Source organism: Brotonthovivens ammoniilytica (genome assembly GCF_025566885.1).
Lineage (GTDB): Bacteria > Bacillota > Clostridia > Lachnospirales > Lachnospiraceae > Brotonthovivens > Brotonthovivens ammoniilytica.
In genome coordinates this window covers 25337-140679 of the sequence record NZ_JAOQJQ010000004.1, presented here as the reverse complement: position 1 = coordinate 140679, position 115343 = coordinate 25337, and the positions used below count along the sequence as shown (strand labels likewise).

Genomic DNA, 115343 nt, shown 5'->3' with positions numbered 1-115343 from the left:
TATTCAACGATACCGGATTTGCGCTCTTCGGCAAATATATTGTCATTGGACATTTTGTTTTCTCCTGTGAGGTTATTTATTGATAGGGTAGCTGCCGGGTATATATTGTAAAAATGCGGCAATGCTGATAACAGAAAATTGTACTTAAATTAATAGTATAATTATAAAAAAGAAATGTCAATAAATGATAATAAAATATATATTTTATATCGTTATCAGAAAAAAAGCAATTCAAGTTAATGAAAAAATTACAAAGTTAAATAAAAAATGTTAAAACAGACAAAAAAAACTCCAATTTGTGTTCGAATGAAACATTGTTAAAAAATAGAGATAAATTGGGATAAATTTGATAAAAAAGTTGTTTGAACTATGGACAGTTATCTGATATAATCAAAATTGTATTTTTTGGGATACAATTTTGTAATAAAAGAAAGGGGAGGAAATTTCGTGCTGCAGAAAGTAATAGAAACTGTGCAGCAGGCAGAGCATGCCGCACAGCAGAAAAATGAAGAGGCCAGAAAGCAGGCTGCACAGATTGTGGAAAATGCGAACCGCCAGGCAGAAGAGATCAAGCAGCAGGCGAAGGATGCCGCTGTTCAGAAAGCCAGTCAGGCGAAGGAGCAGGCAGTCCGTGAAGAAGAAGCGAAGTCAGAGGAATTTGCGTCAGCTTTAAAGCAGGATATGAAAGTCCAAAAAGAGAAAGCAATGCAAAAAGAAAATGAAGTCATTTCTTCAATTATTTCGGCTCTGATCTAGCAGCCGGAAAATAAAAAGAAAAGGAGGGAGGCTTCATGGCAGTTGTAAAAATGCAGAGAATCAGCCTGTGCGGGTTAAATAAGGACCGTAAGGCAATTCTGGTTCGTCTGCAGGAACTTGGTGTCGTGGAAATTAATTTCCGTAAGAAAGACCTTAAGGGACTTAAAATACAAAACACATCAGAAGAAAAGGCTGACTTTGAAAAGCAGGCGGCCAGAGCGGATCAGGCCCTTGAGATTCTGAACAGATATGTTCAGGAGAAGACGTCGCTGCTTGATTCACTGGCGGGCAAACCGTTAGTTGAAAAGACAAAGATGGAAGATATCGCCAGCCGCCGGGATGTATATGTAACAGCAATTAGTGAACTGATCGATCTGGAAAAAGCCATTGCAGAAGATAAATCTGAAATTGCAAGGCTTCAGAATCAGATAGAAGCCCTGCAGCCATGGATGAATTTAGACGTTCCTATGGGATTAAAAGGAACAAAAAAAACAGAGCTGCTGCTGGGAACCGTTGCGGCTCCGGCATCTTTAGAATCGGTTCTGACGCTGCTAAAAACACATACACCGCCCATTGAGGCAGCGGATATTGAGATTATCTGTGAGGAAAAGGATTTTGTATATCTTGGGGTTGTGTGCCTGAAAAAGGATGCCCCGGAGGCAGAAGACGCCCTGAGAGCCGGCGGCTTTGCAAAACCATCTTCTATTCCACAGCTGGCGCCCCGGGAGGAAGAGATTCGTCTTCAAAAAGAGATTGAACGCTGTGAAGAAGAGATTGGCGTAAAAGAAAAACAAATCTGTGATATGGCGGCGATTCGGGAGGAGATAAGACTTTTATCCGATTACTACCGGATCAGAGCAGAGCGCTATTCTGTTTTAGGAAAGCTGCCGCAGACACAAAAAACGTTTGCCTTAAGCGGATATGTGCCGGAAAGATATGCGGCGGATATTCAGAAGGAATTAACAGAAAAATATGCGGTTGATGTGGAGCTGGAAGAAATAGGGGCAAAAGAGAATCCCCCGGTATTGTTAAAGAACAATACATTTTCCAATTCGGTGGAGGGCGTGCTGGAATCCTTTGGTCTTCCCAAGAAGGGAGAATTTGATCCAACGGTAATCATGTCAATCTTTTATGTATTTCTGTTTGGACTGATGCTGTCCGATGCAGCATATGGTGCGATTATTTCTGTGGGATGCGGAATCGTACTTTTAAAATTCCCGAGAATGGAAGCTAGTCTTAGAAAATCTATTAAGATGTTTTTCTGGTGCGGCATTTCTACTTTGTTCTGGGGAATTATGTTCGGGGGATATTTTGGAGATGCCATTACGGTAATTGCCCGGACATTCTTTGGAAAAGAGATACTTATTGATGCGGTGTGGTTTGTTCCGCTGGATGACCCGATGAGAATGCTTGTATATTCGCTGCTGTTTGGTGTGATACATCTGTTTACCGGACTGGCATTAAAGGGATATATGATGCTGAAGGATAAAGATGTAGTTGGATTTTTCAGTGATGTTGTATCATGGTTTTTATTCCTGATAGGCCTTATCCTGATGCTTCTTCCAACAGAGATCTTTTATTCTATATCTCAGATTGAATTTAACTTTGGACCAGGATTATCCATGGCGGCGAAGGTTATGGCTGTGGCAGGAGCACTGATTATTCTGGTTATGTCGGGCAGAAGAAAGAAAAAGAAAATCGGTATCAGACTTGCCCTTGGTGTTTATGATCTGTATAACATAACCGGATGGCTGTCGGATGTGCTTTCTTATTCCAGACTGCTGGCCCTGGGGCTGGCTACCGGAGTTATCGCCCAGGTAATTAACCAGATGGGAAGCATGCTTGGAAACAGCGTAATCGGAGTCATTTTCTTTATCGTTGTATTTATTATCGGCCATATATTTAATATGGCAATTAACGTATTAGGTGCCTATGTGCACACCAACCGTCTTCAGTTTGTAGAGTTCTTCGGAAAATTCTATGAGGGCGGCGGAAAACCTTTTGAGCCATTTATGGCAAAAACAAAATATGTAGACATTCAGGAGGAAAAATAACATGAGTATGGGTATGGTATTTGCATTAGTGGGTGCTGCAGTAGCAGTTCTTTTTGCAGGAGCAGGTTCTTCAATCGGTGTTGGAACCGCAGGTCAGGCAGCATCCGGAGTAGTTTCACAGGATCCTAGTAAATTTGCAAAGGTATTGATTATGCAGCTGCTTCCGGGTACACAGGGTATTTACGGACTGCTGGTTGGATTTATTACGCTTTCTAAAGTTGGTCTGTTAAACGGAAATCCGGTAGAAATGACAACTGCCGGCGGATTGATGGTTCTGGCTGCCTGCCTTCCAATTGGTATTGTAGGTCTTATTTCCGGTATCCATCAGGGAAAAACATCTGCGGCAGCTATCGGCATTATTGCAAAAAAACCAGAGCAGTTTGGTAAAGCGATGCTGTTCCCGGCTATGGTTGAAACATATGCGATTCTGGCATTGCTGATCTCCATTCTTGCAGTAAACGCAATTAATTTTTAATTATTAAGCAAAAGCAGTGAGGAGATAAGAATGACTGGATTAGAAAAAATCGTAAATCAGATTCAGGAAGAAGCAAAGCAGGAAGCGGATGCGGTTCTGGCTGAGGCAAAAGAAAAAGCGGATGCGATTCTTTCTCAGGCTGAAAAGGAGGCAGAGCAGCTTAGCGCCGATATTTTGCGGAAATCTGAAAAAGATATAATAAATTATAGAAAACGAGCACAGTCATCTATGGACCTGAAAAGACGGACCGCTGTTTTAACGGCAAAACAGGAAATGATTTCTCATATGCTGGAAAAGGCATATGAAGCAGTCTGCAGTGAGGAAGCGCCGGCATATTTCCAACGAATTGAGAAAATGCTTGCGGCATATGCACAGCCCTCAGCAGGAAAAATTTTCTTTTCCGAAAAGGACCTGAAAAGAATGCCAGCGGATTTTTCTTCTAAGATTGAAGCAGCCGCAAAAGCAGCGGGCGGAAGCCTGAAGCTTTCAGAAGAAAGTATTGAAATTGAAAACGGATTTGTTCTTTCTTATGGAGGCATTGAGGAAAACTGTACATTAAAGGCCGTTTTTGATGCGAAAAAAGATGAACTGACCGATCAAGTCCACAAATTATTATATAGGTAAGGAGGGCTTGATATGGCAAATAATAACTATACCTTTGCGGTAGCTCGTATCCGCGCCATGGAGGTTTCGCTGTTTAATAAATCAGTGATAGATCAGCTGATGGCCTGCCGGTCTTACGATGAAAGCATGCGCTTTCTGGAAGACAAAGGCTGGGGAAATGGCGATGGGAAACAGGAGGCAGATCAGATGCTCTCTTACGAGCGGGCAAAGATCTGGGAGACGGTAGAGGAGCTTGGAGTTCCTATGGATACCTTTGAAGTTCTTTCGTTTCCAAATGCCTTCCATAATCTGAAAACTGCCATAAAAGAGGCAGTGAGTGAGCAATTAAGAGATGAGTTCTTTTTTGACAGTACGGTACCTTCCAGAGATGAGCTGCGGGAAATTGTAAAGAATAAAGACTTCGGCAGTCTTCCAAAAAGTATGGAGGCGGCAGCAAAAGATGCATATGAGACGCTTATGCATTCCGGTGACGGCCAGTTGTGCGACGTTATTATTGACCGGGCCTGCCTGGAGGCGATTCTGAAGGCGGCTGAAGATGCAGACGAAGTGATACAGACATACGCACAGATTACTGTTGCAGTAGCTAATATTAAAATTGCAGTCCGTTGTCAGAAAACAAATAAGTCCTTTGACTTTATGATGCGTGCATTGACCAGCTGCCAGGGGATGCAGCCGGAGGCGCTGGCAAAGGCTTCCCTTTCAGGGTTTGAAAGTCTCTGCAGTTATCTGGAGTCCTCAGGCTATGGAAAAGCCGCGGAAGCGCTGAAGGTATCCCCATCCGCGTTTGAGCGCTGGTGTGACAACTATCTCATTGAGATGCTAAAGCCCCAGAAGTTTGAGTCCTTTAGTGCGGGACCGATAGTGGCGTATATTATCGCAAGAGAGAATGAAATAAAAACAGTTGGAATTATCCTTTCCGGAAAACGAAACAGTCTGCCGGAAACATTTATTACAGAAAGGATTCGTGAAATGTATGTATAAGATTGCAGTGCTTGGACCATATGACAGTATTTACGGTTTTGCAACGCTGGGTCTTGACATATTTCCCATCCAGGATGCAAAATCAGGCGCCCAGGTATTCCGTCAGGTTGCCGGAGGCGATTACGCTGTGATTTATATTACAGAAAGTCTGGCAGAGGAGTTTGCCGACGAAATTGAGAAATACAAAGGCCAGCTGCTTCCCTCGATTATCCTGATTCCGGGAATATCCCAGAATACAGGAAAAGGGGTAGAAAATGTAAAGAAGTGTGTAGAGCAGGCAGTTGGTTCCGATATTATATTTGGAGAAAAATAGAGAGGCGTAAAATCACATGAGTAAAGGAACAATCAAAAAAGTAGCAGGACCGCTGGTTATTGCTTCCGGTATGCGTGATGCAAATATGTATGACGTTGTTCGTGTAAGTAATCAGCGGCTGATCGGCGAGATTATTGAAATTCATGGCGATGAAGCTTCCATTCAGGTTTATGAGGAGACTTCCGGTCTTGGGCCGGGAGAACCTGTAGAATCCATGGAAGTGCCATTATCAGTAGAGCTGGGACCCGGATTGATCCGCAGTATCTATGATGGAATTCAGCGTCCGCTGGATGATATCATGCGTATTTCCGGAAATAACTTAAAGCGAGGCGTGGAAGTAGCGTCTCTGAAACGTGATATTAAATGGGAATTTGTGCCGGTGAAAAAAGCCGGAGACAGTGTTTTAGAAGGGGATATTCTTGGTACTGTTCAGGAAACCATTGTGGTAGAACAAAAGATTATGGTACCTTATGGTATCTCCGGTACTGTAAAAGAGATTAAGGCTGGCGAATTTACCGTTGAAGAAGTAATTGCTGTCATTGAAACACCTCAGGGTGACAGAGAAGTGACGCTGATGCAGAAATGGCCGGTACGACGTGAAAGACCGTATAAGAGAAAATTGACACCGGAAATGCCGCTGATAACCGGTCAGCGTGTTGTAGATACATTTTTCCCTATTGCCAAAGGTGGTGTAGCTGCTGTTCCGGGACCTTTCGGAAGCGGAAAAACGGTAATTCAGCATCAGCTTGCGAAATGGGCGGAAGCAGATATTGTTGTGTACATTGGATGTGGAGAACGAGGAAACGAGATGACAGATGTTTTGAACGAGTTTCCTGAGCTGAAGGATCCAAAAACGGGGCAGTCTCTGATGGAGCGTACGGTTTTGATTGCCAATACATCCGATATGCCGGTTGCAGCCCGTGAGGCATCTATCTATACCGGTATTACCATTGCAGAGTATTTCCGTGATATGGGATATTCAGTAGCTCTTATGGCAGATTCCACTTCCCGGTGGGCAGAGGCCTTAAGGGAGATGTCAGGACGTTTAGAAGAGATGCCCGGTGAAGAAGGATACCCTGCATATCTGGGAAGCCGTCTGGCACAGTTTTACGAGCGTGCAGGGCATGTGATTTCTCTTGGTTCTGACGAGAGAGAAGGCGCGCTTTCTGTTATCGGAGCAGTATCACCTCCTGGCGGTGATATTTCAGAACCGGTTTCTCAGGCTACACTTCGTATTGTAAAAGTATTCTGGGGACTGGATTCTGCCCTGGCATATAAACGCCACTTCCCGGCTATTAACTGGTTAAACAGCTATTCTTTGTATCTTGATAATATGGGGCCATGGTTTGAAAAAGAGGTATCAGAAGACTGGATGGTAAACCGCCAGAAGATGATGACCCTGCTTCAGGAAGAGGCCAGCCTGGAAGAGATTGTAAAAATGGTAGGTATGGATGCGCTTTCTGCTTCAGACCGTCTGAAAATGGAAGCGGCACGGTCTATTCGTGAGGATTTCCTTCATCAGAACTCCTTCCATGAAGTTGATACCTATACTTCTCTGAAAAAGCAGCTTCTCATGATGAGACTGGTACTTGCATTTTATGAGAAGTCCTCTCAGGCACTGACAGAGGGAGCCGGTATGCAGGCGCTGATCAATATGCCTGTCAGAGAAAAAATTGGACGTTATAAATATACATTAGAAGAAAATCTGGATGCCGAATTTGATGCAGTTATGGGGCAGCTGGATGAAGAGATTGCAAAAGCTGCAGGAAAGGAGGGCTTATAAAATGCCAAAAGAGTATAGAACTATACAGGAAGTAGCAGGCCCTCTGATGCTTGTAAAAGGAGTATCCGGCGTTACTTATGATGAACTGGGTGAGATTGAATTATCCAGCGGTGAAACAAGAAGATGTAAAGTGCTGGAAGTAAATGGGAATGATGTACTGGTACAGCTGTTTGAAAGTTCAACAGGAATTAACTTAGACAGCAGTAAGGTACGGTTTTTGGGCCACAGTATGCAGCTTGGGGTATCTTCTGATATGCTTGGCCGGGTATTTGACGGTCTTGGAAATCCTATTGATAACGGCCCTGAGATTTTACCGGATATGCGTATGGATATCAACGGTCTGCCTATGAATCCGGCGGCCAGAAATTACCCTTCTGAGTTTATCCAGACAGGTGTATCTGCCATTGATGGTCTGAATACACTGGTTCGTGGACAGAAGCTTCCGATTTTTTCCGCTTCCGGTCTGCCTCACTCCAATCTTGCGGCTCAGATCGCAAGACAGGCGAAAGTACGGGGCAAGGATGAACAGTTTGCCGTTGTATTTGCCGCAATGGGCATCACCTTTGAGGAGTCCAACTTCTTTATTCAGAGTTTTAAAGAGACAGGAGCAATTGACAGAACGGTTCTGTTTATAAACCTGGCAAATGACCCGGCAGTAGAGCGTATTTCTACTCCCCGAATGGCGCTGACAGCTGCAGAATATCTGGCATTTGAGAAAGATATGCATGTACTTGTTATTATGACAGATATCACAAACTATGCAGATGCTCTCCGTGAAGTTTCAGCGGCCCGCAAGGAAGTTCCGGGACGCCGTGGCTATCCTGGTTATATGTATACGGACCTTGCAACTTTATATGAACGTGCAGGAAGACAGAAAGGCAAGGATGGAAGTATTACATTGATACCAATCCTTACAATGCCGGAGGATGATAAGACACATCCGATTCCTGACCTTACAGGATATATTACAGAAGGCCAGATTATCTTAAGCCGTGAGCTTTACAGAAAAGGCGTGATGCCGCCTGTAGATGTACTGCCTTCTCTTTCCCGTCTGAAAGATAAGGGTATCGGTGAAGGTAAAACAAGAGCAGATCATTCCAATACGATGAATCAGCTGTTTGCAGCATATGCCCGTGGAAAAGAGGCAAAAGAGCTGATGGTAATCCTGGGCGAAGCAGCGTTGTCTGATATTGACTTGATTTATGCGAAATTTGCAGATGCTTTTGAGAAGGAATATGTTTCTCAGGGGTATACAGCAGACAGAGATATAGAAGAAACACTGGATATCGGCTGGAAACTGCTTTCTATTCTGCCTAGAAGTGAACTGAAACGTATTGATGACAAGTTCCTTGATATCTACTATCAGAGCAGCGAGGAGAACAAGAACGAATAAGAAAGGGGTGATATCATGGCATCCACCCAGGTAAATCCTACCCGTATGGAGCTGACCCGTTTAAAGAAAAAACTGGTAACAGCAGTGCGGGGACACAAATTACTGAAGGATAAACGTGATGAACTGATGCGCCAGTTTCTGGATCTGATTCGTGAAAATATGGATCTGCGCCTGAAAGTAGAGAAGGGCATTAAGGACGCTAATACAAATTTTGTAATAGCCAAAGCTTCCATGTCAAATGAAGGAATGCATACGGCTTTGATGGTTCCAAAGCAGGGTGTCTATCTGGAATCAAAGAAGAAAAACGTCATGAGTGTTGATATTCCGGTATTTGAATATAATACAAGAACTGCAGATGAAAACGACATCTATTCTTATGGCTTTGCGTATACTTCAAGTGATCTGGACGGTGCGGTGAAATCCCTGGCAGATGTGCTGCCAGATATGCTGAAGCTGGCAGAGACAGAAAAAGCATGCCAGCTGATGGCAGCTGAAATTGAGAAAACCAGAAGGCGTGTAAATGCCCTGGAGCATGTAATTATTCCGGAAACACAGGAAAGTATCAAGTATATTACCATGAAGCTGGATGAAAATGAGAGAAGTACTCAGATCCGTCTTATGAAGGTAAAAGACATGATGCTGGAACAAGCACATAATTATCAGGACAAAATGACGGGATATCCGGTAGAAGTTGAAACAGTATCTTAAAATTTTAAGAGCAGAAGTAAAAAACCTGCAGAACAAAGAAAATCTTGTTCTGCAGGTTTTTTTTGCACTATAGGCATGTTCTGATAGACTTATAAGGTCTTGTAAAGCTATACTAATACTAGAGTGCTAAAAGGAGTTGATGATATATATGGAATACAACAATGTTACCCACACGTTCAGTCCAGTTTATAATGCCCATTCAAGGATATTAATACTGGGTACTTTTCCCTCCGTAAAGTCCAGGGAAAATCAGTTTTATTACGGGCATCCTCAGAACCGTTTCTGGAAAGTGCTGGCGGCTTTAACGAAAAGTCCTCTGCCGGAGGATATTAACGGCAAAAAGGAGCTGCTGCTAACCAACGGAATAGCTGTCTGGGATGTAATTGAGAGCTGTCAGATCGCAGGATCCAGCGACAGTTCTATTCGGGATGTGGTCCCAAATGATATAGGAAAGCTTCTTAAGCATACAGAGATCAGACAGATTTTTGCCAACGGACAGAAAGCGTATGATCTGTATATGAGGTATATATATCCAGAGACTGGAAGGAAGCCGGAAAAGCTGCCGTCTACCAGTCCTGCCAATGCGGCATTCCGGCTGGAACGTCTGATTGATACCTGGGGTAAGTCACTGGGACCTCACCTGTCAGAGAGGTAGGAATCATTGTCTGGATTTGGAGGAACTTAAGCTTTCCTGTGAGAAAAAAAAGAGGAAACAGAAGCCGGCCTTCTTAAACTTTCATCATAACTTGCCTGAAATTGAAAAAACAGGGCTTTCATCGCAAGGAAAATTTCAATAAAATGGAAGAAAAACCGGAAAACGGAAGCAATGTCCGTTACGAAAACTAGAAAAGTCATGTAAGATAAAAAAGAAATTTTTTACAGGAGGTAAGGTATGACAACAAGAGAGTTGCTTCATAACAAAATAAGAGAATCCGGAATGACAAAAAATCCGCTGATAGATAGAATCGGATGCAGTGAGAAGGCAATGCGAAAATATTTAAACGGTTCTACAACCAGCGGGCCATATCTGACCAAAATTCTGGAAGAATTAAAAATTACTGTAGAGGAATGGAACGCCTGCAGTAATGTGAAAAGTGAAGGATAGGTAGAATGGTTAAGAATCAAATTGTCAGAGATATACTGGAAGATGTACTGAAAGACGGCAGAATACATGAAAGCCGGGAAATTAAAGAGCGGTGTGAAGCCGCAGGCTTAAGACTGATTGATAAAAATCAGAATCTTGTTTATAATGTGATTCATCATATGCGTAAAAAAGGATATGTCATTACCAGTCCGGAAAAGGGGTTTTACCGGATGGAGAATTATAAACAGATGAAGCAGAATGCATCTGAGAATATAGTTGTAACCGGTACAAAGGACAAGGGGGATCAGAAAGAATCTGACAGAAAAGCAGAGGAAGTTCCCCGGGTTTCTGATGCAAAGAACAAGATTGACTGGAGCAACTTTTTTGTTCTGGAGCCTGCCCGCAAGCAGCAGGATGAATTGCGTGTCAGTGTGACATCAAAGGGATGTATTAATCTTAATTCAAAGCTTCAGCAGAAGGTTTCCAATAATAAATTTGAGATTATTTTGAGCCGGGACTGCCGGGCAATGCTTTTAAATCCCAACGGTGAGATTATGCATACCTTTACCAAGGCCGGTACGGCTACAAACAGGGAAATACTTTCTCTTCTGGAAGCCAAAAAGATAAAACTGCCGGCGTATTATATTATGGAGTGGAATGAGGAGCTTAATATGTGGAGCGGTATTCTGTCTGAGGACAGGAGATAGGTGGAAAAACCGGCATTTAAAATTTTAAGTGCCGGTTTTTCCATTTCTAAGCAAAAGTGTTTCGGCTGATTTATGAAATAGCTTGTGGAAAATCAGGCCGTATAAAGCGCCAAATATATTATTAATAATTCTAAGAATAACTGCCCCGGGAAGACCGAATAATCCAACGGCAATAGATAGTGCACCGAAAGTATTAAATACGGACTGCCACCCGTAAGCTGCTGAAAATCCAACACCGATTCCACCCAGGATACCAATATAGGCATATAACTGCGGCGGCAGAAAAAAATACAGCAGAATAAACAGCAGACTGCCTATGATATTTCCGGGAATCCGTGCTTTCACCCGGTATTTCATATCATCCTTAAACGGAAGCATTACGGACATGGCAGCGATACCGGCCCACATGGACCGGGGAAGGTGGATCAGATCTGCTATGAAAAGTATCGTAGAAATTCCCAGGGCTATAACAAGCTGCCAACGGGTACGGGTGGAGTCAGGGTGAAACTCCAAAAACAAATCTTTCAAACCTCTTTTATAGGAGGCTTTTCGGTGGGTGTGATAAAAAACGAGACAAGTAACCAGTGCTCCGAGAGCAAGGGCAGCAAGCCTTTGGCGGTAAGGTCCGCCGCTTACGTCGTATCCCTGCAGTAAAAGATATCCCAGAAGAATCGTAGAGTGATTGGACATCAGGACATTATGGCATCCAAGGATCATCATAAGCAGAATACATCCAAAATTAATCATAAGCGACAGAAAGGGACCAGCCATATTTGTAAGTCTTGGAGCAAATGCAAGAACTGCAAAAATAATTAGCAGGCACAGAATAGAATGGGAAGTATGTATACCAAAATCAGCAAAACGAAAGACCATTACGAATAAAAGGAATACAACGCCCACAATACTGTTTTCCTGACCAAACAGGGCACTGAAGGCTATCACGAACGTCATGCAGAAAGCCAGCGTTAAAAAAACTTTAAAAATATAGATGGCAGTGTGCCGTAGTTTCTGTCTGCGGTCTGAAGAGTTTTTAATCAGAGACTTGGATCCTGACTGATTTAGCTGTAATTCCTGATAAAACGTCATTTTATATCACTCCTGTATGATGTTGTTGACTTTTCGAATCATCTGAGTAAGGTTCTTATTATGAATGTTTTTTTCCCGCACCTGATCTGTGGAAAAACAGATCCTTCCAGACTGCAGGATGAAATAAAATCAGAAGCGGAAATAGCTCAAGTCTTCCTGCAAGCATATCAAAAATCAGGACGCATTTGGAAAAGGGCCTAAATCCTCCGAAATTCTGTGTGGGACCTACCAGTTCCAGACCGGGACCGATATTGTTGATAGTGGCGGCCACTGCTGTAAAATTAGTAATAAGATCCTTGCCTTCAAAAGAAATGGCGAAAACGGAAAATGAAAAGATAATAACAAAGGTTATAAAGAAAACATTTGTTGCCCTTACCACCTCAGGATCAATGGGTTTCCCTTCAATTTTAATTTTCTTAATGCTTTTTGGATGAATATAGGAGTTTAATTCTCTTCCAACTGTTTTAAGCAGAATTACAAAACGGGAGACTTTAATTCCGCCTCCGGTACTGCCTGCACAGGCACCGATGAACATCAGCAGGACAAGAATTGTCTTGCTGGTCTGAGGCCACAGGTTGAAATCTGTAGTGGCAAAACCGGTAGTAGTAATAATGGATGCCACTTGAAAGGAGGCATGTCGAAGTGCATCGGCGCTTCCTATTACGGTGTTATAAATATTGATAAAAATAATACCTATAGACACCAGAATAATAATAATGTAATATTTCACCTCTTCAATCTGCAGTGCTTTTCGAAAACGCCTGAATAGTATCAGATAATAGGCATTAAAGTTCACCCCGAATAGAATCATAAAAATGGTGACTACCCATTGCAGATAAGGGGAGTAACTCATCATACTGTCATTTTTAATGCCAAAACCGCCGGTTCCTGCTGTGCCGAAGGAGGTAGTAAGGGCATCAAAAAGTGACATATGGCCTGCCAGGAGAAATATAACCTCCAGTATTGTCATGCCTAAATAAATAAGGTACAAAATTCTGGCTGTATGGCGAAGCTTGGGAACCAGTTTGCCAACGGAAGGCCCGGGGCTTTCCGCGCGCATTAAGTTAATGTGTGAACCACCGCTTAAGGGAACGATGGCCAGCAAAAAGACCAATACTCCCATACCCCCGATCCAGTGGGTAAAACTGCGCCAGAATAATGAGCAGCGGGAGAGCGCCTCTACATCCGACAGAATACTTGCTCCGGTAGTGGTGAAACCGGAAACGGTTTCAAATAATGTATCAACAAAAGAAGGAATTTCTCCGCTGAGCCAAAAAGGTAGCCCTCCAAATAGACTTAAAACAATCCAGCTGAGGGCGGTGGCAATACATCCTTCTTTCAAATAAAAGACGAAGCTGTCTGGTTTTTTTCTGGACATCAAAAAGCCCAAAAGTCCGCATAGTATCAGTACAAAAAGATAATAAAAGCCGGTAGTTTCTTTATAGATTACAGCAACAATGCAGGGAAGTATCAAAAAAAGAGCTTCAAGCTTTAATACATAACCTAAAATATATCGAATTACTTTGACGTTCATTCTGGCCTCCGCTATTGTAAAATATCCTGAATATCATTAAAACCGGTGTGAGTCGTAACAACCATAACGGTATCGCCTACCATAATGCAGTCCTGACCGCTTGGAATAATGATGTTTCCATTTCTGTTTATGAAACAGACCAGCAGATTTTTCTTTAATGCCAAATCCATTAAAGGCACATTAGTAACTGCGGATTCATCATCCACTAAAAATTCAATTGCTTCTGCCCGGTAGTCAAACATATGGTAAAGAGTTTCAATGTTACTGTGCATGGAGTCTTTTTTTGCACGTACATATGCAATAATGGCTTCCGATGTAATATACCTTGGGTATACTACACTTCCAAGATCCAGGCGGCTGATAACATCTTTAAAGGTAATCCGGTTAATTTTTGTAATTACCTTTGCATTTGACACCTGTCTTGCATACAGGGTCAAAAGAATATTTTCCTCATCAATCCCGGTAAGAGGAACAAAAGATTCTACATACTCAATACCTTCTTCTTTCAGCAGATCCTCGTTTGTTCCGTCACCATGAATAATAATAGCTTTTGGCAGTAAGATACTGAGTTCTTCACAGCGGGCCCGGTCATGTTCAATAATTTTTACAGAAACACCCATATGTAATAATTGTTTCGCGAGATAATAAGCGGCCTTTCCGCCTCCGATAATCATGGTGTCCTTTACCTGGTGGGTTTTAAAACCAATATATTCCAGAAATGGTTTGGATACTTTTCTGGACCCCACAAAGGAGATAACGTCTCCTTCATGAATGATAAAATCACCGGATGGAATATGGACCTTTCCGTCTCGTTCAATGGCACAAATAAGCGTATTCGCAGGGCTTTTTTTGCCAAGATCTGAAATTGTAATACCATCTAGCAAATTGTTTTTTGGAACACGGAACTTTACAAGTTCGGCCTGGCCGTGAGCAAATGAGTTGATTTCCAAAGCTGTGGGAAGATACAGTATTCTTGCAGCCTCCTTTGCAGCCTCAAGTTCTGGGTTGATAATCATAGCAAGTCCCAATTTTTCCCGCAGGTATCCTACTTCTTTGCTGTAGTCAGGCGTGCGGACTCTTGCAATTGCAGCGCAGTTTCCCACACGTCTAGCGACGGTACAGCAGAGCAGATTCAGTTCGTCAGATTCTGTAACTGCAATAATCAAATTGGTATTTTCAATACCGGCTTCCATCTGCACACTGTAGCTGGCACCGTTTCCTACAATTCCCATGACATCATAGGTATTGGTAAGCGCCTGAATTTTCTGACGGTTTTGGTCAATGAGGGTGATATCGTGTCCTTCCTTTACCAGCTGCTCAACCAATGTTGTTCCTACTTTTCCACAGCCCACAATAATAATATTCAATCCCTGATTTGCGGACCCTTTTGGCTTAAACATAGTTTCCCTCCCCGGCAGTTTTGTCTCCATTATTGAAGATTAACATTGCCGCAAAATGAATTATTTTCTTATGATTTTTGTTCTACAGGAGAAATTAATTTCTGTAAAACAATAACACATTTTATAATATAACACCATGTATCTGAAAAAGCATTAACTATTTCATGGATTTTAAATATTACCAAAAAGGGCGCATACTCACTGAACTTTCACATATATTGTAAAAACAATGTTCCGCAGGGGAAGCATTTTGAAAAGTTATATTGAGGAGCGAGCAATGGAAATCGCGAAATACATTATAGATAATAATGCAACCGTACGTCAGACCGCCAAGAAATTTGGAATCAGTAAAAGTACCGTACATAAAGATGTGACTGAACGTCTGCAGCAGATTAATCCTTCTCTGGCTACGGAGACCAGAAAGGTTCTGGATGTGAATAAATCAGAGCGCCATATTCGCGGCGGCCTGGCAACCAGAGAAAAATATCTGCATAAAATTTAATCCTTCAAGAAAGTCCCCAGATGTCTGAGTAAATATCAGAGTCAAGCTGTCAGCTGCCGGGGACTTGCTTGTTATGGCTTACAAGGACAGGCCGTTAAAAATCTCATTATAAATTGCAGAAATCTGCAGGAAATTTGGGAAAGTTGCCTCTTTCCTGAATTAAGGCTTGATTTGCCAAAGGAGCGTATTATATAATTAGGAAGCGATTCTAAATGAAAATTATAATGAAAACAATGAAAATTTCCTATGATATAAAACTGTCATCAGTTTTTGCAGGCAATTTCTGAGAAAATAGTATACCAAGGAGGAGAATCAATGAACAGAGAAACTGTCATTGTAGTAGACTTTGGCGGACAGTATAATCAGCTGGTTGCGCGGCGTGTCCGCGAATGCAACGTTTACTGCGAAATCTATTCCTACAAAACCGATATTGAGAAAATTAAAGAAATGAATCCAAAAGGAATCATTTTAACAGGCGGCCCCAACAGCTGTTATGAGGACGGAGCCCCTACCTATACGAAAGAGCTTTTTGAACTGGGTATTCCAGTACTTGGGCTCTGCTATGGCGCCCAGCTGATGCAGCATATTCTGGGAGGCAGAGTGGAGCGTGCAGATATCCGTGAGTATGGAAAAACGGAAGTATTTGTAGAAACCGGTTCCAGATTGTTTACAGGTGTTTCCCCGTCCACAATCTGCTGGATGAGTCATTTTGATTATATTTCCAAAGTGGCTCCGGGATTTCAGATCTGTGCCTATACGGCAGACTGCCCAACTGCAGCGGCAGAATATCCGGAGAAAAATCTGTATGCGATTCAGTTTCATCCGGAAGTACTGCATACAGTAGAAGGAAAGACGATGCTCTCCAACTTTGTTCATGATATCTGCGGGTGTGCAGGAGAGTGGCGCATGGATTCCTTTGTGGAAAATTCCATCAGAGAAATCCGTGAAAAGGTCGGAGATGGAAAAGTGTTGTGCGCATTATCCGGCGGTGTAGACTCTTCTGTGGCAGCGGTCTTATTATCGAAAGCAATCGGAGATCAGCTGACCTGCGTGTTTGTAGATCAAGGACTTTTAAGAAAAAATGAAGGGGATGAAGTAGAAGCGGTATTTGGACCGGAAGGCAGCTATGACCTGAATTTTATCCGTGTTAATGCCCAGGAGCGTTTCTATGAAAAGCTGAAAGGTGTTGAAGAGCCGGAAGCAAAAAGAAAAATTATCGGTGAAGAATTTATCCGTGTATTTGAAGAGGAAGCAAAGAAAATCGGCGCAGTAGATTTCCTTGTTCAGGGAACCATCTATCCGGATGTAGTAGAAAGCGGACTTGGCGGCGAATCAGCTGTAATCAAATCCCATCATAATGTAGGAGGTCTTCCGGACTGTGTAGATTTCAAAGAAATCATAGAGCCCCTTCGTGATTTGTTCAAAGACGAAGTACGTCAGGCAGGGCTTCAGCTTGGGATTCCTGAATATCTTGTATTCCGCCAGCCGTTCCCGGGACCGGGACTTGGAATCCGCATCATCAGCGAAGTAAATGCCGAAAAGGTTCGGATCGTGCAGGATGCAGATGCAATATACCGGGAAGAAATAGCAAACGCCGGACTGGACAGAGACATAAACCAGTACTTTGCAGCGCTGACCAATATGCGCTCTGTAGGCGTTATGGGGGATGAGAGAACTTATGATTATGCTGTAGCGCTTCGAGCAGTGAAAACCATTGATTTTATGACGGCAGAATCGGCAGAACTTCCATATGAAGTACTGAACAAAGTCATGAGCAGAATCATCAACGAAGTCAAAGGCGTAAATCGGGTATTCTATGATTTGACTAGTAAACCGCCAGGGACGATAGAGTTTGAATAAACTGAGAGGTCGTAAAAACACAGTAGTTATGCGGGTTTGCGGTGCTTGAAGAAATCTTTTGATAACAAATTGATAACAGTTATATTAGAGCGATTATTCTCACTATCCAGTGGTTTGTGGGTAAGAGAATAAAAGAAATTGGCTTTCTGATATAACAATCCATATTAAAACGTCCTTAGCTGTGGGTAACACGACTAAGGGCGTTTTTGTCGTTATTTTTTGGAGGTGGTTTTCTTTTTCTTCGGTATAGGAAGTTCATTGTACATAGAAAGAAACAGATTGCAGAGAAATTCTCTGTTGTCAACATCATCTACTAAGAGCATTTCTTTTGCTCCCTCATAGGGCAATTCATAAGTAACCGTGGGTATAAGGGAGATTGCGGAAGGAACAGGTTTTACAAGCAAGCGGGAACTTGATACAAGAGTATCATTGAAACAGGCGTTATCTGTTCTGGATTTTGAGAAAAAGGAGCGGGCAAAGGAAGTTGCGAAACTAGAGCAATCTATTTCTGACGGGAAAGAGCGATTATCATATATTCAGATTCAGCAGAAGAAAGCAGAGCAGGAAACGGAGCAGATACGACAGGAGGGCGAAGCAATCCGGCAGGAAGTATCGGAACTTTCGGAAACAAGTAATTTGCTGAAGGAGCAGAGCGACACTATTGACTGATTGCATGAGAAAGTGGTGGATTTGGGGTGTTTGAAACGAGCAGATAGGAGGAGATGATAGAGTGACAGATATGGAGAAAAAAGCCATGGTTCGATTATGTGCAAAAATTCTTTCAGAAACAAATTTGTATGATACGGATATGGAAGTCCGCCACCTTATTGCCTGGATATGCGTGTCGGAGCAGATAAAATCGAATAATAATGAGATACGCAGTCTGACCAGAGAATACAAACGGATAGAGCCGGATTACCGGGAGGGAGTGAGGATGCAGTTGGAACGCATGAAAACACTTTGTAAAGAACGAGACAATCTGTATGAGAAACAGAATGATTTGAGAGGACAAAAGCAAAAAATCGAGAAAGAATTGGAACGGTAGAAATTGGGGGGCGTGGCGGCAGTTATGCTCCTTATTTCTTGTGGTAAATTTGCCGATAGCGTGCTAAAATCAAAGAGCAGAGATAAAAACACAACGTAAGGGATAACATCTCTTATAGAGTCGGTAGGTAGTCCGGCCGCACCGCTTTGGTGTAAGTAGCCCTCCCTCCTTGGGGCGTCCGTTCTTTGTTCAGTACAATCATTTAAGGAGGAATTGTCATGGACAAAGTATCGGGCAGATTGATAGTATTTTTTGAGGAACCATTCTGGATAGGTGTTTTTGAACGCATATCGGAGGGAAAATTATCTGTATGCAAGGTTACGTTTGGAGCGGAGCCGAAAGATTATGAGGTATACGATTTTGTTCTGAAAAATTACTATCGACTGAAATTTAGTCCGCTGTGGCAACTGATGTAAAGGAAGCTGGTCGTAATCCGAAACGGGTACAAAGAGAAGTCCGAAAACAGGTACAGAATACCGACATAGGCACAAAATCGCAGCAGGCTTTGATTACAGCAGGAGCAGTTAAAAACTGAATGTAAGACTGTAATCCGGGAAAAATGGGAGGCAGAGAAACAGCGGCAGTTTGAACTGAAACAGCAGAAAAGGAAAGAGAAGCATAGGGGCAGGTAATACTGTCCTAAATGCTCCTATTGATTTATTAAAATACATAGTTAGGAAAATAAAATGACAAAAAAGTTTGATGAAATAGACATAAATACAAAGAAATCTTTAAAAGAAATATATACAAAGATTTTTTGCCGTATTGAGGAACAATATATAATTGTGTTTCTTTGTGGTGGGGCAAGCACGAAATTAAAGAAATCGTTAAGAGATAGAATGAGGGTATTGTTAGAAAAAGATAAAGGCAGATATTCTTGGCAATTACCTATTAAGGTATTTTATCCAGAGGATTTATTAATTGATGTATTGAATAAAACGAAAAATGCGGATTTACTTAGTTATGAGCAGTTTTTGGCAAATAATTCACATATTATAGCTATAATCTGTGAAAGTGCAGGTTCATTGGTTGAATTGGGAGCATTTACCAATAATGAATATACAGTCAATAAAGTGATAGCTGCAGTTGATAAAAAGAGAGCTAAAGATAAAAGTTTTATAATGCTTGGCCCGATCAAATTCCTAAGAAAGAAAAATAAATTAAATGTTGTTGAATATACTTCGGATGAAGATGAGTTTGCGCGTGACTTGCTAAAAAATATAAGAGAAAAACATTCAAAAGATAGCAATGATAAAAAAATTAGATTAAATACGATTGCCGGTATGCATTATTTTATTCAACTTTTGTTGTATTATTTTAAACAGATAAATTCAAAAAAATTAGTTGGTATGATTCAAACGGTTGCTCAGGATGAAAATATAGAAATGAAAGAATTTAATGTACTGTTTAACGCTGCTTTGAAATTATTGTTTTATGATAAACAGATTATCAAAATGACAGATCAAAGATATGCAGTATATGAATTGACTCAAAAAGGATATAAGTCAATAGAAAGAATGGTTGCACACTGTACAAGTCGTGAAACATGTGATATGATACGGATTGAGATAATGTATTGTGATTTCTATAAATCATCCCATTCTTAGAATTGTTGTTAATATGCATTACATAACAACTAGGGGTTGGTTCGACCTCGGAAGAATAATAAACACATGAAATTAGCTAAATCAACGGTGAACTTCCACGACAGTGAAACTCCCCCGTTGATTTACCCAAAAACATATTGAGTAAGAATGGGGTGGTTTGTATGAATATGAGTAATAATGTTATTTTGAATACATTAAATGTGCCTATTATCAATGATTTTAAGCATCTTGCAGAGCAACTTTCATTAACACAAGAGTTGCTTCATTTTTTGACCTATAAAAAACAATATTGTTATACTCAAAAGGAAATACCAAAAAAGGATGGGACAAGTAGAACTTTATATGTTCCTCATTTAGCCTTAAAAGTTGTTCAGAGATGGATATTAAAAGAAATATTAGAAAAAATAAATGTTTCATATCAGGCGATGGCATTTGTTCCGAAGAGGAATGGATTAAGAGTTAATGCGGAGTATCATAAAAAGAATATCTTTATTTTAGAAATGGACATAAAAAAATTTTTTGGTTCCATACAGAAAAAGCAGGTGTTCCAATTATTTTGTAAAATTGGTTATAATACGGATGTTTCTGCAGTACTGGCAAATCTGTGTATATATGAAGATGTATTGCCACAAGGAGCAGTTACTTCTCCATATATAGCAAATTTGGTTACATATCATTTGGATGTGAGATTGAATGGCTTGTGTAGCAGGAAAGATATTGTATACACACGTTATGCAGATGATTTAAGCTTTTCTTCTAATAATAGAACTAAGTTAAATAGCATTGAAAAAATTGTAAAGTATATTGTAAAAGAAGAAGGCTTTGAAATTAATGAAAAGAAAACTCGATATTTATCTAATGATGTGAAGAAAACAATAACAGGTATAACAATTAATAATGAAGAAGTGCATGTTGATAAGGCGTTAAAGAAAAAGATTAGGGCAATGATATTTAATTCTATTGTTAATAAGGATTATACTAGGAATGATAAAATAAAAGGAAGTATTGCATATGTTGATTCGATTGAAATGGGGTATAAAGAAAAAATCTTGAATTACATTATTCAGATTACGGAAAAAGGGCAATTTAAAAATAATATTGATATTGTTAATGCATATAATAAAAATAAATTTTTTAAATCGTTGCCATATATGCAATATGAGGAATCGCCATTTTATTAAAAGCAAGCATAATTTGTACGTTTACTGCATAAAATTTTAATGGAAAGCCCTATTGACTTTCCTCTTTGTGCTTGCTAGAATGTAGGTACAAAGAAAGTTTACCACTGACCGATATGTGGTATATAAATGGTCGGGTTGAAAGTTTACCGCTGACCGATATGCGGTATATAAGTGGTTGGGTCGAAAGTATAGTCCTTCGCCGTGAGGCGAGGGACTTTTCCGTAATGAGGACAGGCAAATGAAAAAAACAGGCTTTTACATTATTAAGGATAAATTTTTTGAAGATATGCCAGACCCGTATCTCAAAGGAAATAAGGCAGGAAACAGACCGCATTATTACTGCTTTGAAGATACAAGTATCGAGATATATTGGATGATACCGTTGTCCAGCCGTATTGATAAATACAGGCGGATTATGGAGAAAAAGGAAAAAGACGGGAAACCTTGTGATATTCTCCATATCGTCAGACTAGATGACAGTCGGGAGAGTGCATTTCTGATACAAGATATGTTTCCAATAACAGAGGAGTATATAGAGCGGGAATATACAATCGCCGGAAATCATTTGATGTTGACGAGTGAGCATACGGCTAGAGAAGTTGAGCAGAAAGCGAGAAAAGTTATAGGTATGTTGAAGCGTGGTATAAAATTCACTCCAACGCAGCCGGATGTTATGGCTATACTGGAAAAATTGCAGCAGAGGAAATGAATTCTCTTGTAAATGTAGTATTACATGGTGCTAGCACCATGTAGATAAGACAGTCAAGGAGAAAATTTGTGATACACGTATGATACCTGTTTGCTCTGAAACAGTAAATAAGGCGTAAAATATAAATATTACGGCTATCGAAATTTAAAAAAAGCAACCCAATATTTAACAATTATGCTATATAAATAGGGAGTTTGAATAGGCTACGAGCCATGCTCGGCGTGTTCTTTGTTGTTCTTAACTATATTTGTTTAAACTTTGCGCAAATACACGCTCTTTTTTACCTCGATTACATCATATTCTAGCTTGCTGATTTTCTGTTGCCAAATGCTACCACTTTCACTTATCTCTATAATGAGAACCACATTGAACAATCTTTATTGTATTATCCTTTATACGATAAATAATACGATTTGCGTTATTTATTCGCCTACTCCAATAGGAAGACAAATCACCGCTCAATCTTTCTGGTTTATCTATTCCAACATATCCATTTCGGTCAATATCCTTCAGCAACTGAAGAATACGCTTTAGTGTCTTCTTATCCTGCTTCATCCAATATTCAAAATCTTCTCATATAGCATCTGGCCAGGACTTAATCATCCATCCTTACCTCATGCACTGTCCCGCCTGTAGCCTCCATCTGTGCCACAGATTTTTTAAGCCTATCCATGTTTTCCGGAGAATAAAATGGATCTACAGATACCTCAAATGGTATACGCTTCTCTCGCCCCAGTTTTTTAAGATAAATATTAATAGCTGTAGACAAAGACATGCCAATATCCGCACAAGCCTGCTCTGCTTTTTTCTTTTATACGAATTGATATGCTCCATCATTAGAAAAATATCCTGCTGTGTCAGCTCATCAAAACTGTTCCCTTTGGAGAGGATACAGCGTATCAATTCATGATTTACTTCACAGATTCCCTTTTGATATGGGGCGCTTGGATCACAATAGAACACTTTCGTTTTGTTGCATGGAATTGTATCTTGCCGTTCTATTTCCTTTGGATTTGAAAACTCACTTCCATTGCCTGTTAGAACAACTGACTGAATGTTTTTGAACCAAGAACTTGGTCCAATAAATTTATAATATCTATCACAGAAGCTGAGGTATTCGAATTCCGTAAAAAAGCTAACATCAGACTGATTTCCACAAAGTGTATAACAGCAAGAAACCAGCTTATCGAAATAGCGATGGCTTTCCTGTCTGATCTGATAAAAGAACACCCGGAACACAGGGCGGAAGCAAATCAGGATTTACAGCTTTTGAACACCCAAAAGATGGGGGAACACGAAGCGGAGATTGAAAAAATCAAGAGTGTGTTCCTTGCTATCCTGCGGGATATTAAGAAAGACATGGAAAACGGAGAACAGCCGGGGAAGCTGTGACCGCCGCTATGTTTCAAACCATGCAAGAGCAGGGACAGGAGCAGGTTTCTATGAACGATGTGACAGCCATGATTGCCGGGCAGATTGGGCAGCTTGTGCTGATGGACGAGGAAACCACCGGGCAGAAAATTATTGAACAGGCAGAGAAGGGGGGAAAATAGCGTGGCACAATCAGAAATAAAGAAAATAATCAGGCAATTAAAGAAAAAAGAGATTACAGTTTTTGATGTTCCAGAAGAATATGAGAATGATATTCAGATTGTAACTTTTGAACGAAAAGTGGGATTGCTCATAACCGGCAAAAAAGGATTCGATATTATCTCAAATACCTTTTTTGTTGAAGAAACCTTAATTCACATTGAGGTAGATGGGGAAGAACGCAAAAGGGACGTTTTCTTGGATTTTGATAATTTTGATTCATATTTTGATTTTCTAAACGATGACATTTATGATAATGCGTGTTATGTATTTTGTCATTTACCAGGGCATATAGTTACTTCTCACGAAATAGATTTCAAAAGGTTAATGGAGCGAAAAGCATTTGTTGAAGATAGTATAGATAATTATTCTTTATCACTATCAAATGATGAAATCCTTACCTATAGAAATGCGGCACAAATACATAAACAGTGTCAGCAATGGGAAAAAAATACTATCATGATGGGAAATTTTATGTAGTACAGAAGTGGATCAATACATCTGATAATATACTTAAAGAATATAATCATACATTTAAGTATTTTTTAATATACGCCCTGTCTGCTGATGAAACCAGTCCTGCGCTTGCGGTTTTACGCCACGCAATCATAGCCTTGTTTTCCTGCTGCTTCAAATGCCCTTTGCCCTTCCCGGCGGCAACGACATTTTTACGGCAACGCCGACAGAGCATAAACACACTACACTTTGCAAGTAAAGTCGTGTGCCAAGGGGCAAGCCCCCTTTGGAAAGTTTGGCGTGTCAGAAATCATCGGATATTTGAAAGAAAAATCATCACTCATGGTTTTCTAATTATGAATAAAAATAGTTAGAATGTGTTTTGGAATATCGAATCGTTGTTTGATTTGCGGATGGGGTGTGATAAGTGTGACAGAACGAAAGATTTTTGCCTCGGATGAGGATTTTATTATATGCAATATATCAGATGCAGATAGAAGTAATTATGTGGAATTGCATAGACAATTAAATGGAAAAGCTTCTCTGTATTTAAATCCAATATCAAAAGATATGATGTGGAAACAGATATTAGATAATGCAGACAGTGTTTTTTCGTTATTTACTGGAAATGGGGAGTATTGTGGGAGTATAGAATTACAGCAGCCAAATAGTAATACGCCAGAAATAGGAATTGATTTGTTGGCGGAGAAAAGAAATCAGAAAATAGCGCCAAAAGCAGTTCGGCTATTTGCCAGAAGAGTATATGAGATAAGGAAGGTTGATTGTTTTCTGATTCGTATTTCATCGAAGAATCAGCATAGTATACATGTGTTTGAAAAGATGGGAGCGGTTAAAATTGGAGAAGAAGAAACCGCGTTTTCGAGATTTAGGGAGAAATTCAGGAAAACAGCGGAAGAAGGCGGACTGGATTTAGAGAAATTCAGGCATTTGTTCAGAGAAAGTGCTGACGAGATAGTATATTGTTACAGTCTGAATCCAGATACTTTTTTGCATCTGCAGAGGCTTTAAACAGATGACCGTAAACCCACAGTGCGCGGTCTATATCACGAGTAGTATGATATTCTTCACCAAAAATGTCATAAATAAGATTAGTATACTGCTTCATTTCTTCACTAATTGTCTTGCAAAATTTTGAACTGTTTTTATCCGGCAATTTTTTGCAGTTTACAGTTTCGCCAATTTTTTTATTCTCCTTAATTGCCAAAAGAGCCCTCATAGCAAAACGGTCATAAATTGGGCATTTCCCGGGATGCTGATGATTTGTGGCAAAATATAGTAAGGTAATTAAATATACCGTTCCAATGCCCTGCCAGGGTTGTTGCACTAATTCCTCAAGTGCCGTTTCTATATTGCCGTTTCCTATTAAATCGTTTAATCGTTGTCCATTTTTATGCAAGTAATTAGTAATCCCTTTTATATCAATAGTAATGGGCCTGTTGTCACCAAATCGTTTGACTGGACCGACGTTCCATGAGGTGAACCCTTCAAATTCAGAATATTCACCAAGTGATTTTTTCCAATCTTTGTGCAGTATGATGTTATGATCTGATTGTGTATGAGAGATTTTACCTATTTTCCAGGCAAGAATTAAAGCAACATCAGAACAGGTAAAATCTTCTGGAGCTTTTTTTAAAATTTTTTCAATTATAGTTTCTACAAATCGGGAAGTCTTTCTAACAGAGTAATTTTTACCCGTATCAGTGGTATACGAAACCTTATCTGTACAATTTGTAAAGTATCGAACATTATAATACGAAATAAACTCCTCTTTAGACAATTTCTTTCCGTTTTTTGTATAATAATTATTAAATTCTTTTGGCTGTTCAGTATACATTGTATAAGTCCTCCGATATTATCTGGTTTTATTATACTATCTATAATTGCATTTAAAAAGGGCCCGTGTTGTTGGTGAATCCTATCCGGGACAGAACGTATGGATGGAGGTCAGACAATTTGGCGGAATTGTTTTAGATTTGGAAAGTATCTCAGGTATGCGTTAAAGATATCTGAAATTACTTGTGAGAATTTCGGGAATCGGGTATAATATAATCATATATGATCTATATGATTTATCTGCAGCATGTAAATTTGATTCAGGCTTGTAAAGCCAGAAAGGCGAGAACGGATTATTGAGATTACACCAAATTAAATTAGCGGAGAAACTAAAGGAGTCATTAGGAGCAGTATTGCCGATTATCGCAATTGTTTTAGTGTTGTGTTTTACGATTGCACCGATACCGGCAAGTATCTTAATGGCTTTTATTATTGGAGCAGTGATGCTTATTGTGGGAATGATGTTTTTCACATTAGGTGCCGAGATGGCCATGACACCTATGGGAGAGCGTATTGGTACAAAGATGACACAGACAAAGAAGCTTGGAATTGTTGTGGGGCTTTGTTTTATTCTGGGATTTATTATTACCATATCAGAACCGGATCTGCAGGTGTTAGCGGAACAGGTTCCGTCTATTCCCAATAATATATTGATTATTGCAGTGGCAGTGGGAGTTGGCATTTTTCTTGTTGCTGCGGTGCTGCGTATGCTGTTTGGAATTGCGTTGGCACATATGCTGCTTATCCTATATCCCATTGTATTTCTGCTGGCTTTTTTTGTTCCCAAAGAGTTTCTGGCTGTAGCTTTCGATTCCGGCGGGGTTACTACAGGACCCATGACAGTACCGTTTATTATGGCTCTTGGTATTGGTTTTTCAGCAGTGCGAAGTGATGAGCGCGCGGAGAATGACAGCTTTGGTCTTGTATCTCTCTGCTCAGTAGGTCCGATTCTGGCAGTTTTGATTTTAGGACTTATATACAGGCCCCAGGGAGGCGCCTATACGCCGGCTGCCGTTCCGGATGTAGATAATTCCATTGAATTGTGGCAGCTGTTTTCAGCAGGTCTTCCTAAATATATGGAAGAAATGTTTATTTCTCTGCTGCCCATTGTACTGTTTTTTATTCTGTTTCAGGTGGTTTCTCTGAAGTTAAAGAAGAAGTCTTTATGTAAGATTTTTATCGGAATACTTTATACTTATGTTGGTCTGTTCTTGTTTTTAACAGGAGTGAATGTGGGATTTATGCCGGCAGGCAATTATCTGGGACAGGTAATTGCAGGACTTGATTACCGGTGGATTATCGTTCCAATTGGAATGCTGATTGGTTATTTTATTGTAAAAGCGGAACCGGCAGTTTACGTGCTGACAGAGCAGGTGGAAGAGATTACCTCAGGAGCAATTTCAGCAAAAGCAATGGGGTTAAGTTTATCTATTGGTGTGGCTGCATCCCTTGGAATTGCCATGATAAGGGTTTTAACAGGCGTTTCTATTTTCTGGTTTATCCTGCCGGGATATGGAATTGCACTGGCGCTGTCCTTCTTTGTGCCAAAAATTTTTACTGCCATTGCCTTTGATTCCGGCGGAGTTGCCTCCGGTCCAATGACAGCAACTTTTTTGCTTCCATTTGCTATGGGGGCGTGCCAGGCAGTGGGGGGAAATATTGTAACAGATGCCTTTGGCGTTGTGGCAATGGTAGCTATGACCCCTCTGATTACGGTGCAGGTACTTGGTGCGGTATACAAAATACGTGAACGTCATGCGGTGGAGATACAAGCGGAGCCAGTACAGGTACTGCCTCTTGAAGCCTTTGGCGATGACGATATTATTGAATTGTAGAAGGAGACCTGTATATGAGCAGAATATATATGATGGTTGTAATCACTAACCGAAGCAGGCGGAACCGCTTGAAAGAGTTTTTTGAAGAGCATGAAATCTGTCAGGTGCTGGATGCTCCCGGATCTGGAACGGCAAACAGTGAAGTACTGGATTATTTTGGTTTGGAGGCTACAGAAAAAAACGTTTATTTTTCAATTGTTACAGATGAGACATGGAAACGCCTGAGGCGGAGTCTGATTATAAATCTGCAGATTGATATTCCCGGAAGCGGAATTGCATTTACGATTCCGGTAAGCAGTATCGGTGGAAAAAATGTGCTGCAGTTTTTAACTCAGGGTCAGGAGTATGAAAAAGAGGAGGAAAGCGCATTGACAGAAACAAAATATGAACTGGTAGTTGCCATTGCTAATCAAGGGAGTATCGACAGTGTAATGGATGCAGCCCGCAGCGGAGGAAGCGGAGGCGGAACGGTTCTTCATGCAAAAGGCACCGGTGTGGAAAAGGCGGAGAAATTTTTAGGTGTTTCTCTGGCAAAAGAAAAAGAAGTTATTTTGATTGTTACGAAAAAGTCTCAGAAAGATAGTATTATGAAAGCAATTATGGATCAGTGCGGGCTTAAAGAAGAGGAACGGGTCATTGTCTTTTCTCTGCCGGTAACTGGAACCGCAGGAATCCGGATGCTGGAAGAAGATCTTGATTAGCGCGGCTGGAAGAGGATTTCATATCTGATACACGCTTCGCGAGGATGTGCAGCGCTTGGGAATAGAATATTGTCAGCAAAGCTGACCCAAATCGCGCACCAAGTCTCGAGAGCGAGACTTGAATTAGAGAAGCAGTGAAAGGAGCAGCAAGAAAATGCCATTTCTAATGATCAGAAATGATATAACAAAGGTACAGGCGGATGCTATTGTGAATCCTGCAAATGAAGGCCTGCTGGAGGGCAGCGGCACCAGCAGAGCCGTTTTTCTGGCTGCCGGTGAAAAGAAGCTGATCCAGGCCTGTGCCAGAATCGGACACTGTGACGTTGGGAGGGCTGTATTAACAGAGGCTTTTGCGCTGCCCGCCAGATATATCATTCATGCGGTTGGACCCTGCTGGCAGGGGGGAGGGCGCCAGGAGGCAGAGTATTTGTACAGTGCCTATATGGAGTCTTTAAAGCTGGCATTGGAAAAAGGTCTTAAATCTATTGCATTTCCTCTGCTTTCAGCAGGAAGTTACGGGTATCCCAAGGAGGAAGCCTTTAAAGTAGCAGCTTCGGCAATCAGTGATTTTCTGTGGGAGCATGATATGCTGGTATATCTTGTTTTATATGACAGAAAATCATTGGCAGTCAGTCAGAAGCTTTCAGCTTCTGTAAAAGAATATATTGATGATCATTATGTAGAGACAAAAAACGAAGAGTTTGAAGGGGGAAATCAGGCCAGAAGGTTTAGGGGAACCTCTTCTGCACAGATGAGCACCTGTTTTCCTGGTTCTGCTGCGGCGAAAGAGATTCCGATAAAAACCGGGGAAAAAGTGTTTCTGAAAAAGAAAAAAAGGATTTTTGGACGAAGTCTTAATAATCTTATGGAGCATATGGAGGAATCCTTTTCTCAGATGCTGTTACGGCTGATTGATGAACGGGGGATGAAAGATTCGGAAGTGTATAAAAAGGCCAATATAGACCGGCGGCATTTTTCAAAAATACGAAAGGATATCTATTATGCACCTAATAAAAAAACCGTGATGGCTTTTGCTATTGCCCTTGAATTATCCCTGGACGAATCAAAGGATCTGCTGATGCGGGCCGGTTATGCGTTTTCCGGCGCCTCCAAATCGGATGTAATTATCAGCTATTTTATAGAACATGAACGTTATGATATTTATGAAATTAATGAAATGCTATTTGCTTATGAGCAGCCATTGCTAGGCGGCTAAATTGTCGCCTGGAATGCGACCAGTTCTGATGAATAATCTTTTATACTGTAATTACCAACAGAGAAAGGAAGGTACTTACAATGAAAAAAGATTTAACAGAACTGGTTTTTATTTTGGATAGAAGCGGCTCCATGGCAGGGCTGGAGAGCGATACCATTGGTGGTTTTAATGGAATGTTAAAGAAGCAGAAAAAACAGAGCGGAGAGGCAAATGTAACTACAGTTTTGTTTGACGACTGCTATGAACTGATTCATGACAGATTTCCGTTACGTGCAGTAAGAGAGCTTTCCGGAGAGGATTATTATGTGAGGGGCTGCACGGCTCTTTTGGATGCAGTAGGAAAGACAATTCAGAAAATGATTCATATTCAGAGGCATCTGCCGGAGGAGCTAAGAGCAGAGAAGGTGATTTTTGTCATTACAACAGACGGGCTTGAAAATGCCAGCAAGGAATATGGGTATAGTCAGATCAGAAGTATGATAGAGCATGAAAAACAAAAATATGGATGGGAGTTCTTATTTTTGGGAGCGAATATGGATGCTGTGTCAGAGGCCCGCAAGTTCGGAATTGATGCTGACCGGTCTGTTACCTTTCAAAACGACAGTGAGGGCATTGCATTAAATTACCGTGCCGTTGAGGAGACACTTTCCTGTATGCGGGCAGCTGCCTGTATGGCCGATGTGGATGGCAGCTGGAAAAAGGATATTGAAAAAGATTTTAAGAAAAGGAATCAGAAAAAAGTATTCAGATATACACGCCGGTGTGGATCAGATATTCGATAGAAAAAAAGAAAACTATGTGATAAGATGTTAGAAAAAAAGGAGTGCACAGAAGTATCAAAATCTGTGGGTGTAAATGATATGTCAGAAATACGGGAAAATCCGGCACGGCCGGAAGGGAAAATTGGTGAGAGAATGTTGGAAAGAATGAATGTCAGCCATGGACCGCTGCGGGCATTTGGGCTGCCGCTGCTTCCCTGGAAAGAAAGTCTGCGGATTTTAGATGTGGGATGCGGCGGCGGAGCTACAATCGCAGAGATGCTAAAGCGTTCACCGGGAAGCATCATAGATGGTATTGATTATTCTGAAGTAAGTGTCAGACAGTCTCAGGAAACAAACCGGGAATATATAGGGACACGCTGCCAGGTCCAGAAGGCGGATGTGGCAGGGCTTCCTTTTAAGGAGCGGACATTTGATCTGGTCACAGCGGTAGAGACAGTTTATTTCTGGCCGGATATCCGGAAGGGACTAAAGGAGATTTTCCGGGTACTAAAATCAGGAGGAACTTTTGCTGTTTTAAACGAGGGCAGCGATCCCGATAACAATAACTGGCCCAAGATTGACGGTTTTATGAAAATTTACCGGCCTGAGGAATTAAAGGAACTGCTGGAGATATGCGGATTTATTGATGTTAAGATACACAAAGGAGCAGATCAGATGATCTGTGTGACAGGAACCCGGAAATAATGAATGCCAAATTGGAGGAGCATGAAAAATGGAGAATAAAGACAGATTTGAAAAAGTATATACACAGGGTAAATTAAATGTGACAGAGATTTTAGTGGATAAGGAAACCGGTGTAAATTATCTGTTTCATATCAGCGGATATGGCGCCGGACTGACGCCGCTTTTAGATCGGGAAGGTAAGCCGGTGATTACGCCCCGATTAAATTAAAGCGAGACTTGAACCGGATAGGAGATTCACTGCCCAGCGGTATAGGAGAGAATATTTTTCAACTGTGCAACAAAAGTCCTCTTTTTTTACACTTAATAGACAGGAAGAAATAAAAGTAAGAAAACAGGATGAGAAAGGGGCTGTGCAGATGAAGAAAGGATTAGCGGCTGTGCTTTTGCTGGCGGCAGCAGGTTTAACTGCCTGTTCCAGCCGGGGAGTATCAGAAAATGATGGGGCAAAGGTGTCGGTATTAGAGGCAGAAAAGCAGAATAGCAGAGAAGAAGATAAAGAATCTGGTGGAGGTGAAGTTTTTGCCATGCCCGGAGCGGCAGGCTCTATTCAGATTCAGCTCCCCCAGGGCTGGCAGTGCACCGGTTTCCCGGCTGTGGGAGATGATACATCTTATGGAATGTATATCTATCCCAAAGATACCGACAGCGGATATCTGAATCTTTCGTATACAGAGGGGTTTGGCGTATGTGGAACAGGGCTGAAAGAAGAAACAAGGACATTTGGCGGAACAGATGCGGTAATTGGTATTTATGATAACCATAGCTACTGGGATTATGTGGTATTTCAGGAGGATAATAAAGGTCTTGTTATGACAGCAGATTCTGTGGAGGACTGGTGGACGGAGTATGAAGATGAGATTATTCAGATTTTGGAAACAGTAAAATTTGTACCGGCTCAAAACGGTTCTGCAGATCATCAGATATATGACAATACAGAGATAAATTCATTGGGTCTTAAGCTGTACAGCCAGAGGATTGATGAAAAGGGAGCCCGGTTATACTTTTATCAGTCCGGTGGAAATGCGGAGGGAGAGCTTTTTTATGGAGAAGATTTTTCCCTTGAGGTTTTGGATAAAGATACCTGGAGGGCTGTTCCTGGGAAAGCAGACACCGCTTTTCATGACATTGCCTATAAAATTCCAAGAGATCAGGCTGCAGAATTTGAAGTAAATTGGGATCTTATTTATGGCCAGCTGTCACCGGGAGAATACAGACTGGGTAAAACAGTAAATAATTTTATAGAAACAGGTAATTATAAAACGTATACGTTGTATGTGTATTTTGTTATTTTATAGAAACCATTGAATTGCGGAAAATAAAAAGTACAGGTCCCCAAATGCGGGCCTGTACTTTTTTGACATACGAAAGTTCTTCGAATTTTCTATAACTTAAAAATGCACTTTGTGTGACGATGCGTGCTGGTGCAAAGTAGAATTATCTGCGGTAAGTTCTGCGTTTTTGCAGCAATACCACAGTCAGGATGCCGGCGCCTGACAGCCCAAGAACGGAAAACAGAATATTTCGTGAATCAGAGACTCCGGTTTTGACATTTGCGTCTGCCAAAGTTTCCCTGTCAGAAATCGTCTGATCAGAGTTTGTATCAGACTGATCAGGGTTTTGCGGTTTCTGGGTATCTCCCGGTGTTTCTGGATCATTATTTTGTCCCGGATCTTGGGTATCGCCGGGCTGCTCTGGTTTCTCTGGGTCCTCTGGTTCCACCGGAGTTTCCGGATTCGGGTTCAGCTCCATATCCAGTGTTTGGGCAGAGGTGGATTTAAAGATATAGCTGTGATCTCCTGTGTTAGTATGCGCTAATACATAAACCTGTCCGTTATATGCTGCTGCAGATGGACTGGACAGTGCCAGATTCGACACCCTTTTATCGTAAAGACTTATGCTTCCGTCCTTGCTTACAAAGTATGTATCGGTAGTGCCGTCCTTACTTTCTGAACCAATCATTAGATAGCCTCCTTTAACAGGAGCGCTGGCAAAGCCGGAAATGGAACGCTCTGTAATGGAATCAAGATCCAGTTTTTTCTCCACATAGGTTCCATTCTGCAGGGTTAGAAGTTCTGCTCCTGGCAGCATGCCGTTTTGGTTACTTTGGCTAAGTCCTCCTGTAACCAGAAGCGTTTCGTCATTGGCACTGATATATGGGAACTTTGCATCCCGGGAGCTGGTACCGACAGCTTTTAAGGAAGCTGTTTTTGGATCTACGCTGTAAATCGTATGATTATGCTGCCAGGAATTTGTGCTGCTGTCCGAAGATAGACCGCCCATGAGCAGGAGGCTGTCACTGGCATTTACAAGACTTCCGCCGGTAATAGGAAATTTGGCGTCAGGGTCCGGAAGCATATCCCAGCTGCTGCCGTTGTAAGTAAAAATTCCCATGTATATTAAATCATGGATGTAGAGCGTATCCTGCCATACTGCGGCAGAGGATGAATAAAACATAAGGGATTCCGGAAGTTTAATCTGATCCCAGGTCTGGGTATCCGGATGAAAACGCCAGATCTGATCTACGGGGTTGTACGTTAGTGAAAGTGTCGGAAAAAAGTACAGGTATTCCCCATATGGAACGATCTGGTAATTTTCTGCGTCGTAAAAGCTTGTATCTTCCGGCAGGGGCAGAGTATGCTCAAAGTATGAAGCGTCTGCTGCCTGGCCAAAATCAAAGGCTTGATGTCCCTCACCGGAAGCGGAAGTTACAGAAACTCTGCACAGACCGGAAAGTCCCTGGGGTTTTGAAACTGTCAGCCGGCTGCCACCTTCAGGGGTGGATTCAGAAGAATAAATCGTTACATTTTTCCCGTCAATGGTTACCTGAGGCTGATTTCCAAAAAAGTAGCCGTCAATGACAACGGAATCTTCTTTAATATCAGCGGAGTTGACAACCGGATTGGGATTGGCAGACTTTGAAAGATCAACAGCGCCGTCTGAAACGCAGATATCTTTAAATTCTTCATTTTTTGCGGCACTTCCAATTACCCGGGCAGCGCGTTTGGCAGGAGAATCATTTGGATAGCGTTCAGCTAATACTGCTATAGCGCCCGTAATGGCAGGTGTGGCCATGGATGTTCCGTTTGAATAAAAAAACGGTAAAACACCTTCCCCAATGCCAATATTGTCAATATAGATATAGCCGTCTGTTAGCTCTGCCTTAGCGAATCCGTCTGAAAAATCTAATGTCACAGGGGCGTAATCGAGGCGGAACTGAAAATGTTTATAATCCGTATTTTCAGGTAAAATCTGCTCAGCCTGGGTATTAGACTCGAATCCGCCGTCCATGGATACAGGGCCACTCAGCGAAGTGAACTCTCCGTTAGTTAATTTGACTGAAATTGAAAGTCCGGCGCTGCCCTGATCACCTCCCCCGGCAGCAGAAAGAGAAAAACGGTATTCTGCATCCGGATTAAAGCCGTCAAGTGCGGTTAGATCCATAGGCTCAGAGTATATGGTTGTCAGCTCTTTGGAGCCCTTAAGTTTCAGACTGTAGGTTCCGTTATATGGCTTTTCAGAAACAATTTCTCCGCAGCGCTTACCGTTTTTGGGAGCTGATGTTGTATAAAAAGCCAGAGACCCGTCTCCATTTTCAAATCCTTCATAGAAAAGATTATCATTGGTAAATTCCGGGTAATAGCTGCTTTGAAATTCCGGACCGGTGGATAAGATCTGAGTACCGGGGGCAACGATATCTGTGGTGCGTATGCCGTAACAGCTGTAGGAAGCAAGTTTTCCGTAGGAATTGGAGGCATTTACGACTACCGCATATGGATTACTGACAAAGGTAGAGGATAAAATATGGGTTTTATCGTTATCTGCTGCGGAGTTTGCAGAACCGTATACAGAAACTGCTCCAAGTTTTCCCAGTATCTCTACGGCCAGATTCAGTGACTGAGAGGTACCTGCAGTTGTAAAAGAACAGTTAACGGCTTTTAAATTTACTCCCTGGTTAATGGCCTCTTCCATATAAGCGTAACATAAGATTATAGATTCTAAATCAGATCCAAAGCGCAGGGCCATGATTTTTGCGTGTTCTGAAGCTCCGGAAGTACCGCCGTTTCCCCACTGAGCTCCGATAATTCCGGCGCAGTGTGTACCGTGGCCATCCGGATCAGAAGTGTCTTCTAGTGCATTCCAGTCTGCAAAGCTGATGCCGTGTTCTCCGCCGGGCAGATCTAAGTTTCCCCGGTTCCACATCTTGTTTTTTAAATCCGGATTGGTATCATCTACACCGGTGTCTAGTACGGCGATTACAATATCTTTATTTTCTCCGGAGGGCTGGTTCCAGCCGGGGATATTCATGTCAAATCCTTTTTGAGAGCCAAAATATTCTCCGGTATTATTGTAAGCCCACTGATAGTCTGTCATGTCCGGAAGTGAGGAAGAAGTATCCCGGGATAAAGTATCGGAGCTGTTTTTTGTATCTGCAGTTGTAATATTTCCGTCTTTTGTGAAAAGCATGGCGGGCTCATCTGTGAATGGTGTGATTTTATAATTGGGTTCTGCAAAAATAACCCGTGGATCATCGGAGAGCTCTTCTATAAGGTCTTCTGTAGAGCGGTTCTTGTCAGTAACCAGGGCCAGAACCTGGGATGTGCCGGCTGAGGATTTGCTCAGAGATCTGGTGGATGTTCCCTGTGATTCTGTGGATGCAGGAAGCTCCATCAGTACCTTGGCATTTGCCAGAAGGCCGGACTGACGGCTCTTTGCTTGTTCGGCTGTCATACATACGATGACTTCGCCGGGCTGATAGTCATTGGCTGTTGGTTTGCCTTTTGATGTTTTCCCCTGAGCGCCAAAGGCTGTAAGAGGAAGGCTGCCGATGATTAAAAGGCAGATCAAAAAGACAGAAAAAAATTTTTTCATAACAGTAATCTCCTCTCTGTGTTAGAAAACACACAATAAAAATATGTGTTTCCGTTAATTTATCAGATAAATGCATTCTAACATATATAATGGCAAAGGACTATGGAAACTGAAAGGAAATATAAAAAGCCGGCTGTATAATTAAAATACAGCCGGACTGAACAATACAAAAAACTGTGTATCAAAACCTTACAGATCATACAGCGGAGGAACCGGAGGAATGGTCTGCATGTTTTTTATTTTCTCTTCATTCAGTTTAAACTTTTCATGGACTTTTATAGATTCCGTGGAGCGCCAGGAAAAGCAGCAGGTTTCGCAGAGAAATACTTCCCATGCATGATCTTTTGGCGCCTTGGCCATAACTTTTATATGTGTACTTTCACATCTTGGACAATTCATATAAAATTTCCTTTCTGAGTAAAATTCAATAGTTTTTGATAGGTTGAAAAACGCTTTTCTTTCAACAGAAGATCTGTCAGATTTTCTGGTTTTAACAATTAAAATAATTACGGATGATTGCTTCCCATTTATCTGTACCGGCCGGTGGTTTTAAAAGCTCTACTTCCCGGGGATTTGGCTCAGGGGCTACAGGAGTAGTGGCGTCGATAATCAGTTTGCTGTGCATACCGGCAGGGACACTGGAGGGATCTAGAGGCATGCCGGGACAGTTGGGAATAACGGTAACATCTTTATCCGGTCTGACTCTCGTGGTCAGCGCCCACATAACCTGTTCTAGGTTAAAGGGATCCACATATTCATCTACGACAATGACTACCTTTGAGTAGGGCATACCGTGGGGGGTGGACAGCAGGCGAAAAGCAACGCCTTTTCCATAGCCGCCATATCGGCATTTGGTGGAAATAATAACTCCCATTCCGTGAGTGTACATGGCATTAACGGCAACTACTTCAGGCATGGATTCTTTCAGCTGTTTAAACAGGGGGATACTGGTGTTTAATGCCATGAGATAGTCGATTTCTGTCCACGGAATGCCAAGATAAAGATTTTCAAAAATCGGGTTGGTTCTGTGGGTTACATGTGTAATTTTAATTTCACATTGTTTCCGGCAGCCGGAGTAAGAACCTGGAAATTCTCCAAAGGGTCCCTCCACCTGGCGTACTCTTGGAATAATATAGCCTTCCAGTATAATTTCAGAGGAAGCCGGAACATACAGATGGCTGCAGGTATCGGCTTTTACAATTTGCACCGGAGTTCCGTTCTGCAGGGCGCCTGCAAATGCATATTCGCTTTGGTCATAGGCAATGGGGGTGCTGGCCATAAAGGTGACAAGGGGAGCATTTCCCAGGGCAATAGCAATGGGCAGCGGTTCGTTTTTCCGTTCGGCTTTTTCTAGCTGGATGGCAATATCATGGAAGGCAAGGGCCTGGATTCCCACTTTATCTTTATCTTTTACCTGAATCCGATAGGTTCCAACGTTTAATTTGTTCAGGTCATCAGGAAATTCGGGATCACCTGTGACAACGGCAGCCTTGGACAGGAAAAAACCGCCGTCCTGTTCGTTAATCCGGTACAGGGCCATCAGTTCAAAAAGGTTGATGTTTTCGGTAATGGTGTGTTCTTTACAGGGAGCGTCGCTGCGTTCTATAATTTCAGGTTCCACCGGATATTTATCCCAGCGGCGGTTCAGTTCCAGAAACTGTTCCTTTACCGGGGTATTTTTATCCATGCCAAGCATCAGTGCATGGCTCTGCCAGGAACCGTGTACGTTAGTAACCACCGGGGTTTTGTACCCTTTTATTTTCTCAAAAAATATGGCTGGTTTTTCTGGTGTATTTGCAGCAGCTCTTCCCGCTGCACCGATATCAGGTTCGGGATTCACTTCCTCTTTTATGCGGATAAGCTGATCTTCTTCTTCCAGAAGAGACAGAAACTCCCTGAGGCAGGTACATATTTTAGACATAAGCTTCCTCCTTGTTATAATAAATCGTTTATGTTTTTCTGATATTTAGTTTAGCAGGACCTGGAAAAAAGGCAATTCCAATATCCCTTATAACTATTCCTAACTGGAATAGAAAAAAGCAGTATGATATAATTCAAGTACTGCTATTGGCCGGGGCGGTATGTCTGTCAGGCTATACAGGCAGATGAAAGGAGAAGCATTATGGATTTTGAACAGATTGAATGTTTTCTTATGCTTGCCCGAGAACAGAATTTTTCCAGGGCGGCAGATGAAATGAATTTGTCTCAGTCTTCAGTATCCAAGAAAATAAAAACTTTGGAGAAAGAGCTGCATACGTGTCTGTTTGAGCGCGGTCAGAGAAAAACAATACTTACAGATACAGGCATACAGTTTCAAAGCTTTGCCCAGAAGGTATACGGGGATTATGAACAAATGCTGTTACTGTTAGGGCAGAGAGGACCTGAGAAAAAATACAGGCTGCGGCTGGGGGTGCTGCCTATTACAGAAGCCTATCAGCTGAATCAGAAGTTTGCCAAGTTCCAGTTAAAATACGAAGATATTCAGCTTGAAATTCAGGAGCTGGAACAGACGGACATTTTGCGTAAAGTAGATAACGGACAGCTTGATTTTGGATTTGCCAGGTTTTCGGAAAAGTTACTTCGGGATTACGAAACGATTCCCATTTTGAAAGATGAGCTGGTAATCATCTGTGGGAAAAGCCATCCTTTGGGCACAAGAAAAGAACTGGCGCTGACAGATCTTAGAGATTGTGAATTTGCCATGCTTAATACGAAATCAGAGATCTATCAGCAGTTTATGGAAAATTGTCATGAACAGAGGATTCCTATCCGTATTTCTCATATTATAAACAGGCATACGGTACTGTTTAATATGCTTGGAGGAAACCGGCTCTTATCAGTGCTGCCAAAAGAGATGTTCTCCGTGAGAGAATATCCGGATTTGGTTCGTATCCCGCTGGCAGATTCTATGGAGACGGTCTGCGGTCTGATCTTTCCAAAGGGAGTAAGCTTAAACCGGCAGCAGAGAAAGCTGGCAGATCTGCTGAAGTCATTCAGCGGTCTGACGGAATAAAACCAAGAAAATTTTTTAATGACGCCTTGGATATCTCCGGATTCCATGCGCATATAATCCCGTTGAAGTGACCCATCAGCGGGATTTTTCTGCTTACAGTATCAGGAGTATAAGACCAGAAGTCGTCTGTAATATGGATACAGTCCTGGGTCATTTGCGCATATCGAATCTGAAAATTAGATCTGTAAAGCTGTCCCAGTACAGGTTCTTTTCCGTATTGTGCATAAAGTTCTCTCAGAGAGTGAAGGAAATTGGGGTTGGATTCCGGGTCTAGGGCTGTTACTTTTTTGTTTATAATATCCTCCATTGTCAGCATGGATTTACGGCTTAGGGGACTGTCAGTGAGTACAATAATCTGGACATTTGATTTTGCTGCATATTTCCAGCAGATTTTATTTTTATCCAGACTGTAATGTTCGAAATCAGGAAGAAAAATAAGATCGTAAATGCCTTCTGCCAGTCTGCTTTGAAGAGATTTCATGTTCTCGCTCTCTACATTCAATTTTATATCAGGAAATGCTTTTGCAAATTCTCTGGCAACGGGCCAGAAATATTTCAAACTGTCTGTAGTATCGGTGATTCCAATATTTAAAACAGAAGCAATTCTGGCGTTTTCCTGTCTGGCTGTCTGATAACCGTTATCAAGGTCTGCGGGAATGTGGAGCCATGTCTCGTACAGAATCCGCCCTTCCGGTGTGAGAGCAACTTTCCGGCTGGTTCTCTCAAACAGAGAAAAGCCAAGGGCTGCTTCAAGGGAAGCAATACTTTTGCTGACGCCGGGCTGCGTCATATTCAGGCTGTCAGCAGTTCTGGTAAAATTTTTTGTCCTGGCAAGCTGAAGAAATATCTGAATCTGCTGTACAGTGACAGCTGAAAGAGCATAATCACAAACCATAATCATTCCTCCACGTATATATTTTTCTCTTGTTTTCTAAAAAACGAAATCACAAATACAGTTTTTTATTATTGTAACACAGATGCTGATAAGATACATGATATATCTATAACTAATAGTTATAAATTGGGGAGAAATAATCATTTCTCATGGTACAAATTATTTTATAAAATGTAGGTATCAAGTTTGAAGGAGGCTGATGTTATGGGCGAGAGAGTAGGAATTACAGAAGAACAAAAGAAGCTTGGGTATGCAAAGTATTATTACAAGGAATTAGTAGAGATCCAGAAAGAAAAGCTTAAGGCGCTTAAGGAGCCTATGGATCCGGCGCAGGCCCTGGAGATTCAGGACAGAAACCGTTTATTTGAGGATGGATATTTTCCGGTGGAAACAGGTTATTGCGTTTTGGAAGACGGAAGCGGCTATATTGCAAATTACACAAAAATGCCGGGGGTTACGGTAGAAATGTTCGACTGGTGGTTTGCATGGCACGGACTTGGGGAACTGCGTTATACGATCTGGGATCCGGAGGATCATTACGATGCCCGCAGTATGAATCTGGCTCAGGGAAGATCTGAAAAGCTGACACTGAAGGAAAAATACTGGGGAACTACACATCTGATCCGTGAGGATATTGGAGGTGGACCGGATGAATTGTTCGCCTGCTTTAAAAAACCTTCTGAAATGGGATTTGAGGAAGAAAAAATTGGAACAAAGGCATGTGGAACTATTGTCACAGCCAATTCCGGAATCCGAAAGGATCCCCAGGCAAGTGCGGAGGTTATGTGTCATTTTGTAAGGGAGACAGAGGATGGGATTGAGCTGCGCTCTAGGTTTTGGCTGGGCTGGCATATTATCGGAGGCAAACCGGTGAAACTGTTAAAAGATGGGGAGATTACACCAATGATAAAACCCAAAATGCTGCTGGCACACAATATGAAAGAATTTGCAAATCTGGCGGATCTGCTGCCGAAGCTGTATCCGGAGCAGAAAGATAACTGGGATTAAAGGAGGAGAATGTAGATGGGGAACAAAAATAAAGTCAGCAATAATTTTGGTACATGGGGATGGCTTATGATTATTTACGCGGGAATCAGCTATTATATTTCCGCAGCCCTCAGCACTGACGGTCTGAACTTCTATCCGGCACAGTTTGAACAGCTGCATGGCTGGAATGCGGGGATGATCACATCTTTGGCTGGAATGTCCGGCTGGGTGGCACTTGTGGGGGCAGTTTTATTTGCTGTAATCATTGAAAAAACCGGAACCAGAAAAGCGGCTGGAATTATCAATATCATTACCGGAGCGCTGGTGCTTGTATTTGCTAATACGTCTAATTTCCTGGTATTTATTATTATGATATTTGCTATTAATTTTATTGTAGCTAATGTACAGCTGAATCTGATTCCCAATAATATTATGAATGTGTGGTTTCCCAAGAAAAAAGGAACGGCTCTTGGGTGGGCCACAATGGGGATGCCTGTCTGTACGGCCACTATTGTAATTATGCTGACAGCGTTTATCAAAAAAACCGGTTCTGTAGGCGGAGCCTATACCATTTTTGGATGTATCATTATTGTATTTGGTATTGTATCCTTCTTCTGGGTAAAAAACAGTCCGGAGGAGATCGGCTGTTACCCGGACAATGAAAAAATTTCTGAAGAAGAAATTGAAAAGAATAAAAAGCTGCTGGAGAGCCATGTATCAGAATGGACCATGAAAAATCTGCTGAAAAACAGAAATACCTGGGGGATTGGCGTTGGACTTGGACTAATGTGGGCAACAACAGTGGGAATTGTTTCACAGCTGATTCCAAGATTGTCCATCGTGGCAGATGGAAAATATGCGGCATCCGCTATTATGATGCTTTCCATTGCTGCGGTTATCGGAATCGGGGGCAGCTATTTCTGGGGATATCTGGACAGTAAGCTTGGCACAAAAAGAGCCTGTGTTTTTTATGGCATATGGTATATTGTTGCTATTTTGTTCCTGCTGCTGCAGCCTGCAGGTGCTGTCTGTGTATGGATCAGTATTATTATGGTAGGAATTGGTATCGGAGGAATAGGAAATCTGATTCCGTCTATGATAGGAACCTGTTTTGGAAGGTATGATTTCATTCAGGCAAATAAAGCCATTGCACCATTAAATACGATTGTTCGCCAGAGCGGTATTGTACTGGCCGGTATCTTATCTCAGACAGCTTTTGGCTACAGCGGTTTGTATGTAATTCTGCTGATTGCAGATGTAGCAGGACTGATTCTGACAGTTGTATTAATAAAAGCAGAGTAAGGCATTTTTCAGTAGATATTACAATAAAATTTTGATAGTACTTTTAATAACTGACCTAAAAAAAGACAATGGAGCTTATCCCTTGTCTTTTTTTGGTGGGTATGGCATTTGTGTTATTAATATTTCTTTGCCCCATTTTTAAACAGAGCAATAAATGCGGTTATTGCAAGAATGATGGCTGTGAGTATAGATAAATAGCAAAAAGCAACATCAATCAGAACACCTGGAACTACAAAGAAAAACATCAAAGCAATGCCGAAGAATATTTTTGCGGTAAAGCGGTAGTCTGCTTTTTTGTCTTCGTCACTCTGTTTTTTCAATGCAGATTTTTCTTCATCACAGGCCAGAATATATTTATTCATCAATATAGGCCCTTTACAATGCCAGGCGCAAATACCATACGTCAGACAGGCAATGGCAATTATGCCGAAAATAATGGAAATAACAATTTCTGCCATAAAAAGCATCCCTTTCTGTTTTTTCAATAGATACAGACTGTACAGCCTGCAAAAAAAACTCTTAAAATTATTTTTATTCTAGCACAAATTTAAAAAAAAACCAGAAGAAAGAAATAAAAAATACGTTGAGGCAGAAGAAAGTATATTTTATAATATAAGAAAAGCAGAGTCTGCGGAGAGGACAGGTTATTGGGGATGAAGATCAGAAAAATAAGGTTTATTGAACCCGGGGAGCGGCCTTATAAGACGTCATTGCAGAACCATTTTGTGTATGACAGATATATACGGACGCCTTCTGTTGGTTTAAACCTTCTTGCAACCATTGTTAAGAAAAAAGTAAAAGATACTTTTATGTACAGTGAAGCTATTTCCAAAATTGTGAGATCGGATGTGGAAGATGCAGATGTAATTGTTATCGGTATTTTTACTTTTAATGCAAACCGGGGATACAAAATAGCGGATTATTTCCGGCATCATACAAATGCAGTTGTGATACTTGGCGGTCTTCATGCGTCTATGAATTATAAAGAGGCATCCAGACATTGTGATTACGTACTGGTAGGCGAGGGAGATGAGTCTATTTTAGAGCTGCTGAAAGCGTTAAAGAAAGAGGAAGAAATAACATTTCCGGGAGTGGCTTTCCGAAAGGGAAAAAAGCTTATTTTTACCGGCAACAGGCAGCCGCCTCAAAAAATAGATACCATTCCCGACCGCTATCTGGTATACAAATATCATGATCGTGTACATTATAACACCATATGGCCTCAGGTTCATGCTTCCAGAGGCTGTCCCCATAACTGCGATTACTGTGCGCTGGTGCGGCATTTCGGGAGAAAGGTTCGCACAAGACCCGTGGAAAATGTAATAGAGGATATTAAACAGTCCATTGAGTTTTTTGAATCAGGACGCTTTCCGCGTTTGCTGAAAGGGCTTTGGATTACGGATGATAATTTTTTCGCAGACAGAGAGTGGGCAAAGTCTGTTTTGCAGGGAATTATTGACAGCGGAATCCATTATCGTTTTACCATCCAGGCCAGATATGAAGTGGGATTTGACGATGAAATGCTGGATTTGTTGAAACGTGCCGGTTTTTTTGAACTGGCTATGGGAATTGAGTTTATTGGGGATAAAAATTTTGAGGCATATCATAAAAAAAGTACGGTAAAAGAAATACAGAGAGCTGTGCAAAATATACGTCGTCATGGGCTTAGTGTCAGAGGTCTGTTTATTCTGGGGGGAGATTATGATACGCCGGGAGTTGGAAAAAGGCTTTCGGATTTTGTAATAAAGAACCATATACAGGGAGTTTTAATTCAGTCTATGTACTTTGTCCCGGGAACCCCGGTGTATGAGCAGAACCGGGAGCGGCTTTTGCATCAGAACTGGTCAAAATATAATGGGAACGTAGTTCATTATCCCCAAAATATTACACCGTATCAGCTGCAGCTGGAACATATTTACGCCAGTGAAAGAATTTATTCTGTTAAGAGAATGCTTCGGGCTTTTGTCAGGGATGACAGTATACATAAAATATTGTTTTTGGGTGAGTTTTTATGGCATAGAAGCGTATGTGCGGATTTAAAACAGGAACTGCCGTATTTAAAGCAGCAGGAAAGTCTCCCCAAATGGAAAAGTTGATTTGAAATATAGAAAAACGCCGGGTTTTGGTGAACCACTCCCAAATGGCAGACCTGAAAATCTAACCATTGGGAGAGTGGTTCATAGAGAACCCGGCATTTTGCTTCAAGTCTCGCTTTTGCGAGACTTGGTGCGCGATTCGGGTCAGCTTTGCTGACAACATTCTATTCCGAATCGCTGCACCTCCTCGCGGAGCGTATATCAGATGGGGATTGACACCCGCCACTGATACCAATTTGTTACTCCCCGCCTGCAGAAGCGGAAGTCATCCCTCATCTGATATATAAAGATCTTTTTGAAAATAACGGTTATTTTTTCTCAAAGCAGCAATTCTTTCAGCTGAGAAATGCAGTGAATCTTTATGGATGCATTTTTATATTCTTCCTCTGTTCCGTAACCGTAAGTGCAGCCTATGGAAGGCAGACCAAATCTGGTTCCGATTTCAAAGTCAGAGTTCCGGTCGCCGATGATAACATGGGACAGAGGGTACTGGTTTCTAATCTGATGGTACATTTCCCATTTAGATGAAAAACCGTAATCTTCAATGCAGTGAAAGCCCGAAAAGTAGTTGTCCAGACAAAAGGCTTTCCGGTGCGCCATCATATAGCTGTGTTTACAGTTGCTTAAGAAAATAAGGTGATATCCGGATTTTTTCAGACAATTCAGTGTGTCTGTTACATGAGGATAAAGTGCAGCTTTTCCGTTAAGGGTCATGGACACCATAATATGACCGATCTGCCGGCTGGCGTCATCCCGGATTTTTTCTGGCAGCCAGGGCATAAAGGAATTCCACATATCTGCGGCCGGCTGGCCAAGCCACTGACTGATTTCGCTGTCAGTAAAGCTGCGGGGGGCGGCATAACCTTTCAAAACCAGTTCACGGTATGTCTGCCTGAAAGCAGGCGCATAGATGTCCAGACATTGGTGAAGTGTGCCGTCATAGTCAAAAAAGAGAGTGGAAGGCTTAATATTCCATTGCATGGATCAGGTTTACCATTTCTATTGCGCCTTCTGCACAATCATATCCTTTATTACCGGCTTTGCTGCCGGCTCTTTCGATGGCCTGTTCAATATTTTCTGTTGTCAGTACGCCGAACATAACCGGAATGTCATTGTTTAAAGAAACCTGGGCAATGCCTTTGGAGACCTCGCTGCATACATAATCATAATGGGTTGTGCTTCCGCGGATAACGGCTCCCAGGCAGATAACAGCATCATATTTTCCGCTTTTGGCCATTTTAGAGGCGATGAAAGGAATTTCAAATGCACCTGGAACCCATGCGATATCTATGTTTTCTTCCGGTACATTGTGACGTTTCAGTCCGTCTATAGCGCCCCCTACAAGTTTTGCGGTGATAAATTCGTTGAATCTTGCGGCTGCAATGCCGATTTTAATCTGGTCTGATACAAGTTTTCCTTCAAATACATTCATGATAAAATCTCCTTTTTTTAAAATATTTATTTATAGTCTAAGATATGTCCCATTCTGGACTGTTTGGTTTTCAGATAAAACAAATCGTGGGAAGTGGCATTCATCTGAATTGGAACGCGCTCTGTAATTTCCATTCCAAAATCGGAAAGCTGGTAAATTTTGTCCGGATTATTTGTCAGCAGACGGAGGGTTTTGACACCAAGATCTTTTAAAATCTGTGCACCTATGTAATATTCTCTTAAGTCTCCCGGGAAACCAAGGGCAATATTTGCTTCTAAGGTATCCATTCCGTGATCTTGAAGCTCATAGGCTTTCAGTTTATTGACAAGTCCGATGCCGCGGCCTTCCTGGCGCATATAAAGAAGAATACCCCGGCCCTGGCGGCTGATCTGAGTCATGGCAGCGTCAAACTGCTGCCCGCAGTCGCAGCGTAAAGATCCGAAGGCGTCTCCGGTAAGGCATTCAGAATGGACGCGGCACAGCAGATCTTTGCCGTCTCCAATATCGCCTTTTACCAGTGCCACATGATGCTCATTATTTAATTGATTTACATAGCAGTGAGCGACAAAATCTCCATATTTTGTGGGAAGTTTTGTGACAGCGGCACATGTTACCAGTTTCTCGGCTTTTTTCCGGTATTCTAAAAGATCATGAATTGTAATAAATTTAAGATCCCATTTTTGAGCCAGTTTGATTAGTTCCGGCTGGCGCATCATACTGCCGTCTTCTTTCATAACCTCACAGCACAGGCCGCATTCTTTTAATCCGGCAAGACGCAGCAGATCAACAGTTGCTTCCGTATGACCGCATCGTTCCAGCACACCGTTCTTTTTTGCAACCAGAGGGAACATATGCCCCGGACGCCTGAAATCTTCCGGCCTGGCAGTTTCATCTGCGCAGGCCCTGGCGGTGAATCCACGTTCTACAGCGGAAATACCTGTGGTAGTGCTGATATGATCTACGGATACGGTAAAGGCAGTTTCGTGATTGTCGGTGTTATCTGAAACCATCTGCGGAAATCTCAGCCTCTGACTAATCTCAATATTCATGGGCATACAAATCAGACCTTTTGCATAAGATGCCATGAAATTGACATTTTCAGTTGTGGCAAACTGGGCGGCACAGATAAAATCTCCTTCGTTTTCCCGGTCTTCGTCATCTGTCACCAGTATGATTTTTCCCTGCCTGAGATCTTCTAGAGCTTCTTCAATAGTGTTGAACTGAAACATAATCATTCCTCCTTAATAGCCGAATCTGGCCAGAAAATCTTTTGTGATTCCTGATGAATGTGAAGAAATATTCATCAGCTTTTCAATATATTTGCCAATGCAGTCGTTTTCCAAATTTACGGTGTCTCCCGGATGTTTCAGGGACAGTGTGGTCTCTTTGGCTGTGTGGGGTATAACAGAAACCGAAAAATCTCTGTCAGTAACGGCTGCAACGGTGAGGCTGATGCCATCTATGGCAATAGAGCCTTTTTCAATAATATAGCGGAGCAGTTGTTTATCTGCGGAAATTGTATACCAGACGGCATTGGAATCTTTTTTTGTGCTGGTAATTATTCCGGTTCCGTCTATATGTCCCGAGACAATATGACCGCCAAAGCGGCCGTCTGATGCCATAGCCCGCTCCAGATTCACGGGACTTTTGTTCTGCAAATGCTTAAGGGCTGTCCGGTCCATGGTTTCGTGCATAACGTCTGCAGTAAAGGTATCGGACGTAAATGAGACGACGGTCAGGCAGATACCATTGACAGCTATGCTGTCTCCAGGATGGATATCTTTTAAAATTTTTTTTGCTTCGATTGTCAGAACGGCAGAAGGACCGGCCCGTCTTATACTTCTAAGTGTTCCGATTTCCTCTATGATTCCTGTAAACATGGATACACCTCACTTTCAAGCAGCAGATCAGTTCCAATTACGGTAATAGCCGGCAAAGACAGGAAAAAGCCATGATCCGGATCTTTGGCTCCAATACCGCCCACCGGTGATTTTGCGCCGGCCCCCCCCAGTAGTTTTGGAGCCAGATAAGTCTGAACTTTTTTCACAATACCTGAGTTTAGCGCTGACCAGTTTAAGGCTGCTCCGCCCTCCAGCAGGATACTGTCAATTCCCTGTTTTCCAAGCTTCAACATGAGATCTTTGAGATCTACATGTCCATCCTTTACAGGGGTAATCAGAATCTGGCAGCCGGCATTTAAAAAGGCGGACTGTTTGTTTTCATCTTTGCAGCAGGTGGCCAAAATTGTGGGATATGTTTTGGCAGTCTGAACAACATAAGAGGAAAGGGGCGTATTTAAATGAGTGTCACAGATAATACGGACGGGAGAACGGGCGCCTTCAATACGGCAGGTAAGCCTGGGATTATCTGTGATTATAGTTCCAACTCCGGTCATAATCCCCATGAGTCTTCTGCGTGTTTCCTGTACATGCTGCCGGGCAGGGGCACCGGAAATCCACTGGGATTTTCCGGTATAAGCCGCAATTTTTCCATCCATTGTCATAGCATATTTCATGATCACATACGGGGTTCCTGTTTGAATATAGTGAAAAAATATTTGATTTAGTGCATCGCATTCCTGTTTCAGTACGCCCTGTGTAACCGAAATTCCGTGATTTTCCAGTATTTCTTTACCTTTTCCGGCAACCAGCGGGTTGGGATCAGAGGAACCGATAATGACCCGGGATATGCCTGCGTTAATAATCGCCTCCGTACAGGGCGGTGTCTTGCCGTAATGGCAGCAGGGTTCCAGTGTGACATAAAGATCAGCGCCTTTGGGATTTTCCAGACAGTCTGCAAGGGCATTGCGTTCTGCATGGGGCTGTCCATAAGCCTGATGCCAGCCTCTGCCAATGATACGTCCCTGTTTTACAATTACGGCGCCTACCAGAGGATTTGGGTTTGCCAGACCGGCGCCCTTATCAGCGAGATCCAGGGCAAGTTTCATATAATCTGTGTCAGTCAAAAAATCACCTCCAAAAATAAAAAAGAATCCTGCCACGGCAGATTCTCCGCCTGCGGCGGGTTGCGTGAGCAACATAATTCCACTCTGCCGCAGTGCGATCCACAGCGGAGCGTTTTTTGCTCTATAGGAATCGGTACTTTTCAGTTTTTTCACAACACAGTATTTCCTATAGAGCAAAAAAGACCCGGATGGATCATCCGGGCCTTAGAAACTGCAGAAAAAATTATGAAATGAAGTATGAATCCGGCTGTCAGGATTCGTTCCTGTTTACAGGTATGTGCTGTAAAATAAAAAAACTCTGAAATGAGATTTCATTTCAGAGCATTAAAATACAAATTCATAATAATTTTGCATCTAAATCTTCTTTCATCCAGACTTTACTGTCGGCTTCGGAATTTCACCGAATCATACCTTGCGGCTCGTGGGCTGTACCACCGGTAGGGAATTACACCCTGCCCTGAAGATCTTATGTAACTGATGTCAGTATAATTCCTTTTTCGGGGAAAGTCAAGTTTTGCAGTCAGGTATTTAGTGATAATAAAAATCATCAGGGTAAAATCACAGGTGGGGATATTGTATTATTTTACTAAAGGAGCTGCGTTTTCAAAGAAGGACTGCATGGCATTAGTGACCATCTGATAAGCAAGACGCGCCATGTGTTCCGGACTTTTCCGGCTGTTTTCGGTAATCCAGGTTTTAATTAGTCCTACAGCGCCTGTCAGGCAGAAAGAGTAATAATATTTCAGATCCTGTACATTATCCGGAAACATTTTTTCCAGCCTGTAAATGGTATTCTGTGCAATAATATCCTCTACCTTGTGGATAAAGGAGATATCCCCGTTGCTGCCTACCAAAGCCTGAAAGATCTCGCGGTTTGCATCTACTGTTTCAAAGATATCTTCCATAAAAGGAAAAGTGGCTTCGGCGGTGTCGTCAGTTTTTGCGTGTTCACGGATAATGTCTTTTACCTGTTCTAGCAGATCATCCTCTGTTTTTTGAAGCAGATCATAAATGTCTGTATAATGCAGATAAAATGTAGAACGATTAATATCTACCGCATCTACCAGTTCCTTAACAGTAATTTCGTTAATACTTTTCGTCTGCATCAGAGCAGCCAGGCCATTTCTGAGCTGAGATTTTGTTTTCCGGATTCTCCGGTCGATTTTTTGTTCCATAAAAACCTCCCCAAATATTAAAAAAGATTTAATTAATAGACAAATCTATAAAAAATGTTCAGAAAACAACAAAAATATGAATAATTGTGGGTTGCTTCTTATCTTGTACCTATATTATAATTCCGTTAAAATAAAAAAGCAACACTATGTCTATTAATAGTTTTAAAATCTAATAATAAGATATGTGTCGATTTATGCTATGAAGAAAGGAGCTTTTAAAATGATAAAGCAGGAGTGGAAAAAATTGCTGAAAAATAAAGTTTTGATGATTGTTTTAATTGCAATTATAGCTATTCCGTCTATTTATACTGCGTTGTTTCTGGGATCTATGTGGGACCCCTATGGGAAGCTGGATCAATTGCCGGTAGCTGTGGTAAATAAGGATCAGAGTGCAGAATATAATGGGAAGGAGCTGAATGTTGGGAGCAGTCTGGTGGAAAATTTAAAGGAGAATGATTCACTCCAATTCCATTTTGTAAATGCACAGGCAGCCAAAATGGGAATTGAGGATGGGTCTTATTATATGGTGATAACAATTCCGGAAGATTTTTCCGCCAATGCAGCCACTTTGATGGATGAGCATCCCAGAAAAATGCAGCTTAAATATGAAACAAATCCGGGAACAAACTATATTGCTTCTAAGATGAGTGAGTCTGCACTGGAAAAAATAAAAGAAAGTGTTTCAGAGGAGGTAACGAAAGAATATACTCAGGCTGTTTTTGACAGCTTTACAGAGGCTGCGGATGGAATGACAGAAGCAGCAGACGGAGCGGGGGTAATTACCCAGGGGATTTCGGATGCTTCTTCCGGAAATCAGACCATTACCGAAAATCTGCAGACTCTGGCAGACAGCACCCTGGAATTTCAGAGTGGAAGCCAGGTTTTGACGGCATCTTTAAAAGATTATACAGATGGTACAGCCAGGATTAATGACGGAGCGGGTCAGTTAAAGGATGGAACGGACACGTTGCAGAAAGCTGCCGGCGAGGGTGCAGACCAGTTAAATCAGGGAGCATTAAGCTTAAAATCAGGAATTGCATCTTATACGTCCGGTGTGGAGCAGGCTTATGAGGGAACGGCCCAGCTAAAGGAGAATAGTAAAGCTTTAGTACAGGGAACAGAGGAGCTGGCCGGCGGAGCAGAAAAGGCTCAGAAGGGCAGTGAAACTCTGACTGCGGGTCTAAAAGAATTGTCCCAGACAATCGGGAAACAGTCCCAGGAGGGCAGTGAGAGTCTTAAGGCAGTAAAGCAGGGGCTTGATCAGCTGGGAGACGGCATTCAGGCAGTAGACGAGAACCTGGTGCAGATACAAAAACAGCTTTTAGCTGCCGGGGATGATACCGGCGCTGCGGCCATAGGACAATTGCTGAGCAGTAAAGAGTATCAGACGCTGGTTGCCGGATCATCAACAGTAACAGATGGGGCGAAGACAGCTATTACTCAGCTGGATAGCGGAACAAAGGCAGTAAAAGATACACTGGATCAGCAGATTATTCCGGGAAGCCAGGATTTGACGGCTGGTTTAGAAGAGCTGAATCAGGGAATTTCCGGAAAAAACGGACTAAGTGCCGGGGTGGACGCTTATACGCAGGGGGTTTCAAAGGTAAATGAAGGGCTGGCCCAGTTAAACAAAAGTTCTTCACAGCTTGAAAACGGTGCAGAAGCCCTGGATGAGGGAACGGCTCAGCTGTCCTCAGAACTGGGAAGCGGTATTTCTAAGATTCAAAATGCGGCGGGACAGCTCTGGAATGGAACCGCTGCGCTGGTATCAAATAATGATGCTCTGCTTTCCGGAAGCAGCAAACTGTCCTCAGGCGCGGCTCAAATTGCAGAAGGAAGCGGGGCACTTAAGGACGGGAGTGCTGAGCTTGGGAGCGGATTAGATCAGCTGCTTTCCGGAAGCAGTACACTAAAATCCTCGCTCTCAGATGGCGCAAAAGAAATAAATGATGTAAGTAAGAGCAATGATACCGTGGATATGTTTGCATCTCCCGTAGATGCACAAAAGTCAGAAAGCTCACAGGTTGCCAATAACGGCCATGCAATGGCGGCTTACATGATGTGTGTGGGTCTGTGGATTGCATGTATCGCATTCTGCCTGATTTATCCGGTAAATAGTTATGAAGGAGAATTAAAATCCGGACTAAAATGGTGGCTGAGCAAAGTGTCAGTATCTTATTTGATTATAGCAGCAGCATCTGTAGTAATGGTCCTGATTCTTCATACAGTAAATGGTTTTGAACCGGAGAAAATGGGGGCCACTATAGGAATCGCTAGTCTGGCCGGCATTACATTTATTTCTGTAGTATATTTCTTTAATGCCCTTATGGGAAAAGTAGGAAGCTTTGTTATGCTGATTTTTACGGTTGTTCAGCTTGCAGGTTCCGCAGGGACTTACCCAATAGAGGTTTCGGGAGGATTTGTAGCGAAAATTCATAATTTCCTTCCCTTCAGTTATACTGTGGACGCATTTCGGAAAACAATCTGCGGTCAGGGAAGTTTCCGGTCAGATATTGTATTTCTGCTTATTTTCGCGGCAGTATTTTCAGCAGCGTCCTTTACGATATTTGAACGAAGGGCCGCAAAGATCAGACAGGGAAAATCCTCGTCCACGGCACTGCTGGAAAAATACGGATTGATCTAGCAGAAAATAAAGGTGATTGGAATTAAAAAAGTTATCCCCAAGGGTACATTTTTATGAAAAGTATTTTTGACAATTATGGAAGAAACGGCTATTATATGAAACATATTGACAGAAAAAACTGAATGTGTAACAGGAGGATACTTTTATGGAAGAATTAGGTATGGCAGCTAACGGGGGACAGACATATATTCCGTTTCAGGATAATATTCATGTTCCCACGTTGGCTTATACGCCTCTTGACAGACCCAGTCCGCTTATTCCGGAGCTTGAAATGAAGCAGCAGTATATAGACCGTGGTTACAGAATGGGTATGCAGTGCCAGCATTTTCTGCCGGGGGTAACGCCGGAAATGCTTGACTGGTGGTGGGCGAATATGGAAAAGGGCTATTATCTTTGGGCTCCGGGAGCCCATAAACGTTTTACCTGGGTAAGAGAGCCGTGGAAGTATGGTTTTTTAGGATCTGCTCATATGATTTCAGAATCAATGGTTCCGGGTATTCCGGTATTCGGTGGAAATGGGATACAGATTGACAGACTGGGACTGGATATGTTTCCGTTTAAGACACATCTAAAGCATGTGCTGGTAGAGGGAATCTTTAACAGAAAAGGAGAATTTGTTGATTCCACCGTACACATGTGGGAAGAGGCCGCGGGAGGTTCCATACATATAACGGCGTCATTTTTTAATACGAAGATCACAGAGCCCCCGGCTTTTATTCTGGAAAATCCTGATGCCAAGCCTCAGAAACCGGAGGATGCAAAGAGCCATGCAGAATATGAAGCTTCTCAGTGGCCAGTGTTTCTTCCAAAGCTATTTGATTTATGGAAAAACCATCCTGACCCGTCCCAGAGTGTACCATGTGACCTGAGTGTCAGGGAAAAAGAGGATGGAACATTAGAGTATATTGCAGAGAACGGACCGGTTGTATTGTAAGCTGCCGGCCAAAAGAAAAAAGATGTTCTGCTGGCTGTTACAGTCAGAGAACATCTTTTTTGAAATGCGGCATCTGTCTTTTAGCGGTCTAAAATCTGGCCGTCTGTTGAAATTGTATATACCTGCCATGGAATAAATTTTCCGCTGTTTTGCAGTGCGGTTTTAGCAGCGTGTTCAATTCCTCCGCAGCATGGAACTTCCATTCTGACAATAGAAACACTTTTAATATTATTTTGACGGATAATTTCTGTTAATTTTTCAGAGTAGTCGCCTTCGTCAAGTTTTGGACATCCGATGAGGGTGATATGGTTTTTAATAAATTTCTCATGAAAGTTTCCGTAAGCATATGCAGTACAGTCAGCGGCGATTAAAAGATTAGCGCCGTCAAAGTAAGGTGCGTTTACCGGCGCCAGTTTAATTTGAACCGGCCACTGGGAAAGCCTGCTTGGACTGTCTGATAATGGAGCAGTCTTAAGGGCGGCATTCTGATGAGAAATAGCTTTTGCCTGAGTTCCCGGACAGCCGCATGGAAGCGGTGCAGCAGCGGCTGATTTGGCTTCCTGTGCAGCTTTTACAGCTGCTGCATCATAAGCAGGAGCCTCTCGTTCTTCAAAGGTAATAGCGCCGGTAGGACATGCCGGCAGGCAGTCTCCCAGCCCATCACAATAATCCTCCCGCAGAAGTTTTGCTTTGCCGTTTACCATTCCGATGGCGCCTTCGTGACAGGCTTTGGCGCACAGGCCGCATCCGTTACATTTTTCTTCATCAATTTTAATAATTTTACGTATCATACATTCCCTCCTGATATATTTAAAGTTTGCATATTCCGGATAGAGAGCTTCACTTATCCGAAATTGTTTACAGAACGTATTTTTTTGTTCTGAAGTAACTATAATCTATTTATTATGAAAAATCAGTTGTACTAACAACAAAAAATGAATAGAATTTATTTTTTTACAATTTTTCATTTGTTATTTCAAAGTGGAAAGACTGCATAAAATATATATTTGAAAGATCTGATGCGAAATAATACCTTGACAATTAAAAAAAATTATTTAAAAATACAACAGGATGTAAGGGGGCTGTGAATGCAGTCTCTTTTTTATAAAAATAGCCATCCCTTTGCAGGCGGCGGCCGAATTAGTACATAATTGAGAAAGATTGGAGAGTTAAAAAGTGCAGGAAGCGGTTATTCTATTAAAACAGTTAATTTGTATGTTTATATTTATGGGAGTGGGGTATCTGCTGTATAAAAAGAGGATGATCAGTCAGCAGGGCAGTAAAGAATTATCAAATCTGGTTCTTTATGTGGTGCTCCCGGCGGTTATTATTCATTCCTATTGTGTGGACAGAACGCCGGATAAGGCGGCAGGGCTGGGGTTATCCTTTGCTATTTCAGCGTTACTGCTGGTTGTATCTATGGTGATTTCAATGCTTTTGTTTGGAAAAAGGGATAAAATTGAAAATATTGGAGTTGCGTTTTCCAATTGCGGATTTATGGGGATACCACTGGTAAGAGCGGTTATGGGCAGCGAAGCTGTGTTTTTTTGTTCTGCGTTTGTGGCTATCCTGCTGTTTCTTCAATGGACATATGGTGTATACATAATGACAGGGGATAAAAAAGCTATTTCCGGAAAAAACATTGTTACAAATCCCATTCTTATTGCAACTGTAATCGGCGTTGTAATTTTTTTGTTTCAAATTCCACTGCCGGAAGTTGTAAATACATCTCTTTCTGCACTAAGTGAATTAAATGCTCCTGTGGCAATGATTATTCTTGGAATTTATCTGGCTCAGGCTGATATAAAAACAATGTTTACAGATAGGACCTTATATTGGAGCAGTTTTTCCCGTCTGGTCATTATTCCTCTGGTTTCTGTAGGAGTTCTCTGCCTGCTGCCTGCTTCTCTAAATCAGATGAAACTGATTTTACTAATTTCCGCATCTGCTCCTATTGGCGCTAATGTGGCAATATTTGCACAAAAAGAAGGTCTTGATTATACCAGAGCGGTAAAAACAGTTTGTCTGTGTACGATTTTATCTATTATTGCAATGCCTCTGATTATAATGCTGGCTTCTGTGCTGTGGAAATAAAGAAAAGTTAACGGCTATTTTGCCTGAAATGATTATTGGAAAAGATTCTCACTTTAAAACCTTGCTATTTTGTGTTAAATGTGCAAAACTATAGTTAGTCAAAGCTAACTAAAAGCGGAACAAATATAGATATCTTGAACAGGAGGGAATTATGAGCGTAGTAATCATCGGCGGCCATGAACGAATGGTCTCGCAATATGAAAATATCTGCAGGGAGTATGGATGTAAAGCCAAAGTAATGGTAAAAGAAAAAGGCGGTTTTAAGAAGAAAGTCGGCGTGCCGGATTTGATTATTCTGTTTACTAATACCGTATCACATAAGATGGTAAATAATGCAGTTGCCCAGGCTAAAAGGAATAATGTACAGATCGAGAGGATTCATACAAGCAGTGCGGCGGCTCTGCACGGAGTTCTTGAGCAGTATTGTATGTAGGCTGTCAGCCGGCTGCAAAAGACAGTGATATTTCAGGAAATTGTTAATTATAGTTCATTTTTATCAAATTACTTTCATAATAAGGGAGTCTCAGAGATTTATCTGAGGCTTCTTTTGTTTTGTGCAGGAAAGTTTTCTTGTATAAAATGTGTTGACATACAGTTGCAAATATTGTATATATAATATATACACAATATAACAAAGTATATACAGTTAAATGTGAGGATCCTATGAATATTATTATTACAAATGCAGCTGGTCAGCCCATTTATGATCAGATTGTCACGCAGATGAAAAATATGATTATGACCGGAGAACTAAAAGAAGGAGATGCGCTGCCATCTATGCGCTTTTTGGCAAAGGAACTGAAAATCAGCGTAATCACTACAAAGCGGGCATATGAGGAGCTTGAACGGGAAGGATTTATTGTATCTTATACCGGAAAGGGAAGTTTTGTAGCAGGAGTTAATCAGGATTTTTTGCGGGAACAAAAGTTAAAAGAAATGGAAGAATGCCTGCAAACGGCTGTCAGAGAGGCAAAGCTGTGCGATATCAGTCTGACAGAGCTTTGGGATATGCTAAAGCTGCTTTATGAGGAGAATAGTTAAATGGAAGCATTAAAAGTTGACAATGTTTGTAAAACATATCAGGAATTTGTACTAGATCATATAAGCTTTTCCATTCCGGGCGGGGCTATTATGGGCTTTATTGGAAAGAACGGGGCTGGAAAAAGTACTACAATAAAAAATCTGCTGGGAATAAACAAAAAGGACAGCGGAACGGTTACTGTTTTTGGAGAAGTATTTACCGGGAAAGAAAACAGAATCAAAGAGAAGCTTGGAGTGGTGCTGGATGAAACTTTTTTTGCGCCAGGCGTGAATGCAGTTCAGATAGAAAAAGCACTGCGTATTATTTACCAAAACTGGAACAGCCGGGTTTTTTATGATTATCTTAGCATGTTCAGGCTGGATTTAAAAAAGAATATTAAAGATTATTCAAAAGGAATGAAGATGAAGCTCTCAATTGCAGCAGCACTGTCTCATGATGCCAGGCTTCTGATACTTGATGAGGTGACAAGTGGGCTGGATCCCATTGTCAGAAATGAGGTGCTGGATCTTTTGCTGGAGTTTATACAGGATGAAAAACGGAGTATTCTGATATCTTCTCATATACTTAGTGATCTGGAAAAAATATGTGATTATATTACTTATATTGATAATGGGAAAATTATTTTTTCTGAAAATAAGGATGAATTGCTGGAATCTTACTGTCTTGTAAAGGGAAGCATCCAGCAGATCCGTAAGCTTGCTCCTGATATGGTGCTTGGAGTATCAGAAAATGCATTTGGCGCTCAAGCCCTGGTATGTGCAGACGGAGTGCCTGACGGGATGATTGTGGAGCCTGTGACCATTGAAGAAATGATGCTGTTGTGGAAGAAGGAGAGAAAATAATGCGTGGATTGTTAAGATATGAATTAAGCTGTATGAAGAAGACAATTTATCTTTATCTTGCATTTTTGATTATTTATTGTCTGCTTGGAGTATTTGGACGTTTCTCAGATACAGCCGGAACTTTTGTAATATTTTTTTCCATATTTTTTATTATTGGAATGCTGGTGCAGTGGGAACAGTATAAGTGGGATGTGTTAACGGCAGCTTTGCCGGTTTCAAGACGTCAGATCATCGGCAGTATTTATATTCTATGTCTTATTGCAACAGCCTGCGGCGTGGTCCTTGCATTTCTCTCTCTTGCGGGAGCAACATTGCTTCATGGAAATAAAACGGCAGAATATCTCCAGGAAGGAAGTATCGGACTTGCGGCTTGTATAGCTGTAGCATTGATTTATCTGGCAGTCAGCGTTCCTGTTATTGTGCGGTTTGGGGCTGCCAAAGGAAGAATGATCTGCATAGCCATTTTCCTGATTCCCTGTTTGATACTGGCAGCTTTTTCAAAGTCTCAGGATTTCATGGCTGCTGCAGATATACTAGAACGATATTGGCATCAGATTCTGCTTGCCCTTCCGGTAATTTGTGCAGCTGCCATAATCCTGTCAGTTATTTTTTCCATGAAATTATACGAGAAAAAGGACTTGTAACTAAAGTTTTGCAAACAAGTAAAAAATATCGCGGCCTGGCTGGTTTAGAGATAAAATGCGCGCCATGTGGTAGGGACAGTCATAAAGGCAGTCTCACATCAGCGCGCAGTCCGGACAGGAAAATCAGGATTCTTTTTCTTTTTTTACCTTTAGAATCGGAGGGGGAAATGCATACACATCTTTGTAAGAAAGCAGTTCTTCTTCTGACACGGGGCCGGACGGAATAAGGCCGGTACAATCATGGGCAGAAGCAGAATTGCCCAGATAATCATAATCATTAAAAGAGGAATCTTCCAGCATATCGTATGCTTTTTTTGTTTTTTGCACATCTTTTTCTCCATACATTTTAATACTCCTTTTGTTTTGTTCAATTAACAGACTTACATTTTTCTAAATCGCTTCTTTAAAATATAAATACATTATTTTAAGGAATGCTTAGGTTATCAGTATTTGTAAAGGAGAATATTTTATGCAGAAGAAAATGCGCTGTATTGTGCTGGAGCTTGTCAAAAACCGCATTAACTGATACAAAAAAACTGATTTTCATAAAAAAATCAGTTTTTTGCATGTACGATTGCTTTAATAATATCCTGCCGGGTGATAATGCCAATAAAAAAGTCACGGTCATCTACAACAGGTATAAAATTCTGTTTCATGGAAAGCTCTAGTAATTCCTCCATCTCCACATCAATCCGTACTGCCGGATTAAAGTTTGCTCTCATAATTTCTCTGATCTGGGTATTTGAAGAAAAGCCCTTTCCTGAATGTTTTACAAGATGTCTCAGAAAATCTCCTTCACTGATACTTCCTGCATAAGTACCCTCAAGGGTCAGTACGGGAATTGCAGTATAACCATGTCGGTGGAGCTCTTCAAGGCCGGTTTGTATGGAATCTGTTTCATAGAGGTAAGAAACCGAATCTTTATTTTTCAGTAACATAAGTGCGTTCATTATTTTTCTCCTGAATCTTTATAATAATTATTAAAAAGGGTAGCTGCGGCATTAATATTTAACGCCTGCTGCCTGCCGGCTGAAAGTGTGAACAGCAGGGTCTTACCTAACATAGCATAAATTTCTGTGTAAAATGTGAATAGTTTGTTAATTAACGGATAAAATCAGCAGATTTCATAACGAAGTTCAGCGCTTTATTACAAAGTATCTCAAGCTTTAAACCATCTATTTCATCCTGGCTTAACATTTGAAGGAATTCAATAGGCTCTTCTTCATATTCTTCTGCCAGGTCATAAATGGCCTCTTCCAGCTCATCATCTGTAAAGGTTATTTGTTCTGTGCGGGCAATTTCATGTAAGACCATAGTTTCCTGCATCTTTCGCTCTGCCTGCTTCTGGCAGTGACGGTCTATAAATTCATCAGAATGTCCGGTGCGTGACAGAAATTGCTCTGTATCCAGTCCCTGGCGGGCAAGCTGCTCTTGAAATTCTTCTAAAAACTCATCCTTCAGCTGTGCAAGAAGTTCTGGATTAGGATCCAGGCTGGAATGTTCTATAATCTGGGTTAGAAGATTTGTGCAGATTTCTTCCTGTGCTTTTTCGTTCTTTTTTTCTGTTAGATTCTGACAAATAGAATCTCTTAATTGAGCTAATGTATCAAAGTCAGAAAAATCTTTAGCAAAATCATCGTCCAGATCTTGAAGAACCAGTTCACCTACGGAGAGCAGATGAATTTGGAAAACGACCTCTTTTCCGGCAGCAGCGGTATTTGGATAGTCTTTTGAGAAATATACGGGGAATGAAAATTTATCTCCGGCCCATCTGCCTGTCAGCTGCTCTTCAAATTCTGGTAAAAAGGAGCCGGAACCAAGGATGAGAGGATGATGGCTGCGGCCTGTATTGGGAATGGGAGTGCTGTCCAAATATCCTTGATATTGGATAATAACCTGGTCCCCGATTCTGGCAGGTCTTGTATCTATAGTGATAAGAACAGACATATCTGTCTGAATTTTTTTCAGCGCCTGGTTGATTTCAGTTTCGGACACTGCAGTATCCGGCCGTTTTACAGTTAAATGTGTGTAAGGTCCAAGTATCATAGGAGTTCTCCATTTCATTTGTATTCTGACGGTATTATATCATATTTTATTTTTTTGTGTTAGCTCTTGACAAAGTTGTATTATTGTACTATTGTATTATTAGCTTAATACAATAAAGCAATAGAGAAAGGAGCAAAGAAGGTGGCGTGGGTATTCAATAATGAGAGATCAATTTATGCACAATTAGTAGAACAAATACAGAACCGGATTATGACCGGAATTTATCAGCCGGGAAGCCGGCTGGCCTCTGTCAGGGAGCTGGCAGGAGAGGCCGAAGTTAATCCCAATACAATGCAGAAAGCGTTGACGGAGCTTGAAAGAGCTGGTTTGGTTCATGCAATCAGAACCAGGGGCAGATTTGTGACGGAGGATCAGAGTATGATTGAAAATTTAAAAAAGGAATCAGCACTGCAGATAATTGATGAGTTTAGAGAGAAGATGAAGGCATTAGGCTACAATGATGATGCTGTGATTCAGCTGCTGAATGAAACGAAAAAGGAGAATAAATAGCATGAGTGTAAGTGTTAAGTGCGAAAATCTGACAAAATGTTTTGGAAGTCTGACTGCTTTGGATCAGGTAAATCTGACGTTTGAGAGCGGAAGAATCATAGGACTTCTAGGTCCAAATGGCAGCGGTAAGACAACACTGATAAAAGTTGCCAATGGACTGCTGGTGCCAACTGAGGGTAAGATAGAACTAAACGGTCTAGAGCCGGGAACAGAAAGTAAAGGATTTGTGTCTTATCTTCCTGATGCGGATTATCTTCCGGAATGGATGACGGTGGCGTCTCTGCTTGAAATGTTTCAGGATTTTTATCAGGATTTTGACATTGTAAAGGCGAAAGAAATGCTGGTTTCGTTAAAGCTGACAGAGGATAGGAAGTTAAAGGCGCTGTCAAAGGGAAATAAAGAAAAGGTGCAGTTGATTCTTGCCATGAGCAGAAAGGCAAAAATCTATTTTTTGGATGAACCTATTGGCGGAGTGGATCCGGCGGCAAGAGATTTTATATTAAATACAATTATTAAAAACTATTCAGAAGATGCGACAGTTGTATTATCTACTCATCTGATTGCGGATATAGAGCGGGTTTTGGATGAAGCGGTATTTATTAATCAGGGAAAAGTGCTTTTTCACAGGTCAGTAGATGAGATCAGAGAGGCAGAAGGAAAGTCTGTGGATGCACTGTTTCGGGAGGTATTTAGATGTTAGGAAAATTGATGAAATATGAACTTAAATCAAGCGGAAGACTGCTGATGCTGTTATATGCGGCAATACTTGTAGTAGCATTAATCGGAGGTGTTATGATCAGGGGGTCGGTAGTAGTAGGAAAAGAGCTTCCACTTCTAATTTTGTTTATAATTTATTTGATTCTTGTGACTGCCATGATGATTATCACTCTGGTGGTGATTGTGGGAAGATTCTTTAAGAGCCTGCTTTCTCAGGAAGGGTATTTAATGCATACGCTGCCGGTACCTACCTGGAATCATGTACTGTGCAAAACATTGACGGCCCTGATCTGGATTGTGCTGGCGGCAGCAGTTCTATTTGTTTCAGGAGCTTTGTTCCTGGTTGGAGCCGGAGCTACACGGGATATGTTTGCAGCCCTTGACCTAGAGAGTATCAGAAATGTGTTGTCACAGAATGGCGGTATATTGATTTTGGCGATTGCGGTATTGATTATGCAGCTTGTTCGTATTGTGCTGCAGGCGTATGTATCTATGGCAGTAGGTGCCACTGCAAACAAGCATAAAATATTTTTCAGTTTTCTTGCATTTGTGGTGATTGTTATTATATTAAATATTATTACTGCGCTTGTTGCTGCCGGAAGCATGACACATAACTTTTCTATATTTGCTTTTTCAGGGTACAGAACTTTAATATATCAGCTGATATTTGATGGGGTCCTTTCTGTGGTATTCTTTGGGGGAACAACGTTGTTTCTTAAGAAAAAACTGAATTTAGAGTAAACATACCGGAAAAGAACTGTTTGGTCAAAGCTTGAGAAAAATAAAACAGGGGCAAAATAAAAGGTGGTGAAGATCCCATTTAGAGGATCCTCATCACCTTTTTACAAAAATATTAATGTTCCAGACATCCTGCCAGTCCAATGGCTCCAGGTCCGCTGTGGCAGCTGATTACACATCCGGTCATAACATATTCAACAGACTGAAAACCGTGTTGGAAGGCCAGTTTTTTCATCAGATCCAGGGAAGTTTGTGAAAGACCTTTTGAATACATAAGATAGAGACACTTTCTGGAAACCGGATGTTTTTCCAGATAATCTGCCATGTATTTATCTACAAGTTTTTCAATGGAGCCCCGGTATTTTTTCTGTGCAAGGAGACTTCCGTCAGCAATTTCTATTAATGGTTTCAGGTTAAGGAGAGTAGCTCCAAGATACTGGGCATTTGAAACTCTGCCTCCTGCTTTTAAATATTCCAGGTTTCCCGGAATAAACGAACAAAAAACCTTTTTGGACCAGTTTTGAATTGTTTTGGCAAGGTCTGCATAATCATTGGTATCTGCGTGTTCCTGGACCAGTTCATATGCTTTTGCGATATGAGCAGTACATCCTCCGGAAACATTCTCTGTATCAATTAAAAAAATATCCTGGAATTTTCTGATTGCAATTTCGGCATTTTGATAAGTGCTGGAGGCTTTGGAGGAATAAGACATATGTATAATGACACAGTCCGGTATTTCTTTGCGCAGCTTTTCAAAAAAGTCCTGGTATTCACCGACATTAACGGCAGAGGTAGAGGGGATCTTCTTGGTTTTTTTATAGTAGTCATATACAGTGTCTACTGGTATACTGCCGTCCTCATAAGACTGATTGTCCATAATAATATGCATGGGAATAACTCGGATATTATATTTTTTTACTAAATGTTCAGGCAGGTCGGATCCACTTTCTGTTGTTATAATTATTTGTCTCATAGTGTATACCTCTTATTTTTAATATAGAAATAACATCAACATGATGTAGTATTCAATACTATATTGCGCCAAGTAAAGTAGGCTGTCAATGTCATTTTACAACTTTATAAAAATATTAGAAATAGCAGGTAAAAAACAAAAAACAGCAGGAAAAAGACCACACCGATGAAAATTTAGATTCGATGTAGTCTTTTAAACTATACTATCCAATGGGCTAGTTCTCCTTTCAAAGACTCTATTCAGTTGTCCTTTTGATTTTACAAACATTTCTGCGATTGGAACTGATACTGTTTTCCTCTGTAATATTAATAACTTATTTTAGTTGAACATTGAAACTGGATGAAATCTATTTTTCCACATTTAAACCAATAATATAATTCTGCTTATTCCTCTACTATACATTCTAAAACTATTAAGATATAATTGCTTCACCAATTTATTCTTTTATTTTTTAAAACATCTAATAATCCCTTTGCAGCAGATTATTTTCTTTTGGACTACTTATAGAATAATAAAAATTCTTAACAGTACAAATATTCCGAAATAAAATTTTGAGTTACTCTGTATGCGTGTAACCAATCTTTTGTTTGTTAAAATTAAATGTAAATTGGACTGTACCTCCTGATTCGTATCTTCAATTTTAAATATTATTTAAGTGAAAATCGGACCGTACCTTCCTTTCATAAAATTCCGTGTTTTCTTTAAATGCAGATTGGACCGTACCTCCTTTTTTAGATTTTGATTTTAATAAAACGATTTAAGTGAAAATTGGACTGTACCTGCCTTTCCTAAAATCCTGTAAAAAAATTAAATGTAGATTGGACTGTACCTCCTTTGTAAGATTTGTTTTATTAAATTCTTTTGATGTTGTAATTGTACAATCAAAAAAACAAAAAGTCAATACCTAAACAGAAAATAATTTAAAAAAATATATATAAGCAGAAAAAATACAAAAAATATATAAAATTAACAGATAATTAAAATAAAAAATTAAGAAAACATCAAAGAGATTGACCGGAAGATCTGTTATAATGAAAAAGTTGAAAAAATTGGACGTTGAGAGGAGAGGAGTGTTATGAGAAGCAGTATCAGAGTACCGGTATTACTGGGACTGGCCGGTATTATGTTCTTTTCAGCTGGCGGTTCTGTGTCAAATACAACAATTCTGGCGGATACACAGCATTCCATTATCACAGATAAACAAGAAGTATTAAAGGCGCCGGTTCTAAAATCAGTTTCCGTAGAATCAGACGGAGGATATGCTCTGAAATTGGAGGCTCCCGTTATGGAAAACAGTGGTGTAACCGGAGAATATATTAATATACGATGGAACGCCAGTGAAGCATGTGACGGTTATTTCATAGAACGTAAGAGTGGAGATGGTGCTTATAAAAGAATTGCTGTTCGCAATGCTTTAGAGGAGTGTGCCTACAGTGACAGAAATGTTTCGGCGGGGGAGACATATAGATACAGAATCAGGTGTTTCCGGCGGGTAGATGGAGTTATGTATCTGGGACCAGTTACAGAAACCAACGCTTATACGGTCCCCCTTGATGTCCCTGTGATTACTAATTTGCAGTATAATTCAGAAAAAACCAGGCTTCAGGTTCAGTGGAAGAAGATTTCCGGTGCAGACTGGTATGAAATCCTGCAGAAGGATTCCGGCGGATGGAAGAGAATTGCTGTTTCCGAGAATAATAATTATGAATTAGAGACAGATACCGGCAGAAAATATACATTGGGTATTCGGGCTGTAATGAATCAAAATGGGAAAAAGATGTACAGCCGGACAGAGGAAAATGGAGTGACTGCGCCTGACGGGACCTTTGAACATTTAAAAATACTATTTGAAGGTGACAGTATCACCCTTGGCAAAGGAAAGTATTCTAGAAGTGTCTGCCCGCCGTCTCAGCGGGTACAGCTGCTTTTAGGCTGCCAGGTTTCCAATCAGGCGGTGACCTGCTCAGCAGTGGGCCCCAATACTGCCAGCGGACTTCCGAATTTATATGAACGGCTTATAAATGGAGAAGTTTCTTATCAGGGATATGATGTGATATGCATCGGCATAGGCAGCAATGACTATACCTTTAGCGCGCCTCTTGGAACAGCAGATGATACTGCCGATGACGGAACGTTTTGCGGGTATATGAATGATTTTCTGGATGGGGTCCGCAGGCAGAATCCTTCGGCAGTGATTGTGCTAGAGACACCCTCTTATCGCCTGCGGGTAGGTAAAAGTTATGAAAAAGGGGTGAGTCAGAAAGAAAATCGTGTGGGAAGCAGTGCAGCAGATTATGAGAAGGCTATGATCGACGCAGCTAAGAGGCATACAAATACCAGGGTATATGTGCAGCGGACAGCCGGTGTGATAACCGGTGATAATGCGGATACGCTTCTCTATGACGGACTGCATCCTAATGATGAGGGATACGCCCGGATGGGGGATGATTTGTGCAGCTTTTTAAAATCAAATGTACTTTCCTGAGCGGTTTTGGAATAACAGACAGTCCGAATCCGAATTTGTCAGATTATTTGTGCGGTGATATAATTATTGAGAAATGATTTTGGGGAATATTCTGACATGAGGAGGAATTGATTATGGGAACAAATGAAGCATTGCATCCTGATTACAGCCGCCGTCTGAAATTATTTGAAGACAGTATTACCTGCCAGCGGGTGGATCATGTTATGGCAGCTCCGTATATTACATATCTTCCCATTACTTTATATGGAGAAACAACTATTAAAGATACGATTGCGGACTGGCGGAATGCACTGCCGTCTTTTTTGAGATATCACAAAGAGTATCAGCCGGATTTTGCTTATGGTCCGAAATCTATATTCTGCGGCCCTGCCATGGAAGCGCTGGACTGCCAGTTTGTTCGCTGGCCGGGAAAACATTTTGATGATGATAATATCGGATTCCAGATTCCGGACAAGGAATACATGGCCCAGGAGGAGTACCTTGAATACGCGGAAGATCCTACCGGTTTTTTAATGAAAAAGATTCTGCCCAGACATTACGGGAAATACAAAGGTCTGGGAATGCTGGACTTTTCTAATGCAGTGTGGCATGGCGGGATGTATGCAACGCTGCCGGCGGTTAATCCGGAAGTAAAAGAATCATTTAACGCCATTATTGACTGTGCAGGTAAATTGTCTGAGCAGGTAGGCGCCGTGGGAGACTATTTTAACACCCTTGCGGGAATGGGGATTCCCAGCGGTTCAGACTATATGACATCTGCTCCTTTTGATATCTTTAATGATACGCTCAGAGGTTTTTTGAATGTATCTATGGATATTTATGAATGCCCCGATGAGCTCCTTGCCGCGGTAAATGCAGCTTCAAAGGTTCAGGTGCGGGGACTTAAGAATATGATGAAGTCCAGACCTATGCGTGTGATAGGGTTTATGCTTCATAACGGTTTTGACAGCTTTATGAGCCGGGAAAACTTTGAAACATTCTACTGGCCGGGATTAAAGGATTGTATTGATGCCTGCATTGAATATAACGTAACTCCATGGATCTATGTAGAGGACAGCTATATGTCCAAACTGGATATTATAGAACGGGATGTGCCTGCTCATAAATGTATGATGACCTTTACGGGAACAAATGATATGAAGAAAATCAAAGAGCGTTTCGGGGGAAAATATTGTCTGCGGGGCGGGCTGGAAGGAACGATGCTTGAATATGCATCTCCTGATGATGTAGTAAAAGCGGTTAAAGAGGCCATTGATATTTATGCTCCGGGCGGCGGTTATATTCTGGACTTTGATGTAAATATTGACAATGCGAAACCGGAAAATCTTCAGGCGTTTTTTGACACGGCCAGGAATTATATGAAATATTAAACAGACGAGACTTGAATAGTAACCTCTATATAAAAAGAACACAGACCGGAAATGGCCTGTGTTCTTTTTCCTTAAGATAACGCGGCTTCATAGGCTGCGCGGCATGCTTTGGCAAGCTGATCTCCGCAGGAGGTGGGGCGTCCGGAACATGAAATGCCAGACAGCTTTTCTTCTATCTGTGATACACTTAAGCCCTGCACCAGCTTTGGAATTGCCTGCAGATTGCCGTTGCATCCTCCTGTAAATTTAACATTCTTTACAATTTCGCCATCTAATTCTACCTCAATCATGGTAGAACAGGTTCCGCGGGTTTTATATAAATAGCTCATAAATATCCTCCTTTATTAGTTTATTCCTCAATTCCAATAGAGTTTATCACAAATTGAAATTTTGTGCAGAGTATTTTTCACGTTTATAAAAAGTTAACAATTCGTTCATGGCTTTTGGTTGTTTAATAAGAAATTCAGTGGTAGAATGATTATTAATTCCGCAAAGTTTCAGACTTTGTATTTTTGGAGATTATTAGGAGATTTATATGAGTGTATTAGAAAAGTTATTTGGGACTCACAGTTCCCGGGAACTGAAAATGGTATATCCGATTGTAGACAAAATAGAAAAACTACGTCCGGACATGCAGGCTCTGTCAGATGAGCAGCTCCGGGACAAAACAAAAGAATATAAAGAGCGGCTGGCTAATGGAGAGACACTAGACCAGCTTCTGCCGGAAGCATTTGCAACGGTTCGCGAAGCTGCTAGAAGAGTACTTGGAATGGAGCATTATCCGGTACAGTTAATCGGTGGTATTGTACTTCATCAGGGACGTATCTCAGAAATGAAGACCGGTGAAGGTAAGACACTTGTTTCTACACTGCCGGCTTATTTGAACGCTTTGGAGGGAAAAGGCGTACATGTTGTTACAGTCAATGACTACCTGGCAAAACGAGACTCTGAATGGATGGGAAAAGTTCATGAGTTTCTGGGACTGACAGTAGGTGTTGTGTTAAATGATATGGATAACAATCAGCGCCGTGAAGCTTACGGATGTGATATCACATATATTACAAACAATGAGCTTGGGTTTGATTATCTGCGTGATAATATGGTGATTTACAAAGAACAGCTGGTGCAGCGTGATTTGTATTACGCAATTATTGATGAGGTGGACTCTGTCCTTATTGATGAAGCACGTACACCGCTGATTATTTCCGGACAAAGCGGAAAGTCCACCAGATTGTATGAGGCCTGCGATATTCTTGCACGTCAGATGAAACGAGGTGAGGCCAGCGGCGAGTTTTCCAAAATGGATGCCATTATGGGTATTGAAATTGAAGAGAGCGGAGACTTTATCGTTAACGAAAAGGATAAGGTAATTAATCTTACCCTGGACGGTGTAAAGAAAGTAGAACGCTTTTTTAAGATTTCGAATCTGGCGGATGCGGAAAATTTAGAGATTCAGCATAATATTATACTAGCACTGCGGGCGCATAATCTGATGTTTCGTGATCAGGACTATGTGGTTCAGGATGACCAGATTCTGATTGTAGATGAATTTACCGGCCGTATTATGCCGGGGCGCCGTTATTCTGATGGTCTCCATCAGGCGATAGAGGCGAAAGAGCATGTAAAAGTAAAACGTGAAAGTAAAACTCTGGCAACTATTACTTTCCAGAATTTCTTTAATAAATATGAAAAGAAATCGGGTATGACCGGTACTGCTTTGACTGAGGAAAAAGAGTTCCGTGATATCTATGGCATGGATGTTATTGAAATTCCTACCAATAAACCTATTGCCCGGATAGACAGGGAGGATGCGGTTTATAAAACAAAAGCTGAAAAATTTAAGGCAGTAGTGGATGAGATTGTAAAGACTCATGCCGCAGGACAGCCGGTATTGGTTGGTACTATTACAATTGAAACATCTGAACTGATTAGCAAGATGTTAAGCAAAGAAGGCATCAAGCATAATGTCTTAAATGCCAAATTTCATGAGCTGGAGGCCCAGATTGTAGCTGAGGCGGGCCAGCACGGAGCCGTTACTATAGCTACCAATATGGCCGGCCGTGGTACGGATATTAAGCTGGATGAAGAGGCCAGAGCGGCAGGCGGACTGAAAATTGTTGGTACAGAACGTCATGAGTCAAGACGTATTGATAATCAGCTGCGGGGACGTTCCGGACGACAGGGAGATCCCGGTGAGTCCCGCTTCTATATTTCACTGGAAGATGATCTGATGCGTCTGTTTGGTTCCGAAAAGCTGATTACTATGTTTAATGCGCTGGGGGTTCCGGAAGGAGAGCAGATTGAGCACAAAATGCTTTCCAGCTCTATTGAAAAAGCCCAGAAGAAGATCGAAGGAAATAACTTCGGTATCCGTAAAAATCTGCTGGAATACGACCAGGTTATGAATGACCAAAGAGAGATTATCTATACGGAGAGACGCCGGGTTCTGGATGGAGAGAGTATGCGGGATGTTATCTATAAAATGATTACAGACCAGGTGGAAAATACGGTGGACAGCTGTCTGGGAGAAGACCAGAGCAGTGAAAATGTATGGGATCTTCAGGAATTGAATGAGCTGCTGATACCGGTAGTTCCAATGCAGCCGCTTACCGGTGAAGATGTAGAAGGCGTTTCTAAGAATGAATTAAAACACCGGCTGAAGGAACAGGCAGTGAAGCTGTATGAAGCGAAAGAGGCTGAATTCCAGGAGCCGGAGATGATTCGTGAGTTAGAGCGTGTAATTCTTTTGAAAGCCATTGACCGCAAATGGATGGATCATATTGATGATATGGAAATTCTGCGTGAGGGTATTGGACTGCAGGCATATGCACAAAGAGATCCACTGGTGGAATATAAGATGGCCGGATATGATATGTTCGACAGTATGATTGCCAATATTCAGGAAGAAACAGTGCGAATGCTGTTCCATGTAAGAGTAGAACAGAAGGTAGAACGTGAAGAAGTGGCAAAAGTAACCGGTACAAACAAGGATGAAAGTCTTCAGAAAGCACCGAAAAAGCGCTCAGAAGAAAAAGTTTATCCAAATGATCCGTGTCCCTGTGGAAGCGGAAAAAAATATAAACAGTGCTGCGGGCGCAAATAAGTAAGATAAAAAGGGTGAAATCACAATTGATTTCACCCTTTAAAAATTCTTTTATTTAGTTTGAATAGCCTAAATTACTTTGTAGTGCTGCTGTCCATAAGTGTTTTGCTTGCTTCAACCAGTTCGCCAAGTGTTGCATTTGCATCTGTGTCAAAGAAGGTGTCAATTGTAGACTGCATGTTTTTGATTTCTGCTTCCAGTTTTTCCTTTTCAGAAGAATCTTTGGCTTTTTCGTAAATTTCCGCATAACCTTCCATCATTTCTTCACCAATTTCAATTACAACTTTTTCAGAAACTTCAAATTTCTGATCATCGCTTGCTTTGTCCCAGTCTGCCTTTTTCCAGGAAGAGTAATTGGCAACATCAACGCCAGTATCTTCTTTCTTTTCCTCAGTAGGAGTATCCTTTTTGTCATCCTGCTGAGTCTGCTGAGTTTCCTGGCCGGCAGGTGTCTTTGTGTCATCCTTGCTGCTGCCGCAGGCCGCCAAAGAAAGGGCCATAGCAGATACCAGTACAATTGCTAAAATCTTTTTCATCTTAATTTCCTCCATATTATGTATAAGATTTATATATTATACCATAGAGCATATAATAAAATCCATCAAAAGTTACAAAAATAAGGATGCTATTATTTGGATATTGTATTTAAATAATTATAGAAGGTATTGAAAACAGAACATTATTTCTACTATAATAACGGAAAAGGTCAGTGAGGATTTGGAAAGGAAGAATCTATGAAAAAATATTCCGGGATTGACGAACTGCCGTTTGGGCAGGCAGAGGGTGATATTATAAAAGGATGCCTGGTGCTGGAGGGCGGAGCTTTTCGAGGGCTTTATACCGGTGGCGTGCTGGATGCACTTATGGTTCATGGGATTCAGCTTGAGTGCGTGGCAGGGGTATCGGCAGGGGCCTTAAATGGATATAATTACATATCCGGTCAGATAGGACGGGCAAGCAGATTTAATCTGGGACATCGTCATGATCCGGATTATGTGGGCCTTCCGGCGTTTCGACGAAATCACGGGCTATTTGGATTTGATATTGTATTTGACGATGAGAGAAATGGGGAACCACTGAATAAAGAAAAGTTTATGGATCCCGGGAGAAGATTTATAGCAGTTGCAACGGACTGTCGGACAGGAAAACCCGTCTACTTTGAAAATGGAAAGTGTGGGGATATTTTTGCAGCGATTCAGGCGTCTGCCAGTATGCCCGTAATATCTAAAATGGTAGAGGCAGACGGGATCCCCTGTCTGGACGGAGGCTGCTCGGTGGCAATTCCTTTGGACTTTGCTATTGGAGAAGGGTATGAGAAAATTATTGTTGTGAAGACAAGAGATGATTTATATCGAAAAAATGTAAAAACAGGAAGTTTTGACAAATTAAAAAAACTGTTGTACCGGAAATATCCTGAATTACTGAAGGCCCTGTTTTCTTCAGCCTCCAGATACAATGAATTGTGTGAACGCATTCAGAAGCTTCGGGCAGAAGGAAGAATCTATGTTATTTCACCTTCCAGTCCTGTAACGGTTTCGAGGCTTGAAAGGGATATGGAGAAGCTGGGGGCTTTGTACCATCAGGGATATAATGATACGGTTGGGCAGCTGGAAAAGATACGGGAATATCTGGCGGGATAAATAGCGGAAACCTGTATTTTTTTGGTGCTGTGTTTTGTACTGTAGAATCTAAATAGTATATCAGGAATCTGGGAAGAGTAACTTTATTTCAGCTGTTTATAAAGTATGATGGGAGGGACAGAGGAAATGTATAAAATAGCATATATTGTAGCATCAGAAAAAATGGCTGCATATGCCAGAGAGATACTGGGAGAGGATGCTGCAAATGGTACGGTTACTCCCCAGACAATCAATCTGTCACATATTATGTCCGAGTATCGCAGGCTTTGTGCGGAAGGGTATGAAATCATCCTTGCCCGCGGAGGTACATTTCAGGAGCTGCTGGAGGTGGCGGATTCCATTACTGTGATGGAAGTGCGTATTCAGACATCTGATATTTTGCTGACAATTAAATCCGCGGCAAAGTATAATATAGACCGAATTTATGCTGTGCTTCACAGGCGGATAGCGGCAGATCTGGAGAAAACGCTGTCCCTGTTAAAGATCCCGGTGGAAGTATACCGTTATGAGACAAAAAGTGAAATGGGAGTGTTTTTAGATCATATTCCGGATCAGAATGCAGTGGTGATTACCAGTGCTATTGCGGAATACCAGACGTCGCGTACAGATCTTCATATCTATCCGCTCCTTTTTCGAAACGCTACGCTGACAGAGACGGTAGAGAGAGCAAAGAATTTTCTTAAGCAGACCAGACAGGAAGTTCAGAGAATAAATCTGATGGAGAGTATTTTGTCCAACGTAAAGCAGGGTATTATTATTTTTGATTCGGATAACCGGATCTGTGAGGTAAACGGCAGGGCGGAGCAGCTTCTTGGACTGGCCTGTGATGAAATGTACCGGCGGCTGATTGAGGAGGTTGTTCCAGATATGCCAAGACGCCGGGAGAGGAAGGTGTGTGAAAACCATCCCGTGGAAATGCTGTGTTCTTTTGGGGGGCGGACGCTGAATGTAATTGTCTCACCCTTTCTTTATTACCGAGCAGAGGAGCGTTATATTGTAACGCTGGAGGATGTTACGCATATACAGGACGCTGAACGCAGTGTTCGCCGGAAGCTGGCAAAAAAGGGATTGACAGCCAACTACTATTTTAAGGATATTATTACATCTGACAAAAATATGAAAAAGCTGATTGCCCGGGCCAAAAGTATTGCGGGTTTTGAGGGAAGCGTTCTGATTCACGGTGAAAATGGTACTGGGAAGGAATTATTCGCTCAGAGTATACACAATGCCAGCAGCCGCAGAAACGGACCTTTTGTGGCGGTGAACTGTGCGGCGCTGACGGCTTCCCTGTTGGAGAGCGAGCTGTTTGGGTATGAGGGAGGCGCGTTTACAGGTGCCCGCAGAGAGGGAAAAGCAGGTCTGTTTGAGCTGGCCCATGAGGGCACTATCTTTTTGGATGAGATTAACAGCATGCCTATGGAGCTGCAGGGAAAGATTCTGCGGGTGCTGGAGCAAAAAGAGGTTATGCGTGTGGGCTCTGACTATATGATTCCTCTGGATATCCGTATCATTGCAGCTTCCAATCAGTCTTTGCACAAAAGTATTGCAGACGGGACGTTCCGGAAGGATCTTTTCTATCGTCTGAATACGTTTGAAATCCATATTCCGCCGTTGAAGGAACGAAAAGGAGATGTAATACGGCTTTTCCGCCGGTATCTGGCAGAGTACGAAAAAAAGCCGGAGGAGGAACTGCCGCAGGATCCGGAGTTTGAGGAATTGCTGAAACGGCATGACTGGGCGGGAAATGTGCGCGAGGTGAAAAATACGGCGCTGCGTTATCACGCATTCCATGGCGATAACTCTATGGGGGATATTTTAAAAAATGAGAGCAGCACGGGGGCTTTAGTGACAGATGACCTGAAAATTGATATGGGAGCTTTGAATCATGTAGTGGAGGAACTGGTGCTTGGTTCTTTGATGGAGAAAAATTTTTCCAAAACCGAGATTGCCCGGATGCTTGGCATTAGCAGGCAGGGATTGTATAAGAGACTGGAAAAAATAAAAAGAGATAATCATTTGAGTTTTGATTGAAATAATTTATAAAAGAAAATGTAAAGATATGTAAACCGAAGTTGACATACTCCCAGGAGGTGCCGGCTTCGGTTTTTTCTTTGTCTTTTTTTGGTGCAAGTAAATTCAAACAAAAATAAGTTTGAAACGGAGGATGATTGCCGTAAAAAATGTGCAATATTCATAAAAAATCTAATGTTGATTCCTGGAAATTTATTTTCATACAAAGACTGGCATGACGCTTGCAATTTATCTGGTCAGATATAAAAAACAGATGAAAAGGAGACCTTAAATGATGTCAGAAAGATTATTAGAAGGTGTACGTGTGCTGGATTTTACAGATTTCCTTGCAGGCCCTTACTGTGGAATGTACATGGCAGATATGGGAGCGGATGTAATCAAGGTAGAAAATTTAAGCAGCGGGGGCAATTTTGTGAGAAACGCCAATCCAAAGGAAAAAACAACCGGCAGGAGTATGTATTTCCAGAATCTGAACCGCAATAAACGCGGCGTGGCGTTGAATTTAAAGACGGCAGAGGGAAAAGAGCTGTTTTCTGAACTGGTAAAATCGGCAGATGTGCTTGTGGAAAATAATCGGCCCGGCGTGATGGAAAAGCTGGGATTTGGCTGGGCGCATTGCCACAAGCTAAATCCGGGGCTGGTGTATGCGTCCATCTCCGGTTATGGGCAGACTGGTATCCACAACAGAAAACCGGGGTATGATCTGATTGCCCAGGCAATGGGCGGCTCCATGAGTATTACCGGCTGGCCGGGAATGGAGCCCACAAGAGCTGGACAGGCAATCGGTGATCTGTATTCTGGGATGAATGCATGTATTGGCATTCTTGCATCTCTGTTAAAGAGAAAGGAGGGCGGAGAAGGGCAATACATAGATATTGCGCTGGTAGACAGTGTGGTTTCCTGTATGGAGGCAAAATTGATGCAGTATATTTATACCGGCAGAAATCCGGTTATGACAGGGAATAAATATATTACTTCCGCACCGTATGATTCCTTCCGGGCAAAAGATGGTTATTTTGTGATTGCCAGCGGTACAGATGCACATTTTAAAAAGTTCAGCCAGGCTATCGGTATGCCGAAACTGCCGGAGAATCCCCTTTACTGCGATACGCCTTCAAGACAGATAAATGCCGATTCACTAAAAAGTATTATTGAAGCATGGGCGGCTGATAAAACCAGCAGGGAATGTATTGATATTATTGACTCTGCCGGAGTGCCTGCAGGTCCCATTTATAACTGTGAGCAGATCTGTAATGACAAAAATATTACGGAAACCAGAGAGATGCTGGTGAAACTTAAGCATCCGGATGCCGGTGAACTGACTGTCATTGGAAATCCTATTAAAATGAGCGCCTATCCGGTTCAATACTATAAAACAGCGCCGGATTTGGGAGAAAATAACGACGAAATTTTTAAAGCTCTGGGGTTTGCAAAAGAGACGCTGGATGCGTACAGAAAAAAAGGAGCGCTGAATTAGCAGAGAAAAGGAGTGCTGAATTAGGAATTGTTAAGGAGGAAATTATGGTAAAGTTACCAGAAAGAGTGATCGTCAGTGAGGTTTGTCCAAGGGATGGATGGCAGAATCATCCGGTTTTTATTCCCACAGAAATCAAAATAAAATACATAAAAAGAATGATTGATTATGGAGCACGAAACATAGAAGCAGCATCTTTTGTCAGTCCTAAAGCAGTACCGCAGATGAGGGACGCTGCGGAAGTATATGAGGGGATCCGGGACTATGCGGCGGAGCATGGTACGGAAATTATGGCGCTGACACTGAATGGGAAAGGGGTGGAAAATGCCAGAGCCTGCGGTGTGGAGAAGGTATGTTTTGTTTTGTCAGCCAGCGAGGAACACAACCTCCGCAATTCCAGACGGACGATAAAAGCATCTTTGGAGGATTTTAAAAATCTGGCATCTGCGGCAGGCGATATAAAAATGATGCTGGCAATGCCCTGTGTGTTTGGCTCTCCGTTTGGAGATGACATACCAGTGGAGCGTGTGATAAAGTTGATCCGTGAAGCGCTGAGCGTGGGTGTAACAGAGATTGGCCTGGCAGATACTGCGGGCATAGCCAACCCGTATCATACGAGAGAAGTTTTGCAGGCGCTGAAAGGTGAAATTGATTTTAAAAATGTTTCTATTCATTTGCATGATACGCGGGGAATGGGGCTGGCAAATGCTTTTGCAGCGCTGGAGGAAGGTATTACAAAATTTGACGCTTCCCTGGGAGCCCTGGGAGGATGCCCCTTTGTTCCAGGGGCAAAAGGAAATGTTGGGACAGAAGATTTATTGAATATGTTCCAGTCAATGGGGATTGAGACAGGATATGATCTAGATGCTGTGGTAGAAACTGCGGGGGAAATGGGACAGGAGATAGACGTTGGCATTTCATCTAGTATGACTTCACTGTGCAGACATTAAATGTTTGGGAAAGAGAGGGAATTTATGGAAATATTGTCTATTATTTTATTTTTTTCGGCAATCATTCTTGCTTTTCTTAGAAAAAATAATATCGGTATTATTGCTGTTCTGGTGGGTGTGATTGCAATCCGTATTTTCGGGCTTACAGATACGGATTTGATTAGTGGTGTCAGTGTATCCTTGTTTACCACGCTGGCAGGTGTAACATTGTTGTTCTCTGTTGTTACGAATACCGGGGCTCTGGACCTCCTTGCCAGAAAACTGGTTTCTCTGGCAGGAAGCCGTATCTGGCTGCTTCCTATATTGATTGCTTTAACCGGCTGGGTGCTGGTTGCAGTGGGACCTGGCGGAGTGCCGGTTCTGGCGATTATTCCGCCCCTGGCAGTTTCTATAGCAAAACAGGCCGGTTACAATCCGCTGATGATGGCGATGATTGGGATATCCGGTATGCTTTCCGCCCGGTTTTCGCCGTTGACCCCGGAGGGAAATATTATCAGCAGCGCAGTTTCTGAGAGTGGGTTTTCCGGTTTTGCGAATCCGGCAATCATGCTGAATACAGGATTGACAAGTATTATTGTCTGTATCTTTACTTTCATTCTTTTCAAAGGCTATAAGGTGAAAGCTCCGAAAGATATGGCGGTGGTGAAAGTAAAAGAAAAGTTTAATGGTAAGCAGATTGCCGCTCTGCTTGGAATTGCGGCAATGCTTGTTCTGATTATTTTCTGTGGTGTAAATATTGGCATGGCGGCATTCAGTGTAGCCGCAGTTCTTCTGCTTTTGGGAGTAGCTGACGATGCAGAGTGTATCAAGGCAATGCCGTGGAATACAATTCTTATGGTGCTTTGTGTGGGAGCACTGCTTGGTATTGTAGATTCTGTCGGCGGTATTGATATGATGACAAACGCACTGGCAGAGGTGATGAATTCTGCAACTGCGACGCCGCTGATTGGATTATCCGCAAGTCTCTTAAGTCTGGTTAGCTCCGCATTAAGCGTTGTGTATCCGACGATGATGCCAATGTGTGCGGATTTGGCGGCACAGGTGGGAAGTGTGAATCCGGTGGCACTTATGTCCGCAGTAGCGGCAGGCGGAGCGCTGGCTGGAGTATCCCCTATGTCTACAGGCGGAGCGTTGATTATGGGAGCACTTGGAAACGGGTTGAAAGCGGAATATACGAAAGAATACCAAAACAAGGTATTTATCCAGCTGATTCTGTTCTGTATCGCAAATGTGGTGATTTTGCTGATTACCAGCGTACTGTTTTATAATCCTCTGGCAAACCTGCTTTGCCCGGTATAGTAACATGCGGGTGGGTTTTGAAATACAGAAACTGGTAATGGAGGAATAGACAGGATAGGCAGTTGGACATAAAAATATAATAGACGTAAAAATAAAACGAAAAGCAGTCGACAAAAATTGTTGATGTGAGCGCTTTTCGTTTTATTGTATACCTATACAATAAAACCACCTGCTATGCGCAACATCATAAACTTAAAGAAAAGGCTTAAAGAAAAGCGAAAAGGAATCTGACCACAGGTTCCTTTTCTTATGTTAGAATACAGACAGGGGTGTATATGGATAAATCTTATAAAAAAAGATTTCAAATATTTTCTGAATTCTTATCTGAACCAGAACTTGTAAATTATGCAAGGAAGGATGGATATAATACTTTTTCAAGGAAACGAAAAATGCCTCTAAAAGACATGCTGTTATGCTGTCTTTCTAAAAAGGGGCTCACTACAGCCTTTGAACTTAGAAATTATTTTAAAGATAAAGGAGAATTGCCTATGGCATTATCTGTGCAGGGCTATTTACAACAGAGAAAACGTTTAAATCCCGAAGTTTTTCCCTATCTGAACCGTAGATATCTCATGGATTTTTATCATTCTGAGGAACCAAAACTATGGAAAGGATATCTCTTGGCTGCAGTTGATGGAAGTAAGGCAGAGGTGCCGAATTCGAAGGAAAACAGGGAAACCTTTGGAAACAGTGGAAACCAGCATTCTAGAACTGGACAGGTACGGGCGCTTGTAAGCGGAATGTATGATATTTTAAATCATTTTTACCTGGACATTGAAATAGAACATATTTCTGTTAGTGAAATTGAACTGGCAAAGCGGAATTTAAAACATTTGAGGGAAATGAAAATCAGACAACCGGTTCTCGCAGTCTTTGATCGTGGTTATCCCTCCATAGAGTTCATTGATTTTCTAGAAATGGAAAGGATTCATTATATAATCCGTCTTTCATCTAATGATTATAAGTCCGAACGCGAACAGATGCAGTCAGAAGATGAAAAAGTCATTTTAAAGCATTCCTCTGCGCGTCTACAAAAAATACGTCAAAAGCATCCAGAACGGTATGAAGAGATGAAAAGAAAAGAAGAAACGATAGCAAGGATTTTAAAATCAACGTTGCCTTCCGGGAATGAACTCGTACTGATGACAAATTTGCCGGATACAATTGCCGCAGAAGAATTAGCAGATTTATATTACCAAAGATGGGAAATTGAAAAGAAATACCATACGTTAAAAAATAAGATGAAATTTGAGAGCGTAACAGGGAAAGCATCCGTGTATGTATACCAGGATTTTTGGTCACAGGTTTTAGTATATAACATGATTCAGGATATCCGGAACAGTGCAGATGAGGAGGCAGCTGAAGCAGGAAGAAAAAGTAGAAATAAATATCTCATGCATACCAATGAAAATACAGCAATCGGTCTTTTCAAAGAGAATATGCTGAAAATCCTTCTAGAACCGGAAGAAAAGAAGTGTATCCAAAAACTAAATAAACTGCAGAAAGAAATGGAACGATATGTTTTGCCAATAAGGGAACTGCCTGGTAATGAACGCAGAAAGAATATTTCCAATAAATATAAAAATAATCAAAAGAGCAGTTTTTAAAAAGCCCATATTCATTACTAAGGGGAGAATATGGGCTTTTTTTCAATTTTAATTTCTCCTGCTATAAAAATCTTTAAGATAGAAAATTCAAAATGTGTAACATCCATGCTTAAGTTTATGATGTTGAGCTAAGCTGGTGGTGCTGATTTATTTAAGAGACAATAAAAAAGGAAAAACAAACAGTACAAAAGTTTTAGCTTTTCCTTTTGCTGATGAAATTAGCTGATGAAATTATTGCTGGAATTTGTGAATACTAATTGACATGAATATGGACATAGAGTAAAATTGATTTCAGAACATTTGTTCTGAAATGATATAATTTTAGATTGTCTGAGCGGGAAAATAGATATCTGTTTTAAAATATAGAAATATGAGAAAAGGGAGTGAAATAGTGAAAGACTTTTCTTTTTGGGAGGAATATGAAGGCGCATCTGAAGGAAGCGGCAGAAGTGAAAAAATTTGGCTTCAAAATCCTGATACAGGTCAAACGGGTTTGTTTAAATTTAAAAAAGATATTGGCACAACGGATCATGTTTCTGAATGTATTGCTTATAAAATAGCGCAGCTATTGGAAATTCCTTGCGCTAAATTCGAATTGGGAATGTATAAGGGAAGAGAAGGTTCAATGAGTTATAATATTATAAAAAACTCTAATCAAATTCTTGTTGAGGGTATTTATTTTATTACATTAATTTATCCGGGATATAATCCTGAACGGTTTATAGATAGCTCGACGAAGCATAGATATTCTGTTGAAATGGTGAAAAAAGCAATAGAAGCATTCGTATCAATAGAAGATTTCCTAAAAATGTTAATGTTTGACTATTTAATAGGAAATTCAGACAGACATCAGAATAACTGGGCAATTATCATAGAAGGTGATAAAAAGGAATGGTCCCCATTGTATGATAATAGTTCTTCATTATGTGCATATATTTCAGAAGAACAGATAGCAGGTTATTTTGGAAAAGATAAAAATAGGTGGAATGCACTAGTTGATACAAAATCAAGATCGTTACTTCGCTGCAAAAAGTTTGACGAAAAGCGTCCAACTCACTTGACAGTGCTGAAATATTTAAAAGAAAATTACTTTGAAGAGACATGTAGTTTTGCGAATAAAATTCTTACTATAATGACGGAAAAACAAATTTATGATATACTGAAATCATATTCGAGGGAAGAATTGTCGGATAATAAGAAAAAGTTAATTTCAAAATATTTATCGGAAAAAAGAAAGATGTTGGGAATGGTCTATTTTGGAGAGGAGAAGTAGCGTGGCAATTAAAGATGGCAAAGACTATTTATATTTGGTTTGGAAATGTGCTTCAAATAGACGACATTATATAGTTGGTCAGCTTACAAAAAATGGACAATATGAGTTTCAATATTGTGAAGAAATAGAGAAGGCTCTTGAAGTTGGATTTACGCCTTTAGTGTCGTTTGAAAAATTAAATGTCGTATATAAATCTGAAATATTGTTTCCTGTTTTTGCAAGTAGACTTCCGGACAGAAAGAGAAAAGATATTAAAAATATTTTAAAAAAATACGGTTTGGAAGAATATGATTCGTATCAGTTACTAAAGAAAAGCGGCGCTAAATTACCGATTGATAATTTACAATTTATTGATCCGATCCTAAATTATAAAAATAGCTTTGAAAAATTATTTTATGTGACTGGAGCAAGGCATTATTTGGGGTGTAATGGAAATAAGTGTAAGGAGGCAATTCAAGTTACAAGAGGAGATGAAGTTTTTCTGGAGCATGAAGTTGATAATTCGTATGACGAAAATGCGATTCGTGTAGTCAATGAGCAACAAAAAACGTTAGGATATGTTCCCAGGTATTACGCTCAAGCTTTTGTTAAGTTTATTGAGGAAGATAGAGTTGAAGAATGCCATGTTGCAAATGCTGCAAAAGAAAATTGTTGTGATGAATGTATTGGTGTAGTAATAAAGATTACGGAATTAAAGAAATGATTAATTTTCAATTGTAATATGAGGGTTGATTTATTTAAAGTACAGTACAAATTTGAATGTTTGTTCTGTACTTTTTTGTACTCTGCTATAATACCAGAAAAGATTGAAAATACTAAAGAGCTTTGTCTGTAGAAGAGATAAAAAGAATGCTCGCGGCTGCACGCGATACAGACATGTATCGTTCTTCTTACGGCAGACGTATATGTGGACGAAAAAGAGTTGATAAAAGATGAGTAATATTTGAATAATATACAGCTGCTGACCGATGAAATTATTGCTGGAATTTGTGAATACTAATTGACATGAATATGGACATAGAGTAAAATTGGATTCAGAACATTTGTTCTGAAATGCGAGTGGGATATATTATGTAATGTTAGAATATTTTGCATTGATTCATTATCCAATGCTGCCATGGTCGAAAAAGAATAGCGGGAGTATACAACTGCATGGACACATACATGCGCGTGAGGAATATAACCTTCAGAATAAAGCAGATGGCATTAGAAGATATGATGTAGGTATGGAGGCAAATGATTTATCATCCGGTGGCGGTGAAGCAGATTATAGGTTTTTTGATTGAAAGGTGTAAGAAAAATCGAAAATTCCGATTTTATAAAACTTAAATTATAGAAGAGGAGTGTTGAAATGAAGCAGGCGCATGAAATCGTTTTATATCAAATTGATAATACGAATATATGTGTTAATGTGATTTTTTATTATTTATATCGAATTTTGTTATTTTTAGTAAAAGGAGTACTAAATTTTTTGTTGAACAATAAGAATTAGAATACTTAAAACACTAGATGATAATAGAATAAAAACGACATCAAAGAGAAAAGGAACATCTCGTTATATTATAAATGAATTCGAATATGCGAAAGTTATAAATAAAGGAGACTCACATGGATCATTTTGAATTAGTATCAGAATATTCCCCAACCGGCGACCAGCCCCAAGCAATCCAACAACTGGTTCAGGGGTTTAAAGAAGGGAATCAATTTCAGACATTGCTTGGTGTCACCGGTTCGGGTAAGACCTTTACCATGGCGAATGTCATTAAAGAATTAAATAAGCCAACGCTTATTATAGCGCATAATAAAACACTGGCAGCTCAGTTGTACGGCGAGTTCAAAGAATTCTTCCCCAATAATGCAGTAGAATACTTTGTCAGCTATTATGATTATTACCAGCCTGAAGCCTATGTGCCTTCTACAGACACCTACATTGCAAAAGATTCTGCCATTAATGAAGAAATAGATAAATTGCGCCTGTCAGCTACGGCGGCTCTTACAGAGCGGAAAGATGTGATTATTATATCCAGCGTTTCCTGTATTTATGGCCTGGGAAGTCCTGTGGATTATCAGAATATGATGCTGTCCTTAAGACCTGGTATGGAACGGGACAGGGATGAGGTTATACATGCGCTTATTGATATTCAGTATATGAGAAATGATATGGACTTTCACCGGGGAACTTTTCGGGTCCGGGGAGATGTTGTTGAAATATTTCCCGCCAATTTTGGGGAGACTGCTGTAAGGGTGGAGTTTTTTGGTGATGAGATCGACCGGATTACAGAAATTGACGTGCTGACAGGAGAGATTAAATGCCAGCTTGAACATATAGCTGTTTTTCCTGCTTCTCATTATGTGGTTCCGCCTGAAAAGATACAGCAGGCGACAAAAGCCATTGAGGAAGAATTAGAAGAACGGGTCCGCTATTTTAAAAGTGAGGACAAGCTGCTAGAAGCACAGCGGATCGCGGAACGGACCAATTTTGATATAGAAATGATGCGGGAGACCGGTTTCTGCAGTGGAATAGAAAACTATTCCAGGCATCTTGCAGGACTTCCGGCGGGAGTTCCGCCGTATACGCTGATTGATTATTTCCCGGAGGAGTTTCTGATTATTGTAGATGAGTCCCATATTACCATTCCTCAGGTCAGGGGAATGTATGCCGGCGACCAGTCACGGAAAAGTACTCTGGTGGACTATGGATTCCGCCTGCCGTCGGCAAAGGACAACAGACCGCTAAATTTTGGAGAGTTTGAGGGAAAGATAGATCAGATGCTTTTTGTATCCGCTACACCCAATGTTTATGAGCGGGAGCATGAGCTTTTGCGGGCCGAGCAGATTATACGTCCCACCGGACTTTTAGATCCACAAGTGGATGTATGTCCGGTGGAAGGACAGATTGATGATCTGATTGGAAGGATAAAGAAAGAGATCCAGGGCAGGCATAAAGTTCTGGTGACCACGCTGACTAAGAAGATGGCAGAAGATCTGACGGATTATATGAGGGAAATCGGCGTCCGGGTAAAATATCTTCATTCGGATATAGATACGCTGGAAAGAGCAGAGATTATCCGTGATCTGCGCCTGGATGTATTTGATGTGCTGGTTGGAATTAATCTTTTGCGGGAAGGGCTTGATATTCCTGAGATTACGCTGGTGGCTATTTTGGATGCAGATAAAGAAGGCTTTTTAAGATCAGAGACATCTTTAATTCAGACAATCGGCCGTGCAGCCAGAAATTCAGAAGGCCATGTGGTTATGTATGCAGATACTATTACAGATTCTATGCGGATAGCTCTGGATGAGACGGGGAGAAGACGAAAGATACAGATGGCTTATAATGAGGAGCATGGTATTACACCTCAGACAATCAGAAAGTCAGTGAGGGATTTGATCAGCATATCCAGAAAAGTAGCCAAGGAGGAGCTGAGTTTTGAAAAAGACCCGGAATCTATGAGCAGAAAAGAGCTTGAGAAGCTGGTTAAAGATGTAACGAAGAAAATGCAGAAAGCCGCCGCGGAGCTGAACTTTGAAGCTGCAGCGGACTTAAGAGACCGGATGGTAGAACTGAAAAATATGCTGCGGGATTTAGAGGCATAGAGGCGGAAGTAGTGTGAGGTAGATATGGAAAAACAGTACATCAAGATAAAAGGAGCAAATGAACATAATTTAAAAAATATTGATCTGGAAATTCCGAGAAATGAGTTTGTTGTTCTCACCGGACTTTCAGGGTCCGGGAAATCTTCTCTGGCTTTTGACACAATTTATGCAGAAGGACAGAGACGTTATATGGAATCTCTTTCTTCTTATGCAAGGCAGTTCCTTGGACAGATGGAGAAGCCGGATGTTGAAAAGATTGAGGGGCTCTCGCCTGCCATTTCAATTGATCAGAAATCCACAAACCGGAATCCCAGATCAACAGTGGGAACAGTTACAGAAATTTATGATTATTTCCGTCTGCTGTATGCAAGAGCCGGAATCCCTCATTGTCCGGTATGTGGAAAAGAGATCAAAAAACAGACAGTAGATCAAATGGCAGATCAGATTATGGCGCTGCCTCCCCGGACGAAGATTCAGCTGCTGGCGCCGGTTGTCAGAGGCAGAAAAGGGACCCATCAAAAGCTTTTTGAACAGGCAAAGCGCAGCGGCTATGTGAGAGTTCAGGTAGATGGAAATGTATATGAGCTGACGGAAGAAATTAAACTTGATAAAAATAAAAAACATAATATAGAAATTGTGGTGGACCGCCTTGTAGTAAAAGAAGGAATAGAAAGAAGGCTTGTTGATTCCATAGAAAGTGTTATGGAACTGGCGGATGGACTGCTGACCGTAGATGTGATCGGTGGAGAGCCGATTCAGTTTTCACAGAGTTTTTCCTGCCCGGACTGCGGAATCAGTATAGACGAAATTGAGCCCAGAAGTTTTTCGTTTAATAATCCTTTTGGGGCCTGCCCGGACTGTTTTGGGCTGGGATATAAGATGGAGTTTGACGAAGATCTTATGATTCCGGATAAAAGTCTGAGTTTAAAAGGCGGAGCAATTCAGGTGATTGGATGGCAGTCCTCAACGGATCCCTCCAGCTATACCTATGCGATTCTTTCGGCATTGTCTAAAGAGTATGGATTCAGTCTGGATACACCCTATGAGGAACTGTCGGAAGCTGTCAGAAAAATGCTGATTAATGGTACAGATGGAAAAAGTGTAAAGGTATATTATAAAGGACAGCGGGGAGAAGGAGTTTACGATGTGGCCTTTGAAGGATTGATCCGCAATGTAGAGCGCCGTTACCGGGAGACTGGATCGGATACTATTAAGCAGGAGTATGAGACGTTTATGCGCATCACTCCCTGTAAAACATGCGGCGGACAAAGATTAAAGAAAGAAGCACTGGCGGTTACCGTTTCCGGTAAAAATATTTATGAAATTACGTCGATGTCGGTTAAGGATTTGTACGAGTTTTTGCAGCATATGGAGCTGACACCCCAGCAGAAACTGATCGGGGCTCAGGTATTAAAAGAAATCCGGGCACGTGTGGGATTTCTAATGAAGGTAGGGCTTGATTATCTGTCTCTTGCCAGAGCTACCGGAACACTGTCCGGGGGAGAGGCGCAGCGGATCCGGCTGGCGACTCAGATTGGTTCCGGTCTGGTGGGAGTTGCCTATATATTGGATGAGCCAAGTATCGGACTGCACCAGAGAGATAATGATAAACTGCTGGCCGCGTTAAAAAATCTGAAGGATCTTGGAAACTCTTTAATTGTTGTGGAACATGATGAGGATACAATGTTTGCGGCGGATTATATTGTGGATATCGGTCCCGGTGCGGGAGAACACGGGGGAGAAGTTGTGGCCGCAGGAACTGCTCAGGAAATTATGCAGTGTGAAGAGTCAGTAACCGGTGCATATTTAAGCCGGAGAATGACGATTCCGGTGCCTGAAGTCCGAAGAGTCCCTGCCGGATTTCTTACGATTACCGGAGCAAAAGAGAATAACCTTAAAAATATTAAGGTAAATGTGCCTTTGGGAGTTATGGTGTGTGTAACCGGCGTATCGGGTTCCGGCAAGAGTTCTCTGGTGAATGAAATCTTATATAAACGCCTGGCCAGAGAATTAAATCACGCGCGCTGCATTCCGGGAAAACATGATAAAATTGCGGGAATGGATCAGCTGGACAAAGTAATCTGTATAGATCAGTCGCCCATTGGCCGGACACCGCGTTCTAATCCGGCAACCTATACCGGTGTGTTTGATCAGATCAGGGATCTGTTTGCGGCAACCCAGGACGCAAAAGCCCGGGGATATAAAAAAGGACGGTTCAGTTTTAATGTAAAAGGCGGGCGGTGCGAAGCCTGCAGTGGTGACGGCATTATTAAAATAGAAATGCATTTTCTTCCGGATGTTTATGTTCCCTGTGAGGTGTGTCAGGGAAGACGCTATAACAGAGAAACTCTGGAAGTAAAGTATAAAGGGAAAAGTATCTATGATGTTCTGGATATGACAGTGGAGGAAGCATTGGACTTTTTCTCAAATGTACCGTCTGTAAAACGCAAAATTCAGACATTGTATGATGTGGGACTGTCCTATATCCGGCTTGGCCAGCCTTCCACCACATTGTCGGGAGGAGAAGCTCAGAGAATTAAACTGGCCACCGAATTAAGCAAACGGAGTACAGGGAAAACCATTTATATTTTGGACGAACCCACTACGGGACTTCATTTTGCGGACGTGCATAAGTTGATTGATATTCTGCACCGGCTGACAGAAGGCGGAAATTCCGTTGTGGTTATTGAGCATAATCTGGATGTTATAAAAACAGCTGATTATCTGATTGATATGGGACCAGAAGGCGGAGACGGGGGCGGCACCGTTGTTGCTGAAGGGACGCCGGAGGAGGTTACAAAAATTCCTGAATCCTATACCGGTAAATATGTAAAAAAATATCTGGAAGAATCAAAGAAATAATATTAGTGTGCCGGCGGGGCAGTTGCTGTCCTGCCGGCATTGTGTATTTTCCGCCGCAGTGCGATCCACAGCGGAGCGTTTTTTTGTTCTATAGGAATCGGTACTTTTCAGCTTTATACAACACAGTATTTCCTATAGAGTAAAAAAAGATTTTGACCTTCATACAATGAACATCAAAATCTTATAAATGTCGGGGAGTACCCCCCAGGCCGAAACCTGGAAGGTATGAGTTATGAAAAATTATATTAGCTAATTGCTAGTACAGTTATGAGTATAAACAAAGAATGTGAAAAAAATGTGACAAGAATGTGACAAGACTATAAACTTTTTAAAGTGAGAGATAAGAAAGCAGATGGAGGAGTTTGTAAAAATATGTTTTGTCTGTTATTTTTTGTGAAAAATGTTAATAATAGAAAACAGTTAATCTTTGACGGGAGTTTGGAATATCCGTTTTACTCTTGACAGTCTGCTGTTTGTCCGGTATCTGAAAGAGGCAGAGAATCCAAATAAACAGCCGTTTTTATTAAGAATTTATTAAATATAAGAGCTTTTCCATGAATTTTAAAAAAATCCTTTGAAAAATGGCATTATTTGTATATAATAGAGAAACGGAATTGTTTCAGATCATAGAAAGGAGTATGAGAAATGGTTTCTACAGATATAGGAATTGATTTAGGTACAGCCAGTATTCTAGTATATATGAAGGGCAAGGGCGTTGTTTTAAAAGAGCCGTCTGTTGTTGCCTTTGACCGAGATACAAATAAAATTAAAGCAATTGGGGAAGAGGCGCGTTTGATGCTGGGGCGGACTCCCGGCAACATTGTTGCGGTCAGACCTCTGCGCCAGGGCGTAATCTCTGATTATACAGTTACAGAGAAAATGATGAAGTATTTTATTCAGAAGGCAGTGGGAAAGAAAAGCTTTCGCAAGCCGTTAATCAGCGTTTGCGTGCCAAGCGGTGTAACAGAAGTAGAGAAGAAAGCGGTAGAGGATGCAACATATCAGGCGGGGGCCAGAGATGTGAAAATCATCGAGGAACCAATTGCGGCAGCGATCGGAGCGGGAATTGATATTGCAAGACCATGTGGAAATATGATTGTAGATATTGGAGGCGGAACTGCTGATATTGCTGTCATTTCTCTTGGAGGCACTGTAGTCAGTACTTCTATTAAAATTGCGGGGGATGATTTTGATGAAGCCATTGTCCGCTATATGAGAAAGAAACATAATCTTCTAATTGGTGAGAGAACAGCAGAAGATATTAAGATTAAAATAGGAACCTGTTATCCCCTGCCGGAGCCGATGACACTGGATGTGCGGGGAAGAAATCTTGTAACGGGTCTTCCAAAAACGGTAACTGTTTCCTCTGAGGAAACGGAAGAAGCCCTTCGTGAAGCTACTATGCAGATTGTTGAGGCGGTTCACAGTGTTTTAGAGAAGACACCACCGGAGCTGGCTGCGGATGTGGCTGACCGGGGGATTGTGCTGACTGGAGGCGGGGCACTGCTGCGGGGGCTTGAGGAACTTCTGGAAGCTAATACAGGAATCAATACGATGACAGCAGAGGATCCTATGACCTGCGTGGCAATCGGAACCGGTAAATATGTAGAATTTCTTGCTGGAAAAAGAGACGAATAAAACATAAGTTTGAGAGAGGGACATGCTTTGGCAGCGTCCCTTTTCTTTGCTCTATAGGAAATACTGTGTTGTGATAAAGCTGAAAAGTACCGATTCTTATAGAGCAAAAACGCTCCGCTGATGAGCGCACTGCGGCGGAATGGAGTCATGTCGCAAAAGCGACCCGCCGCAGGCGGAGAATGTGCTTTGCACATTCTTTTTTATTTTCTGCATAAAAAGAGGATTGTGAGTAAATGGAGACTATTACAGGGTATGTAGAGCATATTGTGTATCGGAATGAGGATAACGGTTATACGGTGTTAAATCTGATCAGTGATGGTGAGGAAATCCCGTGCACAGGAATTTTTCATGTGATCAGTGAAGGCGAAACTATAGAAGCAAAAGGAGAATTTCAATCCCACCCTACTTACGGGGAACAGTTTAAGGTCACTGAGTTTCAGACCAAGGCGCCGGAGGATGTGGTTTCTATAGAACGGTATCTTGGGTCCGGAGCAATCAAAGGAGTGGGAGCTGCTCTGGCTTCAAGGATTGTCCGCAGATTTAAGGAAGATACCTTTCGGATTATTGAACAGGAGCCGGAACGTCTGGTGGAAATCAAGGGAATCAGTGAACGAAAAGCCCGGGAGATTGCAGAACAGACAGAGGAAAAAAGAGAGCTTCGCCAGGCAATGATATTTCTGCAGAAATATGGTATTTCATTGACTCTGGCTGTGAAAATATATCAGACATACGGGCTGGATGTTTACCGGATAATCCAGGAAAATCCATATAAGCTGGCAGATGATATGAGCGGCGTGGGCTTTAAAATTGCCGATGAGATTGCAAGGAGAGTAGGAATTCATACAGATTCGGATTTCCGGATTCGAAGCGGTATTCTTTATGTTTTGCAGCAGGCTGCCGGTGAGGGGCATACCTGTCTGCCTCAGGGAATACTGACAAAGAGAACCAGTGATATCCTGGAAGTGGCTCCTGAATTTATAGAAAAACATTATATGGATATGTCCATTGAGCGGAAGCTGATGTTAAAAGAAATGCGGGATGATGTGTTTATTTATGCCGCGTCTTATTATTATATGGAAGTTAATACAGCTACTATGCTGAAAGCTCTCAATGTAACCTATGATGTGGCTGATGCCCCTATTGAACAGCGGGTACATAAAATTGAAAAATCAACAAATATGCAGCTGGATGATATGCAGATGTCTGCGGTAAAGGAAGCTGTAAGAAACGGACTGCTGGTAATTACCGGTGGGCCCGGTACCGGTAAGACCACCACCATCAATACAATTATCCGCTATTTTGAGTCGGAGGGGATGGATATCTTTCTGGCGGCGCCTACTGGAAGGGCGGCAAAGCGGATGAGTGAAACTACCGGGTTTGAGGCAAGAACCATACACCGGATGCTGGAGCTTAACGGCGGTATGGAAGGAAGTGCGGGATTTGAAAAAAATGAAAAAAATCCTCTGGAGACGGATGTGGTAATTATTGATGAAATGTCTATGGTGGATATTACATTGATGCATTCTTTGTTAAAGGCTGTTATGTATGGAACACGTCTGATTTTGGTGGGAGATGCCAACCAGCTGCCCAGCGTGGGGCCGGGAAGTGTGTTAAAAGATATTATTGATTCAAAGGCCTGCAGTGTAGTGAGGCTGACCAGGATTTTCAGGCAGGCATCAAAGAGTGATATTGTGGTGAATGCTCATAAAATTAATCGTGGTGAGGAAGTGGTGCTGGATAATAAAAGCAGAGATTTCTTTTTTCTGAAACGGTACGATGCTGATGTAATTATTAGTGTCTGCATTCAGCTGATTAAGCAGAAGCTTCCTAAATATGTAGATGCACAGCCCTTTGATATACAGATTTTAACACCCATGAGAAAGGGACTGCTGGGGGTGGAACGCCTTAATGGAATTTTGCAGCAGTATTTAAATCCAAAGGCACCGGACAAAGCTGAGCGGGAGCATGGCCAGATGATTTTTCGGGAAGGCGATAAGATCATGCAGACAAAAAACAATTATCAGATTGAGTGGGAGATACGCAGTAAGTATGGGATCCCTGTTGACAAAGGAATGGGTGTGTTTAACGGGGATATGGGAATCGTAAGAGAGATTAATGGGTTTTCTGAAACTATGACAGTAGAATTTGAAGAGGGCAGGATGGTAGATTATCCATTTAAGCAGTTAGATGAACTGGATCTGGCTTATGCAATTACAGTACACAAATCTCAGGGGAGCGAGTATCCCGCGGTAGTGATTCCGCTGCTTGGCGGTCCTAGGATGCTGATGAACCGCAATCTGTTATATACTGCGGTAACCCGTGCCAAAAAATGTGTGACACTGGTAGGTGATGATACAGCATTTCAGGAAATGGCCTTTAATGTAAGCGAACAGAAACGTTACAGCGGTTTGAAGGAACAGCTGCAGAGTCAGATTTAAGAAACATTTTAGAAAAGGGAAAGAAAAAAGCCACAAACACCTGTTATTCTTTTAAAAGAGTTGATTTCCTGTAAAAGGTACAGGAAATATGAAACAAATAAAGTTATATTGTCTGGCAGATCATGCGCTGCAGCTTTTATACCCTTATCGGTGCCCTGTTTGTGATCAAATTCCGGACAGCAAAAAAATATCTGAATATATTTGTCCGGAGTGTAAAAAGAAACTGATTTATATTGCGGGCAGTTATTGTATGAAATGCGGGAAACCTCTGGTTTCCCAGGAGGAAGAATACTGCAGTGACTGCATCAGGAGAAGACATGAATTTGATGCAGGCCGGAGTCTTTTCTCCTATCAGGGAGAGGTGCGCAGTTCTCTGTATCGGTTTAAATACGGGAATAAACGTTCCTATGCATTTTTCTATGGCAGTGAAATTTGTAAACAGCTGGAAACATGGATTCGCCGCTGCGGGATAGATTACCTGATACCGATTCCTCTTTATAAAAAGAAAAAACGGAAGCGGGGATATAATCAGGCGGAAGTTCTAGCCCGGGTTCTTTCTAGGAATTTGTCTGTTCCTGTACTTTCTTCAGGACTTGTGAGAGTAAAAAATACCAGCCCCCAGAAGGAATTATCAGCAGCGGAGAGGAGAAAAAATCTAGCAGGAGCTTTTGCATGCTTTAGTGAGAGTGTCAGAGGAAAAACGATACTGCTTACGGATGATATTTATACAACCGGCGCCACGGCTGATGCGGCAGCAAAAGTGTTGAAAGCTGCGGGAGCCAGGCGTGTGTATATGGTCAGCATTGCAATTGGAGGATAAGGGCTTTGCATCGTCTGGGTTCTATGCTATAATAAAAATGCTGTAAATTGAATAAAATAGGTGAATTGTATGATAAATCAGGAAAAAGTCCGTGATATGACCCGAATGGCGGCATATGAAGACGGAGACGGTGAAATGGAAATACAGATGAGCACATACAGAAAAAAAGACTATGTTGCGCTTCAGCTTGTAAAAGCTTTTATTTTTGGAACAATTGCGTATGGCATTATGCTGGTGTTCTGGATTGCGAAAGCAGAAGATTTTCTGGCGGATATTGACAGCATGGATACCATTACTTCAATTGGCTTCTGGGTGCTGATTATATATTTTGTGTTCCTGGCTGCATATATGGTGTGCTCTTTTTTTGTGGCACGCAGACAGTATGATACATGCAGGCGGCATTCAAAGGCATATCTGCGCCGGCTGAGAAGAGTATGCCGTTCGTATTCAGCAGATGAAGATACTACAGTTAAGGATTGAGAGAATAATGACAACTTCATTTTTATTGGAATTAAGAGAAAAGTTCTTTTTGTTTATGCAGAAAAGGGAGAAACTGGTAAAGCCGGCAGTCAAATTCGTGATTGCTTTTTTTGCGTTTCTGCTCATTAATAATACGGTGGGCTATATGAGCCAGGCGGACAATATGCTGATTGTACTTGGTCTTGCGGTATTATGTGCATTTACACCATCAGGTGTTTTAATTGCTGCAGGCGCGGTGCTGATACTTCTTCACTTTTATGCTCTGGCCATGGAATTGTGTCTGATTACGTTACTGCTTTTTGTGTTAATGTTCTGCCTTTATTTTCGTTTTACGAAAAAAATTGGCTATCATGTGGCCATGACTTCCATGCTTAGTTTTCTGCATTTTCCGTATATTATGCCGGTGGCAGTGGGACTAATGGGAAAGCCCTATAATGTAATATCGGTAGTCTGCGGCTCTATGGTATATTTTCTTGTGAAAAATGTCAGGGAAAATGAAATGCTGTTCCGCTCTTTTGAAGAGGGGGCTAATGGCGTTTCCAAATATACGCTGGCGGTAAACCAGATATTTGTCAATAAGGAAATGTTTTTGTTTATGGCTGCATTTGTTGCAGCGGCAGTAACCGTGTATTTTATCCGGAAATTGAAAGTAGACCATGCCTGGACGGTTGCAACAATTGTGGGAATTGTAGTTCAGCTGGTGATTGTAGGCGGCGGAGAGATTTTTCTTGGCAGAGCCGGACAGCTTTTGTGGGTATTTATCGGATGCGTGATATCTTTATTGATTGCGTTTGTTGTCCAATTTATGACCCATAGTCTGGATTATTCCAGAGTTGAGAATGTTCAGTTTGAAGATGATGAATACTATTACTATGTGAAGGCCGTTCCAAAATCTAAGATCGCAGTGGAGGATAAAAAGGTCTGGCAGATCAGCAGTCAGGATGGCGGCGGTCCTCTGCAGCAGGACATGAGAGAGACTGAGAGAAAAACATTGGATGATGACCATAGTCAAAATCAATATGATGATGAATTGAGACGGCGTACTTTTGAAGAGTTTGACACAGAAGAGGAGTGGCTGGATCATTAAGAATTTATAAAATTAAGGAAGGGAAGTGAGAAAATGAGAGAATTGATAGCGCCGATTTATGCATTGACAGACCGGTATCTGTACTGGTTTAATATGCCTCATGTGTCGAAAACAGATGTAGTCGAAATTATTATTATTGCATTTTTGCTATATCACTTTCTGGTATGGGTAAAAAATACCAGAGCATGGGTGCTGTTTAAGGGGATTCTCGTCATTTTGATTTTCCTGTTAATTGCAGCTATTTTCCAGATGAATACCATTTTGTGGCTGGCAAGCAAGCTGTTTAGTATAGCCGCTATTGCTTTGGTTGTCATATTCCAGCCTGAGCTGCGCCATGCCCTTGAGCAGCTGGGAAGAAAAAATATATTTGCCTCCATATTTAATTTGAATTTTCAAAAAGAGGAGCGCGACGAATTTAATGAAAAAACAACCAATGAGATTGTAAAAGCAAGTTTTGAAATGGGAAAAGTAAAAACCGGAGCGCTGATTGTTATAGAAAGAGGAACACCCTTAAATGAATTTATCAGAACCGGTATTGAGCTGGATTCTCTTGTTTCCAGCCAGCTTTTAATTAATATATTTGAACATAATACTCCCCTTCACGACGGGGCCATTATAGTAAGAGGCAACAGAGTGGTTTCTGCCACCTGCTACCTGCCGCTGTCTGATAATATGCGGCTGAGCAAAGATCTTGGGACCAGACACCGCGCTGCGGTAGGAGTCAGTGAAGTCAGTGATTCTCTGACTATTATTGTATCAGAAGAAACCGGATATGTATCACTGGCTGTAGAGGGTGTACTTCACAGAAATGTGGATGCTGAGTTTCTGAAAGAAAAGCTGAATCATATGGCAGCATCCGGTGTGAATGAAGGCACAATTGTAGGAAAACTGAAAAGGAGGCTGAATGATGCTGCAAAAGATAGCAAAAATCATAACTAATAATTTCGGCCTCAAATGTTTGGCTGTGGTTGTGGCGGTGGTATTCTGGCTTGTAATTGTAAATGTGGAAGATCCCGAAAGAACCAGGGTATTTACCGTTCCTGTTACAATTGAAAATGAATCCTATCTGACCGATATGGGAAAGACGTATGAGGTTTTAAATCACTCAGATACAATTACCTTTACGGTAACGGCTAAGCGGTCTGTAATTGAGCGGGTAACAAATTCCGATTTTACGGCCACTGCCAATATGCGGGATATTGTTAATATGTCTGAAATCCCGGTTACCATAACGGCGCAGAAATATGCAAATCAGCTGACCATTACAAAGAAATCCCAGTATGTAGAGATCAATGTGGAAAATATCGTTTCCAGGACATTTGATATACAGACCAGTGCAGATGGAGCCATGACAGATGGCTATTCGGTAGGAGATCTGACCGTTTCACCAGAACAGGTAAAAGTCACGGGACCGGAGTCTGTTGTAAACAGTATATCCACAGCAGAGGCGCATATAGATATCAGTTCTGTGAAAACTGATGCAGTGGAAAATACAGATATCGTTTTATATGATGAAAAGGGGAAGGCAGTTTCCCAGGACCGGCTGACGATGGATCATAAAACGGTTCAGATTTCGGTAGGGGTTTTACAAAAGAAAACAGTTCCGGTTAAATATGAAAGCAACGGGACACCGGCGGAAGGGTGCCGGGTAACCGGTATCAGCGGAAGCATTGAAAAAATAATTGTTCAGGGAGCACCGGAAGCTGTGGAAGGACTGGATACCATTCTTATCAGTGGAGATGTGTTGAATGTTTCGGGTCAGAAAGATGATCTTGTAAAAATAATTAATCTGTCTGATTACCTGCCGGAAGGTGTAAGTCTTGCTGCTGATCAGAATGCAGAAACGGAAGTGACTGTAAGTATTGAAGGCGTAAAAACCAGTACTTATAAAGTCCCCGCCGGGAACATTACATTACAGAATGTTCCGGAGGGTTTTTCAGCCACGTTAAAAACAGATACTGTTCCGGTAGAAATCGAAGGATATGCTTCAGAGTTAAAAGACATATCAGAGGCGGACCTTGTGGGGACGGCGGATTTGTCAGGTCTGAAAAGCGGAACACATGAGATAACGGTAAAGATGTCCGGTAATTATAAAATTGTGGGTACAGTGAAGGTGACTGTGGAGCTTAAGGAAGATGATGCAGCTGACAATAAGCCGCCGGAAACAAATCAGCCGGATGAGGATGTGTCAGAGTAAAACCGCATAAGAAGCAAGGAAATGCGACAGGGGGAAAAGAATGGTTAGTCAGAAAGTGGTAGTAAAAAATCCCACAGGCCTTCATTTGCGGCCTGCCGGAGTGTTATGCGATACTGCAATGCAGTTTCAGGCTAAAATAACATTTCAAAGAGGGAATAATACTTCAAATGCGAAAAGTCTTCTGAGTGTACTGGGGGCTTGCGTAAAATCCGGTGATGAAGTAGAATTTTTCTGTGAAGGGGAAGACGAAGAGGATGCTCTTCGGGCAATTATAGAGGCTGTTAAAAGCGGCCTTGGAGATTAATCCTTTCGGAGAAATTAAGGATGTAAGGAGAGTTAATATGTTGAATTATAGAAAATATAAAAAAGTTCCGGTTTTAAATTATCCGGAAAGGGAATGGCCCGATAAAGAGATAGAACAGGCGCCGGTCTGGTGCAGTGTTGACCTGCGGGACGGGAACCAGTCATTGATTGAACCTATGAATGTGGAAGAGAAGATGGAGATGTTCCAGCTTCTTTTAAAGCTGGGATTTAAAGAAATAGAGATTGGTTTTCCGGCGGCCTCTCAGATTGAATATGATTTTCTTCGGGAGCTTGTGGATGGGGATATGATTCCGGATGATGTAACTGTGCAGGTGCTGACGCAGTGCAGAGAACATTTGATAGATAAGACTTTTGAAGCGATTCAGGGAATCAAAAATGTTATTGTCCATATATATAATTCAACTTCTACACTGCAAAGAGATGTTGTATTTCACATGAATCGTGAAGAAATCAAACAGATTGCAGTGGATGGAACGAAAATGGTAAAGGATCGCGCCAAAGATTTTCCGGGAAGAATCCAGCTTGAGTATTCGCCGGAAAGTTTTACCGGTACGGAAATGGATTTTGCAATTGATATCTGCAATGCCGTACAGGATGTATGGGAGCCTTCTGGAGACAATAAACTGATCTTTAACCTTCCGGCTACAGTGGAAATGAATACGCCAAATGTATATGCTGATCAGATTGAGTGGATGCATAAGCATTTTAAAAATAGAGAAAACATTATTTTAAGTGTTCATCCTCATAATGACAGAGGAACCGGGGTGGCAGCTACAGAGCTGGCACTGCTGGCGGGAGCTGACCGGGTAGAAGGAACGCTTTTTGGCAATGGAGAGAGAACCGGAAATGTTGATATTCTGAATATAGCGTACAACATGTTTTCCCAGGGAATTAATCCAAAGCTTGAGATTGAAAATATCAATGAAATTATTGAAATATATGAACGATGCTGTAAAATGTCTGTGGATATGCGTCATCCGTATGCAGGCAAGCTTGTGTTTACGGCGTTTTCAGGTTCCCATCAGGATGCCATCAATAAAGGTGTAAGAGCGCTGAGAGAGCGCAGCGACGGAATCTGGGAAGTTCCGTATCTGCCTATTGATCCGGCTGATGTGGGACGAAAATATGAACCGGTTGTCCGTATCAACAGCCAGTCTGGAAAAGGCGGCATTGCTTTTGTTATGGATACGATGTACGGCTATCAGATGCCAAAGGCAATGCACAAAGAGTTTGCGGATGTCATTCAACGGCTTTCTGAAGTTCAGGGAGGCGAGGTAGATCCTCAGCAGATTATGGATAAATTTGATGAAGAATACCTCTCAAAGAAGGAACCATACGAGTTTATCAAAGTAAAAGTGGAAGATTTGAATGAAAAAGATTCCCATATTGTTTTAGATTACAGATACAATGGGAAAGATATGCATATAGAGGCAGATGGAAACGGACCCATTGATGCGGTGAAACGAGCTATTAACAGCCATATGGATCTGGATGTGTGTATCCGCAACTATAGTGAGCACGCCATGGGAAGCGGTTCTCATGCCAGAGCGGCGGCGTATATTCAGATGCGGGATAACCGCACAGAGAAAGAAACCTTTGGCGTGGGCGTAAGCTCCAATATTACTCGTGCGTCTATCCGGAGTTTCTTTAGTGCGTTAAATCGCCTGATGAGATGATTTAGATTTTATAGGGGAGGGGGAGCTAAAATGCCCTCTCTTTATTCATGATTTTGGGGAATATTATGAAAAAGACAGGAGTACTAAAAGCGAGGTAAATATGGGTAAGGGAAAAACGAACTGGTTAAAGCACTGGGATTTTCTGGTGTGGGATCTTATTTTCATAGAAATAGCGTTTTTAGCAGCCTGTGCCTGGCGGCATGGGTTTCATATTGCGCCTTATCTGCGGCCGCTGTATGTCAGACTGAATCTGATACTGATTGTTGTGGACATTGTAATCGTGCTGTTAAATTCCAGCTACAAAAATATTCTTAAACGTGGATTTTTAAAGGAATTTCAGGCTGTTTTAGTTCATAATTCCCTGATTCTGGGTGTGCTGCTTTTGTACATTTACATTACAAAACAGGCTTTTTATTTTTCTCGTACAGTATTTGTTCTGACATGGATCCTGTCCATTGTTTTTACCTATATAGAGCGGTTCTGCTGGAAAAGGGTGATCCGGAAGAGAATTCGAAAAGGTGTTGGACTGCCATATATGCTGGTGGTTACCTATGAAAACTATGCGCCAAGCGTTCTTGAGAAATTCAGGAAGCGCATGTATAATAATTTCAATCTGGCAGGACTTGTAATCATTGACGAAGATATGAGAGGACAGACCATCGGGAAAACCAAGGTGGTGTGCAACGCAGATGAGATAACTGAATATCTCAGGACACATGTAGTAGATGAGGTGCTGTGGAGTGCTGAATATAATGACAGTTATCAGAAAATTGTTAAGACGATGATCTATATGGGGATCAGCGTGCATATTGCTATGGACTATCTGAGTGATGAACTTCCAAATAAATTTGTGGAACGGGTAGGAGGCTTTACAGTAGTGACAACCGCTATCCATTCTATGCAAAACTGGCAGAAGCTTTTAAAACGCCTGTCGGACATTGGAGCAGGGCTTATAGGAGTTGCTGTAACGGGAGTTTTATTTTTGATACTTGCTCCTATTATCAAAAAGCAGTCTCCGGGACCGGTCTTTTACAGCCAGGAACGGGTAGGAAGAAACGGCCGTATTTTTAAGATGTACAAGTTTCGCTCTATGTGTATGGATGCAGATCAGAAAAAGAAGGATCTGATGCAGCATAATGAGATGCAGGGACAGATGTTTAAAATGAAAAATGATCCCCGGATTATCGGCTGCGAAAAAGGAGAAGGAAAAGGAATCGGAAACTTTATACGAAAGACAAGCTTAGATGAGTTTCCCCAGTTCTGGAATATTTTAAAAGGAGATATGAGTCTTGTGGGCACCAGACCTCCTACACTGGACGAATATAATCAATATGAGGTCAGACATAAGGTGAGGCTTTCCATAAAACCCGGATTGACAGGGTTATGGCAGGTCAGTGGAAGAAACAGGATTACGAACTTTGAAGAAGTAGTGAAGCTGGATGAGAAATATATTGAAAACTGGAGTTTAAAAGAGGATATGAAGATTATCCTGAAAACGGTAGAGGTGGTTCTGGCCCGAAAGGGTGCAGAATAAAGCGGGAGTTATGGACCAATGAAAAAATTGAAAAATTTAATGAAAAGGTATCAGATATTTGTCCGGAAATTCTGGTTTCAGTTATTAAAGAACGGTTTTTCCAGAGCAGATTATCTGCGTAAACATGACATTCTGGCAGAAATCGGTGAAAATGTGTACTTCTATTCCAGAATCATGCCTGCAGATCCTAAGCTGTTAAAGATTCATAGTAATGTGTCCATTGCCACTAATGTCAGATTTGTAAATCATGATAGAATTGATGTAGTATTATCTGGGATGTTCGATAAAAAATATGGTAAAAAATATGACTGTATTGAAATTATGGACAATGTGTTTATCGGGGCGGATGTTATTGTGTTGCCAGGTGTGAAAATCGGTCCTAATGCGATTGTAGGAGCCGGCAGCGTCGTAACACATGACGTTTTGCCGGGAACGGTGGTGGGTGGTTCACCGGCCCGCAAAATCGCATCCTTTGATGAAACAATAGAAAAACGTTTGAAACCTGTAAAACCTGTATCCAGTCCGGAAAAGCTCTGGGCAGAATTTAATAAAAAACATAAGGATTAGAAACATGGCGGTATACAATCAAGACGATAACTCAATGCTGCGCCAGCTTCAGCTGTATGAACTGAATCTGCTGAAGACGTTTGCAGAAATTTGTGAGAAAAATAATCTGAAATATTATCTGATCGGCGGAACGATGCTTGGAGCCGTGCGCCATCAGGGCTTTATCCCCTGGGACGATGATGTGGATATCGGAATGCCCCGGGAGGATTATAAAAAATTTATGGAGCTGGTAAAATACCAGATTCCGGATTATATGGTATTTCTCAACTATAAGAAGGATCAGGAGTATCTGCGGTATTTCAGCAGACTGGTGGATACCAGAGTGAAAATTTATAATGATTCTAATACAGATACCCTGGTGGAACATGCATGGATTGATATTTTTCCATTGGATGGGACACCTGATAACAGGCTGCGCAGATGGCTGTTTTTTACCAGGCTGTCTGCAATCCGGGTGATGTATCACTTTTCCTGCTTTGAAAAGATGGTAAATCTAATGCGTCCGGGCCGCCCGCTGTATCAGAGGATTATTATAAAAATAGGGCAGAAAACAAGGTTCGGAAGAAATATGGACAGTAAAAAAATTCTGGACAGACTTGACCGGAAACTGCAGAAATTTTCTTTTGAACATTCAAAATATGTAATGAATTTTTTTGGCGCGTATGTATACAAAGAATTAATTCCAAGAGAATGGTTTGGCGATAACAGCAAGTATCCCTTTGAAGATCTGATGCTGACAGGACCTTCGGTGTACGATCCTTATCTGCGGCAGTTTTACGGGGATTATCAGATTCCCCCAAGTGATGCACATAAAGATAAACATACAATCAGTAAAATTGAGTTCGGAGAAGATAAAGTATGACAGATGAGATACAAAATGCGGGTATGCAAAAACTGCAGTCCGTGAATCTTGAGATGATAAAGCTGTTTGCAGAAATCTGCAGAAAGCATAAATTACAGTATTTCGCTCTTGGGGGAACGCTGCTTGGGGCAGTGCGCCATCAGGGGTTTATTCCCTGGGATGATGATGTGGATATGGGGATGCCAAGAACGGACTATGAGAAGTTTTTGAAAATTGCCGGCACAGAACTTACAGGACGCTATAGGCTCAGAACCATTGAAACAGATGATGAGTACAGAACCTATTTTTGTAAAATAGAGGATACCAGTGTAACCCTTGTACGGGAATTTTATGCAAAAAATTCTGTGGTGAAAAAGAATATCTATGCCTGGATTGATATTATGCCAATAGACGGAATGCCAACCGAAGCCCATGTATTCCGGAAACATCATGAAAAAATGTTAAAGGCCAGGAAAATGATTTCCTTTTCGCTTATGGATAAATGCATGGGCACCGGAAAAACCAGAAGTAAAAAGCAGATGATGATAATCAAAACCGGATTAAAAACCGGACTTTATAAAGCCGTTGATACTATAAAAGCATTTCGGCGGTTTGATAATCTCTGCAAAAAATATTCTTATGAAAGTTCCGCTCTTGTGGGAAATACTTACGGGATTTATAAGGAAAAAGAGTTTGTTCCCAAGCGGGTTTTCGGCAAAGGATGTATGCTGCCTTTTGAAGATACAGAAATCTGCTGTCCTGCAGACTATGATACCTATTTAAAGCATGTATACGGAAACTATATGATACTGCCGCCGGAGCAGGAACGGACGGGCCATGAGATCGAATTTGGAAATTAAGGAACAGGAATGAAACAGGCGGATTCTGACAGAACCTGCCGGTTTCTTGCAGTTTATATACTGCTGTGATAAAATGAATAAAATATGCCTGCATCCGGGATGAGGCGGCAAGCGGAGGAATATAAAAACGATGAAACGTTTTTTTATAGATTTTCAAAAATATTTTAAATATTCTATTTATTCTGCCAGATCTGCATTGAATGCAGAAGTGGCTGGTTCTTATCTGAACTGGCTTTGGTGGATTTTTAATCCGATTTGTATGATGCTGATTTATACATTTATTTTTGGATTTGTATTTGGAGGAAGCGAAAAATTTTTCCCGATATATATTTTTATCGGTCTGACTTTATGGGATTATTTTAACCGTACAGTCAGCACCAGCGTAAGGCTTGTAAAAAATAATAAAGCAATTGTAACAAAAGTTTACCTGCCGAAATTTGTTCTGGTGGAAACAAAGATGATGGTAAACTTTTTCAAAATGCTCATTTCCTTTGTTGTAATTGTGGGAATGATGGTAGTATGGAGAGTTCCGGTCTCTTTAAATGTGCTGTGGATTTTTCCTATTCTGGCGATTTTGTCATTGCTGATCTTTGGTTTATCCTGTGTAATTATGCATTTTGGTGTATTTGTAGATGATCTTGATAATATAATAAAGATCCTTCTTCGATTTGTATTTTATGCCACAGGTATTTTTTATGCGATAGATACAAGGATTCCGGCGCCTTATAATCATTATATGCTTCGGTTGAATCCACTGGCGTGTCTCATCGACGAAGCCAGAAAAGCTTTGATTTATCAAACGACTCCAAATTTAAAATGGCTGGGTATCTGGCTGGCAGTCAGTTTGATAATCTGTGCGTTTGGCATTCATAAAATCTACAAATTTGAGAACAGTTATGCAAAGGTGATTTAATTATGAACGAAATTGCAATTACCGTAAAAGATCTGGTGGTAAGGTACCGTAAACTAAATAAATTTTCTATAAAAAAACAGCTGCTGAAAAAACATCAGAGAGATAAAGGACCTAAAACTTTTGAAGCAATCAAGGGGATTTCTTTTGAAGTCCCAAGAGGAGAGATTCTTGGAATTATCGGTAAAAACGGCAGCGGAAAGTCTACACTGCTTCGGACACTTGCCGGGATTTTTTCGGCGGATGAAGGGGAAGTGGATATGCACGGGTACGGTGTATCCCTGCTTTCTATCGGTGTTGGATTTCAAAAGGAGCTTTCCGGACGGGAAAATATTTATCTTTCCGGTATGCTTTTAGGATTTTCGGAAGATGAGATTAAAAAGAAGGCCGATGAGATTATAGAATTTTCAGAGCTTGGAGATTTTGTTGATGCACCTGTAAATACTTATTCCAGCGGTATGCATTCCAAGCTGGCTTTTTCAATTTCAGCCATTCTGGAAACGGATATTATGCTGGTAGATGAGGTATTAAGTGTTGGCGACGAACGTTTTAAAAAGAAAAGCTATGCGAAAATGAAAAGCCTGATTTCCAATAAAGATCGTACAGTTGTAATTGTGTCTCATTCCCTTGGGACACTGGAAAATCTCTGTACATCAATTTTGTGGCTTCATGAAGGCGAGATAAAGATGATCGGTGAACCAAAGAAAGTAATTGCTGACTATCGTGAATTTATGAAGTAAAGTAATTAAAGGGTTAACAAATGAATTATAAAATAAAAGTGTCAAAGCTTATATTAAAGAGAAATACGATGACCATTTTTTTTTCTGGTTTTATAGAATCAGACAGTGAGCTGACACGGCCAAAATGGATATTATATTTTGTACAGGGCACAAAAGACAGGAGAATACCGCTGGTTATTCATGAACTATTCTGGGATGAAGGCCGCTGGTTTTTTGCCGGGTCCTATGATTATTTGCTGGACTGCCTGTTCTGGAAACCGGACAACCCGCTGGAAGAGATATCTATGTATCTGAACCTGCAGCTGGGTGAACATTATGAAGAGAAAATTACTGCCGATTTAACGCCGGAAGTTTTTGAGACAGACCAGAAGTTTTATGAGGTTGAGATTTTAAATTCATGCCTGAAAATCCTTCCCCAAAAGACAGGAATTGATAAAGGGTATGGTATCTCAAGGTTACGGATTAAGATATATAATTGGTTCAGCTTTGCAGCCGCCCTTGTATTAAGCCCCTGGCTGTTTTGTACAGCAAGGCTTGCAGAAAAAGGATATCTTCCATATGCTTCAGAACGATCTCAAAATGGGAAAAGTGCAAAAAGAAGAATGGTTGGTGATATGAATGCCAGAATGAAAATGCTCAGCGGGCATAAGATTTCACCTTTTGGATTTAAAATAAATCTGCTGAATATTTTTTTTGCATTGGCAAAAACACGGAAAGTACAGAAAAATAAAGTTGCCTTTTTATCAGTAAGACGACGGGATTTGTCTGGAAATATGGAATATGTATATACCAAATTTAGAAGATATGAGAATATTCATCTTGAGCTGTTTCTGCCAGGACGGGATATAAAGAAAATGTCTTTGGCGGAAATGTATAAAGCCGCTGTACTTTGCGCTACAAGTAAGGTAATTGTTTTAGATGAATATACTTCTTTCTTATATAAATTAAACCTCCGGCAGGAAACGAAAGTATTTCAGCTCTGGCACGCATGCGGCGCTTTTAAAACCTTTGGTTATAGCCGGCTTGGAAAAAAGGGAGGAACAATTCAGGAGAGTGTAAGCCATAAAAATTATGATTACGTGACAGTAAGTTCTTCCGGCGTTAGAAAATGGTATGCGGAGGGATTTGGTATTTCGACAGATCATGTGTATGCCACCGGAGTTCCGCGGACAGATGTATTTTTTGACGAGGAATATAAATCCCAGATAAGAAAATATCTTTATGAATCATATCCTCAGTGTAAAGGTAAAAGAGTGATTTTATTTGTGCCGACATTCCGGGGGGAGACAAGAACAGATGCTTATTATCCCATGGAAAAATTTGATCTGGAACATTTTCTTTCTAATATTCCAGAGGATTATCTGGTGATTATTAAACATCATCCTTTTGTAAAGGAGAAACATAAGATTCCTGAAGTGTATGCAGACAGAGTATTGGACCTTTCAGGAGAGTCAGAAGTGAATGATCTGCTGTTTATTACAGACCTGGTAATTACGGATTATTCCTCTGTTGTTTTTGAAGCATCTTTGCTAGATATTCCCATGCTTTTTTATACATTTGATCTGCAGTCATACATACGTGACAGAGATTTTTACTTTGATTTTGAAAGCTTTGTTCCGGGAAAAATATGCAGCAGATTAGAAGAAGTCGAAAAAGCTGTTCAAAAAGAGGAGTTTTATCATAATAAGGTCAGAGAGTTTGCTGAAAAATATTTTGATCATTTGGACGGAAAGGCTTCAGAACGGGTTGCAGGATTAATATATAAAGCTTTAAATACAAGCGGAGAGCAGGATGATTTAATAAGTAAATACAGGCAATATCAGCAGTAAATGTGGTATCAGCTGTATATGGAGGAAATGATATGAATGTAGCAGTGATAATTGCAGGTGGCTCCGGAAGCCGTATGGGCCAGGACATACCGAAGCAGTTTATAAATGTATATGATAAACCGGTTTTAATTTATACCTTGGAAGGATTTCAGAAGCACCCTGAGATAGATGCCATAGAGGTTGTCTGTATTGAGGGCTGGCATGATATTTTAAAAGCATATGCAAAACAGTTTAATATTACAAAATTAAAATGGATTGTATCAGGAGGAAATACCGGACAGGAGTCAATCCGGAATGGGGTTTATCATCTGGAAGATGAATGCAGTGATGACGATGTGGTAATTATTCATGACGGAATCCGCCCTCTGGTTGATGCTTCGGTACTTTCGGATGTTATCATTAAATGTAAGCAATATGGAAATGCTGTTACATCACTGCCGTATAACGAACAGATTTTTGTAAAGTCAGATGAAACATGTACGAATCAATATATACCAAGAGAAACTCTGCGGAGAGTTTCTACTCCCCAGGCGTATAAATTTGGTAAATTGGTCACAGCTTATAAAAGAGCATTTGCAGAAGAGATCGGTATTTACGGATCGGCTTATACGAATACTATGATGGTTGATCTTGGAGAGACTCTTTATTTTGCAGCGGGTTCTGATAAAAATATTAAACTTACTACAAAAGATGATTTGGAAATGTTTAAGGCTTATCTGAAAGCTGATAAAGATAACTGGTTAAAATAAGCTGGGAGAGATAAAATGAATTTACTGCAGAATGAAAAATATATAGAAGATATTCGCAGCGTTGCAGCAGCCAGCCTTCCCTGGGAAAGATTAAGTAACAGTTCTTTTCTGATCACAGGTGCGGGAGGTATGATAGGGAGTTTTTTGATTGATGTGCTGATGTACCGGAATCAAAAATATGGAATGAATTGTAAAATACTGGCCTTTGGCAGATCTGTGCATAAGGCGGAGGTAAGATTCAGAGACTATTGGGAACAGAAAACTTTTGAGTTTACTGCTCATGATATTAATCTTCCTTTGGGGAATGAGAAATATCGTACAGTAGATTATATTCTTCATGCTGCAAGTAATACCCATCCAGTAGCATATGCCACGGATCCCATAGGAACAGTTACTACAAATGTTATAGGAACCAATAATCTGCTGGATTTTGCCTGCAGGCATAAGACCAAGAAGTTTGTGTTTGCTTCAACGGTAGAGGTATATGGTGAAAATCAGGGAGATACCGATTACTTTAAAGAGGATTATTGCGGTTATATTAACTGTAATACCCTTCGGGCCGGTTATCCGGAGAGTAAACGGTGCGGAGAGGCTTTATGCCAGGCCTATAGGAAACAGAGAGAATTGGATGTTGTAATTCCAAGACTGGCAAGAACCTATGGACCCACAATGCTTTCATCAGACACAAAAGCGATCTCTCAGTTTTTGAAAAAAGGCGCTGCCGGAGAGAATATTATACTGAAGAGTGAGGGAACTCAATTATATTCTTATACTTATGTTGCAGATGCCGTATCAGGAATTTTATACACGCTTTTTTATGGAAAAGCAGGTGAGGCTTATAACGTTGCAGATACCGCATCGGATATAATGCTGAAAGATCTGGCAGGAATAATAGCGGAAGTCTCTGGGACAAAGGTGGTTTTTGAACTTCCTGATGCTGTGGAGGCCGCTGGCTATTCAAAGGCAACAAAAGCGCTTATGGATGGAGAAAAGATCCGGAAGCTGGGATGGAAGCCGGGGAATGATATAAAGCGGGGGTTATGCAGAACGTTAGAGATTTTTAAGGCTGACAAAAAAGTAGGAAGAGGAGAGACAAAATGATTATAGCAGTAGCAGGAACTGGTTATGTAGGGTTATCAAATGCTATTTTACTTGCACAACATAACAAAGTATATGCAGTGGATATTATACCTGAAAAAGTTGAGATGATTAATAAAAAAATATCGCCTATTGTTGACAAGGAAATTGAAGAATATCTTGCCGAGAGGGAATTAGATCTGACAGCTACTTTAGATGGTGATATGGCATATAAAAATGCGGATTATGTAATCATTTCTACACCGACAAATTATGATGAAAAGAAAAATTTTTTTGATACATCATCTGTGGAGAATGCTGTTGAACAGGTATTAAAAGTAAATAAAAATGCTGTTATTGTAATTAAATCAACAGTACCAGTCGGGTATACTGTTTCGATTCAAGAAAGATACCAGTCGGAGAATATTATTTTTTCACCCGAATTTTTACGGGAGGGGAGAGCCTTGTACGATAATCTTTACCCGTCTCGAATTATTGTTGGAGCACAGCAGGATAATAAAAAAATGAGGGAAGCAGCGCATATTTTTGCCGGGCTTTTGCAGCAGGGAGCAGTTAAGGAAAATATTGATGTTTTATATACGAATCCTACTGAGGCTGAAGCGGTAAAATTATTTGCCAATACTTATCTGGCATTGAGAGTATCGTTTTTTAATGAATTAGATTCTTATGCGGAACTGAAGGGATTAAATACGAAAGAGATTATAGATGGAATTGGTCTAGATCCTAGAATTGGAAATCACTATAATAACCCTTCTTTTGGGTATGGTGGTTATTGTCTTCCAAAGGATACAAAACAGCTTTTAGCTAATTATGAAGATGTTCCTAATAATATAATAGGTGCTATTGTGGATGCGAACCGTACCAGAAAAGATTTTATTGCTGAGAGAATTCTTGAAAGAAATCCTAAAATTGTCGGAGTTTATCGGCTGACGATGAAATCAAATTCAGATAATTTCAGGCAGTCTTCCATTCAGGGGGTCATGAAAAGGATAAAAGCGCATGGTGTTGAGGTAGTGATCTATGAACCAACTATGAAGGAAAATTTATTTTTTAACAGCAGAGTAATTAAAAGTCTGTCTGAATTTAAAGAAATAAGTGATGTGATTATCGCTAACCGTTATAGCCAGGAGCTTGAAGATATAATGGAAAAAGTATATACCAGGGATTTATATTTTAAGGATTAATAAAAACAGGTAGAATCAAACAAAGTTTGTTACTGAGAATATAATTAAGGAGAACAAAGGAAGATGGCAAAAGTATCTATAATTGTACCGACATATAATGTGGAGAATTATTTGGTTGAATGTATGGAAAGTCTTGTGAATCAGACTTTAACAGATATTGAGATCATATGTATCAATGATGGGTCTACGGATGGTTCCCTGGAAATATTAAAAGCCTATGCACAGAAAGATTCCAGAATAGTACTGATAGATAAGGAGAATGGAGGGTATGGAATCGGGATGAATATTGGCCTTGATAAAGCGTCAGGCCAGTATATTGGGATTGTGGAACCAGATGATTTTGTGCCTATCAATATGTATCAGGATCTTTACAATAAGGCATCAGAAAATGATCTTGATTTTGTAAAAGCAGATTTTTATCGATTTAAACGTTCGGATAATGGAGATATGGAGTTGGCATATAACCATTTGTCTATTAATCCGGAAGATTATAATGTAATATTTGATCCAAGTAAAAATCCGGATGCTCTAAGATTTATAATGAATACTTGGAGTGGAATCTATAAAAGGGACTTTTTAGAAAAACATAATATTCGGCATAATGAGACGCCTGGAGCTTCATTTCAAGATAATGGATTTTGGTTTCAAACTTTTATTTTTGCACAGCGTGCAATGATTTTGGACAGACCATATTATATGAATCGGAGAGACAATCCAAATTCTTCTGTACATAATAAAGATAAAGTATACTGCATGAATGTGGAATATGATCATATTCGTGATATTTTATCTAGAGATGAAGAATTGTGGAATAGATTTAAAGGATTATATTGGTTTAAAAAATATAATAATTATTGGGGAACAGTTAAAAGAATAGGAGAAGAGCATCGTAAAGAATATGTTATGCGTTTTAGTCAGGAATTTAAACGTGGATTGGAAAAAAATGAATTAGAGGAGGAAGTGTTTACTCCGACGGCCTGGTCTAATATACAGTTTCTTGTAAAAGATCCGGAAGGGTTTTATACTAGAAAAGTCGTAATGGGGCTTGCCGATGGTAATTCAAATTTTAATTATCAGAAAACCTTAAATGAGTTAAATCGTTTGAAAAATTCTAACTCGTATAAAATTGGAAGAGCTTTGACTTGTATACCGAGAAAAATCAAAGCGTCTCTGAAAAAAGCATAAATTGGTGAGGAAGAAAAATGGACAATCCCAAAATTTCGGTGATTTTACCGGTATATAATGTTGAAGATTATTTAGCTCAATGTATGGACAGCATTGTGAATCAGACTTTAAAAGAAATAGAGATTATCTGTATTGATGACGGTTCACAGGATCGTTCTTTGGAAATACTTAAAAATTATGAGAAGAAAGATTCAAGGGTTTCTGTTATAACGCAGGAAAATGCAGGTGCAGGTGCTGCCAGAAATAATGGATTAAAAAGAGCTAAGGGGGAGTATCTTTCGTTTCTTGATTCCGATGATTTTTTTGAACCTGAAATGTTGGAAAAGGCTTATAAACAAGCCAAGAATGATAGGGCCCAAATTGCTGTATTCAGATCAGATCAGTTTAGAGAGGATTTAAATCAGTTTGTAAAAGTAAATTGGACACTTCGAATGGAACATTTACCCTGTTATCAGCCGATGTACCATAGGACCTTTACTGGAAATATATTTAAAGTTTTTGTTGGCTGGGCCTGGGATAAAATATTTGAGACTCAATTCGTAAAAGATCACGAATTATGGTTTCAGGAGCAGAGAACCTCAAATGATATGCTGTTTGTTTTCTCTGCCGTTGTTTTAGCCAAAAGAATAACTGTAATTGATGAGATACTGGCACATCAGCGCAGAAATAATCCAAATTCTCTTTCAAATACAAGAGAAAAGTCCTGGCAGTGTTTTTATGAGGCGCTAAAAGCGCTGAAGGCTAATTTAATTGATTATGGCGTATACTGGGAAGTGAAACAGGATTATATTAATTATGCACTTCATTTTAGTTTGTGGAATCTTGAGACGTTAAATGGTGCTAAGAAAGAGGTATTATATAATCAATTAAAAAATGAGTGGTTTTCTGATTTAGAGATAAGTGGAAAGCCGGAGGAATATTTTTATAATAAAAAAGAATTTGAAAAATATAAAAAGATAAATGAATTAGATTTTAAGGAGTATTTTGGAAGTTAAAAATAGAAGCCATTGTGACGGGGGGCCGTAAGCAATGGCTTCTGCTATTACAATATATTTTTTGAAGTGTGGCTGGAGGAGAAGAATGAATAACGTTAAAGTTTCGGTTATTATGCCTGTTTATAATGCACAAATTTATCTGCAAGATACATTGAAAGATGTAATACATCAGAGTTTGGAGGAGATTGAAATAATTTGTATAGACGATGGCTCGACCGACGAATCTGTGAAGACTATTACAGAGATGCAAGCAAATGATTCTAGGATAAAATTAATCAGTCAGAAGAATTTATATGCGGGTGTTGCCAGGAATCAGGGCTTGAAAAAGGCTGTTGGAGAGTATGTTGTATTCTGGGATTCGGATGATCGCTTTGCATATAATGCTTTAGAGATAATGTATAAACGTTCAAAACAGGAAGATGCAGATATTTGTGTGTGTTCTGCTCAGAGATATGATCAAAAGACAGATAGTCTGATTTCTACAAATGTTTATTTGAATAAAAGTATGCTTGGCAATAAAGACATTATTAATAAAAATATTCTTCCAAAATATTTGTTTAATTTTGCTACGAATGTTCCCTGGAATAAAATGTATCGGAGAAGTTTTATAGAAGATAATGGATTAGAGTTTCAAGATTTAAAACAGGCAAATGATACATATTTTACTTTAATGGCCTTTTTTCTTGCAGAAAGAATTACTTATGTAGAAAATTCCTTAATAACTTATCGGGTAAATAATAAGGACAGTTTAAGCGGAAAAGCATCCGGAACGGTGTTTTGTGCATATGAATCATATTTATATACTTATGAAAAAATGAGAGAATATAAGGAATTTGCAATGGTCGAACAAAGTTTTTTTAATCGTGTTGTGGATGGGTTTATGCATTCATTAAATTTGCAGACAGATTATGATATGTTCTGCTTGTTATATGATAAATATAGGCAGGAAGGTTTTCAAAATTTTAGATTAGATCAATTTGAAAAGAGTTATTTTTATAAAAGTTGGTATTATACAGATCTTAATTTTATTTTAAAACATGAGGCGCCGGAATTTTTACTTTATAAAAGTATTGAACGAAAAAGAAAAGTGGATGAATTGCGAAGTGAATGTACAAAATATAAAAAGGCATATAAATCAAAGTCCTATAAAGTCGGTCTTATAGCTACAGCTATACCAAGGAAAGTAAAAAAAATTTGGAGATTTAAGAAATAAATTCTGGCTTTATATTTCGCTTTGGCTATATTTACTATGTAAGGATAAAAGTGTATAATTATAAAATTAAATATATTTATTTGAAGAGCAAAAAATAAATTAATAACTGGAGGTTTAATAATGAAAAAATATGATTATTTAGTTGTTGGAGCAGGTCCATTTGGAGCAGTATTTGCAAATGAGATGACGAAACAAGGAAAGAAGTGTCTTGTTGTAGAAAAAAGAAATCACATTGCAGGAAATATTTATTGTGAAGAAATAGAGGGAATTAATGTTCATAAATATGGTGCCCATATTTTTCATACTTCTAATAAAAAAATATGGGACTATGTTGGACAGTTTGCAGAATTTAATAATTATATAAATTCACCTGTTGCTGTATACAAAAATGAATTATATAATCTTCCCTTTAATATGAATACATTTAGTAAAATGTGGGGGATAAAGACGCCCCAGGAGGCAAAACAAAAGATCCAGGATCAGATTGCAGAATTACGTATTCAGAATCCTAAAAATTTAGAAGAACAGGCTTTATCACTTGTAGGAAGGGACGTGTATCAAAAACTAATAAAAGGTTATACAGAAAAACAGTGGGGAAGGGATTGCAAAGATCTTCCGGCCTTTATTATTAAACGTTTACCTTTACGTTTTATTTATGATAACAATTATTTCAATGATCGGTATCAGGGAATTCCAATTGGCGGTTATACAAAAATTATAGAAAAGATGCTGGAAGGCTCTGACGTTATCCTGAATACTGATTACTTTGAATTTCGGAAAACCCATCAAGATATTGCAGTAAAGACGGTTTATACAGGGATGTTGGACGAGTTCTTTGACTTTAAACTTGGGGTTTTGGAATATCGTTCAGTTAAATTTGAAACAGAAGTTCTGAATATAGAAAATTATCAAGGAAATGCCGTTGTAAATTATACAGAAAGAGAAGTTCCTTATACGCGTATTATTGAACATAAACATTTTGAATATGGAAAGCAACCAGTAACAGTGATTTCTAAGGAATATCCAAGTGAGTGGAAACCTGGTGACGAACCTTATTATCCGGTAAATGATGAAAAAAATGAGAAGCTTGTAAAACAATATAAAGCATTATGTGAAAATGAAAGAAATATAATCTTTGGGGGCAGATTGGGCGAGTACAGATATTATGATATGGATAAAGTGATAGATGCAGCACTTAAGGTGGTAGAAAATGAGTTAAAAAGTTTGGTATAGGTTTAAATTTAGTGATTACTTAGAGAGGAAAATTTTATGGACAAAATAGCAGTTTTGATTCCTTGCTATAATGAGAGTAAAACAATAGGAAAAGTTGTAAAAGATTTCAAAAAAGCATTACCTGAAGCAAAAATTTATGTTTATGATAATAATTCTGATGATGGAACAGATACTATTGCACGAGAGGCAGGTGCGGTTGTTAAGTATGAATACCAACAAGGAAAAGGAAATGTTATTCGAAGAATGTTTAGGGATATAGATGCAGAATGTTATATAATGACGGATGGAGATGATACTTATCCAGCAGAGTTTTCGGTTGAGATGGTTAATAAAGTAATTACAAAGAATGTGGATATGGTGGTGGGGGATAGATTATCCTCCACATATTTTGAAGAAAATAAGAGACCTTTTCATAATCTTGGGAACAATTTAGTTAGAAAAACGATTAATCGGTTATTCAAAAGTAATATAAAGGATATTATGACAGGTTATAGAGCGTTTAGTTATCAATTTGTTAAAACATTTCCAGTATTATCCAAGGGCTTTGAGATCGAGACAGAAATGAGCATACATGCAGTAGATAAAAATATGTTTGTAGAAAATGTTGTTATTGAATATAGAGATAGGCCAGAAGGAAGTGAATCTAAATTAAACACATATACAGATGGCATAAAGGTTCTTCGAACAATACTAAAGTTGTATAAAAATTATAAACCGTTTCATTTTTTCTCAATAGTTGCCTTTATATTGTTCTTAATTAGTATGGGATTCTTTTTACCGGTATTTATTTCTTTTCTTAATACGGGAGTTGTAGAAAAAATGCCAACATTGATAGTTAGTGGTTTTACAATGCTGGCAGCGATACAAGCTTTGTTTGCAGGACTGATTTTAAATACTATTAATCAGAAAAATAAGCAGGATTTTGAACAGGAATTGCAGAATACAGCAATTAATTTTAAATATGTAAAAGATATGCGATAAGAGTTTAAGGAAGAAATAGGAAAAGATAATTCATGATTCAAAAAAATAAGTATGTTTTTAATATTATTTGTATTATTTTAGCTTATATAAGTACCCTTTCTATATTATTTCAACAAAATGGGAAGTTTGCAAATAATATTAGTTTTGTAGGATTATTAATATTTGGAGTTTTATATTTTATTTACAAAAAATATTTTGGGGCTTTATTTATAAAAATTGATTTTTTAATATTATTTTTAGGAGCAATTTATTCCGTTTTTACACTTATAGGGGTGAGTTATACGTTAACAAATAGCGCGAAATTACTAACTGGCAATGTTACGAAAGTTGTCATTAGTTGCATTGCATTTGTGGGTTTTTGCGTTTTGTACTATGTGATTCTGGATATTATATTAAAAAAGGTCTTATTGGCAAGAAGAAAGAAATATGTATTTGCGAAAAATTTTAATTTAAAATACCCTATACTGTTTTTTGCTTTAATTATTTTTATTACTTGGCTGCCTTATTTAATAATTTTTTATCCGGGAAGTATTCCATATGACGGGTATTATCAATTAGATATGTTTTTTGGGATTTGGCCAATGTCCGATCATCATCCTGTTTTAACTACGTATTTAATTGGCGGCTTTGTAAGTTTAGGAAGTATTATTGATCTAAATTTTGGAGTGTTTTTATTTGTGCTATTTCAATCTGTCTTGTGTGCATTCATATATGGATATATAAGTGCATATATTAACAGTCTGAAAATTAATAAATTGTTTCCTATTTTAACTTTGCTTTTTTTCTCTTTATTGCCAATGTGGGGGGCTTATGCTCAAACAGTGGGAAAAGATACATTATATTATGCTTTTTTTGCTCTTTTCTTTACGAAAATAGTTCAAATTGTAATGAGAAAAAATGCTATCACAAAGAAAGAAATAATCGGGATAGTTTTACTGTCTTGTTTACTTATTATTTTCAGAAAAGATGGACTATTTATTGTTTTACCTACTTTGATAGGAACATTATTTGTCATTTTTAGATCAAAATTAAAAATTGTTTTGAGTATTATTTTAATACTAATAATTAACATGGTATATGGACAAATTTTGACACCAAATTTAATTGAAACAAAAGGTGCACCGTATGAGGCTCATTCTGTATTTTTTCAGCAAACAGCCCGAGCAGTTAAATATCATGGTGATGATCTAACAGAGGATGAGCGGAGATCTATTGATAAAGTGTTAAATTATGATACATTGGTTGAAAGATATAATCCGTGTTTATCCGATCCTGTTAAAAGCAAAGCAAATTTAAAAGCTACTGATGAGGAATTTGCAGAGTATATGGATACTTGGAAAAGTATGTTGTATCAATATCCCGGCGATTACATTTCTGCGACTATTAATAATTGTTTTGGATATTTTTACCCTCCCTATATATATGAGGAATTAAGTGCATTTAAGTTTTATATTATGGGTGAACCTTTGAATACAGGTGAATTAAAAATAAATTATATTATGAATAATGGAGTAAGGACAAAAGTTATGGAATGTGTAACATTTGTTCAGCATATGCCGGGAATATCTCTTTTAATGACATGTGGCACTTATACTTGGATTTTGTTAGCAAGTATATTATTTATATTGAAAAGTAAACGATATAAATTTCTAGTTATTACTATACCGTTAATTTTCAATGTATTAATTTGTGTGGCTTCTCCAGTAAATGCGTATATTAGATATTCAATGCCATTAATGGCAGCTATTCCAGTATTAATAGCTTGTGTATATTATATATTTGGCTTAAAGAAAGAAGAGGCATATGGATAGTAAAAGGGATATATTTGATAAAATAATGTCTTTGCCAATATTAAAATGTTTTTATCCATTTTATAAAATGCATAAGGAGCTTTTATTATATTTATTTTTTGGTGGAGCATCATTTATAGTAAGTGTGGGGTCCTATACATACTTTGACCTTAGTTTAAACTTAAATGAGCTGATTGCTAATTTCTGGTCTTGGATTTTAGCTGTATTATTTGCGTATATAACGAATAAAATATGGGTTTTTAATATTCGTACAAGAACAATTGCACTTTTGGTAAAGGAAATAATAAAATTTTTTACAGGTCGATTGGCGACATTACTAGTTGAAGAATGTATTCTATACATTTTTATTACAAAATTGGATTTTGGTAGCATAGCAGTAAAGATATTTGCACAGATAGTCGTTATAATCTTAAATTACATTATA

General features: G+C 40.5%; 107 protein-coding genes, 4 pseudogenes and 1 riboswitch (1 of these 112 cut by a window edge). Of the genes and pseudogenes, 84 read left to right on the top strand and 27 right to left on the bottom strand.

Going from position 1 to position 115343, the window contains the following annotated elements; translation table 11 throughout:
* Positions 1 to 53, bottom strand: the start of a protein-coding gene (locus tag OCV88_RS10575; RefSeq protein ID WP_158425478.1) for a DeoR/GlpR family DNA-binding transcription regulator. The gene continues 736 nt to the left of window position 1, outside the view; 53 of the gene's 789 nt are visible here — the first part of the coding sequence; the start codon lies at positions 51 to 53; its stop codon lies off the left edge, out of view.
* 394 nt (positions 54 to 447) lie between these two features.
* On the opposite strand from OCV88_RS10575, the gene OCV88_RS10570 reads away from it, so the two are divergent.
* The 12 genes from OCV88_RS10570 to OCV88_RS10515 all read left to right on the top strand — a co-directional run bounded on the left by OCV88_RS10570 (position 448) and on the right by OCV88_RS10515 (position 10878).
* Positions 448 to 756, top strand: coding sequence for a hypothetical protein (locus tag OCV88_RS10570; RefSeq protein WP_158425477.1), 309 nt, complete (start codon positions 448 to 450; stop codon positions 754 to 756).
* A 35-nt stretch (positions 757 to 791) separates the two neighbouring features.
* On the top strand, positions 792 to 2810 hold the full coding sequence (locus OCV88_RS10565; protein WP_158425476.1) for a V-type ATP synthase subunit I: 2019 nt from the start codon (positions 792 to 794) through the stop codon (positions 2808 to 2810).
* Position 2811: 1 nt separating this feature from the next.
* A complete protein-coding gene (locus OCV88_RS10560) occupies positions 2812 to 3285 on the top strand; it encodes a V-type ATP synthase subunit K (protein WP_158425475.1) in 474 nt (157 codons plus the stop codon).
* Between the two features lie 30 nt (positions 3286 to 3315).
* Positions 3316 to 3909 (top strand): V-type ATP synthase subunit E, encoded by a 594-nt coding sequence (locus OCV88_RS10555; protein ID WP_158425474.1) that lies wholly within the window; start codon positions 3316 to 3318, stop codon positions 3907 to 3909.
* Between the two features lie 12 nt (positions 3910 to 3921).
* Positions 3922 to 4890: a V0D/AC39 family V-type ATPase subunit gene (locus tag OCV88_RS10550; protein WP_158425473.1), complete on the top strand. Its 969-nt coding sequence runs from the start codon at positions 3922 to 3924 to the stop codon at positions 4888 to 4890.
* A complete protein-coding gene (locus OCV88_RS10545) occupies positions 4883 to 5203 on the top strand; it encodes a V-type ATP synthase subunit F (RefSeq protein ID WP_158425472.1) in 321 nt (106 codons plus the stop codon). Before OCV88_RS10550 ends, OCV88_RS10545 begins: the two co-directional genes overlap by 8 nt.
* A 16-nt stretch (positions 5204 to 5219) precedes the next feature.
* Positions 5220 to 6986 carry a V-type ATP synthase subunit A gene (locus OCV88_RS10540; RefSeq protein WP_158425471.1) on the top strand — a complete coding sequence of 589 codons (1767 nt, stop codon included), beginning with the start codon at positions 5220 to 5222 and terminating at the stop codon, positions 6984 to 6986.
* Position 6987: 1 nt separating this feature from the next.
* Entirely contained in the window at positions 6988 to 8379 is a 1392-nt protein-coding gene (locus OCV88_RS10535) for a V-type ATP synthase subunit B (protein WP_158425470.1), read from the top strand.
* A 15-nt stretch (positions 8380 to 8394) separates the two neighbouring features.
* Positions 8395 to 9087 carry a V-type ATP synthase subunit D gene (locus tag OCV88_RS10530; protein WP_158425469.1) on the top strand — a complete coding sequence of 231 codons (693 nt, stop codon included), beginning with the start codon at positions 8395 to 8397 and terminating at the stop codon, positions 9085 to 9087.
* A gap of 148 nt (positions 9088 to 9235) precedes the next feature.
* Entirely contained in the window at positions 9236 to 9742 is a 507-nt protein-coding gene (locus OCV88_RS10525; protein WP_158425468.1) for a DNA-deoxyinosine glycosylase, read from the top strand.
* Positions 9743 to 9979: 237 nt separating this feature from the next.
* Entirely contained in the window at positions 9980 to 10192 is a 213-nt protein-coding gene (locus OCV88_RS10520; protein ID WP_158425467.1) for a helix-turn-helix domain-containing protein, read from the top strand.
* Between the two features lie 5 nt (positions 10193 to 10197).
* Positions 10198 to 10878 (top strand): hypothetical protein, encoded by a 681-nt coding sequence (locus tag OCV88_RS10515; protein ID WP_158425466.1) that lies wholly within the window; start codon positions 10198 to 10200, stop codon positions 10876 to 10878.
* Positions 10879 to 10902: 24 nt separating this feature from the next.
* Here the strand turns inward: OCV88_RS10515 and OCV88_RS10510 are convergent, their stop codons facing one another.
* From OCV88_RS10510 to trkA, 3 genes are read right to left on the bottom strand one after another with little or no spacing between them, the layout of a single operon-like run.
* Positions 10903 to 11964 (bottom strand): FUSC family protein, encoded by a 1062-nt coding sequence (locus OCV88_RS10510; RefSeq protein ID WP_158425465.1) that lies wholly within the window; start codon positions 11962 to 11964, stop codon positions 10903 to 10905.
* A 58-nt stretch (positions 11965 to 12022) separates the two neighbouring features.
* Positions 12023 to 13498, bottom strand: a complete 1476-nt coding sequence (locus OCV88_RS10505) for a TrkH family potassium uptake protein (RefSeq protein ID WP_158425464.1) — start codon at positions 13496 to 13498, stop codon at positions 12023 to 12025.
* An 11-nt stretch (positions 13499 to 13509) separates the two neighbouring features.
* Positions 13510 to 14898, bottom strand: a complete 1389-nt coding sequence (gene trkA / locus OCV88_RS10500; RefSeq protein WP_158425463.1) for a Trk system potassium transporter TrkA — start codon at positions 14896 to 14898, stop codon at positions 13510 to 13512.
* 250 nt (positions 14899 to 15148) lie between these two features.
* Here trkA and spoIIID point away from each other — a divergent pair, with 250 nt between their 5' ends.
* Both spoIIID and guaA read left to right on the top strand, forming a co-directional pair.
* Positions 15149 to 15400, top strand: a complete 252-nt coding sequence (gene spoIIID, locus OCV88_RS10495) for a sporulation transcriptional regulator SpoIIID (RefSeq protein WP_262591190.1) — start codon at positions 15149 to 15151, stop codon at positions 15398 to 15400.
* A 315-nt stretch (positions 15401 to 15715) separates the two neighbouring features.
* Complete coding sequence (gene guaA / locus OCV88_RS10490; RefSeq protein ID WP_158425461.1) at positions 15716 to 17260, top strand: glutamine-hydrolyzing GMP synthase; 1545 nt, start codon at positions 15716 to 15718, stop codon at positions 17258 to 17260.
* A 212-nt stretch (positions 17261 to 17472) separates the two neighbouring features.
* Here guaA and OCV88_RS16145 read toward each other — a convergent pair whose 3' ends face one another.
* Positions 17473 to 17796 (bottom strand): competence protein TfoX, encoded by a 324-nt coding sequence (locus tag OCV88_RS16145; protein ID WP_416795186.1) that lies wholly within the window; start codon positions 17794 to 17796, stop codon positions 17473 to 17475.
* Here OCV88_RS16145 and OCV88_RS10480 point away from each other — a divergent pair.
* From OCV88_RS10480 to cptIN, 6 genes and pseudogenes are all read left to right on the top strand, one after another.
* Positions 17699 to 17923 (top strand): annotated as a pseudogene (locus tag OCV88_RS10480) (plasmid recombination protein); the annotation flags it as partial. The gene OCV88_RS16145 and the pseudogene OCV88_RS10480 sit on opposite strands and share 98 nt — an antisense overlap.
* A gap of 67 nt (positions 17924 to 17990) precedes the next feature.
* On the top strand, positions 17991 to 18305 hold the full coding sequence (locus OCV88_RS10475) for a hypothetical protein (RefSeq protein ID WP_262591188.1): 315 nt from the start codon (positions 17991 to 17993) through the stop codon (positions 18303 to 18305).
* A 218-nt stretch (positions 18306 to 18523) separates the two neighbouring features.
* Positions 18524 to 18937 (top strand): annotated as a pseudogene (locus OCV88_RS10470) (YjdF family protein).
* Positions 18938 to 18991: 54 nt separating this feature from the next.
* Positions 18992 to 19912 (top strand): retron St85 family effector protein, encoded by a 921-nt coding sequence (locus OCV88_RS10465; protein WP_158425460.1) that lies wholly within the window; start codon positions 18992 to 18994, stop codon positions 19910 to 19912.
* 161 nt (positions 19913 to 20073) lie between these two features.
* Complete coding sequence (locus OCV88_RS10460) at positions 20074 to 21093, top strand: retron St85 family RNA-directed DNA polymerase (RefSeq protein ID WP_158425459.1); 1020 nt, start codon at positions 20074 to 20076, stop codon at positions 21091 to 21093.
* Positions 21094 to 21331: 238 nt separating this feature from the next.
* Positions 21332 to 21802: a type III toxin-antitoxin system CptIN family toxin gene (gene cptIN, locus OCV88_RS10455; protein WP_158425458.1), complete on the top strand. Its 471-nt coding sequence runs from the start codon at positions 21332 to 21334 to the stop codon at positions 21800 to 21802.
* A gap of 339 nt (positions 21803 to 22141) precedes the next feature.
* Here cptIN and OCV88_RS10450 read toward each other — a convergent pair.
* The 3 genes and pseudogenes from OCV88_RS10450 to OCV88_RS16140 form a co-directional block, all read right to left on the bottom strand.
* Positions 22142 to 22363 (bottom strand): annotated as a pseudogene (locus OCV88_RS10450) (Txe/YoeB family addiction module toxin); the annotation flags it as partial.
* 34 nt (positions 22364 to 22397) lie between these two features.
* Positions 22398 to 22577 (bottom strand): type II toxin-antitoxin system RelB/DinJ family antitoxin, encoded by a 180-nt coding sequence (locus tag OCV88_RS10445; RefSeq protein ID WP_334307981.1) that lies wholly within the window; start codon positions 22575 to 22577, stop codon positions 22398 to 22400.
* Positions 22578 to 22603: 26 nt separating this feature from the next.
* A pseudogene (locus OCV88_RS16140) lies at positions 22604 to 22977 on the bottom strand (IS30 family transposase); the annotation flags it as partial.
* A 22-nt stretch (positions 22978 to 22999) separates the two neighbouring features.
* On the opposite strand from OCV88_RS16140, the gene OCV88_RS16190 reads away from it, so the two are divergent.
* The 3 genes from OCV88_RS16190 to OCV88_RS10425 all read left to right on the top strand — a co-directional run bounded on the left by OCV88_RS16190 (position 23000) and on the right by OCV88_RS10425 (position 24877).
* Positions 23000 to 23194 carry a hypothetical protein gene (locus OCV88_RS16190; RefSeq protein WP_330671948.1) on the top strand — a complete coding sequence of 65 codons (195 nt, stop codon included), beginning with the start codon at positions 23000 to 23002 and terminating at the stop codon, positions 23192 to 23194.
* Between the two features lie 162 nt (positions 23195 to 23356).
* Positions 23357 to 23872, top strand: a complete 516-nt coding sequence (locus OCV88_RS10430; protein ID WP_262591185.1) for a hypothetical protein — start codon at positions 23357 to 23359, stop codon at positions 23870 to 23872.
* 483 nt (positions 23873 to 24355) lie between these two features.
* Positions 24356 to 24877: a GNAT family N-acetyltransferase gene (locus tag OCV88_RS10425; protein ID WP_262591184.1), complete on the top strand. Its 522-nt coding sequence runs from the start codon at positions 24356 to 24358 to the stop codon at positions 24875 to 24877.
* Here the strand turns inward: OCV88_RS10425 and OCV88_RS10420 are convergent.
* The gene (locus OCV88_RS10420) at positions 24801 to 25703 is read right to left on the bottom strand and encodes a hypothetical protein (protein ID WP_158425455.1); all 903 of its coding nucleotides are present in this window, start codon (positions 25701 to 25703) and stop codon (positions 24801 to 24803) included. The genes OCV88_RS10425 and OCV88_RS10420 overlap by 77 nt on opposite strands.
* Before the next feature lie 295 nt (positions 25704 to 25998).
* Here OCV88_RS10420 and OCV88_RS10415 point away from each other — a divergent pair, with 295 nt between their 5' ends.
* The 7 genes from OCV88_RS10415 (at position 25999) to OCV88_RS10385 (ending at position 32215) form a co-directional block, all read left to right on the top strand.
* Complete coding sequence (locus tag OCV88_RS10415) at positions 25999 to 27537, top strand: DUF1538 domain-containing protein (protein ID WP_158425454.1); 1539 nt, start codon at positions 25999 to 26001, stop codon at positions 27535 to 27537.
* A 14-nt stretch (positions 27538 to 27551) separates the two neighbouring features.
* Positions 27552 to 28238 (top strand): P-II family nitrogen regulator, encoded by a 687-nt coding sequence (locus OCV88_RS10410; protein ID WP_158425453.1) that lies wholly within the window; start codon positions 27552 to 27554, stop codon positions 28236 to 28238.
* A gap of 154 nt (positions 28239 to 28392) precedes the next feature.
* A complete protein-coding gene (locus OCV88_RS10405; RefSeq protein WP_158425452.1) occupies positions 28393 to 29454 on the top strand; it encodes a macro domain-containing protein in 1062 nt (353 codons plus the stop codon).
* 80 nt (positions 29455 to 29534) lie between these two features.
* Positions 29535 to 30236: a vWA domain-containing protein gene (locus OCV88_RS10400; protein WP_158425451.1), complete on the top strand. Its 702-nt coding sequence runs from the start codon at positions 29535 to 29537 to the stop codon at positions 30234 to 30236.
* 24 nt (positions 30237 to 30260) lie between these two features.
* Positions 30261 to 30920, top strand: a complete 660-nt coding sequence (locus tag OCV88_RS10395; protein ID WP_158425450.1) for a class I SAM-dependent methyltransferase — start codon at positions 30261 to 30263, stop codon at positions 30918 to 30920.
* 28 nt (positions 30921 to 30948) lie between these two features.
* Positions 30949 to 31128 carry a DUF6440 family protein gene (locus tag OCV88_RS10390; RefSeq protein ID WP_158425449.1) on the top strand — a complete coding sequence of 60 codons (180 nt, stop codon included), beginning with the start codon at positions 30949 to 30951 and terminating at the stop codon, positions 31126 to 31128.
* A 148-nt stretch (positions 31129 to 31276) separates the two neighbouring features.
* Positions 31277 to 32215 carry an immunoglobulin-like domain-containing protein gene (locus OCV88_RS10385; protein ID WP_158425448.1) on the top strand — a complete coding sequence of 313 codons (939 nt, stop codon included), beginning with the start codon at positions 31277 to 31279 and terminating at the stop codon, positions 32213 to 32215.
* Between the two features lie 139 nt (positions 32216 to 32354).
* Here OCV88_RS10385 and OCV88_RS10380 read toward each other — a convergent pair whose 3' ends face one another.
* The 3 genes from OCV88_RS10380 to OCV88_RS10370 form a co-directional block, all read right to left on the bottom strand.
* The gene (locus tag OCV88_RS10380; RefSeq protein WP_158425447.1) at positions 32355 to 35789 is read right to left on the bottom strand and encodes a S8 family serine peptidase; all 3435 of its coding nucleotides are present in this window, start codon (positions 35787 to 35789) and stop codon (positions 32355 to 32357) included.
* Between the two features lie 189 nt (positions 35790 to 35978).
* The gene (locus tag OCV88_RS10375) at positions 35979 to 36188 is read right to left on the bottom strand and encodes a non-oxidative hydroxyarylic acid decarboxylases subunit D (RefSeq protein WP_158425446.1); all 210 of its coding nucleotides are present in this window, start codon (positions 36186 to 36188) and stop codon (positions 35979 to 35981) included.
* Between the two features lie 91 nt (positions 36189 to 36279).
* On the bottom strand, positions 36280 to 37710 hold the full coding sequence (locus OCV88_RS10370) for a non-oxidative hydroxyarylic acid decarboxylases subunit C (RefSeq protein WP_158425445.1): 1431 nt from the start codon (positions 37708 to 37710) through the stop codon (positions 36280 to 36282).
* A 201-nt stretch (positions 37711 to 37911) separates the two neighbouring features.
* Here OCV88_RS10370 and OCV88_RS10365 point away from each other — a divergent pair, with 201 nt between their 5' ends.
* Positions 37912 to 38802, top strand: a complete 891-nt coding sequence (locus tag OCV88_RS10365) for a LysR family transcriptional regulator (RefSeq protein ID WP_158425444.1) — start codon at positions 37912 to 37914, stop codon at positions 38800 to 38802.
* Here the strand turns inward: OCV88_RS10365 and OCV88_RS10360 are convergent.
* Positions 38783 to 39697: a LysR family transcriptional regulator gene (locus OCV88_RS10360; protein WP_262591179.1), complete on the bottom strand. Its 915-nt coding sequence runs from the start codon at positions 39695 to 39697 to the stop codon at positions 38783 to 38785. The genes OCV88_RS10365 and OCV88_RS10360 overlap by 20 nt on opposite strands.
* A gap of 204 nt (positions 39698 to 39901) precedes the next feature.
* Here OCV88_RS10360 and OCV88_RS10355 point away from each other — a divergent pair, with 204 nt between their 5' ends.
* Entirely contained in the window at positions 39902 to 40705 is an 804-nt protein-coding gene (locus OCV88_RS10355) for a DAPG hydrolase family protein (RefSeq protein WP_158425442.1), read from the top strand.
* Positions 40706 to 40720: 15 nt separating this feature from the next.
* Positions 40721 to 41986, top strand: a complete 1266-nt coding sequence (locus tag OCV88_RS10350) for an MFS transporter (protein ID WP_158425441.1) — start codon at positions 40721 to 40723, stop codon at positions 41984 to 41986.
* A 116-nt stretch (positions 41987 to 42102) separates the two neighbouring features.
* On the opposite strand, the gene OCV88_RS10345 is transcribed toward OCV88_RS10350, so the two are convergent.
* Complete coding sequence (locus OCV88_RS10345; protein WP_158425440.1) at positions 42103 to 42444, bottom strand: hypothetical protein; 342 nt, start codon at positions 42442 to 42444, stop codon at positions 42103 to 42105.
* Between the two features lie 195 nt (positions 42445 to 42639).
* Here OCV88_RS10345 and OCV88_RS10340 point away from each other — a divergent pair, with 195 nt between their 5' ends.
* Positions 42640 to 44082 carry a B12-binding domain-containing radical SAM protein gene (locus OCV88_RS10340; protein ID WP_158425439.1) on the top strand — a complete coding sequence of 481 codons (1443 nt, stop codon included), beginning with the start codon at positions 42640 to 42642 and terminating at the stop codon, positions 44080 to 44082.
* A 318-nt stretch (positions 44083 to 44400) separates the two neighbouring features.
* Here OCV88_RS10340 and OCV88_RS10335 read toward each other — a convergent pair whose 3' ends face one another.
* The 6 genes from OCV88_RS10335 to OCV88_RS10310 form a co-directional block, all read right to left on the bottom strand.
* Positions 44401 to 45063, bottom strand: a complete 663-nt coding sequence (locus OCV88_RS10335; protein ID WP_158425438.1) for an HAD family hydrolase — start codon at positions 45061 to 45063, stop codon at positions 44401 to 44403.
* On the bottom strand, positions 45047 to 45514 hold the full coding sequence (gene ribH / locus OCV88_RS10330; RefSeq protein WP_158425437.1) for a 6,7-dimethyl-8-ribityllumazine synthase: 468 nt from the start codon (positions 45512 to 45514) through the stop codon (positions 45047 to 45049). Before ribH ends, OCV88_RS10335 begins: the two co-directional genes overlap by 17 nt.
* 26 nt (positions 45515 to 45540) lie before the next feature.
* Positions 45541 to 46743 carry a bifunctional 3,4-dihydroxy-2-butanone-4-phosphate synthase/GTP cyclohydrolase II gene (locus OCV88_RS10325; protein WP_158425436.1) on the bottom strand — a complete coding sequence of 401 codons (1203 nt, stop codon included), beginning with the start codon at positions 46741 to 46743 and terminating at the stop codon, positions 45541 to 45543.
* A gap of 12 nt (positions 46744 to 46755) precedes the next feature.
* Entirely contained in the window at positions 46756 to 47394 is a 639-nt protein-coding gene (locus tag OCV88_RS10320; protein ID WP_158425435.1) for a riboflavin synthase, read from the bottom strand.
* Positions 47376 to 48479, bottom strand: a complete 1104-nt coding sequence (gene ribD / locus OCV88_RS10315; RefSeq protein ID WP_158425434.1) for a bifunctional diaminohydroxyphosphoribosylaminopyrimidine deaminase/5-amino-6-(5-phosphoribosylamino)uracil reductase RibD — start codon at positions 48477 to 48479, stop codon at positions 47376 to 47378. Before ribD ends, OCV88_RS10320 begins: the two co-directional genes overlap by 19 nt.
* Before the next feature lie 354 nt (positions 48480 to 48833).
* A riboswitch (FMN riboswitch) is annotated at positions 48834 to 48948 on the bottom strand.
* A 109-nt stretch (positions 48949 to 49057) separates the two neighbouring features.
* A complete protein-coding gene (locus tag OCV88_RS10310; protein ID WP_158425433.1) occupies positions 49058 to 49654 on the bottom strand; it encodes a TetR/AcrR family transcriptional regulator in 597 nt (198 codons plus the stop codon).
* Between the two features lie 220 nt (positions 49655 to 49874).
* Between OCV88_RS10310 and OCV88_RS10305 the strand changes: the two genes are divergently transcribed.
* The gene (locus tag OCV88_RS10305) at positions 49875 to 52298 is read left to right on the top strand and encodes a YhgE/Pip domain-containing protein (protein WP_262591174.1); all 2424 of its coding nucleotides are present in this window, start codon (positions 49875 to 49877) and stop codon (positions 52296 to 52298) included.
* Between the two features lie 145 nt (positions 52299 to 52443).
* A complete protein-coding gene (locus tag OCV88_RS10300) occupies positions 52444 to 53232 on the top strand; it encodes a DAPG hydrolase family protein (protein ID WP_158425431.1) in 789 nt (262 codons plus the stop codon).
* An 80-nt stretch (positions 53233 to 53312) separates the two neighbouring features.
* On the opposite strand, the gene OCV88_RS10295 is transcribed toward OCV88_RS10300, so the two are convergent.
* Positions 53313 to 54023 (bottom strand): ATP-binding protein, encoded by a 711-nt coding sequence (locus tag OCV88_RS10295; protein WP_158425430.1) that lies wholly within the window; start codon positions 54021 to 54023, stop codon positions 53313 to 53315.
* A 385-nt stretch (positions 54024 to 54408) separates the two neighbouring features.
* Between OCV88_RS10295 and OCV88_RS10290 the strand changes: the two genes are divergently transcribed.
* The 5 genes from OCV88_RS10290 (at position 54409) to OCV88_RS10270 (ending at position 57854) form a co-directional block, all read left to right on the top strand.
* Positions 54409 to 55326, top strand: a complete 918-nt coding sequence (locus OCV88_RS10290) for an AEC family transporter (RefSeq protein ID WP_158425429.1) — start codon at positions 54409 to 54411, stop codon at positions 55324 to 55326.
* Positions 55327 to 55477: 151 nt separating this feature from the next.
* Positions 55478 to 55759, top strand: a complete 282-nt coding sequence (locus tag OCV88_RS10285; protein WP_158425428.1) for a DUF2325 domain-containing protein — start codon at positions 55478 to 55480, stop codon at positions 55757 to 55759.
* 230 nt (positions 55760 to 55989) lie between these two features.
* Positions 55990 to 56367: a GntR family transcriptional regulator gene (locus tag OCV88_RS10280; protein WP_158425427.1), complete on the top strand. Its 378-nt coding sequence runs from the start codon at positions 55990 to 55992 to the stop codon at positions 56365 to 56367.
* On the top strand, positions 56368 to 57210 hold the full coding sequence (locus OCV88_RS10275; protein WP_158425426.1) for an ABC transporter ATP-binding protein: 843 nt from the start codon (positions 56368 to 56370) through the stop codon (positions 57208 to 57210).
* Positions 57210 to 57854: an ABC-2 transporter permease gene (locus OCV88_RS10270; RefSeq protein ID WP_158425425.1), complete on the top strand. Its 645-nt coding sequence runs from the start codon at positions 57210 to 57212 to the stop codon at positions 57852 to 57854. Before OCV88_RS10275 ends, OCV88_RS10270 begins: the two co-directional genes overlap by 1 nt.
* A gap of 123 nt (positions 57855 to 57977) precedes the next feature.
* Here OCV88_RS10270 and OCV88_RS10265 read toward each other — a convergent pair whose 3' ends face one another.
* The 3 genes from OCV88_RS10265 to tig all read right to left on the bottom strand — a co-directional run bounded on the left by OCV88_RS10265 (position 57978) and on the right by tig (position 59900).
* Positions 57978 to 58199: a hypothetical protein gene (locus OCV88_RS10265; protein ID WP_158425424.1), complete on the bottom strand. Its 222-nt coding sequence runs from the start codon at positions 58197 to 58199 to the stop codon at positions 57978 to 57980.
* A 209-nt stretch (positions 58200 to 58408) separates the two neighbouring features.
* Positions 58409 to 58804, bottom strand: coding sequence for a CBS domain-containing protein (locus OCV88_RS10260; RefSeq protein ID WP_158425423.1), 396 nt, complete (start codon positions 58802 to 58804; stop codon positions 58409 to 58411).
* A 151-nt stretch (positions 58805 to 58955) separates the two neighbouring features.
* A complete protein-coding gene (gene tig, locus OCV88_RS10255) occupies positions 58956 to 59900 on the bottom strand; it encodes a trigger factor (protein WP_262591171.1) in 945 nt (314 codons plus the stop codon).
* Between the two features lie 141 nt (positions 59901 to 60041).
* Between tig and OCV88_RS10250 the strand changes: the two genes are divergently transcribed.
* The 3 genes from OCV88_RS10250 to OCV88_RS10240 are packed head-to-tail and all read left to right on the top strand — an operon-like array spanning position 60042 to position 61868.
* The gene (locus OCV88_RS10250) at positions 60042 to 60410 is read left to right on the top strand and encodes a GntR family transcriptional regulator (protein ID WP_158425421.1); all 369 of its coding nucleotides are present in this window, start codon (positions 60042 to 60044) and stop codon (positions 60408 to 60410) included.
* Position 60411: 1 nt separating this feature from the next.
* Complete coding sequence (locus tag OCV88_RS10245) at positions 60412 to 61110, top strand: ABC transporter ATP-binding protein (protein ID WP_158425420.1); 699 nt, start codon at positions 60412 to 60414, stop codon at positions 61108 to 61110.
* Positions 61104 to 61868, top strand: a complete 765-nt coding sequence (locus OCV88_RS10240; RefSeq protein ID WP_158425419.1) for a hypothetical protein — start codon at positions 61104 to 61106, stop codon at positions 61866 to 61868. The genes OCV88_RS10245 and OCV88_RS10240 overlap by 7 nt, the downstream gene beginning before the upstream one ends.
* A 112-nt stretch (positions 61869 to 61980) precedes the next feature.
* Here the strand turns inward: OCV88_RS10240 and OCV88_RS10235 are convergent, their stop codons facing one another.
* Positions 61981 to 62838 (bottom strand): DegV family protein, encoded by an 858-nt coding sequence (locus OCV88_RS10235; protein ID WP_158425418.1) that lies wholly within the window; start codon positions 62836 to 62838, stop codon positions 61981 to 61983.
* A gap of 1075 nt (positions 62839 to 63913) precedes the next feature.
* Between OCV88_RS10235 and OCV88_RS10230 the strand changes: the two genes are divergently transcribed.
* Both OCV88_RS10230 and OCV88_RS10225 read left to right on the top strand, forming a co-directional pair.
* The gene (locus OCV88_RS10230) at positions 63914 to 65323 is read left to right on the top strand and encodes a GDSL-type esterase/lipase family protein (RefSeq protein WP_158425417.1); all 1410 of its coding nucleotides are present in this window, start codon (positions 63914 to 63916) and stop codon (positions 65321 to 65323) included.
* Positions 65324 to 65436: 113 nt separating this feature from the next.
* Positions 65437 to 66693, top strand: coding sequence for a uroporphyrinogen decarboxylase family protein (locus OCV88_RS10225; protein ID WP_158425416.1), 1257 nt, complete (start codon positions 65437 to 65439; stop codon positions 66691 to 66693).
* A gap of 71 nt (positions 66694 to 66764) precedes the next feature.
* Here OCV88_RS10225 and OCV88_RS10220 read toward each other — a convergent pair whose 3' ends face one another.
* Positions 66765 to 67022, bottom strand: a complete 258-nt coding sequence (locus OCV88_RS10220) for a TIGR03905 family TSCPD domain-containing protein (RefSeq protein ID WP_158425415.1) — start codon at positions 67020 to 67022, stop codon at positions 66765 to 66767.
* 206 nt (positions 67023 to 67228) lie between these two features.
* On the opposite strand from OCV88_RS10220, the gene secA reads away from it, so the two are divergent.
* Positions 67229 to 69796, top strand: coding sequence for a preprotein translocase subunit SecA (secA, locus tag OCV88_RS10215; protein WP_158425414.1), 2568 nt, complete (start codon positions 67229 to 67231; stop codon positions 69794 to 69796).
* A 74-nt stretch (positions 69797 to 69870) separates the two neighbouring features.
* On the opposite strand, the gene OCV88_RS10210 is transcribed toward secA, so the two are convergent.
* Positions 69871 to 70332 (bottom strand): hypothetical protein, encoded by a 462-nt coding sequence (locus tag OCV88_RS10210; protein WP_158425413.1) that lies wholly within the window; start codon positions 70330 to 70332, stop codon positions 69871 to 69873.
* 198 nt (positions 70333 to 70530) lie between these two features.
* On the opposite strand from OCV88_RS10210, the gene OCV88_RS10205 reads away from it, so the two are divergent.
* From OCV88_RS10205 to OCV88_RS10025, 37 genes are all read left to right on the top strand, one after another.
* The gene (locus OCV88_RS10205; RefSeq protein WP_158425412.1) at positions 70531 to 71436 is read left to right on the top strand and encodes a patatin-like phospholipase family protein; all 906 of its coding nucleotides are present in this window, start codon (positions 70531 to 70533) and stop codon (positions 71434 to 71436) included.
* 126 nt (positions 71437 to 71562) lie between these two features.
* Positions 71563 to 73467, top strand: a complete 1905-nt coding sequence (locus tag OCV88_RS10200; protein WP_262591167.1) for a sigma 54-interacting transcriptional regulator — start codon at positions 71563 to 71565, stop codon at positions 73465 to 73467.
* A 271-nt stretch (positions 73468 to 73738) separates the two neighbouring features.
* Positions 73739 to 74944 (top strand): CaiB/BaiF CoA transferase family protein, encoded by a 1206-nt coding sequence (locus OCV88_RS10195; RefSeq protein ID WP_158425410.1) that lies wholly within the window; start codon positions 73739 to 73741, stop codon positions 74942 to 74944.
* Between the two features lie 44 nt (positions 74945 to 74988).
* Complete coding sequence (locus OCV88_RS10190) at positions 74989 to 75891, top strand: hydroxymethylglutaryl-CoA lyase (protein WP_158425409.1); 903 nt, start codon at positions 74989 to 74991, stop codon at positions 75889 to 75891.
* Between the two features lie 24 nt (positions 75892 to 75915).
* Positions 75916 to 77190 carry an SLC13 family permease gene (locus OCV88_RS10185; RefSeq protein WP_158425408.1) on the top strand — a complete coding sequence of 425 codons (1275 nt, stop codon included), beginning with the start codon at positions 75916 to 75918 and terminating at the stop codon, positions 77188 to 77190.
* A 275-nt stretch (positions 77191 to 77465) separates the two neighbouring features.
* A complete protein-coding gene (locus tag OCV88_RS10180; protein ID WP_158425407.1) occupies positions 77466 to 78797 on the top strand; it encodes an IS4 family transposase in 1332 nt (443 codons plus the stop codon).
* A gap of 391 nt (positions 78798 to 79188) precedes the next feature.
* The gene (locus OCV88_RS10175) at positions 79189 to 80070 is read left to right on the top strand and encodes a HipA domain-containing protein (protein ID WP_158425406.1); all 882 of its coding nucleotides are present in this window, start codon (positions 79189 to 79191) and stop codon (positions 80068 to 80070) included.
* A gap of 1 nt (position 80071) precedes the next feature.
* Positions 80072 to 80773: an HIRAN domain-containing protein gene (locus OCV88_RS10170; protein ID WP_158425405.1), complete on the top strand. Its 702-nt coding sequence runs from the start codon at positions 80072 to 80074 to the stop codon at positions 80771 to 80773.
* A gap of 373 nt (positions 80774 to 81146) precedes the next feature.
* Positions 81147 to 81356, top strand: a complete 210-nt coding sequence (locus tag OCV88_RS10165; protein WP_262591164.1) for a metallophosphoesterase family protein — start codon at positions 81147 to 81149, stop codon at positions 81354 to 81356.
* A 322-nt stretch (positions 81357 to 81678) separates the two neighbouring features.
* Entirely contained in the window at positions 81679 to 83667 is a 1989-nt protein-coding gene (gene uvrB, locus OCV88_RS10160) for an excinuclease ABC subunit UvrB (protein WP_158425404.1), read from the top strand.
* A 24-nt stretch (positions 83668 to 83691) separates the two neighbouring features.
* Entirely contained in the window at positions 83692 to 86529 is a 2838-nt protein-coding gene (gene uvrA, locus OCV88_RS10155; RefSeq protein WP_158425403.1) for an excinuclease ABC subunit UvrA, read from the top strand.
* Between the two features lie 645 nt (positions 86530 to 87174).
* Positions 87175 to 88167, top strand: coding sequence for a rod shape-determining protein (gene mreB, locus OCV88_RS10150; protein ID WP_158425402.1), 993 nt, complete (start codon positions 87175 to 87177; stop codon positions 88165 to 88167).
* A 233-nt stretch (positions 88168 to 88400) separates the two neighbouring features.
* Positions 88401 to 90605, top strand: coding sequence for an SF1B family DNA helicase RecD2 (recD2, locus tag OCV88_RS10145; protein ID WP_158425401.1), 2205 nt, complete (start codon positions 88401 to 88403; stop codon positions 90603 to 90605).
* 88 nt (positions 90606 to 90693) lie between these two features.
* The gene (locus OCV88_RS10140; RefSeq protein WP_158425400.1) at positions 90694 to 91425 is read left to right on the top strand and encodes a ComF family protein; all 732 of its coding nucleotides are present in this window, start codon (positions 90694 to 90696) and stop codon (positions 91423 to 91425) included.
* Positions 91426 to 91494: 69 nt separating this feature from the next.
* Positions 91495 to 91905 carry a hypothetical protein gene (locus tag OCV88_RS10135; RefSeq protein WP_158425399.1) on the top strand — a complete coding sequence of 137 codons (411 nt, stop codon included), beginning with the start codon at positions 91495 to 91497 and terminating at the stop codon, positions 91903 to 91905.
* A 7-nt stretch (positions 91906 to 91912) separates the two neighbouring features.
* Entirely contained in the window at positions 91913 to 92992 is a 1080-nt protein-coding gene (locus OCV88_RS10130; RefSeq protein ID WP_158425398.1) for a hypothetical protein, read from the top strand.
* A gap of 33 nt (positions 92993 to 93025) precedes the next feature.
* A complete protein-coding gene (cdaA, locus tag OCV88_RS10125) occupies positions 93026 to 93931 on the top strand; it encodes a diadenylate cyclase CdaA (protein WP_158425397.1) in 906 nt (301 codons plus the stop codon).
* Complete coding sequence (locus tag OCV88_RS10120) at positions 93897 to 95189, top strand: CdaR family protein (protein WP_158425396.1); 1293 nt, start codon at positions 93897 to 93899, stop codon at positions 95187 to 95189. The genes cdaA and OCV88_RS10120 overlap by 35 nt, the downstream gene beginning before the upstream one ends.
* A 40-nt stretch (positions 95190 to 95229) precedes the next feature.
* On the top strand, positions 95230 to 95493 hold the full coding sequence (locus OCV88_RS10115) for an HPr family phosphocarrier protein (RefSeq protein ID WP_158425395.1): 264 nt from the start codon (positions 95230 to 95232) through the stop codon (positions 95491 to 95493).
* Positions 95494 to 95530: 37 nt separating this feature from the next.
* Positions 95531 to 97189: a 2-isopropylmalate synthase gene (gene leuA, locus OCV88_RS10110; protein WP_158425394.1), complete on the top strand. Its 1659-nt coding sequence runs from the start codon at positions 95531 to 95533 to the stop codon at positions 97187 to 97189.
* A 100-nt stretch (positions 97190 to 97289) separates the two neighbouring features.
* A complete protein-coding gene (locus OCV88_RS10105; RefSeq protein WP_158425393.1) occupies positions 97290 to 98723 on the top strand; it encodes a sugar transferase in 1434 nt (477 codons plus the stop codon).
* A gap of 18 nt (positions 98724 to 98741) precedes the next feature.
* Positions 98742 to 99290, top strand: coding sequence for an acyltransferase (locus OCV88_RS10100; protein ID WP_158425392.1), 549 nt, complete (start codon positions 98742 to 98744; stop codon positions 99288 to 99290).
* Positions 99291 to 99294: 4 nt separating this feature from the next.
* Positions 99295 to 100152, top strand: a complete 858-nt coding sequence (locus OCV88_RS10095) for a LicD family protein (RefSeq protein WP_158425391.1) — start codon at positions 99295 to 99297, stop codon at positions 100150 to 100152.
* Complete coding sequence (locus OCV88_RS10090; RefSeq protein WP_158425390.1) at positions 100149 to 100991, top strand: LicD family protein; 843 nt, start codon at positions 100149 to 100151, stop codon at positions 100989 to 100991. Before OCV88_RS10095 ends, OCV88_RS10090 begins: the two co-directional genes overlap by 4 nt.
* Before the next feature lie 130 nt (positions 100992 to 101121).
* Positions 101122 to 101904 (top strand): ABC transporter permease, encoded by a 783-nt coding sequence (locus OCV88_RS10085; protein WP_158425389.1) that lies wholly within the window; start codon positions 101122 to 101124, stop codon positions 101902 to 101904.
* Positions 101905 to 101906: 2 nt separating this feature from the next.
* A complete protein-coding gene (locus OCV88_RS10080) occupies positions 101907 to 102641 on the top strand; it encodes an ABC transporter ATP-binding protein (RefSeq protein WP_158425388.1) in 735 nt (244 codons plus the stop codon).
* A 68-nt stretch (positions 102642 to 102709) separates the two neighbouring features.
* Positions 102710 to 104470: a CDP-glycerol glycerophosphotransferase family protein gene (locus OCV88_RS10075; RefSeq protein WP_262591163.1), complete on the top strand. Its 1761-nt coding sequence runs from the start codon at positions 102710 to 102712 to the stop codon at positions 104468 to 104470.
* Positions 104471 to 104502: 32 nt separating this feature from the next.
* The gene (locus tag OCV88_RS10070; protein ID WP_158425386.1) at positions 104503 to 105219 is read left to right on the top strand and encodes an IspD/TarI family cytidylyltransferase; all 717 of its coding nucleotides are present in this window, start codon (positions 104503 to 104505) and stop codon (positions 105217 to 105219) included.
* Positions 105220 to 105234: 15 nt separating this feature from the next.
* Complete coding sequence (locus tag OCV88_RS10065; RefSeq protein WP_158425385.1) at positions 105235 to 106320, top strand: NAD-dependent epimerase/dehydratase family protein; 1086 nt, start codon at positions 105235 to 105237, stop codon at positions 106318 to 106320.
* Positions 106317 to 107501, top strand: a complete 1185-nt coding sequence (locus OCV88_RS10060; protein WP_158425384.1) for a nucleotide sugar dehydrogenase — start codon at positions 106317 to 106319, stop codon at positions 107499 to 107501. The genes OCV88_RS10065 and OCV88_RS10060 overlap by 4 nt, the downstream gene beginning before the upstream one ends.
* Positions 107502 to 107564: 63 nt before the next feature.
* Positions 107565 to 108686, top strand: coding sequence for a glycosyltransferase (locus OCV88_RS10055; RefSeq protein WP_158425383.1), 1122 nt, complete (start codon positions 107565 to 107567; stop codon positions 108684 to 108686).
* Positions 108687 to 108703: 17 nt separating this feature from the next.
* Entirely contained in the window at positions 108704 to 109681 is a 978-nt protein-coding gene (locus OCV88_RS10050) for a glycosyltransferase family 2 protein (protein ID WP_158425382.1), read from the top strand.
* Positions 109682 to 109766: 85 nt separating this feature from the next.
* Positions 109767 to 110894, top strand: coding sequence for a glycosyltransferase family 2 protein (locus OCV88_RS10045; protein WP_262591160.1), 1128 nt, complete (start codon positions 109767 to 109769; stop codon positions 110892 to 110894).
* Between the two features lie 120 nt (positions 110895 to 111014).
* The gene (gene glf / locus OCV88_RS10040) at positions 111015 to 112127 is read left to right on the top strand and encodes a UDP-galactopyranose mutase (RefSeq protein WP_158425380.1); all 1113 of its coding nucleotides are present in this window, start codon (positions 111015 to 111017) and stop codon (positions 112125 to 112127) included.
* A 36-nt stretch (positions 112128 to 112163) separates the two neighbouring features.
* Positions 112164 to 113108 (top strand): glycosyltransferase family 2 protein, encoded by a 945-nt coding sequence (locus tag OCV88_RS10035; protein WP_158425379.1) that lies wholly within the window; start codon positions 112164 to 112166, stop codon positions 113106 to 113108.
* A 32-nt stretch (positions 113109 to 113140) separates the two neighbouring features.
* Positions 113141 to 114919, top strand: a complete 1779-nt coding sequence (locus OCV88_RS10030) for a DUF6020 family protein (protein WP_158425378.1) — start codon at positions 113141 to 113143, stop codon at positions 114917 to 114919.
* Positions 114912 to 115343 (top strand): GtrA family protein (locus OCV88_RS10025; protein WP_262591159.1); only part of this gene is annotated, 432 nt, incomplete at its 3' end. The genes OCV88_RS10030 and OCV88_RS10025, both read left to right, overlap by 8 nt.

Excerpts from the sequence above, each read along its gene's own strand:
- OCV88_RS10565 (WP_158425476.1), top strand. The coding sequence starts at position 792 with ATGGCAGTTGTAAAAATGCAGAGAATCAGCCTGTGCGGGTTAAATAAG.
- OCV88_RS10560 (WP_158425475.1), top strand. The coding sequence starts at position 2,812 with ATGAGTATGGGTATGGTATTTGCATTAGTGGGTGCTGCAGTAGCAGTT.
- OCV88_RS10555 (WP_158425474.1), top strand. The coding sequence starts at position 3,316 with ATGACTGGATTAGAAAAAATCGTAAATCAGATTCAGGAAGAAGCAAAG.
- OCV88_RS10550 (WP_158425473.1), top strand. The coding sequence starts at position 3,922 with ATGGCAAATAATAACTATACCTTTGCGGTAGCTCGTATCCGCGCCATG.
- OCV88_RS10545 (WP_158425472.1), top strand. The coding sequence starts at position 4,883 with ATGTATAAGATTGCAGTGCTTGGACCATATGACAGTATTTACGGTTTT.
- OCV88_RS10540 (WP_158425471.1), top strand. The coding sequence starts at position 5,220 with ATGAGTAAAGGAACAATCAAAAAAGTAGCAGGACCGCTGGTTATTGCT.
- OCV88_RS10535 (WP_158425470.1), top strand. The coding sequence starts at position 6,988 with ATGCCAAAAGAGTATAGAACTATACAGGAAGTAGCAGGCCCTCTGATG.
- OCV88_RS10530 (WP_158425469.1), top strand. The coding sequence starts at position 8,395 with ATGGCATCCACCCAGGTAAATCCTACCCGTATGGAGCTGACCCGTTTA.
- OCV88_RS10525 (WP_158425468.1), top strand. The coding sequence starts at position 9,236 with ATGGAATACAACAATGTTACCCACACGTTCAGTCCAGTTTATAATGCC.
- OCV88_RS10520 (WP_158425467.1), top strand. The coding sequence starts at position 9,980 with ATGACAACAAGAGAGTTGCTTCATAACAAAATAAGAGAATCCGGAATG.
- OCV88_RS10515 (WP_158425466.1), top strand. The coding sequence starts at position 10,198 with ATGGTTAAGAATCAAATTGTCAGAGATATACTGGAAGATGTACTGAAA.
- OCV88_RS10510 (WP_158425465.1), bottom strand. The coding sequence starts at position 11,964 with ATGACGTTTTATCAGGAATTACAGCTAAATCAGTCAGGATCCAAGTCT.
- OCV88_RS10505 (WP_158425464.1), bottom strand. The coding sequence starts at position 13,498 with ATGAACGTCAAAGTAATTCGATATATTTTAGGTTATGTATTAAAGCTT.
- trkA (WP_158425463.1), bottom strand. The coding sequence starts at position 14,898 with ATGTTTAAGCCAAAAGGGTCCGCAAATCAGGGATTGAATATTATTATT.
- guaA (WP_158425461.1), top strand. The coding sequence starts at position 15,716 with ATGAACAGAGAAACTGTCATTGTAGTAGACTTTGGCGGACAGTATAAT.
- OCV88_RS10465 (WP_158425460.1), top strand. The coding sequence starts at position 18,992 with ATGACAAAAAAGTTTGATGAAATAGACATAAATACAAAGAAATCTTTA.
- OCV88_RS10460 (WP_158425459.1), top strand. The coding sequence starts at position 20,074 with ATGAATATGAGTAATAATGTTATTTTGAATACATTAAATGTGCCTATT.
- cptIN (WP_158425458.1), top strand. The coding sequence starts at position 21,332 with ATGAAAAAAACAGGCTTTTACATTATTAAGGATAAATTTTTTGAAGAT.
- OCV88_RS10445 (WP_334307981.1), bottom strand. The coding sequence starts at position 22,577 with ATGTCTTTGTCTACAGCTATTAATATTTATCTTAAAAAACTGGGGCGA.
- OCV88_RS16190 (WP_330671948.1), top strand. The coding sequence starts at position 23,000 with ATGGCTTTCCTGTCTGATCTGATAAAAGAACACCCGGAACACAGGGCG.
- OCV88_RS10420 (WP_158425455.1), bottom strand. The coding sequence starts at position 25,703 with ATGTATACTGAACAGCCAAAAGAATTTAATAATTATTATACAAAAAAC.
- OCV88_RS10410 (WP_158425453.1), top strand. The coding sequence starts at position 27,552 with ATGAGCAGAATATATATGATGGTTGTAATCACTAACCGAAGCAGGCGG.
- OCV88_RS10405 (WP_158425452.1), top strand. The coding sequence starts at position 28,393 with ATGCCATTTCTAATGATCAGAAATGATATAACAAAGGTACAGGCGGAT.
- OCV88_RS10400 (WP_158425451.1), top strand. The coding sequence starts at position 29,535 with ATGAAAAAAGATTTAACAGAACTGGTTTTTATTTTGGATAGAAGCGGC.
- OCV88_RS10395 (WP_158425450.1), top strand. The coding sequence starts at position 30,261 with ATGTTAGAAAAAAAGGAGTGCACAGAAGTATCAAAATCTGTGGGTGTA.
- OCV88_RS10390 (WP_158425449.1), top strand. The coding sequence starts at position 30,949 with ATGGAGAATAAAGACAGATTTGAAAAAGTATATACACAGGGTAAATTA.
- OCV88_RS10385 (WP_158425448.1), top strand. The coding sequence starts at position 31,277 with ATGAAGAAAGGATTAGCGGCTGTGCTTTTGCTGGCGGCAGCAGGTTTA.
- OCV88_RS10380 (WP_158425447.1), bottom strand. The coding sequence starts at position 35,789 with ATGAAAAAATTTTTTTCTGTCTTTTTGATCTGCCTTTTAATCATCGGC.
- OCV88_RS10375 (WP_158425446.1), bottom strand. The coding sequence starts at position 36,188 with ATGAATTGTCCAAGATGTGAAAGTACACATATAAAAGTTATGGCCAAG.
- OCV88_RS10370 (WP_158425445.1), bottom strand. The coding sequence starts at position 37,710 with ATGTCTAAAATATGTACCTGCCTCAGGGAGTTTCTGTCTCTTCTGGAA.
- OCV88_RS10365 (WP_158425444.1), top strand. The coding sequence starts at position 37,912 with ATGGATTTTGAACAGATTGAATGTTTTCTTATGCTTGCCCGAGAACAG.
- OCV88_RS10360 (WP_262591179.1), bottom strand. The coding sequence starts at position 39,697 with ATGGTTTGTGATTATGCTCTTTCAGCTGTCACTGTACAGCAGATTCAG.
- OCV88_RS10355 (WP_158425442.1), top strand. The coding sequence starts at position 39,902 with ATGGGCGAGAGAGTAGGAATTACAGAAGAACAAAAGAAGCTTGGGTAT.
- OCV88_RS10350 (WP_158425441.1), top strand. The coding sequence starts at position 40,721 with ATGGGGAACAAAAATAAAGTCAGCAATAATTTTGGTACATGGGGATGG.
- OCV88_RS10345 (WP_158425440.1), bottom strand. The coding sequence starts at position 42,444 with ATGGCAGAAATTGTTATTTCCATTATTTTCGGCATAATTGCCATTGCC.
- OCV88_RS10340 (WP_158425439.1), top strand. The coding sequence starts at position 42,640 with ATGAAGATCAGAAAAATAAGGTTTATTGAACCCGGGGAGCGGCCTTAT.
- OCV88_RS10335 (WP_158425438.1), bottom strand. The coding sequence starts at position 45,063 with ATGCAATGGAATATTAAGCCTTCCACTCTCTTTTTTGACTATGACGGC.
- ribH (WP_158425437.1), bottom strand. The coding sequence starts at position 45,514 with ATGAATGTATTTGAAGGAAAACTTGTATCAGACCAGATTAAAATCGGC.
- OCV88_RS10325 (WP_158425436.1), bottom strand. The coding sequence starts at position 46,743 with ATGTTTCAGTTCAACACTATTGAAGAAGCTCTAGAAGATCTCAGGCAG.
- OCV88_RS10320 (WP_158425435.1), bottom strand. The coding sequence starts at position 47,394 with ATGTTTACAGGAATCATAGAGGAAATCGGAACACTTAGAAGTATAAGA.
- OCV88_RS10310 (WP_158425433.1), bottom strand. The coding sequence starts at position 49,654 with ATGGAACAAAAAATCGACCGGAGAATCCGGAAAACAAAATCTCAGCTC.
- OCV88_RS10305 (WP_262591174.1), top strand. The coding sequence starts at position 49,875 with ATGATAAAGCAGGAGTGGAAAAAATTGCTGAAAAATAAAGTTTTGATG.
- OCV88_RS10300 (WP_158425431.1), top strand. The coding sequence starts at position 52,444 with ATGGAAGAATTAGGTATGGCAGCTAACGGGGGACAGACATATATTCCG.
- OCV88_RS10295 (WP_158425430.1), bottom strand. The coding sequence starts at position 54,023 with ATGATACGTAAAATTATTAAAATTGATGAAGAAAAATGTAACGGATGC.
- OCV88_RS10285 (WP_158425428.1), top strand. The coding sequence starts at position 55,478 with ATGAGCGTAGTAATCATCGGCGGCCATGAACGAATGGTCTCGCAATAT.
- OCV88_RS10280 (WP_158425427.1), top strand. The coding sequence starts at position 55,990 with ATGAATATTATTATTACAAATGCAGCTGGTCAGCCCATTTATGATCAG.
- OCV88_RS10275 (WP_158425426.1), top strand. The coding sequence starts at position 56,368 with ATGGAAGCATTAAAAGTTGACAATGTTTGTAAAACATATCAGGAATTT.
- OCV88_RS10270 (WP_158425425.1), top strand. The coding sequence starts at position 57,210 with ATGCGTGGATTGTTAAGATATGAATTAAGCTGTATGAAGAAGACAATT.
- OCV88_RS10265 (WP_158425424.1), bottom strand. The coding sequence starts at position 58,199 with ATGTATGGAGAAAAAGATGTGCAAAAAACAAAAAAAGCATACGATATG.
- OCV88_RS10260 (WP_158425423.1), bottom strand. The coding sequence starts at position 58,804 with ATGAACGCACTTATGTTACTGAAAAATAAAGATTCGGTTTCTTACCTC.
- tig (WP_262591171.1), bottom strand. The coding sequence starts at position 59,900 with ATGATACTTGGACCTTACACACATTTAACTGTAAAACGGCCGGATACT.
- OCV88_RS10245 (WP_158425420.1), top strand. The coding sequence starts at position 60,412 with ATGAGTGTAAGTGTTAAGTGCGAAAATCTGACAAAATGTTTTGGAAGT.
- OCV88_RS10240 (WP_158425419.1), top strand. The coding sequence starts at position 61,104 with ATGTTAGGAAAATTGATGAAATATGAACTTAAATCAAGCGGAAGACTG.
- OCV88_RS10235 (WP_158425418.1), bottom strand. The coding sequence starts at position 62,838 with ATGAGACAAATAATTATAACAACAGAAAGTGGATCCGACCTGCCTGAA.
- OCV88_RS10230 (WP_158425417.1), top strand. The coding sequence starts at position 63,914 with ATGAGAAGCAGTATCAGAGTACCGGTATTACTGGGACTGGCCGGTATT.
- OCV88_RS10225 (WP_158425416.1), top strand. The coding sequence starts at position 65,437 with ATGGGAACAAATGAAGCATTGCATCCTGATTACAGCCGCCGTCTGAAA.
- OCV88_RS10220 (WP_158425415.1), bottom strand. The coding sequence starts at position 67,022 with ATGAGCTATTTATATAAAACCCGCGGAACCTGTTCTACCATGATTGAG.
- secA (WP_158425414.1), top strand. The coding sequence starts at position 67,229 with ATGAGTGTATTAGAAAAGTTATTTGGGACTCACAGTTCCCGGGAACTG.
- OCV88_RS10210 (WP_158425413.1), bottom strand. The coding sequence starts at position 70,332 with ATGAAAAAGATTTTAGCAATTGTACTGGTATCTGCTATGGCCCTTTCT.
- OCV88_RS10205 (WP_158425412.1), top strand. The coding sequence starts at position 70,531 with ATGAAAAAATATTCCGGGATTGACGAACTGCCGTTTGGGCAGGCAGAG.
- OCV88_RS10200 (WP_262591167.1), top strand. The coding sequence starts at position 71,563 with ATGTATAAAATAGCATATATTGTAGCATCAGAAAAAATGGCTGCATAT.
- OCV88_RS10195 (WP_158425410.1), top strand. The coding sequence starts at position 73,739 with ATGATGTCAGAAAGATTATTAGAAGGTGTACGTGTGCTGGATTTTACA.
- OCV88_RS10190 (WP_158425409.1), top strand. The coding sequence starts at position 74,989 with ATGGTAAAGTTACCAGAAAGAGTGATCGTCAGTGAGGTTTGTCCAAGG.
- OCV88_RS10185 (WP_158425408.1), top strand. The coding sequence starts at position 75,916 with ATGGAAATATTGTCTATTATTTTATTTTTTTCGGCAATCATTCTTGCT.
- OCV88_RS10180 (WP_158425407.1), top strand. The coding sequence starts at position 77,466 with ATGGATAAATCTTATAAAAAAAGATTTCAAATATTTTCTGAATTCTTA.
- OCV88_RS10165 (WP_262591164.1), top strand. The coding sequence starts at position 81,147 with ATGTTAGAATATTTTGCATTGATTCATTATCCAATGCTGCCATGGTCG.
- uvrB (WP_158425404.1), top strand. The coding sequence starts at position 81,679 with ATGGATCATTTTGAATTAGTATCAGAATATTCCCCAACCGGCGACCAG.
- uvrA (WP_158425403.1), top strand. The coding sequence starts at position 83,692 with ATGGAAAAACAGTACATCAAGATAAAAGGAGCAAATGAACATAATTTA.
- mreB (WP_158425402.1), top strand. The coding sequence starts at position 87,175 with ATGGTTTCTACAGATATAGGAATTGATTTAGGTACAGCCAGTATTCTA.
- recD2 (WP_158425401.1), top strand. The coding sequence starts at position 88,401 with ATGGAGACTATTACAGGGTATGTAGAGCATATTGTGTATCGGAATGAG.
- OCV88_RS10140 (WP_158425400.1), top strand. The coding sequence starts at position 90,694 with ATGAAACAAATAAAGTTATATTGTCTGGCAGATCATGCGCTGCAGCTT.
- OCV88_RS10135 (WP_158425399.1), top strand. The coding sequence starts at position 91,495 with ATGATAAATCAGGAAAAAGTCCGTGATATGACCCGAATGGCGGCATAT.
- OCV88_RS10130 (WP_158425398.1), top strand. The coding sequence starts at position 91,913 with ATGACAACTTCATTTTTATTGGAATTAAGAGAAAAGTTCTTTTTGTTT.
- cdaA (WP_158425397.1), top strand. The coding sequence starts at position 93,026 with ATGAGAGAATTGATAGCGCCGATTTATGCATTGACAGACCGGTATCTG.
- OCV88_RS10120 (WP_158425396.1), top strand. The coding sequence starts at position 93,897 with ATGATGCTGCAAAAGATAGCAAAAATCATAACTAATAATTTCGGCCTC.
- OCV88_RS10115 (WP_158425395.1), top strand. The coding sequence starts at position 95,230 with ATGGTTAGTCAGAAAGTGGTAGTAAAAAATCCCACAGGCCTTCATTTG.
- leuA (WP_158425394.1), top strand. The coding sequence starts at position 95,531 with ATGTTGAATTATAGAAAATATAAAAAAGTTCCGGTTTTAAATTATCCG.
- OCV88_RS10105 (WP_158425393.1), top strand. The coding sequence starts at position 97,290 with ATGGGTAAGGGAAAAACGAACTGGTTAAAGCACTGGGATTTTCTGGTG.
- OCV88_RS10100 (WP_158425392.1), top strand. The coding sequence starts at position 98,742 with ATGAAAAAATTGAAAAATTTAATGAAAAGGTATCAGATATTTGTCCGG.
- OCV88_RS10095 (WP_158425391.1), top strand. The coding sequence starts at position 99,295 with ATGGCGGTATACAATCAAGACGATAACTCAATGCTGCGCCAGCTTCAG.
- OCV88_RS10090 (WP_158425390.1), top strand. The coding sequence starts at position 100,149 with ATGACAGATGAGATACAAAATGCGGGTATGCAAAAACTGCAGTCCGTG.
- OCV88_RS10085 (WP_158425389.1), top strand. The coding sequence starts at position 101,122 with ATGAAACGTTTTTTTATAGATTTTCAAAAATATTTTAAATATTCTATT.
- OCV88_RS10080 (WP_158425388.1), top strand. The coding sequence starts at position 101,907 with ATGAACGAAATTGCAATTACCGTAAAAGATCTGGTGGTAAGGTACCGT.
- OCV88_RS10075 (WP_262591163.1), top strand. The coding sequence starts at position 102,710 with ATGACCATTTTTTTTTCTGGTTTTATAGAATCAGACAGTGAGCTGACA.
- OCV88_RS10070 (WP_158425386.1), top strand. The coding sequence starts at position 104,503 with ATGAATGTAGCAGTGATAATTGCAGGTGGCTCCGGAAGCCGTATGGGC.
- OCV88_RS10065 (WP_158425385.1), top strand. The coding sequence starts at position 105,235 with ATGAATTTACTGCAGAATGAAAAATATATAGAAGATATTCGCAGCGTT.
- OCV88_RS10060 (WP_158425384.1), top strand. The coding sequence starts at position 106,317 with ATGATTATAGCAGTAGCAGGAACTGGTTATGTAGGGTTATCAAATGCT.
- OCV88_RS10055 (WP_158425383.1), top strand. The coding sequence starts at position 107,565 with ATGGCAAAAGTATCTATAATTGTACCGACATATAATGTGGAGAATTAT.
- OCV88_RS10050 (WP_158425382.1), top strand. The coding sequence starts at position 108,704 with ATGGACAATCCCAAAATTTCGGTGATTTTACCGGTATATAATGTTGAA.
- OCV88_RS10045 (WP_262591160.1), top strand. The coding sequence starts at position 109,767 with ATGAATAACGTTAAAGTTTCGGTTATTATGCCTGTTTATAATGCACAA.
- glf (WP_158425380.1), top strand. The coding sequence starts at position 111,015 with ATGAAAAAATATGATTATTTAGTTGTTGGAGCAGGTCCATTTGGAGCA.
- OCV88_RS10035 (WP_158425379.1), top strand. The coding sequence starts at position 112,164 with ATGGACAAAATAGCAGTTTTGATTCCTTGCTATAATGAGAGTAAAACA.
- OCV88_RS10030 (WP_158425378.1), top strand. The coding sequence starts at position 113,141 with ATGATTCAAAAAAATAAGTATGTTTTTAATATTATTTGTATTATTTTA.